The following is a 115,343-nucleotide window of genomic DNA, read 5'->3' on the forward strand; positions in this document are numbered from 1 at the left end:
GATACCAAGAGGACGGGTAGAGCTTCAATAAAGGTGCTTTGGGAAGGGTGGTTTAAACTACAAACCATCCTTGAAGGCTACGAACTCGCAATGTCTCTTGATCACTAGACTTGTGATCAAGAGACAGCCTGAATCGGTGGGCTTTTTCGGTAGTTGCAAAAGAAACTAGTTCATTTTTTTAACTTCTTGCTGAAGTTGCTCTAGCTGCTTCATCTTGCCTTGTAGGCCAAGAGATTGGTAGCTAATCGACGCTGGGTTCATCATCTGACCTTGCTGCATTGGGTAATCTGGCAGCGTCTTGAAGAACTCACCAAGAACGTCTTGGATTGGTACGAACAACCACATGTTGTCTGCCATCCAGCGTAGGTACATACCGGATTCGTGCGGTGCTTTCTCGAATGGGTCAGCACGTAAATGGATGATCTTCGGCCAGTTTGGAGAGAAACGAACTGCATCGGTAATGTTACCTTCTAGGGTTGCGAAGTGCAGTTTCCAGTCGTTCCAACGAACTGCGTTTAGCTCACCATTAGCAGTGAAGTAAAGCAGTGACTCACGAGGACCTTTCTCTTCTTTACCTTGGAAGTAAGGCATGAAGTTGTAACCATCAATGTGTACGCGCCAGTCTTTACCGTTCGCTTTGTAGCCTTTCGCTAGCTTCTCTTTCACGTCAGGAACGCCGGCTGCAGCCATTAGAGTTGGTAGCCAGTCTTGGTGCGCCATCATTTCGTTGATCTTAGTACCCGGTTCGATTACGCCAGGCCAACGAACAAGTTGAGGTACGCGCATACCGCCTTCCCAAGTGGTACCTTTTTCACCATGGAATGGTGTTGCACCGCCGTCAGGCCACGATACAGTCTCTGCACCGTTATCGGTTGAGTAGATAACGATGGTGTTGTCTGCGACACCTAGCTCATCCAGTTTATCCAGTAGAATACCCACTTGATCATCATGCTCTAACATGCCGTCGGCGTAGATACTGATGCCAGATTTTCCTTGGTATTTTTCCTGAAGGCGAGTCCAAACGTGCATACGAGTGGTGTTGTGCCAGATAAAGAATGGCTTGTCTGCTTTCACGGCTTTTTCCATGAACGCCAGTGATGTTTCTAGGAATTCTTCATCCGCGTGCTCCATACGCTTACGCGTCATTGGGCCTGTATCTTCAATCTTACCGTCAGCAAAAGACTTGATTACACCACGAGGGCCGTAGTTTTTACGGAACTCTGGATCTTTCGGGTAGTAGTAGGTTTCTGGTTCTTCTTCAGCATTGAGGTGATAAAGGTTACCGAAGAACTCGTCGAAACCGTGGTTAGTCGGCAAGTGTTGGTCTTGGTCACCTAAGTGGTTCTTACCAAACTGAGCCGTCATGTAGCCTTGACCTTTAAGCAGGTCTGCAATGGTCGGTGCCCAATCAGGGATACCGTGAGTAGAGCCTGGCATACCGATTGTAAGCAAGCCTGTACGGAACGGTTCTTGGCCTGTGATAAATGCTGCACGGCCTGCAGTACAAGATTGCTGACCGTAGTGATCAGTAAATAGTGCACCCTCGTTTGCAATACGGTCGATATTCGGGGTTTCGTAACCCATCATACCTTGGTTGTATGCACTGATGTTCCAGTAACCAACATCATCACCAAAGATCGCTAGGATGTTTGGTTTGTCTGCTGCCACTGCTGCGCTTGAGGTTGCCAGTACGCCGAGACCGACAGCCAGCTTGCTCATTTGGTTAGCCATAAAAACTCCAAATTGGTTGTAAGTTGGAAAAGAAGCCTAGGTACCGCCCATGCTTCGTTGGCTAATAAGTTAATGATGCAATTGAAGAATGTCGCTTTATAGTGTTTATAACCATAAGTTATGTAGAGAAATAACTTGTTGTTTTATCTGTTGATTGTTTCGACCTTAGAATTTGTGGGGAAAACTGAAGCGAGACTTAGGTCACGTTAATCCGCTTTCTAAATAGGGATATAAGACCTTAGTTTTAACCAAAGTATAATTATGCTATTTGATTCGCATTAGTCTGTTTTGTGAGCTATACGTTTGTGTGCAGGATGCACTTTTCTATTACATACAGAGGTTTATATGACAGCGAATTATGGCGTGAAACGCCGATTAGCGATTCTTGCCGCTGCTTTTATCGGCGTGACAAGTAGCAGTATCGCAGCAGAGAAACCGAATATTCTGGTCATTTGGGGCGATGATATCGGTCAATCTAATATCAGTGCTTACACATTTGGCTTAATGGGATACAAAACACCGAACATCGATAGCATTGCGAAAGAAGGCATGATGTTCACCGACTACTATGGCGAGCAATCTTGTACTGCAGGCCGTTCTACCTTCATTACCGGACAAACGGTATTGAGAACGGGCTTGAGTAAGGTTGGCCTTCCGGGGGCTGATTTGGGTCTTCAGGCAGAAGATGCAACGATTGCAGAAATGCTTAAACCACTGGGCTATATGACAGGTCAGTTTGGTAAAAACCACCTTGGCGATAAAGACGAACACCTTCCAACCAATCACGGCTTCGACGAATTTTTTGGCAACCTTTACCATTTGAACGCCGAGGAAGAACCTGAGAATGTGGACTACCCGAAAGATCCAGAATTCCGTAAGAAATTCGGTCCTCGTGGGGTTATTAAGTCCTTTGCTGACGGCAAAATCGAAGATACCGGTCCTCTAACGCGCAAGCGTATGGAAACGGTGGATGGAGAAACGTTAGATGCGGCGCTTGATTTTATGGATCGAGCAGTGAAGGCTGACAAGCCTTTCTTTGTCTGGTGGAACGCAACACGCATGCACTTCCGCACACACGTGAAAGAAGAAAACTTGGGCAAAACTGGCATCAGTTTTTATGCCGACGGTATGGTAGAACACGATAACCAAGTAGGCGAGCTGCTGAAAAAAGTGGATGACTTGGGCATCAAAGACAACACCATCGTATTTTACTCAACCGATAACGGCCCGCACATGAACTCTTGGCCAGATGCGGGTACAACCCCATTCCGTGGTGAGAAGAACACCAACTGGGAAGGTGCGTTCCGTGTTCCTGCAATGGTACGTTGGCCGGGTAAGATTGAAGCGGGCAGCGTTTCTAACGAAATTATGCACCACATGGACTGGATGCCAACCTTGGTGGCGGCGGCTGGTGATGACCAAATCAAAGAGAAGCTGCTGAAAGGCTACACGGCGGGTGATAAGACATTTAAGAATCATCTCGATGGTTACAACTTCTTGCCTTACCTAACTGGTAAAGAAGAGAAAGGCCCACGTGAAGAGATCTTCTACTTCACTGATGATGGTGATTTGAGTTCACTTCGCTTCCGCAACTGGAAGATCGTATTCCTAGAGCAGCGCGCAAAAGGCACACTACGTATCTGGGCTGAACCGTTTACGCCATTACGTGTGCCTAAGATCTTCAACCTACGCATGGACCCATACGAAGTGGCGGACATTACGTCTAACACTTATTACGACTGGCTGATTGACCACGCATACATGCTGGTTCCAGCACAGGCTTATGTAGGTAAATTCTTGGCAACGTTCGAAGAATTTCCACCGCGACAAAAAGCAGCAAGCTTCTCACTTGATCAAGTGATGGAGAAGTTGCAGGAAAGTCACAACAAATAAATTGATTGCAACCAAATGTGGGGCTCTTCGGAGCCTCTTTTTTTGCACTGTGTTTAATTTTTTCTTAAAACGCATGTAATTGCTTGTCTAAAAAGGAAAAACACTTCTATCTTTGATTAGAGAATAAAAAGAATCACACACAAGGACAGTTATGACTCAGTGGGCAAGTTGGAAGCAGGCTTTGATCGGCCTAGCAGCGCTCGTCAGTTTTTCTCTGTTTGCACAGGAAACAGTATCTAAACGGCCAGCTTCTGCACAAGAAACCGTGTCGGTCGCACCACAATCAATCAATTCTTCAACGCAAACTTACGTAGGCAGCGAAGCGTGTATTGATTGCCACAAGAAAGAAACCGAAGCGTGGCAAGGTTCTCATCACGATATGGCGATGCGTCATGCCGATGCGGAATCTGTTCTCGGTGATTTCGATGACCACACATTCACTTTTGAAGGTAAGCCAAATCGCTTCTATCGAAAAGGGAGTGAATATTGGGTCAATATCCAAGGGCCTGATGGTGAGTGGCATGATTACAAAATCAGCTACACCTTTGCGTGGGAGCCGCTTCAACAATACATGGTGGAATTTGAAGACGGGCGTGTGCAGTTAATTCCTTTCGCTTGGGATTCGAGAGCCAAGCAAGAAGGCGGACAGCGCTGGTTCCATCTTTATCCCGACACCACCCCCAAAGATGAGTTTTACTGGACGAACACGGGTCAGAATTGGAACTTCATGTGTGCTGATTGCCATTCAACCAATCTAGAAAAAAACTACGATGCAACTGCCAATACGTATTCAACAACATGGTCAGAAATCAATGTCGGTTGCGAAGCATGTCATGGCCCAGCCAGTGAACACGTAGAACTTGCCAAACAAGCGGAAAAATCAGGGAATACCATCACCTCAGCGAACCATTATGGCTTTGATCGAGATTTAGGTATGGCAGTAAAAGAGTGGGTCTACGAAGAAGGGCACAGCACGCTCCAACCAAAAGAAATCGCGATGACTCATCAAGTACAAACCTGTGCGCAGTGCCATAGCCGTCGTACACAGTTAAATGAAAGCGCAGACCACGTTAAAGGCTCCTTCCTAGATAAATACCGCCTCAGCTTAATTACACCGGAGCTCTATTATCACGATGGTCAAATCTACGATGAAGATTACGTTTATGGCTCATTTTTACAGTCAACCATGGCAGAGAAAGGCGTAACCTGTACCAACTGTCACGATCCTCATACCGCAGAGTTAAAAATCCCTGAGGAAGCGGTTTGTGCTCAGTGCCATATTGCGTCTGACTACATGCCGGAGAATCACACCTTCCATGAGGCAAATACCGAGGCGTCCAAATGCACCACTTGCCACATGCCTGAAACGACTTACATGCAAGTCGACCCGCGTCGTGACCACAGTTGGCATGTGCCACGTCCGGATCTAAGCCAACACATCAATACGCCAAACGTCTGTACATCATGTCATGAAGACGCAACCAATCAGTGGGCAGATCAGAAAATAGGTGAGTGGTTCCCGAATTCGAAATACCGCAATCAACAACACTTTGCCGTGGCATTCTACGCCGATTCTATTGGTCATCGTGGTGCGCCTGATGCGTTAGCGTATTCTGCTCAAGACTCATCGTTGAGTGACATTATTCGTGCCTCCGCGCTGGAGCGTATGGGGGGCAATACCGGTCAAAATACCTTGGTATCTCTAGCTCGCGCGGTGAAGCATGAAAGTGACATGATTCGCCTCGGGGCTGTTGCTGGGTCTTCTAGTTATGAGTTCAGTGACCGCTGGCAAATCCTCGAACCATTATTGAACGACCCAGTCTTATCTGTACGTGCAGAAGCCGCAGGCGCACTGGTTCGCCATTATCCGGAAATGAATCCTCTGCAACGTGACAAGATTAAACAGCCATTGGAAGACTACATGGCAATCCAACGCTTTAATGCTGACCGAGGCTTTGGGCGAACGAACCTAGCGAATGTCTATCGAGACCTTGGCGAAACAGACAAAGCCATTGCGTCTTACCAAAAGGCGATTGAAATAGAACCTTATTTCGAGAACAGCTATGCAAACTTAGCCGATTTGTATCGTGCACAGGGCAACGACAAAAAAGCATTAGAAACCTTGATGGCAGGGATTGAAGCTCAGCCGAAATCGAGTGCTTTGCCATACAGTGCGGGTTTAGCTTGGTTGCGAGTGGGTGACAGTGTGAAAGCCAACCAATACTTAAAACAAGCGGCGGAAACCGCAGAGCGAAACCCACAGTATTGGTATGTTTATGGGCTCGCTCTGGAGAAATCAGACGTGCTTGCGGCCAGTAAAGCGTTGAACACCGCTTACAAAGTGGGAGGCAACCCACAGCACTTGTTTGCGGAATGTGAGGTGCTGGCTAGAAACTACAAAGATGGCTCTGTTGCATTTGCTTTTGAGCAGTGTTTGAAGCAACTAGGAGAGTTTGCGCCAGCTGATGTGATTCAGCGTTTAAGAGCCTCTATAAATCAATAGGAGCGGCATGGGCAAACTCAAGTTGTTGCTTGACCTGTTCCCTTAAGCGCTGATGAGCGGGATTGTGCTCATCACGCTTATGATAAACGAATTTATAGGGGATACGGTCGATTTCAATCGGGCATTCAAGGATCTGTAACTTGAGTGCCTTACTCCATTTCATCGCAAACGATCGAGAAACAACGCCTAGACAATCTCGTTGTGCAACATACATTGCCATCCCCGCCAAAGATGACGTTACGATCTCTACATTTCGCTCCTGAATCGGCTCTTTTGCCAGTTGCTCGAAGCCAGAAGTGTTGTTCCACTTGCCTGAAAATATACAGTGAGTTTCACGATAAAAATCATCTCGGCTCAGTGTCCCTTGGATTCTTGGATGACTTTGACGACAGATGATCATTGCGGGTTCATCGTAGGCGTTTTCTATCACGAAAGAGGAGTCTTTGGTGATAATGGTATCAATCACTAAATCCATTTTTTGCTGTCGAATTTGTTCAAACAACAAGTACTTTTCCGGTGGAGACTCGTGGAAAACAACGTTTTCAATCGGATTTAAACTGTGGAGTAAGGTTTCTGAGCAGCAGACTTGAAAAGTGGTTCTTTCTGAAATGGCGTTGTCTACGATGCTCACTGCCTGACGAAACTGCGGCATGAGTTGATACGCGGTTGAAGTGGGTGCGATCCCTCGTCCTTGTTTGACGAAAAGCTGTTTTCCTACCACTTGTTCGAGCCGTTTAATCGAAGCGCTCACCGCAGGTTGCGTAAGGCCTAAATAGTCGGCCGCTTTGGTGTAGGACTGATACTCAGCGACCACCAAAAAAGTTTGAATCAAGTTTAAGTCCATCTTGTTACCCATAAACTAAATTTATATATCAACGTATCTGAACTCTATTTATCCGTCAAATAACAAGTTTTATCTTAATCAAATCTTGGTATCTGATTTCTACCAAGATTCGCAGCAACGGATTTATGGAGCCCTTTTATGGCAAACCACGATAAAAAACGCGTCAAGAAGCTGGTATTAAACGCTTGTACGCTTGCGATCGGAGCGGCATCAGCGACCGCTTACTCGGCAGAACAGCCTAACATTCTCGTTATCTTTGGTGACGATGTCGGTTACTGGAACTTGAGTGCATACAACGGTGGCATGCTGGCTTACAGCACACCAAATATTGATAGCATTGCAAGAGACGGTGCTAAGTTTACCAACTTCTACGCTCAGCAAAGCTCAACCGCAGGTCGCTCTGCGTTCATCACGGGACAAATGCCAAAACGTACGGGCTTGTCTAAGGTAGGTTTGCCAGGAGCGAAAGAAGGGATTTCTGAGAAAGATCCAACTATTGCGACATTGCTACGTGACCTTGGTTACGCAACGGGCCAATTTGGTAAAAACCACCTTGGCGACCGCGATGAACACTTGCCGACCAACCACGGTTTCGACGAGTTCTTTGGTAATCTTTACCACTTAAATGCGGAAGAAGAGCCGGAGAACGTAGACTACCCACAAGATCCTGAATTCAAGAAGAAGTTCGGACCTCGTGGTGTGATCCATTCTTATGCGGATGGCAAGATTGAAGACACGGGTCCATTGACGCGCAAACGCATGGAAACGGTTGATGACGAGTTCCTAGATGAAGCTGAGAAGTTTATCGAGAAACAAGTCAAAGCCGACAAGCCATTCTTTACGTGGTTTAACACCACGCGTATGCACAACTTCACGCACGTTCCAGACGAGTACAAAGGTAAAACAGGCGCAGGTTTCTACGCCGATGGTGTGAAGCAGCACGATGATCAAATTGGTCACTTGCTCAATAAGATTAAAGAGCTTGGCGTCGATGACAACACCATCATTGTTTACACCACAGATAATGGCCCAATGATCAACTTGTGGCCTGACGCGGGTATGACGCCATTCCGTAGTGAGAAAAACACTGGCTGGGAAGGTGGCTTCCGCGTTCCTGCGGTAATTAAGTGGCCAGGTCATATCCAAGCGGGCACGACGTTTAACGGCATCATGTCTTTGGAAGATTTCTTACCAACATTGGTGGCAGCTGCGGGCAACAGCAACGTCAAAGAAGAGCTGTTGAAAGGCAAGAAAGTGGGCGATATGAACTACAACGTTCACTTAGACGGTTACAACCAACTGCCATACCTAACGGGTAAAACAGACAAGTCTGCTCGTAACGAGTTTGTTTACTGGAGTGATGACGGCGATTTACTGGCTCTGCGCTACGGTAAATACAAATACCACTTTATGATCCAAGAAAACGAAACCGGTTTGGATATCTGGAAGAAACCATTTACCAAACTCCGTGTACCACAAATCTATGATTTGAGTATCGACCCATTTGAGCGTGGCGATACTGGTATGGGTTACGACCGTTGGATGTACGAACGTTCATTCTTGATGATGCCTGCAGTTGAAAAAGTAAAAGAGGTCATGGAAACCTTCAACGAATACCCGCCTCGTATGGCTCCGGGCTCATTTGTTCCGAAATAACGTTTTGTCCATAGGTCTATAGACCCTAGTTATTGTCCTTAAATACAGCGCCCAACTTGGGCGCTGACTTTCTTCTGCTTTCGAGATCGTTCTTTATGAAAAAACAAACTCACATTCATACTACTCAAATGGCATTAACTCCCCTAAAAACGGCGTTTGTATCTAATAGTGATAAAGTCGAACGACGTTTTCACGTGATGGCGAAACCGGGCGGGGCAAAATGCAATATCGATTGTCAGTACTGTTTTTATCTGCACAAAGATGAATTACTCAATCAAGGCACTCAACCAAAAATGGACGATGCAACACTTGAGGCATTCATAAAGAGCTATATCGAAAGCCAAGATGGTGAGGAGGTTGTGTTTTCTTGGCAGGGTGGTGAACCAACACTGTTGGGGTTGGATTACTTCAAGAAGGTTGTCGAACTGCAAAACAAATACGCTAAACAAGGTGTTCGCATCGAAAACGACCTTCAAACCAATGGCCTATTGTTAAACGAGGCTTGGTGTCAGTTTCTGCATGACCACGGGTTTCTAGTTGGTTTATCGATAGATGGTCCTGAATTTATCCACGATAAATACCGCAAAACCCGAAGTGGAAAACCGACCTTTCAACGCGTCATGCAAGCCGTTGATCTGATGAAGCGTTATAATGTGTCATTCAATGCGTTGGTGACAGTAAACCGCTTTAACGCCAAATATCCGCTCGAAGTGTATCGCTTCCTCACTCAAGAACTCAGCGTCACTTATATCCAATTCACACCTTGTGTTGAACCTCGGTCTTTCACTCTAACCGCTCCCCATTTCTGGAAAGAAAACATGTCTCCAAAACTTGGCAGCGAATTAGCAAAGCCGGGACATTTGATGTCAGTGGTTACGGGCTGGTCGGTCGATGCAGAAGAGTGGGGCGAGTTTTTGATTGCTGTATTTGAAGAATGGGTGAACAACGATCTTGGCAGAGTCTTGGTCAACCTTTTCGAAACCGCTGTCGCGCAAGTAATGGGGATGCCTTCGCAGTTGTGTGTTAGCGCAGAGTTCTGCGGCAAAGGCCTAGCGATTGAACACAATGGGGATGTGTTTAGCTGTGATCACTACGTTTATCCGGAATACCAACTGGCTAACATTCATGACCGATCTCTGAATGAAATTGCAATCTCAACTCGTCAATATAGCTTTGGCATGGCGAAAAAGTCTTCTTTGCCGCAATACTGCCTTGATTGCCCATATTTGCAGTATTGCTGGGGAGAATGCCCAAAAAATCGGCTACTTAACGCGCCGAATGGTGAGGCTGGTCTAAACTACTTGTGTCCGGGAATAAAAATGTTCTTTGACCATTCGCTGCCAATTCTGGTTGGCATATCAAGGTTAATAAAGTCTTACAACTCAGGTGAATATAGCGAATATAACCTTTAGTTATTACTTTCAGTCTTATACTCAACTTTTAACGCTCAGGCTCCCGTAAACTCAATAGGTAGACTATGAACCACGCACAACAAGCCATTAATGAATTAATCGAACAAACTGAAAAAAGCGTCATTGGACAAAGCCATGTGGTTCAGGCTTTGGTGATAGGGTTACTGACCAATGGTCACGTACTTTTAGAGGGTTTACCGGGAACGGCAAAAACGCGCTCGGTGAAGTCACTTGCCAACCTTCTTAACACCAGCTTTGGTCGTATTCAGTTTACCCCCGACTTATTACCTTCTGACGTAACAGGTACCGAAGTGTATCAAGAGCTGGATGGTAAGCCTCAGTTGCACTTCCAACCGGGACCAATCTTCAACAGCATTGTGTTGGCGGATGAGGTAAACCGTGCGCCAGCAAAAGTACAAGCCGCACTGCTAGAAGCAATGGCAGAAGGTACGATTACGGTGGGTGATAAGACGCACGTCTTGCCTGAGTTGTTCATGGTGCTTGCAACGCAAAACCCTGTGGAGCAAGAGGGGACGTATCCATTGCCAGAAGCGCAGATGGACCGTTTTATCATGAAAGTGACTGTTGATTACCCAGAAGATGAAGCCGAGCGCGATATCATTCGTCTGGTACGCAGTGAAGAGCTGGGTTCAGAAACCAGTAATGAGCTAGTGACGCCAAAACACATCGAGCCTGAATTAGTGATTGAAGCGCGTCGCCAACTTCCTTCTATAGCCGTGTCTGAATTAGTCGAAAGCTACATCGTAGCGTTGGTAATGGCGACACGTAAACCAGAGCGTTACGCCGATTCCCAACTACAAAAATGGATCGAAATCGGTGCGAGTCCTCGTGCATCTATCTCGTTAGACAAATGTGCGCGAGCTTATGCTTGGTTGCAAGGCCGTGACCACGTCACGCCTGATGACGTGCGTGCAATGGTGCCATCGGTGCTGGGACATCGCTTCTCACTTTCTTACGATGCACTTGCCGATGGTGTCGATCACCAGCGAGTGGTGCAAGAGTTGCTTGATTGTGTAGAAATCGGATAAGCAGGAGGGACTATGGCAAAGCCAACGCTTGCTCCTCAATCCCAAGGGCTCGATCCTCGCTTGTATTGCGATTACTCACGCTTAGTACGTTTACAAGCGCAAGCCGAATCCTTCAGCCTGCTGCCTCACTTGAAAGCGGGCAGTGTGCTTTCTGGTCGTCATAACTCATTATTCCGCGGACGTGGTTTGAACTTTGAAGAACTGCGTCACTACCAGCTAGGGGACGACATCCGAAACCTAGATTGGAAAGTCACTATGCGCACGGGCAAGCCTCATGTGCGCAGTTACACCGAAGAAAAAGACCGCAATGTGATTGTTTGTGTTGATCAGCGCAGTGCGATGTTTTTTGCCTCTACCGAGGTCATGAAATCTGTAGTCGCTGCTGAGGTCGCGGCTATGTGTGGTTGGCGAGTATTGAAAGACGGTGACCGAGTCGGATTTGTTATCGCCTCTGACTCTGCTCTATACCACAGCAAAGCCCAGCGTTCGCAAAACGATTTGCTCGCTCAACTGAAGCGACTCTCTCAGGCCAACCAGCGCTTAAATGTGGACTCGTTAGATTCAGACAAAGTGACGTTCAGTAAATGGATTGAGCTCATTAAACGGATGAAGCTAAAACAATCCACGCTGATTTTCATCAGTGATTGGCGCGATTGCGAAGAGCACCACCTTGATCACCTTAAGCAGCTTCAACAGCATAATGACGTGTTAGCGGTGATGGTAAGCGATCCTCTAGAGCAGTCGCTTCCGCAAAATTTGGCGAAAGTGAAATGGGTTATTGGTGATGGTCGTTACCAGCTCAACTTAGACAGCAAAGCCAAAGTCGATGCCGCCAGTGCCAGTTTGGTTGAGAAAGCGCAGTTAAAACGTCAATCACTGGCGCAACTCATGGCAATCAAAAAGCTGCCTCATATCGAAATCGACACAACAGGTGACCACATTACTCAATTCCAAAAACTCGTTGGAGGCCGATAAATGACAGACTTACACACGCCTCCAAGCACGTATATTCTGCGTGAGCTGCATGACGTCGCGGTGCCAGAAAGCGTAAGCTGGGTGCCACAAACCATTGGTTGGAAGATCCTTGCAATTGTGGGTGCGATTGTACTCATGTATGTCGGCTACCGACTGGCACACCACTGGTGGGATAACCGTTACCGTAAAGAAGCTATTGAAGCGATTTCTCGTTTAACACCAGATGACGCCAGCATGCCGAAAACGCTGTTCTCGATTCTGAAAATCGTCTTAATCCATCTTGATAGCTCTCATGCTCGCTTGTTTGATACCGCGTTCCTGCGCAAGTTAGATGAGCTTAACCCCAAGCACAAATTGTTTGATGATGAAGTATCTAAGCGATGGCTGCAAAGTATCGTTGACCCAAGTGTTGAACTGGAAAAAACAGAGCGTTTACAACTTTTTGAACGTGCAACTGAGTGGGTGAAAGAGCACGATGAGAACGCTCACAACATTGAAAAGCGCACGCTTGCCTACAAAGCGCGTGCATTAAAAGGAGGTCGCCATGGGTGATCTTCTTGCTTCATGGCTTGGCATGAGCAGTTTTGAGTTTGAGCATCCGCTTTGGTTCATCATCTTGCCGCTGCCTTTGGTAGTGTATTTCCTCGTCCCAGCTTACCGCACCAAACAAATGGCCATCAAAGTGCCGTTCTTTAGTCAGCTTGTTGATGCGATTGGTGAAACGCCGTCAGAAGGCGCAAGCCAACTCACTCCTAGCTGGTGGCAGCGCGCAACGCTCATCATCTCTTGGCTTTTGGTCGTGACCGCAATGGCAAAGCCGACAGTACTTGGCGAGCCACAGGTGCGTGAAAGCTTAGGCCGCGATGTTATGGTCGTCGTCGATTTGTCTGGCTCAATGGCAGAGCAAGACTTCACATCCACAACCGGTGAAAAGATCTCTCGTCTCGATGCAGCCAAAGAAGTATTGAGTGACTTTGCCAAAACGCGCAAAGGCGACCGCTTAGGGTTAATCTTGTTTGGCGATGCGGCATTTGTTCAAACCCCTTTCACGCCCGATCAAAAAGTGTGGTTAGAGCTGCTTAACCAAACGGATGTGGCGATGGCAGGGCAAAGCACTCACTTAGGTGATGCAATTGGTTTGGCGATTAAGGTGTTTGAGCAAAGTGAAAAGTCGCGTACCGACGTAGAAGAGAGCAAAGAGAAAGTCGCCATTGTTCTAACGGATGGTAATGATACCGGAAGCTTCGTTGAACCGATTGATGCGGCGAAAGTCGCGAAAGCCAAAGATGTACGCATCCACGTGATTGCAATGGGTGATCCACAAACCGTGGGTGAAACTGCACTAGATATGAATACGATCAAACGTATTGCGAAAGAGTCCGGTGGTGAGGCGTTTGAAGCGCTCAACCGTGACGAACTTGCTAAAGCCTATGATGATATTGGTAAGTTAGAGCCCCAGCTTTATGAAAGTACCACTTACCGTCCTAAGCAAAGTTTGCATCATTACTTAATGGCTTTGGTGGTTGCGATGTATTTAACCGCGTTCTCGTTGGCTACATTTAAGCGTCGTCGACTATCCGTTAACAGTGAAGGTTCTGCACAAGCAGACAACATAGAAGGAGAGCGCCATGTTTGATTCTCCTTTCTCTAGCATGGGACTAGAGCAGTTTGTCACACAGTTCCATTTCATTCGTCCAATGTGGCTATTGGCGTTCATCCCAATGTTTCTTTTGCTTTGGTTAAGATGGCGAGAAGAATCCAAACCAAGCTGGAAAGACATTCTTCCTGAGCATTTACGTAAAGCACTAACGATTGGCGACTATGGTTGGCGAAAACAACTGCCACTCAAGCTGCTTATGGTGATAGTAGCGATTGCCATCATCATCTGTGCCGGACCTTCTTGGGAGCGCCAAGCTTCTCCATTTGGCGAGGATAAAGCCTCCATGCTGGTGGTATTAGACAACAACGATTCAATGTTGCAAAAAGACCTTCCTCCAAGCCGTTTGGAACGCTCAAAGCAAAAGATCCGTGACCTATTGGCAGCAAGAAAAGGTGGCAGCACTGGGTTGGTTGTGTATGCGGGCTCTGCTCATGTCGCGATGCCTGTGACGCAGGACAGCAAAGTATTCGAACCGTTTCTAGCGGCGATAACGCCAGAAATCATGCCAGTTGAAGGTAAACTTGCTGAAACGGCGTTGCCTTTGATTGACCAACAATTACAAGGCCAACCGGGTTCTACGGTCCTGTTGGTTACGGATGGCGTCAATCCGGCAACCATTACCGCTTACAAAAACTACTTTGCAGACAAGCCTTATCAATTGCTTATCTTGGCTGCGGGCAACTCGGACATTGTTTCTAACAACCCGGTCGATTTGGACTCGTTAAATAATCTTGCCAGTGCGACGGGTGGACGCCTTGTGGAAGTGACGGTCGACAACAGCGACATAGAGAAGCTGAATCGTTTTGTTGAGCGAAACATGCAACTCAATGGCGAATCATCCATGCCTTGGAAAGATATGGGCTATCAACTGCTGTTCCCAATTGCTCTCATTATGATGCTTTGGTTCCGCAAAGGCTGGCTAGTGCAATGGTGTGTGGTGGCTATGGTATCAACGTCTTTGTTTATGACGCCAAAAGCAATGGCGGAAACCGTCTCGCTCAAAGCGGATAAGCCTGAAGTGGTGCAAGAGGTAACCGTCTGGGATAAAGCGTCTCAATGGTGGTGGGATTTATGGCTCACGCCAAATCAACAAGGACAGCGTTTGTTCAACAAAAACGAATACCTTGAGGCAGCAAAGCACTTTACGGATCCGTTGCGTAAAGGGACAGCTTATTATTACGCAGGCGAATACAAACTGGCTCATACCGCTTTCTTGGAGATGCAAAACGACCCATCAGATGCGGTAAAAGACTATGGCTTATACAACGCTGCGAGTGCGTTGGCGCGTCAACGTGAGTATTTGGCCGCACGTAATTTGTTGCAAACACTGGCAGACAAAGACACCTTGAGTGAGCAATTACGACCAGACGTCGAGCACAACCTAAAAGTCATTGGTGGCATTGTCGAAGAGATTAACCGTACCAGTGAAAGCCAAGCGGGGACAACAGACGGACCCGAAGAGTCGTTTGAACTGGGTGACAACCCGCAAACGGCAGATGGGGCAGACGAAAAAACCGCGGCTGAATTAATGCTGAAAGAGAAACTCAATGCGAACGAAATCCTTGGCAGCCAAGAACTGGCGGATAAGTGGTTAAAACGCGTAGAGGCCGATCCTAAGTACTTCTTGCGCGCTAAATTCCAAATTCAACTGCGTGAACCCTTGAAAACGGAACCGAAGTCAGAACCGCAACAAGAAGAGGAGCAAGCACAATGATGAATGAATTCAAACTTGGCGCTGACTCCGTGGTTGGGCGTCTAACCACTATCTTGATGGTGTTTACTTTGCATTTTACTGGTTTGGCGAACGCGCAAGACATTCAAGACTTGCAGCGCAGCAATGATGTTGAATTGTTAGCATGGGTTGGTAAGCAGGGAGCAGGGGCCGATACGAAGGAAGCACCTAAGTTCAGTGTGAATGAGCAGGTGATCTTGTACATCGAAGTAGCAACGCCTCGCTGGTTCACCGGTGGTACACGCATTGGCAGCGTAGAAATCCCTAACGTGATTGCGAAGCAGCGTAACCAATTAGCAACTAACTATACCGAGCGTAAAGGGGGGCAAACGTGGTCTCGTCAGCGTTGGGAAATAACCTTGTATCCGCAAGCCTCGGGACAATTTGTGATTCCACCGGTCGCCGTTGGTGTGCAAGTCTCTGCGCCTGATGGTTCGAAAGTGGCTGGTACGCTTTATACGCAGCCAATTAAGTTCGAAGCGTCTATGCCTTCTGGTTTGCTCAGTGATGAGTCTGCATGGTTTACCGCGACTAAGGTGAGTGTGGATCAGAAATGGACAACGTCTAACGATGAATTGAAAGTCGGTGATGCAATCACTCGCACTATTACGATTAATGCACAAGACAGTTTGTCAGTGTTGCTTCCAGACTTGTTATCCAATGATTCTACTGCCAGTTATCAAGCATACCCTCAACCAAACCGCTTAGACGATAAGCAAACGCGTGGCGATTACCAATCGAGTCGAATAGAAGAAAGCGTGTATGTGATCCAACAGGGCGGTGAGTTCACTTTGCCTGAACACAAGTTCCAATGGTGGAATAGTAAGAGTAAAGAGCTGGAAACGGTGGTGATTGAGGGTAAGACCTTCAAAGCCAAGCATACATTCAAATCGTTTGTTAGAGCTTATTCGGGCTGGTTGATTGGCAGCGCAGTGACGCTATTTGTTCTCGTTATCGCCGCCTTGAGCATTCACCGTTATTATCGTTCTTGTCCTACGCCGCCATGGTTAGTGTTCAGACGAATGGTGAAAGCGAATCGATGGGGCGCTGCTCGAGCAAGCTTGTATAAGCAGCTGAGAAGCAACACGGGTGGTCTTGAAATGAGTAAAGCCAATGACTCTGACGTTTGGCAGAAGCGTTCACAGCGCCTACATGAGGGGCAAGAGGACGCAAGCTTGATGAATGCGCTTTGGAAAGGGATACAAGCACTGAAGCCAAAACGCCAGAAGTGGGCAATACCCAAAGCCTTGCCGCAACTCGATAAGCAGGCAAGTAATAAGAAATAAAACGAAAAAGGACGCTGAATCAGCGTCCTTTTTTTGTTCTTTTTAATCGCAATAAGTACATGAAATATCTATTTTAACGTGCTACAAATGACGCAAAGAAATAATATATTTCACATATATTTAATTCTTATCTTTTAAGTTTCTATTTAAAAGCTATTTCATTGCAATATTAAACAGGTTTATTAGTAGGCTATATATTAATGTCGGTATATTTTAAAATTATATAACCTATAAATCACTTTAACTCCTTTCGTGATGGAGTGTCACTTCCATGTGACAAGCTTTTCGTCTTAACCCTGATAAAGACGGCTTAATCAATGTATATTTCATTTTTGGAATGTTCAAATAAAATAACACTTCAAAAATGGAATGATAATTTGCAAGTTTTTCGATTCAGATTATTAAAATTATCGGTGTATATTTCTTGGGAAACGGAAATACGGAGTGGTTCCGTTTTGATTTATTAATATGTGAACAATAATTATCAGGTTAAATTAATTCTGTGAGTAGGTTTTATCAGAATATAATTTGTCGTCACTTGGCTGATGTATTTTGTGAAGTTTAATTATCAGAAGTTTAATTCGAAATTATTTTAAAGGGTGATTTATGGAAGCTAATATTCACGACGATCCAATATTGGTAGCTGGTAAAAGGATTCTTATTGCTCAAGCAACTTTGGGTCTGGTATTCATCGCGTATGAATACATGCGAAGTGGATCTCTAAGTGCTGAGTCAGCGATTACTGGGGTGCTCATCGCGATTCTACCATCTCTGTTCGGCATGGTATTCGCGTCCATTAAATCTAGGGTGAAACCAGAAGAGAGTTTGCGTGACCTCATGCATCTGAGTCGAAATATCAAAGTCATCTACACCATTGTAATGTTTGTTTTGACGTTTCGATTTATGGCTCTTCGCAACATCGTGGTCCTGATAGGCTTTTGTGTGACGATGTTTGGTCACTTCTTAACGCCGCTGTTCAGAGACCGCTTCGAAAGGAAGGCATAAATGGATACTGTCCAGTCCGCTCATGAGTATATTGAGCACCACCTGACCTTTCTCACCACCGGAAACGGATGGTTTGGAATTAACCTTGATTCCATGATCATGGTTTGGTTGACGGGACTTGTTTTCATCCTTTCATTCCGCTTTGCGGTGACGAAAGGAACGAAAGGAGTTCCGGGGCGATTCCAGTGTTTGATCGAGATGGTATTTGAGTTCGTCGATAATATCGTAAAAGAAATATTTCTAGCTAAAGACAAGATTATAGGCCCTTTAGCTCTGACAATATTTGTTTGGGTATTATTAATGAATGCCGTTGATTTGTTGCCGGTTGATTTGATTCCAGCGCTGACTCGTTCAGTAGGTGTCGAGCACTTCCGTGACTTACCTTCAGCCGACGTCAATATTACGATGTCGATGGCATTAGGCGTATTTATTTTGGTTTTAGGTTATACGTTTAAAAACAAAGGTGTGAAAGGGTTTATTAAAGAGTTAACTACTCAACCATTTTCTCATCCTCTGTTATACCCAGTGAACTTAGTTCTTGAATTGGTAACATTAATTTCTAAACCAATATCTTTAGGTCTTCGATTATTTGGCAATATGTACGCAGGTGAAATGATATTCATACTAATTGCGTTAATGCCATGGTGGATGCAATGGGCACTTAGTGTTCCTTGGGCACTATTCCACATACTAATTGTTGTGCTTCAAGCATTTATTTTTATGGTTCTGACCGTGGTTTACCTCGGAATGGCTGTTGAAGAGCACTAAATCAAAAAATTTATTTCTTAATTAAAAAATTCAATTCTAGGAGTTGTTATGGATATCGTTAGCGCAGTTCTTTACGTGGCGGGTGCATTGCTGATTGGTCTTGGTGCAGCGGGTGCCGCATCGGGTATCGGTAACCTTGCAGGTAAATACCTTGAAGGGGTCGCTCGTCAACCTGATTTAACCCCAATGCTTCGTACTCAGTTCTTCATCATGATGGGTCTTGTGGACGCGGTGCCAATGATTGGTGTGGGTATCGGTTTGTACATCATCTTCGCTGTAGCGTAATTCGAATTAATCAATTTCATAACGTTATAGAAGAGAGGGTGCTATGAACTTAAATGCCTCAATGTTTGGTCAGGCGATCTCCTTCGTGATTTTCGTTTGGCTTTGCATGAAATATGTCTGGCCACCACTTGTAAAACTGATTGATGAGCGTCGTGCTGAAATTGCTCAAGGTCTTGAACAAACTGAAAAAGCAGCAAAAGAGTTGGAACTGGCAAAAGCGAATGGTGAAGCGCTACTGACAGAAGCTCGCTCTAAAGCTCAGGCCATCATCAACCAAGGTAAGCAACGTCAAGATCAAATGGTTGCAGACGCCGTTGAACTGGCAAAGCAAGAGAAAGCGCGCATTGTCGCAGAAGGCAAAGCAGAAGTGGAAAGCGAGCGCAGCAAAGTTCGCCAAGAGTTGAAAGATGAAATGGCGGATCTGGTGATTGAAAGTGCCAGTAAGCTGATAAATCGCAATCTGGATAGCTCGGCTAACCGCGACTTGGTGAACCGCTTCATCAACGAAATGTAGGAGGGCACATGTCCGATTTGACAATAGTGGCTCAACCCTACGCGAAAGCGGCGTTTGATTACGCTCGTGACGCAGAGTGCTTGGATGACTGGCAACAGATGTTTGCCATTACTCAAGTCATCATGGAACAACCAAACACACTTCTGATTCTGGATGATCTCAGTGAAGAAGGCTCGGAACAGCCATTACTGGATTTGATTCTTCACGCTGGTGGCGAATGGTTAAATCAAAGTTTCGAGAACTTTCTTCGCATTATGGAAGAGAGCAAGCGTTTAAAAGCGCTGGGAGAAGTGGCGATTCAGTTCTTTGAAATGAAAGCCGAATACGAGCGAACCATGACAGTAACAGTGCGTGCTTCAGAACCTCTGGATGAGGAACAAATGGCAAGGCTTAAACAAGCATTAACCGAAAAATACGGTAAAGCCATTACGTTAGAAACACAACTGGATCCATCCCTTGTAGGTGGTGTGGTAATCACAGCAGGACAGACCGTGTATGACGGCAGTGTTCTTACCAATCTCAGTCGATTGGCGACCAACCTACATGTGTAACGGGGTATAGAAATGCAATTAAATTCAAATGAAATTAGTGAATTAATCAGAGAGCGAATTGATAACTTCAACCTCGAAAGTGAAGCGAGAAATGAAGGCACTATCGTCTCTGTGAGTGACGGCATCATCACAATTCACGGTCTTGCAGATGTTATGCAAGGCGAGATGCTAGAACTGCCAGATAACCGCTTTGCGTTGGCACTGAACTTAGAGCGTCATTCCGTCGGCGCCGTTGTGATGGGCCCATATGCGGACTTATCAGAAGGGATGAAGGTAAAAGGCACAGGTCGTATTCTTGAAGTGCCAGTCGGTAACGGTTTGCTAGGTCGTGTAGTGAACACGCTAGGTCAACCAATCGATGGTAAAGGCGCAGTGTCATTCGATCGTATGGACCCAGTTGAGGTGATTGCCCCTGGTGTTATCGACCGTAAGTCTGTCGACCAACCAATCCAAACCGGTTACAAAGCAGTAGACTCCATGGTGCCAATCGGCCGTGGTCAACGTGAGTTGATCATCGGTGACCGTCAGACAGGTAAAACCGCGATGGCGATTGATGCCATCATCAATCAAAAAGAACTGGGCGTTAAATGTATTTACGTCGCAATTGGTCAAAAAGCATCGACCATTGCCAACGTGGTTCGCAAGCTAGAAGAGCACGGCGCACTAGAAAACACCATCGTTGTGGTTGCGTCAGCATCAGAAGCAGCAGCGTTGCAATACCTAGCGCCATACGCAGGTTGTACCATGGGCGAATACTTCCGTGACCGTGGTGAAGATGCGCTGATTGTTTATGATGACCTATCAAAACAAGCGGTGGCTTACCGTCAAATCTCACTACTTCTAAAACGTCCACCAGGTCGTGAAGCCTTCCCGGGTGATGTTTTCTACCTCCACTCACGCCTACTAGAACGTGCAGCACGTGTTAACGAAGAATACGTAGAGCGATTCACTAACGGTGAAGTAAAAGGCAAAACAGGTTCTCTAACCGCACTGCCAATCATCGAAACCCAAGCGGGTGACGTATCGGCGTTCGTACCAACCAACGTAATCTCGATTACCGATGGTCAAATCTTCCTACAAACTCAGCTATTCAACTCAGGCTTACGTCCAGCGGTTGACCCAGGTATTTCGGTATCTCGTGTAGGTGGTGCAGCGCAAACCAAAGTGATCAAGAAACTGTCTGGTGGTATTCGTACTGCGTTGGCGCAATACCGTGAATTGGCCGCATTTGCTCAGTTCTCTTCTGACCTAGATGAAGCTACACGTCGTCAGCTTGATCACGGTGAGAAAGTAACGGAACTCATGAAGCAGAAACAGTACGCACCAATGACGGTTGCTGAGCAAGCACTGGCGATCTTTGCAGCAGAGAAAGGTTACCTCACTGATGTGGCATTAAACCAAATCTCTCGTTTTGAAGAAGAGTTGATGGCATTTGGTCGTACAAACGCGCAGCCGCTACTGGACAAGATCAACCAATCCGGTGATTACAACGACGAGATCGAGAGTGAGCTACACAGCTTGCTGAAAGAGTTCACTGCGCTGCAATCGTAGGACCACTAACAGGAGTCCGTTATGGCAAATACCAAAGAGATTCGCACCAAAATTGCTAGCGTGAGTAGCACGCAAAAGATTACGAGTGCGATGCAAATGGTCGCCGCCAGCAAGATGCGCAAAGTGCAGGAGAACATGCAGGCGTCCCGTCCTTACGCGGAAAACATGCGTAAGGTTATCGGTCACGTCTCGTCCGGTACGCTGGAGTACAGCCATCCTTTCCTTCAAGAACGCGAAGTGAAGCGAGTGGCTTACATCATCATCTCATCCGATCGGGGGTTGTGTGGTGGCCTGAACAGTAACTTGTTCAAAAAAGTATTGGCAGAAATGCAAGGCTGGCAAGAGAAGGGCGTTGAAGTAGATACGACGCTCATTGGTTCGAAAGCAATCAGCTTTTTCCAGTCCCTCGGGAAAGTAATGGCGCAAACTTCTGGCCTTGGTGATGCACCAAAACTAGAAGACATGTTGGGCGCGGTTAACGCCATGATGGAGCACTACTCCGAAGGCAAAATCGACCGCTTGTTCCTCGTTTACAACCAGTTTGTAAACACCATGGTGCAAAAGCCAACGGTACTGCAAATGCTGCCGTTCCCGAAAGAAGACATTTCACGTGATAAAGAAGCTCGTTGGGATTACCTCTACGAGCAGTCTCCTCAAGACATTCTCGACCACTTGATTCAACGTTATGTCGAATCGCTGGTTTATCAGGGTGTGGTTGAGAGCATCGCTTGTGAGCAAGCCGCGCGGATGATGGCAATGTCAGCCGCGACTGATAACGCAGCGCAACTTATTGAAGACCTACAACTGGTTTACAACAAAGCGCGCCAAGCGGCGATTACTCAAGAGTTGAGTGAAATTGTATCCGGCGCGCAAGCGGTTTAGAGAGAGAATTTGAGGTTTAGATTATGAGTATTGGCAAAATCGTCAAAGTCATCGGTGCGGTGGTAGATGTCGAGTTCGAACAAGGTGAAGGCCCGAAAGTCTACGATGCACTGAAAGTAAACGATGGCAGCGATGGCTCACTGATGCTGGAAGTTCAGCAACAGTTGGGCGGCGGTGTGGTTCGCTGTATCGCAATGGGGTCTTCTGACGGCCTTAAACGTGGGCTGGAAGTCGAATCAACAGGCCATCCGATCACGGTTCCTGTTGGTGAAGAAACCCTAGGTCGTATCATGAACGTGTTGGGTCATCCAATCGATGAGTGTGGTCCTATTGGCGAGCAAGTGTCTTACGAGATTCACCGTGAAGCACCGAGCTATGAAGAACAATCAAGTAGCACTGAGTTGCTCGAAACGGGTGTTAAAGTTATCGATTTGATTTGCCCGTTCGCGAAAGGCGGTAAAATCGGTCTGTTTGGTGGTGCAGGTGTTGGTAAGACTGTAAACATGATGGAGCTTATCAATAACATTGCAAAAGCTCACTCAGGTTTGTCGGTTTTTACCGGGGTTGGTGAGCGAACTCGTGAGGGTAATGACTTCTACTATGAAATGAAGGAAGCGGGTGTTCTGGACAAAGTAGCCATGGTTTATGGTCAGATGAACGAGCCACCGGGTAACCGTCTACGCGTTGCGCTAACAGGTTTGACCATCGCAGAACGTTTCCGTGATGAAGGTCGTGACGTACTGTTATTCGTGGATAACATTTACCGTTACACATTGGCAGGTACTGAGGTATCGGCGTTGCTTGGTCGTATGCCATCTGCGGTAGGTTATCAACCGACACTGGCAGAAGAGATGGGTGTGCTTCAAGAGCGTATCACGTCGACTAAAAATGGTTCTATCACGTCTATCCAAGCGGTTTATGTGCCTGCGGATGACTTGACTGACCCGTCTCCTGCAACCACATTTGCGCACTTGGATGCGACAGTGGTACTTAACCGAAACATCGCGGCAATGGGCTTATACCCAGCTATTGACCCGTTAGATTCGACGTCTCGTCAATTGGACCCATTAGTAGTAGGTCAAGAGCATTACGACATCGCTCGTGGTGTGCAGCAGACATTACAACGCTACAAAGAATTGAAAGACATCATCGCCATTTTAGGCATGGATGAATTGTCTGAAGACGACAAACAAGTGGTATCACGTGCTCGTAAGATTGAACGTTTCCTTACTCAGCCATACCACGTAGCAGAGGTATTTACTGGCGACCCAGGTGTTTACGTTTCTCTTGCCGATACAATTCGCGGCTTTAAGGGGTTGTTAGCGGGTGAATACGACGATATACCTGAGCAAGCGTTTATGTATTGCGGCAGCATTGATGAAGTGCTTGAAAAAGCGAACAAACTGTAAAGCGCGGGAGGCACTATGGCCATTGCGGTTACCCAAAGTACGTTTCAACTGAATGTGGTGAGTGCAGAAGGTACTCTCTACTCTGGTCCGGCCCATGCACTTGCTGTCGCTGGTGCGGATGGTGAACTCGGTATTCGTCCGGGCCATTCTCCATTGATCAGTAAAATCAAGCCAGGCGTTGCTCGCATTGTGGGGGATTTATCGAAACCAGAAGAGATCTTATACGTTTCTGGTGGGTTAGTTGAAGTTCAACCGGATGTCGTTACGCTGCTTGCTGACACCGCGTTACACGGTAAGGATATTGATAAAGCTAGGGCGGAAGAAGCCCGCAGAGCGGCGGAAGAAAATATTCGTGCGCACATGGACGACATTAGCTTTGCACAGGCACACATGGAGTTGAACAAGGCATTGGCACAACTTCGTGCAGTTGAACTGACGATGAGAATTCGTTAGCCAACACTTCGGAATGCGGTCTGAAGAGTGAGTACCCAAGTCAACTCGTCGTTCAGGAGGTTGACTTCATTGGGTCTAATTAAAGCGGGGCAACTTCGGTTCGCCCCGTTTTTTATGGAAAAAGGGAGGAGAGTGAATTGTTTGATGGGACAAAACGTATCAATATTGCAAACACTTTTATATAGCGAGGAAAGCATGCTGGCGTTAGAATCCATCACCCAAATTTTGAATATTGAGAATCAACATCAAATGAGCCAACAATTTATGCTTCGCGCGTTGGAAGTGTCTCGCAACGCGTTGCCTGCTTGTCAACCAAACCCACCTGTCGGCTGTGTACTCGTGAAAGACGGTCAGATTGTGTCAGAGGGGTACACTCAAGCGATTGGTGGTAACCATGCTGAAGTTGAAGCGTTAAAGGCTTATCAAGGTGACTTGAGCGAAGTAACGGCATATGTGACATTAGAGCCTTGTTCTTTTGTTGGGCGAACGCCAGCTTGTGCTGCGACACTCGTTAATTGTGGTATCCAGAAAGTTGTGGTTGCCATGTTAGACCCTGACCCTCGCAATGCAGGTCGCGGTATCGATATGCTCAAAGCTGGTGGTGTCGACGTCGAGGTCGGTTTGTGTGGCGAAGCGGCCAGCGAGTTTCTCACGCCGTATCTAGGAAAATCTTGAGCGGTTTTCAGAATTGTCTTCGTCAGTGGAGGGTCAAAACTGTCGAAAACATGCATAAACGCTCAAATCCAGTGCTTTGGCTCGTTTCAGATCAGACTGTTAGCTAAAATAAAACTAACTCCCCGTTTTATGTTGGCGAAATGAAAAGTACTGATTTAAATCTCATCCCCATTTTTGTGGCAATCTATGAAGAGCAGAACCTATCTAAGGCTGCTGCCCGATTAGATATAAGCCAACCCGCTGTGAGCAAGGCCCTTGCACGCTTGCGTGATATCTATGATGAGCCGTTGTTCCACCGCAGTAATTCTGGCGTTGAGCCGACCAGCTTCGCGATGGATATTTATCCAGCCATGGTAGCGGCGCTAAAAAACTTCACTTCTACACTCTCCGCCTCAAGTAGTTTCGATCCTAAAGTTTCTAATCGTATTTTCTCGATCGCTTGTGTTTCGGTAGCCAGTTATGAGTTGATGCCACAATTAATGCGCCAGATTCGAGAGCATGCCCCAAAAATTACGCTCGAAGTTCACCCACTTTTTACTGAAGATTATGAGAGTGACCTGCGCCTACAGCGCTATGACTTGATCATTGATCTTCCGCCGCGTGGGCGCACCGTACTGAAAATGGAACCGATTTTTTCCGAGCGTTTGATGGTGGTATGCAATGCTGAGCACCCTAGAATTCAAGATACATGTACGGTGAAGCAATTTTTGGCAGAAGAGCACGTTGTGGTGTCTCGTTGGCATGCTAGAAACAGTTTGTTGACGGGAGAAGACATTGAAGACTTGGCGAGTCGCAATATTGTTTATCGCGCCGCAGGGGCAATGGAAATGTTGCCAGTGATCGATGGGAGTGAGTACATCGGAATGTTACCGTTTTCGACCATCAACCATTTTTCTAAAACCTATAATATCAAAGCGGTTCCGCTGCCATTTAGTGACAGTGAGCATGATCTTTGTGCAATTTGGCATTCGAGTCGTAGCAATGAAAGCGCCCACCAATGGTTAAGAACGCAAATCAAACAAGCGGGTAAAGCGATTCGATAACGAGGAGTAAGTATGAAGGCAATACGTGCCATTTTAAATGGTAAAAAAGCGGGTACTCCAGAGTTGCGTAACGAGATCTTCCGCATGCGGGAGCAGGGCGTAGATGTTCAAGTTCGCGTGACATGGGAATCTCAAGATATGGCGCGTTTGGTCCGAGAAGCGGTCAATGAAGGCGTTAAGCGTATTGTTGTGGCTGGTGGCGATGGCACTGTTAATGAAGCGGTAACGGCATTAAACCAAATCGAAGTAGATCGCCGACCTGAGCTGGCGATTATTCCGATGGGAACCGCGAATGACTTTGCGACGGCGACGCAAATTCCCACGACGATTCGCGAATCATTAGCGCTGGCGATAAACGGTGATGCTGTGGCAGTCGATAGCGTAAAAGCCAATGATCGTTATTTTATGAATGTTGCGGCTGCAGGGTTTGGTGCAGAAATTACCGCAGAGACGCCCGTAGAGCTGAAGAACTTTCTTGGGGGCGGTGCATACACATTGACGGGATTGGTAAAAGCGCTCGGTTTTAAACCCTACGATGGGACGGTCACGATAAAACAAGGCAGCTATAATGGGGAAATCCTAGTTGGTGCATTCTGTAACAGTCGTTTGGCTGGCGGAGGGCAAGAGCTCGCCCCAAATGCATTCATTGACGACGGTGTTATGGACATCACTCTCGTTCACCCATTTCTGCCTCATGAATTGCCGCAAGTCATTCAGGAAATTCAAAATCCAACCGAACTAGGGCAATTCGTTAAACACACTCAGGCAAGTTGGTTAGAAATCGATTTTCCTAAGTTGTTGCCGCTCAACTTAGATGGTGAGCCTTACCGCTCGAGTAAAATTCGTTTTGATGTTCAAGCTAGAAGCATCAACTTGGTACTTCCACCGAATTGCCCTTGCTTATGTGTCGATTCATAATAAATTTAAACTTATACACAAAAGCCACCTAAGTGAGGTGGCTTTGTCGTTTTTAGCGCGGAGAGCTTAGATTTTTTGGATAGTATCAACGTCGATTTGCATTGTTGTCCACTCTGAATCAACTTCACCACGAATCGCGACCTTATCTTGTGGTGATACGTCTTGGCCCATCCAATCTTCGTTGTCGATTTCAACTTGGATTTCGCCCGTCTCATCCTTAAACAAGTAAGTCTCGTCACCTAAGGCTTGGACAATGTTCCCCGTTAACAGAACAAAACTATCGTCAGCGGCATTCTGCGCTTCTTTGACGGTATTAATGGCTGATGTCGTTGGGCCAGTAAAAGCGGCCAACGCAGAGCCTGATAAAAGAGCGAGTGTGGTAGCTAAGATCAGTTTCTTCATGCTAGAGGCTTCCTATATTAAAAGTAGTAGGTTGAACCTACGTTAATCGATGCTGTGTTTGCGTAGCTATCAAGTTGGTACTTCGCGTTTGCGCCGATGGTCAATTGAGGGAAGATTTTGTATTCCGCACCAACAGAGAAGACGGCACCCAACTCGTTATTCTTTTCTGTGCTGTGGAAAAGGGTTTTGCTCATTTCCACATCGTCATTTGAAACCAGTTCGTGCTCTTCGTACTTACCGGCTTTCGATTCGTATTGTGTGTAGCTCAGACCCGCTTTTACTTTGGTGGTCCATTTATCGTTTAATGCATAACTAAACACAGGTGCAAGCGTGATTTGTTTTGCCTTGATGGATGAATCCCATTCCATTTCGCGGTGGTAGTCTTTCCCATCAATATTCTGGATGCCTAGGTTCTTTGAGCGGCTATCTTCTAGTTCAAATTGGTTGTAACCCAGTTCTACTGCCCAAGAGTCGTTAATAGAGTAGCCAACAAAGCCACCAAAAATACCGTCTTCCAATTCAGGGTTTAGATTCACACCGTCAGCGTCAAAAGATGTCTCAAAATCGTGGTCAGTCGTGCCGAATCCATATTCCAAACCTACATAGGGCGCTGCTGCAACAGAGAAAGAGCTTGCCGCTAGGATTGTCAGGAGTGTTCTTGTCATTTTTGTTTTACCTCTTCGTTTTGATGAGAGGCATTGTGTGTGAAGAGTCGTGAAGTGATCGTGAAGAAAAGCCTAACGTTTGAAAATAAATAAAAAACTCCCCATGAAGGGGAGTCTCTCATCTACAAAGGCGTATTTAGTAAACCGTACACCACTCATTTTTCATGTCGATCAGGTGCCAGTTATCACGTTGGTTGGCCTCATCCATCGCTTTGTCTAAGTGCCCCACACTCGATTTACGGTCGTACTTCCACTCGCGATCTTCATCAGTGTGATGAACGATCATTGCCATAGAGTTTGGTTGGCTTGTTGCCCATTGCATCATTGCGTGGTCACCATCTGAGTTACCAATAGCGAGTACTGGTTTCTTACCAATGATTTGTTGAATATTTTCAACTTTGCCCGCTTTGTCATCAATGGTCAGGATCTCATCTAGCTTAGTGACGGTTGGCTTACCGTCGTTGTAGTCGTACTTGTATTTCAGTGCACTACCAATGATTTGTTGTTCTGGAATGCCGTAAACCTCTGGTGCCCAAACACGCATAAAGTCCACGCCACCGCCGGAGACAATGTAAGTTTTAAAGCCGTGTTCTTGCAGGTAGGTCACCATTTCACGCATCGGCTTATAAGTCAGCTCTGTGTAAGCTTTGCCGAAACGCGGATCTTTTGCGGCTTTCAACCACTCAGAAACTTTCTGTTGGTATTCTTCTACTGTCATGCCACTGTGGGTGACTTTTACGATCTCAAGTAGCGCTTTTTCACCACCCTTAAAGACGCTTTCGATGTCATCATTCAATACGGATTTGAACGGCTCTTTTGTCTTCCATTCTGGGTGGTCTTTTGCCATGAGTTTCACTTCGTCTAGCGCATAAGCCAGTTGGAAGTAGAATGGTTTTTCCGACCATAAGGTACCGTCATTGTCGAATACCGCGATACGGTCTTGTTCAGGAATGAACGTCGACTTGGTTGTATCCATCGATTGGTCAACATAGTTCACAATAGCCGTTTTGCTGTCGCCATCTTTCCATGATGGTAATAAGTTTGGATCGCAGTCTAGTGCCATCGCAGAAAAAGATAAGCCAGATAAGACAGCTAGGGCGCAGATGTGTTTCTTGTTCATATTATTATTTACCTAAGTTTGTATGTATTGTTCGAGTACATTCGAGGTGAAATATCTACCCAAGTTACTTTCGCTGAACTTTGCATCTCGAGGTTACTTGGGTATAGAGAAGAACAACGCGGGTTTAGCCTCTTTCCCTAACCATAGACGTAATTACTTGTTAAGAACTCGCAAAGGGGCAGTAACGTCGCTTCTCATGCGTAATCGTGCTTAATCAGCATCTTTAGCAAGGCGAAGTCCCATGTCCGACATAATTATAGACTGGCTAGCGAAATCACGACGGAAATTCTCTGATTCATCAGAATCATAAGCAAAGCTGCCGCCTCGCACGGACTTGTGTGCTAGGCCGGCTTTTTCATCTTTAGCGTTGTTTGGATTCTCGGTTGTGCCATAGCGGTAGAAAGTATCGTCATACGCGTCGATCACGAACTCACCAACGTTACCTGTCATGTCATACAGACCAAGTTCATTAGGTTGTTTTTGACCAACGGGATGAGCTTGGTTTTTGGAGTTGTCGGCATACCACGCCACATCAGCAATGTTGTTTGAACCTGCGTAAGTGAAACCTTGGCTCTTGTTACCCCCTTTTGCGGCAAACTCCCATTCCGCTTCTGTCGGTAAGCGGTAGTTTTCACCGGTCAGCTCGTTCAACTTCTCGATGAAGTAATTCGCCTGCTGCCAGCTCAAGTTGTTAACCGGGATGTCTGCACCTTGGAAGTAACTCATTGAAGAACCCATGACAGATTCAAACAATTCTTGAGTGACCTCGAATTTGGAAATGTAGAAGCCGTCTACCTTTACTTCGCGTGCTGGGGTTTCTGCCTTCTTGGCGGAGTCGCTGTCCGATCCCATGACAAATGAACCGCCTTCAACCAACACCATGTCTTGATCAATGTTGAGCGCGATAGGGTGCGGTGATTGAGTCGCACAACCACTCATTAATACGCTGAATGATAGAATGGAAAGTGCGGTTAACGATTTGCTTTTAAATGATTTCATCAATAGTTTCTCGCCAAAAAAGTCACGATAAATATTAGCAATAAACGCTATGAAAAAAGGTTATAAACGGTATAACAAGCCTCTTGTATTAATGGGATTTATGATTAGGTCATCAAGGTGAGAATGGCGTTGTTATGGTCTTATCATCTTAACTTTCATTCCGCTAAAGGTGACTCATGCATATTACTCAAGGTCCTCAGTTCAATGGTAAAGCGTCTAAGCGTTTACATGTGATGGCAAAGCCAATTGGTGCGGCATGTAACATAGACTGTACGTACTGTTACTATCTCAGCAAGCAGGACTTACTTGAGTATAAAAAAGGCTGCACGCCAGTAATGGATGAAGCAACACTTGAAACTTACATTCGCCAATACATTGAAGGGCAAAACACACCAGAAATCATCTTCTCTTGGCAGGGTGGTGAACCAACGATGTTGGGTTTGGATTACTTCAAGAAAATTGTTGAGTTTCAAGCGAAGTACAAGCCTGAAGGTGTGATAATTTCCAACGATTTGCAAACCAACGGTACGTTGCTGAACGATGACTGGTGTGCATTTCTAAAAGCGAATAATTTTTTGGTCGGCTTGAGTATCGACGGACCAGAGATGTTACACAATGCTTACCGTACCAACCGAGCAGGGCGAGGCACGTTCAAGCAAGTGATGAATGCTGTGGAGCTCTTGCACGCTCATGAAGTAAAGTTCGCGACACTGACTTGTGTGAATAACCTAACGAGCCGTAACCCACTTGAAGTGTACCGATTCCTACGTGATGAAGTTCGCTCTCCTCAAATGCAGTTTATCCCGATTGTTGAGCAAAAAACGTTCCGTACTACCGCACCTCAAACATGGGAGCCGCAAGAGCAGTTGAGACAAGGCGACAAGCGTCTTATTCCTGGTCACAAAGACTCGGTCGTTGAATCTTGGTGTGTCGCGGACGAGGCTTGGGGTAACTTCCTTATCGCTATTTTCGATGAGTGGGTACAAAACGACATTGGTAAAGTCTTCGTTCAATACTTTGAAGCGAGTGTCGAGGCGTGGATGGGTCGCAGAAACCCGCTTTGTACACTCGGTGAAATCTGCGGTAAAGGCTTGGCAATTGAACCAAACGGCGATGTTTTTGCTTGTGACCATTACGTTTACCCAGAATACAAGATTGGCAACATCCACCACGAAAAATTAGACACGTTGGCGTATGGTCCTGAGCAGCAAAAGTTTGGCTTTGCCAAGACTCGCTCGCTAACCAAGCAGTGCCAACAGTGTGATTACCAATTCGCTTGCTACGGCGAGTGTCCGAAAAACCGTTTCATTCGCACCAAAGACGGTGAACCTGGGTTGAACTACCTGTGTGCAGGTTGGAAAAAGTTCTTCTCTCATGCTGATAAGGCAATGGCATACATTCTTCGTGCAACGGGTAACCCTGTGGCACATGGCAAATACAGTGATGCCGTTTTACGCCAACAAGCGGCGAAGCGTCCTGTATTCGAAACCAAATTTTAAGGGGATTGATATGACATTCTCAAAAACGTTATTAGCCATCGCTCTAGGCGTCACCGTAAGCCAATCTGTTGCAGCGCAGGATGAAACCTTGTTAGCACCGGACCAAGTTTCTTCTGCGAGCGTAACAAGTGCTGAGGAAACCCATTCAGCACAGATGTCGCCACAGCAAGTGGTTGCGAAGTGGTCTTATCAAGCTCAAGACGTGAAACAGCCAGTAGAAAAGCGTATTGAAGCGTTGCATGAGCTCGCGAAATACCCAAGTCAAAACGCGCTGGTGGCAGTTGCACGCAGCTTACAAGACCAAGACGCTGCGATTCGTGAAGCGGCTATCGTTGGCGCTGAACCTTACACGATTGAGCATCGTTGGCGTATGATTGAGCCACTGTTGAGTGATCCAGAGGCGATGGTTCGTATTACTGCTGCGACCAATTTAGTGCGTGATTTTTCTAACGTGAGCAGCGAGCAGCAGCAAACGCTTGAAGCGCCGGTTGCTGAACTGATCAGCTACTTAGAGCACAAGAAAGACGACGGCTCCAAACTGTTATTAGCGGATGTGTATCGTTGGCATCATGAATGGGATAAAGCAGATAAAATCTATCAAGCTTTGGTAACCAATCAGCCTGAAAATCCACAAATTTGGTTAAGCTTGGCCGACAACTACCGAGCGCAGCAACGCGATGCCGATGCGGTCAAGACGTTGGATTCTGCGATCAAACTTCATCCTGATAATGCGTCTTTGCATTACTCGAAAGCGCTGACGCTGGTGCGTTTGGATGAGAAGAAGAATGCAGCGACAGAAATCGAAAAAGCGGCCAACATGGCGAAAGATAACAGCTACTACTGGTATCTCAATGGCGTACTGCAAGAAGACTACAACCTAGACAAATCGGTGAAGTCTTTTGAGCAAGCGTATTTGATCTCTGGTGCGCCGGAACAGCTTTATGCGGTTTGTGACATTTATGTTCGTTACGACAACCCGAAAACAGATGAGTGCTTGGGCGAACTAGAGAAAGTCGCACCAAGCTACGTGATTGATCAATTGAAAGAGAAGAAAGGGCAGAAGAACGCCAAAGTAAGTAGCTAAGACCATTCTGGCTCTTTTCTTAACCTTGTGCTGTTATACCCAAGTAACCTCGAGATGCTAGGTTCAGCGAGAATGACTTGGTTTGTAGACGCGGCGGCGATTTAAAGATCTAGTCACTCTAAATCAAGAATCGACAACAAAGTATACAAGCCAAGACAGCTCGCCCTTCGGGAGCGTGTCATTGCCCCGATCTCTGCGTCAAACAACTTGGAAAGAGCTGGCTATTACGCGGCGTCGTTTTCCTTGACCTCGAATCAATGACAACGCTCTGAATCCTGCATCTTGAAGTCACTTGGGTATACATAACAGACTGAGAACGGCACATTGAGGCGATTGAACTCCTTGATCCAACGCCATTGGTTATCTTGGAGTTTATCGCCCGGACCTTTCACTTCTATCCATTCAAACTTCCCATCTTTAAATGCAATCAAATCCGGCATACCGTTTCGATAGAGTTTTAGGTCGCTTAACTGCACGTTAAACAGTTCGACCAACAGGACATTAGGGATGTGTTCAAGAGCAAGGGATAACAACTCTTCGTTCACATATGCCCAACTGACGAAGGGATTACTGATACCAATTTTATCTCGGTATGTATCAAACAAAGCCTGTGTATTCCCTTGTTGAACTTGCTCAAGCGCATTGTCGATAAGCTGCTTTCTTTTATCGGCAAAATCGGCGTGATACAAATCCAATGGTCGATGTTGATAAGCGTTAATGAATGCGCCTTCTATCGGTGCAAAAATCGCATCCCATAAGGTTAAGCCCAACAGGCTGTTAAGTAGAGTATTCTCGGAATAGAAAACGGTCCAACCTAAACTTTCGAAATGCGCTTTGGTTGCGAGCTCCACCCGTTGCTGAGATAGATCCAATTCGATGTGGTATTCGCTGCATTTTGGGTTGGTGGCTCTCGGGACTTTCAAGCCTTGTTTACGTTTAACGCGTTGTTCGAGCTTCTGTGCCACCTCAAACTCAGAGATATCAATAGGGTCAGCGAGCATATCCGTGACAATGTCACTAAATAAATCGTTTTGTTCTAGCTTGTCGTAGATGCGAGCACGACGTTCTCGGCTTGGCGCGAGTGTGGTCGTCTCAAACAGTGCGATTGCAATTTCAAGTTCGTTTATGCGCTCGTAATCGCGGGCAATGTCGTTAATCATGTGTTCACGTTTACGGTCGACGTAGCGATGTTCAACCCGTTCTGGCATCGCTTCGATAAGAACATCGAGATTCGCTTTTTGTTTTCTGTCGCATTGCCAATAAAGGTTGGAGAGCTGGCTGAGCTCAATAAGACGGTCGATTTGCTCTCTGCTCTCGAAAAATCGACGCGCTTTACTTAACTGGTATTGTTCGAATTGGTGTAAGCCTAAATCATCGAGCACGAACTGGCTGAGGTCTTGATGGGTATTAGCAAAAAACAGCGTCAGCAAAACATCAATCATGTGTGCGGAGTTCAGCTTAATCACCGTGAAATCCAGAGCCTCAAATAGCTCGAAACGCTCTTCACTTAGGCATGCCACTAACGCCTCTTTCTTGAGGGATTTAGGATGCTCAGGATAGAGTGTGGCGATCTCTGGCTTGGTCAGTAGATTCGCTGCTAATTCTTGCGTTGTTAGGTCAGGGGAGAGCGAGACAAAATCATGAGCTGCCAATTCATCCAAAGTAGACTGGATATTCTCGATTTCTTGATAGTTGAGTTTGTCGCTGCGAAACCAGCACCCTTTACGGCTGTATAGACGAACAAGAAGACACTGTGCGGGTTTGTTTAAGCTTTCAAACGCGGATAGCCATTGGTGCTCATCTGAGCAAAGTAAGTCGCTGTACCACTCGGTAGCGTGCTGTGTGAGCTTAAAGAAGTTATCGAGATAGTAATCTGGCGCGAGTTCGACGGTGTTTTCCATAACCAACTAACAATAAAAAAGGCTTAACCCATAGGTTAAGCCTTTTTCGAATCAATTTCTGCAGATCTACTAGATAAATAGAACTGGACTGGCAATTAAGCGTTTTTCAGTTGTGCTACTTTCGCTTCAGTCAGTGGCTTAGTGATGAACGCCAGTACGATACATACCGCCATCATTGCCGCTGAGATCGTGTAAGCAAGCGTGTAACCGTCACCGTTAGTCATTGAGAAACCAACAACAGCAGCACCGATTGCACCACCGATACCCCATGCTGTGTATAGCACGCCGTAGTTAGTGCCGTAGTTCTTCAGACCGTAGAATTCAGCCGTTAGAGTAGGGAATACTGCTAGAAGCGTACCGTAACCTACTGCCGCGATTGCTGTACCGATGATCAGCGTGAACTCAGTCTTGAACGTTGCGAACAGAACCATGTTGATGCCCTGTAGAACGAACGCTAGAAGAAGAGTGCGTACGCCGCCGATCTTGTCTGCAAGCATACCTGCTGCTACACGACCGCCTGAGTTAAATACCGCAAGGATAGACGCTAGGTAAACTGCGTTTGGTAGGTTCGCTTGAACACTTGCGATAGTCGTGATGTTACCGATGATCATTAGACCAACAGAAGCTGCGAACGCGTACATGATCCATAGAGAGTAGAACTGTGGCGTTTTAAGCATTGCTTTCCACGTTAGGTCGTCAGACTTCTTAACAACCTTCGGTGCTTGACCTTCTTTTACTTTAGGCTCTGCTGGCGTGTAATCCGCTGGTGGGTTGTTGATTGTTGCTGCTAGAGGAACAGCGATAGCAAGGATACCAACACCAAGAACTAGGAAGCTTGTTTGAATGCCCATGCTGTCGATCAGCGCAGAAGTCACAGGAGCTAGGTAGATAGCTGCTAGACCGAAACCTGCTGCGATGATGCCGTTAACCATACCTTTCTTAGATGCGTGGAACCACTTCATTGCTGAAGGAGAAAGACACGCGTAACCAAAACCGATACCTGCACCAGTGATCACACCGAAAGTGATGTTCAGCATTAGAGGCGAGTTAACAAAACCAGACGCAATCATGCCTAGACCTGTAAGAACAGTACCTAGGATAAGGATCAAACGTGGGCCCATACGGTCTTGAAGAATACCTGCAACAAGAAGACAGATAGAGAAAGTAATAGTTGCAGTCGCGTAAGGTGCAGATGCTTCTGCTGCGCTCCAGCCTGACTCTGTCACTAGTGCTTTGTTGAATACACTCCAAGCATACAGGATGCCAAGACAAAGGTTGATACAGAATCCTGCTAACAGGATGCGCATAGCTTTATCAATCTTGCTCATTTTTGTTCTCAGTAATACCCCTAGGCAAATAGCAAAGAGGGGTCGGTTTAAAGATAAGGTTTGCTCAAAATAAGTTTGCGTTTTTCAACACATAACGTAATGAGCGCGGATTATAACCAATAAATGTGTGATTGGAATCTCTTTTTACCCCTGTCACTAAAAATAATTTGAAGCATTAAAAATGTTTGTAATGGGATGGTTTTATATATGAAGAAAATGTTGATCTAACGTAAAGAATCGCTGGTTTGGTAGTGAGATCCTAAGTGAAACAAGGTGGATAGCGTGAAGCTGAGTGTTTGGTTCACAGTTTAAGCAAAAAGTTTCAAAATATTTTAGTGTTAATGTTCTGTAACAAAAGTGGGCAAAATAGAGACTGTTTTCTGTAAGTGCAGGAACTAAAGGGTTTATAAATTAGAGAATGTTAACTGCTTGTAATAACTTAATTCGGAAGGATGGAGTGAACATAAATTGAACAAAAATTGTGCTTGTAATTGCTAAATAGATAAGCAAAATAGGGCGCAAAATGAGTTTTCATTAATGAAAGGATGCTTTTCTCTACTTGTAGTGAGGTGACTTATGAAATTGTTCTTATTACTTATGGCTTCTGTTTCTGCAGGTGTTGCATCAGCAGATCACATCCATTCATTCATGCTAGGTTTGTCTATTGCAACACTTGCCGTTGGCAGTTGCTACTTCTTCGCATTCCGTAGCTCCCGCTTCCCACAGCTTGCTTTGTTCTTATTGATCTGTGGCATGTTGTCTAAGCTGACGATTACCGTAGTTGGTGTAATGTGGGGGATGTCAGCTGAGTTGATTACTTCTCCAATCGTGTTTGCTTTGTCTTACTTGTTCTTCTCGTTAGCGGTAACCTACTTGTGGTTCAGCTACCGTCAAAGCATTACTAAGATTCCAGAGCGCTTTAGAGTCGCGACAGCGTAAAACCGTTTACGAATATAAAACGCCAGCATTCATTGCTGGCGTTTTACTTTGTGCAGTTAAAGCGTCACAGTCAGTGGCGGTTCTGGCACTTCTAAGAAGCATGCTATCACTCGATACAATTCGCCTTCTGCGACGGTAATCTTGCCGTCAGACTCAATAGCCAAACGACACGCCTCAACAAACTGGCGTCGTTGAAGTGGCTTAAGTTGCAGCAACAACTCCAGTGCTGCGCGACTTAAGCGCCAGTCGTTATTTGGTTCTACTAGCGTGGTTTCTGCAAACCCTAGCGATTTGAGCGAAGCGTTGAATGCTCGCTGCGCGCCTTCGTGCTCTGAATGGGTGACCCATGCCAATTCACGTAGTAACCAGTGAACGCTTTCTTTGAGCTGCTTAAAGGTTTTGTTCTGGCGAGTAGAACCAAATGGCGCAATAAGCTGCTTTTCTAACAAGTTAATGACGCACCATTCACCTAGTGAGTAATGATTATCGGTTTGAGACAATTCACGCAACACTTGGCAAAGTCTACTTTTCTGACCTTCACTTATCGATTTAAGCGCAGGGAGAGCGAGCTCTAGTAGAGGAAGCCTCAAATGTAGGGGCAAATCGTAATCCAGCCACGGTAACAGCTTTGCGTGCGAGACCATTGGAATATGACCTTTAATCATCTCACGTTGCACATCACTACCATTAAAGATCAGAAGCAATGCAATAAAGCGCGAACTGTAGGGTTCACGCGCAATGTCTACCAAGCCTTGGGGCAATTGGCTGATAAGCAGTTTACCCGTTTCACTTAGCTCTGAAGAAGTTTTTGTTTCAACTTGAGTTTCAAGGTGCGTAGAACCAAAGTCGGCATCGGACGAAAACCCACTGACTTGTTCATTTCCAAACGCTGAAGCGTGGTTCTGACTTCTGTGTAAAAAGCTGCCGTCCCAGTTAGGTTCGATGCGACGGATTCGCTCTTCCAGAGGTGGGTGAGTAGCGAAGAAGCCGGTGAAGCCAGACAAACTGCTTTGCCCAAACATCATGTGGCTCATTTGGCTGCTCGCTTGTGCATTTAAGCTAGATCCAGATGCGTGACCGCCAATCTTCTTTAGAGCACCTGAAATGCCTTGGTCATTACGAGTAAACTGAACCGCACTCGCATCGGCTAAGAACTCCCTTTGTCTTGAGATTGCCGCTTTGATCATTGAACCAAACAAAGTGCCAACCCAGCCTAGAATCAAGCATACAATCGCTATCAACATAATGACGGCAAAGCCTTTATCTGAATCGGAAGAGCTTCTTGAGACGCGACTGGTGTGGTATGTGTTGTCTAACACTAGATGGCCGAAATGGGCAATGCAAGTGATGCCAAACAGAACCCCGATTAAACGTGTGTTCAGGCGCATGTCGCCGTTTAAGATGTGGCTGAACTCATGCGCAATCACGCCTTGTAATTCATCACGTGTGAAGGTGTCTAGTGCGCCTTGTGTGACACCGATTACAGCATCATCAATACTCATGCCAGCGGCAAACGCGTTGATGCCTCGTTCTTCCTGCATCACATAAACAGGAGGAACGGGAATCCCTGACGCGATCGCCATTTCTTCTACCACGTTAAGAAGTCGCCTGTGTTTGGCGTCTGTTGTGTTGGAGGAAATCAGCTTGCCACCGATGCTTTCTGCAACGCCTCGGCCACCGTTTGAAGATAAGTCAGATAGGCGAATCATCGAACTTATTGCTACGATCAACACGACACCCGCAAAGCACAATAAGACGTAGCTAATGGCTGTGTTTTGATCAAATGGCTCACCCGTCACCCCATAGTAAATACCAATCGATAGGACACTGACCAAACCTGTAATGACAAATACCGCTAAGGAAAACAGAAACACCAAAAGCCCGGTACGTTGACGTGCGGTATCTTGATGGTCAAAGAAATCCATTAGAACTCAACCTTTGGCGCTTCTTGGATTGCTTCGCTGTCTGCAAACTCCAGCAGCTTACCGTCTTGGAAGCCAAACATATTGGCAAACAGAACGGGTGGGAAAGTTTGCTTGTAGGTGTTGTAGCTGGTCACTGCATCGTTAAACGCTTGGCGAGCAAAAGCGACTTTATTCTCTGTGCTTGTCAGCTCTTCTTGCAGTTGGCTCATGGATTCGTTGGCTTTCAGTTCTGGGTACGCTTCTACAACCACATTTAACTTGCCTAGTGCATTTTGTAACATGCCTTCTGCTTGTGCTAATTGGCTAATGGCTGCGTCGCTGTCTGGTGCGTTACTGGCTGCTTTCAAACCGGATATGGCTTGGTTTCGAGCTTGAATCACTCGCTCAAACGTTTCTTTCTCATGCTCCATGTAGCCCTTTGCTGTACTAACAAGGTTTGGGATCAGGTCGTAGCGACGTTTTAACTGAACCTCAATTTGAGCAAAGCTGTTTTTAAAGCGGTTACGTAGCGTCACTAGCTTGTTGTAAATGCTGACCGCAAACACCGCGATAAGCAAAATGATGACGATAAAAACAATAAGTGAAGTCATAGTAAGTTCCATTTTTTGAATGTATTGGAACGTTATATAAGTAGCTGAGATATTAAGCAAATTAGTCTGGCTTATAATGTGCTGTGTTTTGTAAATAAGAGACACATTGCGTATTCAATACGGAGTATCAGGGGGAGGAAAAGTGTTGACGAGGTGTGTTGAATCGATGCAAAAAGGCTCGACATAGAAGCCGAGCCTTTGTAAATCGCTGTTATACAGTCGGTGCTTATGCCGTCATTGGTACAAGAACCATCGTACCGATGATAACCGTAAGCAGACCAGCTAGAACTGGTACTGATGTACGTTTCACCACCTCGAATGGGCTGATGTTTGCCATACCAGAAGTCGCAACGATTACACCAGATACTGGCGAGATAGTACGACCTAAGTTAGATGCTTGTAGCATTGGAATGATTAGGAACGCAGGGTTAAGACCCATCTTCGCAGCCAGTGAAGGAGCAAGCTCTACGAACGCGTAGAATGGAGCGTTACCAGAACCCGTCGCAATCGCAGCGGCAACAGTTAAACCCGTTAGGATAAGCATGAGCGCAATGCCGCCCGCACCCGCGTTGTCTGCAAGGTGTAGTAGGTTATCGATAGCGCCAATAGACATTAGACCTTGTGCGAATACGCCCGCCGCAACCAACAGCATGACTACACCTTTGAACGCGTCTGCCATACCGGCATAGCATGAATCGAGATCTTCAAGTGACTTCTTACCGTCGAACTTGTTCACCACATAGTGAATCACTGCACCTAAGAAGATAGAACCTACCACGATAGTGTAGATGTCTAGAGTCAGTCCAGGAATCGTACGACCGTTGAATAGGAATACACCGATGATTGGAAGGAAAGGAAGAACTGCGTAGAACGCTGGCGCATCAGCTTTGATTTCTGATACGTCAATTTTTTCCATTGGTGTGTTGTCTTTCTTATCTAGGTATTTATTCCAGTAGAAAGCTGCTGCAGCCATTACGATGATTGCACAAATAGACACAGGCAGTACGGTTTGAACCGCGAACACGTCAAGCGCTAGGCCTGATTTTTCCGCAGCGATGACCACGTCCCCAGATGTTGGTGAAAGAATGATTGCCGCAGGTGAAGCACATACTGCAACCGCTGCAGGGCGAGAGATACCCATAGCCGTCATCATCGGGAACAGGGTTGCCATCAACAAAACGCCTAGGCCAGTTGCTGAACTCACTGCAAGAGACATCAAACATGCCACGATGTAAGCCGCTACCAAAAGGACGTAAGGAGACTTGATAACAGAAAGCGGTTTAGAGAACTGTTTTACTACAACATTGTTTGCGCCGATGTGTGTCATGTAAGACGCAAAACCACAAAGTAGCATGATTTGCATACCTAGGCCACCACCACGGTATTGAAGCATGTATTTTACGTACTCTAGTGAGTCCGTCACCATATTACCCGTTGAGGTTATTTTTGATGGCAGAACGTCATGGCCAAGCAGACCTGTCATAAGAAGCAAACTGATACCTGCGGTTAATAACACGCCAGCGGCTTTGTAGCCTTTGACAATGAAATAACCCACAGCAATGGTCACTGCCAAGCCAATTAAGAGCTCTAACATAGGGTTGTCTCCAGATATTATGAAAAAAAGAAAGAAACTGTTTCAGTTTATGACAAGGAAATTTACAGAATTCTTTCTTGTGGCACGAGACTAAATTAGAGCTAGCATGATCTAAAACAAATAATAGATTAATAAATAATTGCGCTGGATTATATTGTTTAAATTACGTTTTGTAGGTGTTATGCACTGGTTTTATTGATTTTAAAGAAAGGAAAATATGAACGATTTGTCGAATAAAAATCGTACGAAATGATTAAAAAGTAGGAAAAGCGATAGTTCGAGCTAGATCACATTAAAGGGGCTTGATTGAACAAAAATGCTCCGAATGAACGGAGCTTTTGTTTTGACGTCTTTATATTGAAGCGCGAGTTACACGTTATGCGTAGCGTCGCACTAGGAGGTTCCAACTGCGTTGTTGACGTTCAAATTCTTCCTTAATTTGTTCGTATTTCAGCTTTGATACGGAACGTTCGTACTTTTTCACTACCGTTGCTGTTTTCTCACCAAGCACTTCTTTTCGCGCTTCATAATATTCTTGCATGTGGTGTACAAGTGCATCGAATTCCTGTTGAAGTTGGTCTCGAATCGATTGGCTATTCGGTTTCGTTTCTAACTTTTCTTTTGCCTTTTTCAGCAACTGAGTTGCGCGCGCTTTTTCGATACGGAAAGTCGATGTCGTACGAAGTTTGGTTGTTAACCCCAGCCAAGAGCATGATTTTATCAACCATTTCGTTGGGTCGTAATGCCACCAGTACACACCATTTCGGTAATCGTTCTCAAAGATATGGTGGAAATTATGGTATCCCTCACCAAAGGTAAAGAAAGCCAAAATACCGTTATCACGAGCCGTGTTTTTGTCTGTGAAGGTTTGCTTGCCCCAAACGTGCGCCAATGAGTTAATAAAGAAGGTAGTGTGATGGCTTAGGAAGAGGCGAGCTGCTCCAACGATTAAAAACATTCCCAATACATCGCCATATATCAAACCCAATGCGAGAGGAAAGCCAATATTGGTCAGGATTGCGAGTGGAACATAATATTTATGCTGCCACACGACGACCTTATCGCGTTTCAAATCACGACAGTTGGTGTACTCGTTTTCTTTCGATTTATTATAGTCGCGTAGCATCCAACCAATATGCGAATACCAAAATCCGCGTTTCGCTGAATACGGGTCTTTGTCATTGTCATCTACATGTTTGTGGTGAACACGATGATCAGAAGACCAATGCATTGCACTGTTTTGAAGAGAGAAAGCACCACCGATGGCAAAGATGAATCGTAAAACTGGGTGAGCTTCATAGGTTTTGTGGCTCCACAGACGGTGATAACCCGCGGTAATGGAGAGATTGGTAAAACTAAAGGCGATGATACCCCAGATCAGATGTTCCCAACCTAATCCGTTGTGGTATGCATACCAAGGCAATACAACAAAAGTCAGAATGAAACTGGCAGAAAATATCAATAGATTCAACCAGATAATGGGCGGTTTATTATGCGTCACGATGTGTCCCTAACTTTGAGCTAACAACTGTTCGCTAGAATATCAGCGTACACGTGTAAGTCAAACTAAAGTTAGACGACTTTGTATCGAGTTGTGACTGCTCTATCGCTGCACAATGTTTATGATTTATCGCGCTTATTGGTGGGATATTTTGCTTTTAAACGAATAATGAGTAGTATTAATCAATGAGCTATGGCGTTAGATTTGTAAAATCTGCCAATAATAAGACCGGAATGAGGTGGAAAATGCCAAAGCTCGATAGAGAAGCAAAGAAATGTAAGAAAATAGGAATACGTAATGGAATTACGATTAGCGGAATATAAGGATTATGAACGCATCGCGCAGTTACACGTGGACAGTTGGAAGCGACATTACCGTGGCATTCTGAGTGACGGCTATTTGGATAGCGAAGCGAGTGACGACAAATTACTGATTTGGCAAACGCGTCTGACAAACCCTCCATTTAACCAACACATCGTATTAGCAGAAGAGGGTGGTCTTCTTCTTGGTTTTGTTTGTGTGTTCGGTAATCATGACTTTGAACGTGGCAGCTTCATTGAAGCGCTACATGTTGATGGTGGTTATCAAGGGCGTGGGATCGGCAAACAGCTTTTACTTGCGGTTGCGGAGTGGCACCAACAATATTTCAAAGACAGTGGTTTATATCTTGAGGTAGTTTCACAAAATGAACCAGCGGTAGAATTTTATCAGCATATCGGCGGGCAAGAGTGTCAAGAGCGCAGTTGGAAAGCGCCTAGTGGAAATGAGGTCATGGAAAAAGTATTCCGTTGGTCCAGTGCTCAATCCTTAGTGAGCGGGATTGAAGAAAACGTAATTTATTCTTAGACATTACTCACGTATCAAACATGAACGAGCAGCGAATTCGCTGCTCTTTTTTATGGCTCACAGGAAAGCAGAAAATTAGAATATTAATCCAAGCTGTTTCAAGGCAGTTTCGCATTGTTGAGCATTTTCAAACTGAATTGCAGCCATACCAACCGCTTTTGCCCCCTCTACGTTATAAGGCATATCATCAAGAAACACCGTTTCTGAAGCAACAAGTTGGTGAGCCTCAAGAAGGTTCTGATAGATTTCTGGTTGAGGTTTCAATAACCCCAATTCGGCAGAAACCGTCGTGCCATCGAACAGCGGCCAGAATTGATACGTTGATTTGAGATACTCAACAATTTCTACCACGTTGTCGGTTAACGCATAGACGCCATAACCCGCAGCTTTTAAACGTTTCAGTAAATCGACACTGCCGTAAATCAGCAATTGTGTTTGTTTTACATAATAAAAGAGTCGTTCACAATCTGTTGCTGAAAGTTGCTTCTCTTGTTGATAACGCTGTTTGGCTTGCGACTCACTAATCAGGCCTTTATTTAAATCCGTCCAAATTGAGCTTGTGAACAGATCTTTGACGAGCCATTCCACATCGGCATCATTGCCAAAAGTGAGTCTAACAATTTCGATTGGCGACCATCTAACGAGTACATTTCCAACATCGAATACGACATTTTTGATTGCTATTGGTTGCATAGGCTTCCTTGTTTGATAAGTTGAGCCGGTGAGAGCGTGTTCTCTCTAGAAATTGATGTTGCACGGCTTTCCTGCATGAGACATTGCGCGAGTTCGCGTTTTTGTTTATTTAATATTCGAATTTGCTTAATTATTAATTTTGTGAATATAACGAGCTGAATTTAAAGTAGAGCGTCGCGAAATATTTGATTGAAGTCTCACTGCTTATGCTCCTTAAGTAATATATAATTGAAGGGCAAATAGAATGAAAACAAAGCAAACCATAAAATTAGTCAACAACGTTAAGGCTTAGTTAATAAAGTATTCAATATGGACGCGATTCGCAAAGTTTATCAGTACGCAGAACCAAACCTAACGCTAGTAGGATGGATGGGCTTTGTTGGATTCCCAATCTATTACGTGGTGTGGGAGTTTATGTTCCCGCAACCCTATGAAAATCTACCGCTACGTTTACTGTGTTCCGTTTTGTTCTTCGGCATCATTGCTCGTAATCGTATGCCTTTTCAATGGCGCCGATATTTACCTGCTTACTACCAAGTTGCGGTCACACTTTGTTTACCTTGCTTCTTTTTCTACATGTTGTTGATGAATAATTGGTCCAACGTGTGGGTCATGTCCTTTATGTCGGCGATATTTCTGCATATTTTGTTGGTACATATTACGCGAGTAATGTTTGCTCAAACATTTACCGGGATTGGACTAGCGACGTTTTTTGCTTGGGTTGCTCAAGGTTTCCATTTAGAACTCACGATGGATTGGACTCACGTGCCAATCTTTTTGTTTATTTACCTGTTTGGCAACTTGTTTTACTTCCGTAATCAGGTCGAGCACGAAGCAAAGGTTTCTTTGGCTAAGTCTTTTGGGGCTGGTATCGCCCATGAAATGCGCAACCCTCTTAGCGGCTTACTAACGTCGATTGATGTTATTCAATCCGTGCTGCCCAACCCTAAACAGGGGAGGAAAGAACAATATGTTTTAAGTGATGAAGATGTGACACTGTTACGGGAAGTGAGCGATGACGCAATGAACATCATTCACTCTGGAAACGAGACGATTGATTTGTTGCTTACCTCGATTGATGAAAATCGTGTCTCTCGCTCAACATTCAAGAAACACTCGGCACAAAGTGTCGTGGAGAGTGCTATCGAGAGCTTCAGCTATAAACGTTCGACAGACCGTTTTGCTATCTCTTTGGATGTAAGAAGTGAATTTGATTTCTTAGGTAGTGATACGTTGTTGAAGTATGTGATGTACAACCTATTCAAGAATGCCTTTCATCATCGCAGTTCCGAAGATTTTCATATTCACGTCACCATGTACAGTGATGAGGTCGTGAACCAAATTGTTGTTACGGATAACGGTTCAGGTATTCCGAGCGAGGTGATTCGCAGCATCTTTAGAGATTTTTACACGACCGGTAAATCAGGTAATTATGGATTAGGATTGCCATTTTGTAAGAAGGTCATGCGTTCATTCGGCGGCGACATCAAGTGCCAATCAGAAGTTGGTGAATGGTCTCAGTTCACCATGACGTTTCCACTGATTACCTCAAACTCGGTTAAAGAAATTAAAAATGAGCTGACCAAGCTGAAGACCGTTTTAATGGTTACGGAACAAAATATATTGGTTGCAAAAGTTACTGATATTGCGCGCTTTATGGGGTTTGAATTGACCGTTTTGGATATTGCGTCAGCCCTCAAGAAGAAAGAATATGAGTTCGAGTTTGACCTTATTTTTGTTGATATGGAAAGCTTGGATTCTAGAGGAAGTCACCTCGATAAAATTGAGTCTTTGCTATCGTTCACAGAAGCTCGTATCGTCTATTTGTTTGAGCACCATCCAATAGAACGAGTTCGTAATGTGAGTTTTGACGCGATTTGGGTCGAAACTCAAGCGTGGCTCTTGAACACCAAAGCCACTATTGACCGTTTGCTCTATGATGCGAGCTATGTTGTCACAGCACTGCCAGTGCGCCCTTTAGACGCGACAAATAAGCGCACAATAATGGTAGTTGATGACAATGAATCTTTACGAAAATTCACCGCAATGTTGTTAGAAAAGCAAGGTTTTGATGTTATTCAAAAAGAAGATGGACAACAGGCTTTAGATGCGTTGGATACCGATAGCATCGACCTTATCTTGATGGACATTGAGATGCCAGTAATGGATGGCGTAGAGGCGTCACGACGTATTCGTGGGGCAAATAAAGCGTATTCGGCTGTACCTATTATTGCACATACTGGTGATAGTTCTCCGGTAACATTAGATAAGATTGGTTCTTCTGGGATGTCTGATTTTATTGTTAAGCCAGCAGATAAGAACCGACTCTTCGATAAGATTGCAAACTGGATCTAACTGAAATCAATAACGAGTAGAGCTCAGCAACACGCTGAGCTCTTTTATTTTAGCGGCAATATACAACTTCCATTCAAAAGGGCCGTTGTCTTTTCTTATTATACGAACTCTAATTCTGGATGGTTAAACGCCTCCTGGCATACCGTAAGCACGTGGTCAATGTCTCGTGGTGTCATATCGGCGTTGATCGAGAAACGTATGATGTTTTTGTTCTTTCCTGTTGCAGGGCGACAGAATACTGCGCCAAAAACATCACGGTCTTCGAGAAAGTCACGCACACGTTCAGTATTTCGTTCGCTACCGCACTCTAAGGCAACAATTTGAGATTCGCTCCGAATATTAAACCCAATCTGTTTTAATCCAGTTCTGAGCTCTTTGGCGCGCTGAAAAAGGTCTTTACGTTTATGATCGGACCCTTTAATGACGTCCAACGTTTTCTCCAAGCGAATCACTTCTTGAGGCAATACCGTCGAGCTAAAAATCGCTGGATAAGCAACAAAAGGAAGTGTTTTCGCGAGTTTTTCTGGGCCGAGAATCGCTCCTGCTCGATAAGCAAAGGTTTTTGCCAGACTGACAGTAATGAAATCGACTTTATCAGTGAGTTCCAGCGCTTTTACCAAGCCAGAGCCGTTAGGCCCGTGTGTTCCTAATGAGTGGGATTCATCCACCACTAAAGCACAATCAAACTCACGCGCCATTTCGTAGATGTCGTGGAGTGGGGCGATCGTACCAATCGTGCTATAGACCGAATCTACCACGATGACGCCTGAGCCATGACGCTGGATCTGCTTACGCAAGTGGCTCATGTTGTTGTGCATGAATGGTTGCGCTTGCGCTCCTGCTGCCCGAATACCTTCCCACAATGACATATGCGCAAAGAAGTCGATATAGACCGGTGTTTCAGGCGGACAAATGGTCTGCAGCAAACCAATGTTAGCAGCCCATCCCGATTGGGAAAGTAAACAACTGCCCATACCAACATAGTCGGCTAACAATGCTTCGAAAGCAGGCTTGGAGGAATCGTCTTGTAAGAAGATTGCTGACATCACCACGTTATCGTCGTGTTCAACGATCGCATCCCGATGTGTTTTCTGGATTTGTTCGTTATGAGACAACGCTAGGTAGTCATTACTTTGCATGATTACCGCGTTGCTTTTTGGACGTTTACCAAGAACCAAGTGCTTTTGGTTCTCGTTTTGTTCAATCAAATCTTGAAGGTAAAAATCCAGGCGTTCCTCAACAAAAGAAGGAAGTGGTTTCGTTTTCGATTTATCACTCATAATAAGTTCTCTTCGTAATACAGAAAAACGCCAGCGCTGACAGCTATATAGTTTGACGAATATGAATGAACTGTCATTAGTCAAGTTGCATAACTTTGCGTGTCCTTGCAAACTCGGCATTTAAGGGTTGGGTGAGGTTTGTAACTCCTTACCATTCGGGGGTCTAACTAAGATCGTGCTTGAAAAATAACCGTTAATTTACGTAATAAAAATTAATGATTTTGTTTGATATTTCCTACAAAACTTAACGACGAAAGCAAATTACAAAGAGAGAAAGGGGGGGGCTTTTAGAGGTCTTAGTTCCACAAAATGTGAGAACGAATGTCTGACTTTTACGAAAAGAAGAATATATTTTTGATGCAAAAAAGGCGCGATAAATACGCGCCTTCAAAACGATGAGTATTGAACAAGTGTTGGTTAGCGTTTGTTACGAAGGTAACGCTTGCGACGCTCTTCTTTACGCTTGGCTTTTTCTTCTTCTTTACGCGCGGTTTCGATTTCTACTTCGATTAGCTCTTGAGTGATCATTTCTGGAAGCTCTAGAGTGATTTGACCTAAAGTGCCTTGACGCAGCTCGTGAAGAAGGATTTCAGATACTTTGTGAAGGTCTACACGTCCACCCGCACGTAAAGCACCGCGACGACGCCCAATCTCTTCCATTATTTCGATATCAGATTCAGGAAGCTCTTCAATTTGGTAGCGCTCTTTTAGTCGTTCAGGGTAATGAGCGGCTAAGTATTCAACGGTATAGAAGGCGACTTCATCATATTCCATTGCCGTGTCTTTTACTGCGCCAGTTGCTGCCAGACGGAAACCACTGTGTGGGTTTTCTACTTTTGGCCACAGGATCCCCGGGGTGTCAGAAAGAACGATACCATTTTGAAGGTTAATACGTTGCTGACGACGTGTAACCGCCGGTTGGTTGCCTGTTACTGCGATAGTTCGACCCGCCAAAGCATTGATAATGGTCGACTTCCCAACGTTGGGGATACCCATGATCATGGTGCGGATGTTTTTGCCGATTTCTTCGCGATGTGGAGCAAGCTTACGTACTAACTCCATAATTTTTTGGACTTCGGGCTGTTGAGAGGTAGTAATGGCAATCGCTTTTACGTTGTGTTCTTTCTCGAAATGGTCAATCCAAACTTGGGTTAACTCTGGATCCGCGAGATCACGTTTGTTCAGCACTTTTACTACTGGCTTATCTCCCTTGAGCTCCGCGATCATAGGGTTTTCACTACTAAAAGGGATACGAGCATCAAGCACTTCAATAATGACATCTATTTGAGGGATTGCTTCTGCAATCTCTTTTTGGGCTTTATGCATGTGGCCCGGAAACCACTGGATAGAGTTGTTAACCATCTGAAAAATCGCCTTACTGTTTCATGGTTATGCTGGTGGGTTATTCGTCTTATTTACATCACGTATGAAGATGTTAAGGGAGTGGGGCTAATTATCACCACTCGTTACCACTACAGCGAGCATGTGATGATCTTAACACTTTATTGGGGGAGCGGAAATGTTAGAGCAAGAGTGACAGGAAGATATTTAACGACTTAAGCACTGCTGGCGCTCCGATTTGGTCACTTTCGAATCGAAGCTCACAGACAGTGACGAGATTTTAGGTATTCACTAGCCAAGTTCTGTGTTGCGATGAACTGAAAAAAGAAACCAAAACGATATTAAGAGGCGTATTTATGTAACTCTTTAATGAGCTCTACACGCTCTTTTCTTGCCGCCAACATCATTTGCATGTTTACGGGGGGAGCAGGGTTGGTTCTGATTCGACGAGCATAATCAACAGGAACACCATCAACGATCAGCTCTAAATGCAGGTGTGGACCGGTTGTTCTTCCCGTATTACCTGTTCGGCCAATGGTTTGTCCTTTAGTGACATTGTCACCCACACGAACGTCGCTACTAGATAGATGTAGATAACGAGACATTGAGCCGTTGGTGTGACGAATATTAATGTAGTTGCCCGCAAAGCGGTTATACCGTGATTTAACAACAACACCGTCCGCAATACTCTGTATCGGTGTACCAATTGGGACTGCGTAATCGGTGCCCAAGTGTGGGGCAATCAATCCAGTGACTGGGTGTTTTCGTTTTAAATTGAAACCAGAGCTAACTTTGTGCTTTTTTGCTAGTGGAAATGAGTAATATGGCTTGCGAATTAGCTTATTGCCATATTCATCGTATGCGTTGTTTTTGCCATCACTAATAACGAAAAAATCTCTTTTACTACCGGAATAGTAAAAAGAACTAATGTATTTTTCGTTATGCCTATTAGTTCGGGTTTTTATTGAAAATTTATCGCCTTTTCGAACGGAGCCAATAATGTCAAATTCGTTTTCAATTAATTTCAGTAGTGATTTTATTTCTTTTTTAGATAATCCAGCGTTTATCAGAGATGTTACAAACGAGTAATCAATGCGGCCTGTTTTAATGGTCGTGCGACGAAAGTTAGTTTTGTATATTTGGCGAATGTTGCCGTGAATTACTACTTTAGGAACAATAGCTTGAATCTCATTCCTGGGGGAGAGTAATTGATGGGTAACTGACACACCCGTAACGATCGCTAGCGCAATGATAATAAGGGGTAGAGCAAAGTTTTGCGCATGTTGTCTTAATATTAAACTTGTCATTAAAATAAAACTGTGCTTAGAGCCGAAAAATTGAGGGGAGTATAATATTTAAAATAAAATCTTACACGCCGTTATAGCTAATTCCTGTGTTTTTACTAATTAAATAACGATAGATGTGAAGTAGCGCTGCTAAAGAGGTTTAAAACTACCTATTTTCTTAGCGTTTATGTTTGATTCAATGGTTATTTTGTCACGTTGAGAAAATTCCAGACAATAATATAATCTCGGCAAAATAGACTCTGCCAAATTACTATGTACACTAAAAATACACTAAAACCAACGTTAGGTCTCATGGCTGCTTCACTTTTATTGAGTGCATGTGGTGGTGGGGATGGTGGTGATAACACCCCGCCAGCTAGGAATACAGGAAGCATCTCAGGTAACGTTTTTGACGCTCCAGTCAACGGCGCCAAGATCGAGGTGTTTGAATACAAGGATGGAAAAGTCGGCAGATTGCTTGCGGGTACGACTTCTGATGCCTTTGGTGATTACAAGCTTGAATTCGAATCCTCTTCGATGCCTTTGTATGTCGTCGCGCAGCAAGGTAGCTACACCGATCCTCTCACAAAAGAAATTGTGTCATCGAGCGCGGGCAAGACTTTGCGCTTAGAAGGGGTAGTGAATTTTAGTGAAGGTAGCGATCAGAAATTAATGCTCACACCACTGACTAATATTGTTTCTGGTTTAGCTAAGTATAAGATTTCTGGTGGGGAATCTGGCTCAGATGCGGTGTCTGAAGCCTTAGATAGTATCAATGGGATGTACGGGTTCAATGTCAATGAAACCACTCCGATTGATATAACGAAAGGAGGCCAAAGTAGCTTTGCTACACCTGGTCACCAGTACGGAGCTTTGTTAACAGCATACTCTTCATATTCTTATGACCTGATTCAAAGATACGGCCAGTCTGAGGACAACGTCTATACTTCAATGCATTTTGCTGACATTCAATTTCGTGATGTCATCGCTGATGGTCTTCTAGACGGCTTAGAAATAAGTGACTCGACAGGTGCAGTGACGCCGCTTACGTTTGGTCAGCAGAGAATTACCAGCGACGTTTACACTCAAGATCTTTCTCAACACGTTTTGATTGTAGTGAACGACCCAGAGCTTAATATCTCAGGGACGGATGCTGATGATTACGTTGCTTTTAGTCAAAAAATTAATGACTTGGGAAGTCATGGTACGACCGATGGTGTTATTCCACCACGCGATGAAACCGAAATCGATACAACACCACCAACCATAACTCGCACCGATAGTGATGTATTAGCAAGAACAGATAACGTAGATATCAGACTCAATGACGATATCGGTGTTCAATCTGTTTCTGCTTATGTGGAATATCAATTACATGGTGCTTGGTCAGGCGAATTCAAATGTAACGATCAACAGACTTCTGGCAGTAAGTTTTGTTCGGTTGATGCAAGCGGATTTGAAGTCGGTGTTCGAGAAACAAACATCAAAGTAAGTGTCGATACAAAAGCCATTGATGCAGTTGAGGTCAACCCAGATACCGGCCTTTCTAATGTAACTGCAGCGCGTTTGGTGTTTTACACGGCGGACGTTTTAGGCAATGAACTTGTTCCTGGTAGCAATTCAGGTCATTACGTTAATTTTGAGTGGGATAATGATGCACCTGTCATTTCTGTTACTTCGGCAAGCGCTATTAACAACGTAGTTAAAGAGTACGTATTAAAAGGCATAGTAAAAGAAGCGTCTCAAGACATTAAGTCGGTCAGCGTTTCATTTAAAAGCGGGCTACCGAAAGATGTGTCTTGTTCTCCTGTGACGGCAGAGTCGGGCAGTGCTTGTGAGTTTAACGAACCGTATTCGACAGACGATTTCTTATCTACGACTACGTTCGATATCAAGGCGACCGATACCAAAGACAACGTCGGTGAATACCAGCATGCAGTAAGCCGTGACGATCAAGCGCCTGCTCAGATCATTACATACCCTGAAGGGACATCGATGAACTACGTTAATGTGACCGTCGATGGAGAAAGGTCTACGTACGAAGGGGTTTACACGCAAGATACTTATACTTCAGACAACGTGCAGTCGAGTAGAGACTACTTGAAGATCGATTATGTCTATGCTGCTTCCGGCTTGAAATCAATTGATGGCGTTGATTTCGCCGATTTTCACGTCAACGTATTGAAAGAGAATAAGATCCCTTACGTGCGAGTTCGAGTTTCTGATGTGAACTCCGATACGGTTTTAGGCTCAAGTGCTGACAAACTTAAACTAGTCGTGAAGTACTACGTAAGCCAAAACAACGACAACAACTACGCATTTCAAAACACAACACAAACCGTGGCCTCGACGGACACTATCACCGCGAGTATCCCTCACGAAACTATTTTAGATAGCGAAGGCAGAGTCGATGAGGTTATTTACTACGTTCCTTTCGTAAAAGAGGTACTTGGTGATGGTTTTAAAAACGTTTCAGAAAACGCTAGCCAAAAACTGGTGATTCAAACCATCGACGAGTCCGACAATGAAAGTGCGACCCAGGAAGTTTATTTCCGAAGCAGTTTTGACCTACCTACGATGACGGTTGTGACCCCTTTCATTGGTGCACGTGTGCAATTAGAAGGTTTGAACCCAAATGGTGAATTTACCTCTCTAGCAAGTTGTACCACCATTCAGCAGCCAGAAAGTGATCAAACTACCGCGCTTGATGTTGCTTCCTGTGAAGCCACGACGGACGTTGTCAATTATGAATTTATGCGAGTACGTTTAATTGGTGTAGAAGGGACAGACCCTCACTACTACCAATGGAAAGATGATGCAGGTGCCAAAGCGAGCGTTAATCTAAACAATGCCAATATCGGCGCATATTTTGAACTTGATGGTTCGAATACGTATTACGTGACCGAGCTTGCCACTTACCAGACAGGTTTGTTCGATTATCGTTGGAATCAGGTAGAAGCCGGTGACAAAACATCAGAACGCGCCTCGCAAATTCTTACGGATGTGAAATACGCGCTAGCTGGCGGTAACGAATCGTTCTTTGGATTCGATCCAACCATTACGGCGTACGCTACAAATGAGATGCTTGAGGAGACAATTCCTAGCGATCTCTCTAACGACTACCTGCACCGTTTCCTTGTTGAAGCAATTGATGACTTATCTCAGGACACACCTCGTAATAACTCTTCTGATTTCGCCTCCGCTATTTATGACGATCTTAGCTACGATGGTAAAGCAAACGGGATTGGAGCTGGTGGGAACCAAATCCAACTAGATGGTTATGTATTTAAACCTGATACCTACCGTAAAGATCTTGCTCAGTCCTACTACGATATCATGACTGAAAAATACGGTATCCCAGATAATATTGCTCAGCTTTATGCCGATGATATTTCTACGGCTAATCCTAAACTTGGCGAAGATAATATCTTTGATAGTGGTGGCGGCAGTATTGATATTTATCCGCCGAAACAAACGTTAACAATAGAGACTGGCCGCACAACAATGGTTGGCGACAAGCTATATGTCGCGGGTGAAGTGGTATCTAGAGTAGTGTTAGAAGATCCATCTGGGGTTGTAGAGGAAGGCGACCAAGCCCCGAAATTCCAAAGCATGTGGTATGCCATGGGTGACCCTAATACTGAAATTTCATTGGAACTTAAACCACAAGAATCTGGCGATAGTAATAAATTTAGAAAAGAGTACTTCTTTACCCTAAATACAGAGTCAGCAGATCTCACCGATATCATCGAGTTTGCGTTGGAGACAACGGCATTCGATACCAAAGGTAATGGATATACTGAGGCCGACCCTCTTATAGAGCGTTTGTATGTGGATAATGACTATCCGGAGGCGAGTTACATCCCTCCTATAGGTCCAGATAATAACCCTATAGGGGAAGATGTTTATCTGAGTATTAGAAATAACATCCACGATCTAACTTTTGAGTTGGATGATGTGGTTGATGACAAACTCGAGAAACGTAGCTTACTTTTCTATAAGACATCTGGGGAAAGATACCCAGTTTCATATGAGCAGTTTTATACCAACCAAAGCGATCGGTTCGTCGTACGCTTATGCAGTCAGGAAGATTGCTCGACTCAAGGAACAACAATTAACCCAGGAGATGGTGACTGGTTAGCGGTAGTTAGTGCCGAAGATAACTTGGGGAACGCGGTATCAGATGCCGACAATGGGGCCCCAAGGTTTCGTATTTATATCGACTCTGAGTCACCGGTTGTTAATGATGCGGAAATTACAGAGCGATTGGGTGGCAACGATGTTTGGACTCCGGTGATCGATTGGGGTGATCTTAGTCAAGGTAGCAATGTAAAAGTCGAACTAAGGAAAGGCTCAGGTCAGTCCCAAACTTTAGAAGCTTGTGATCCTGAAACAAGCGTTTGTGATCAACCATACCTCATTGGCGAGCAGCCGGATGTTAAAGTTCAATTGGTTGCAGAAGCCTTTAATTACGATTCCAAAAATGAATTTTATGTAACGGCAACGGATAAAGCCTATCCAGCAAACGAGAGTAGGAAGGGGACGTTCAGCTTTCAAGTTGATAATAAGGGACCAGTAATTCTACTTTCTACCCCTTGGATTGAAGACGCTTTGAATAAAGAAAACACCGTAGTAGGACGTAAGTTCAATGTGCTTTTTGAATCTGTGACAGATGATTCTGGTATTGAGGAAGTGTCTTTGTTCCAGGTAGATAACCCTACAGTGTTAAAAACGTTTAAGCCTGAGAACCCAAGTCAAAAGTTCGAAATGCCACTTTTGGAAGATGAGACTAAGAATATTGACCTGAATGAAGGAAATCGCATCCGTCTCTATGTTAAAGCAAAAGATGTTCATGGTTTTGAAAGTCAATCGAATACAAATAGCGTAGTTTTTGATAATCAAGGCCCAGAATTTAGCTTGATGGGGCACGATGTTAATAGTTATTACAATAGTGATTATGTCTTTGAACTGAGAGCTACAGATTTAGGCCCGAATGGCAACGTTTCTACTGAGGGGGTAGATCGAGAAAACTTAGAGTACTGGATATTTGAAGATGTTGAACCAACTCCGGGTACTCCGGGAACAAAAATAGTTAATGCTGACGCTCTTAAAATCCCTTTAGGTGGGCAAAGTGATGGTGAGCATACAATTAGAGTTAAAGGTTCAGATACTCGTGGCAACTCATCGACAAGTGACTTTTTGGTTAACGTGAGCAGTAAGCTTCCCCAATTGGACCTTACGATCGCTTACGCAGATAGTGGTGAATCAATTGACCGAGTTGTATATAACGAAGGTGACATTAAGCTAACTTTAAAAGTAACCGATGTGAGTGGTGTTAAAGAAATTAAATCTACTTATAAATACTCGGGTGAAAGTAAAGCTACAGACTTTCAGTTTTATAAAGTCGACGGTTCAGAGGACACTTGGGAAGCGACGTTAACCCAGCTGCAACTAGGAACTGATGGGAACTATGAGCTGAGTATTAGTGTTGAAAATAATGTCCAACATAACGGTACTCCACTAGTTAGCAACATTAACCGTACGTTAAGCGTCCAGCGTAATGGTGTAGCTATTGATATTGATGAGCCTATAGATTTTCAGAACTATGTGTCTGACGGGGTGTTAGACGTCAAATTCGTAACTAAAAGTGAAGTAAAAGCAAAAAGCATAGAGTGTTGGGTTCGTCGGGAACACAATGGTGACGATGCCCCCCCTAGTGGAGAAAAGCCTACTTCTGGCGTGAAGAATATTTCTTTGGGGCAAGAGCCTAGTTGTAGCGTTGACTCGGAAAATGTTTCGTATTCACCTGCTGTTTTGATCGTCCAAACTACGGGCACGAATGGGGCCGTAGCAGTGCGGAAGTTTGACTTTAAAATGATGGATGCAGAGTCTCCAAAGACAGTTTCACCTGAAACGGATCAATACGTATTTCAGGGCTATGAGGTGACCTATGACTTAGATGATCCAACTAAGTACCTTGCATTTGACCTTATATTTAAAGATGAGTTGTCAGGAGTAAATATTACCGACAACGCGGATTTCCCTAAGTTAATTAGAATGGCTGGAGGTATTCCGTTTAGTGCTGAGAGTTGTGTTTTGAATGCCAATGGTGAAGCTGTTTGCCGTTACAAAGAAAAGTATGCCGATATTATTCAAAAGACGGCGGTTACGCATGCCTACAAAATTTCCAACATTACTGATAATGCAGGCAACTTAGCAGCAGAGCATGAGTTTGAATTCATATTACCAACTGAAAAGCCGGTAGTTGAAATTACAAGCCCTGAAGGTAGTGATGTATTAAATGGTAAAATCCTCAATGTAGACTTTAGAGTTAAGCTTGCCGAATACTCGGACATAGAAAATGTCAGTGTTACCTTTGGTGGTGAGTCTTACGACTTAAAAAATAACGCTGATAACTTCAGAAACTTCACCACTTGTAGTGATGATGACACGTATCGCTGTTCAAGCTTTCATAGTGATGAGTTGGATGCGGGATTAGAAAATAAAGCGTTAACAATCGAGGTTCTGGTCACTGACGTTTGGGAAAACCGTGGGTTAGATTTAGTTGAAGATATTCGATTTGATAATACTGCTCCTGTCATTGGAGATTTGATCACGGTTACTGAGCAACCAGGTGACAAAGTTAGGTTCACTTTTGTCGAGATGAAAGATGACGTCAGTGGTTTAGCTAAGGTTAAGTACACGGTGCGAGCGCTTGACTTTGAAGAAGAAAAAACGAACAAGGAAAACGATAAGGAATACATAACTTATTTCGAGCTATCCAAAGGTGAGCTTTCAGGTCTTGATAAAATTACGGTTGAGGTAATCGCGAAAGATGCGGTGGATAACCAGAGTAGTGAAGACAAGACTATCGATCTGACTGTGCCGACTATTACTCTCTCATTTAATGACATGACTAGCTTGCTGGGAGGCAAGCTAGCATTCACTAAAGAAAGTCAATCGTTCACGATTACGTCTACAGAGGGGGAGCATGTCAAGGCTACTCATTATTCCATTGATATGATTCCAACTACCGGAGACCCGCTTAACTTCAACGGCAATATTGTGTCGTCAAGCGCGACTGGTACCATGGATTTTGCAATTGATGACCAAGCTGAATACATGTACAAACTGACAGTCACTGACTCAATGGGACGTGCTGTTACAGACTTTAAGCTTTTTAATAAGACCTATGATGCCAAAGGTATCGAATCCGTTGTTGATCATGAGTTACCGGTCATCACTGGTATCACTGCGGATCAAGTTTCTATGACGCCGACGGATGATAAATATAAGTTGGATGTAACTGCTGATGTGACTGATAAAAACTTAAGTTCGGTAACATCAACGGCTGACAACGGCTCAGGTCTAGCAGTAGGGCCACAGTCAATCACGGAACCTACTAACGATGGCGACCCTTATGTGTTCCACTACTTGTTATCGCCAGGAGATTACACGATAAAAGTAATCGCGTCTGATGCAGTCAGCAATCAAACGGAAAAAACGACAACATACAAAGTAGAAGCAGCAACAGTCCCTGAGCTAACAATATCGACGACTGCAAGCACACCTTTGGCTGGTGGCGTCGAAGTCCCGCTTACGTTTACTTTTACTGAAGAAGTCACAGAATTCGATATTTCAGACGTAAAGTTAGATGAGAATAATGGCGGTGAGTTAAAACCTTTATCTTGGAGTACCACTGACAACATAACTTGGACAGTCACATACATAACACCAGAAAGAGAAAATAAAGACATAACCATACGGGTCGATGATGGAAGCTATAAGAGCATCAACAATATCCCCGGAAAAGGGGATAGTTTGATTCTGGGGGTAGAAGGTGTGTTACCTACGCTTACTAAAGTAACGTTTGATCCTCTGCATCAAGAAATCGGAAAGGCAGTAGACGTTAAGCTAGAGTTTGACAAAGAGTTGCAAGAGGCCACGGCAACATTGGGAACGAACAATGTTACTTCGCTAACGTCTGATCCTGCTGATAAGAAAGTTTGGACCGGTACCGTTAATGTCCCAGACGTACCAGAACTCGGTGTTGGCCTAGTGGTGAGTCAATATAAAGACCTAGTAGGTAATGTGGGTGAGGACAATACGTCGTATGAATTGCCAATCACGCCAACCTTAACCGTTGAAAATATCGGTGATGTTAACGAAACGGGTGCTGCAAGCGTTGCCGTCAGTGGCGATAGCACACGCTTTGAAACTTCTGACGAACTGACCATCAAAGCGGTCGATACGGACAATAAAGAAGTCACGCAAACCACGACAGCGGCTGCATTGGGTAAATGGAACACGACGCTAGACGTTTCGGGTCTTAAAGACGGCACCATTACGGTGACGGTGAACGGTACTAACGATTTGGGCGCACCAGCAAAAGAAGTGGGGACGACATTTACGTTGACGCAAACCAAGCCGACGGTGGACGACGGTCAAACGTCGATTAACCCAACGTACGCAGCGGCGGGTGAGAGCGGGACCGTTACCGCCACGTTCGACAAAGGCGTCACCACGCCGACGGGTTCAACGCTGGGGACCGCGTCGATCAACTGGACAGCAAAATCGGGTACTCAGACCCAATGGGTGGGTACTGCAGAAGTAGCGTCAGTTGCGGATTCGGTGAAGAGTGTGGCGTTAACGCTGCAAGGCTTTGAAGATGCAACGGGCAATGCCGGTGAGGCATTCACTTCTAGCAAAGCGCTAGCGATGCCCCCAACCTTAACCGTTGAAAATATCGGTGATGTTAACGAAGCGGGCGCTGCAAGCGTTGCCGTCAGTGGCGATAGCACACGCTTCGAAAGTACGGATAGGTTGACTATCAAGGCAACGGACAGCGAAGGGACCGAGGCGAGCGCAAACGTAAACCCAAATTCTGGCGGTGCTTGGAGTTCAACCCTCGATGTCTCGGGTCTTAAAGACGGCACCATTACAGTAACCGTAAATGGTACTAACGACTTGGGTGCACCAGCAAAAGAAGCGGGGACGACATTTACGTTGACGCAAACCAAGCCGACGGTGGACGACGGTCAAACGTCGATTAACCCAACGTACGCAGCGGCGGGTGAGAGCGTAACCGTTACCGCCACGTTCGACAAAGGCGTCACCACGCCGACGGGTTCAACGCTGGGGACCGCGTCGATCAACTGGACAGCAAAATCGGGTACTCAGACCCAATGGGTGGGTACTGCAGAAGTAGCGTCAGTTGCGGATTCGGTGAAGAGTGTGGCGTTAACGTTGCAAGGCTTTAGTGATGCAACGGGCAATGCCGGTGAGGCATTCACTTCTAGCAAAGTGCTAGCGATGACCCCAACTTTAACCGTTGAAAATATCGGTGATGTTAACGAAACGGGCGCTGCAAACGTTGCCGTCAGTGGCGATAGCACACGCTTCGAAAGCACGGATAGGTTGACTATCAAGGCAACGGACAGCGAAGGGACCGAGGCGAGCGCAAACGTAAACCCAAATTCTGGCGGTACTTGGAGTTCAACCCTCGATGTCTCGGGTCTTAAAGACGGCACCATTACGGTGACGGTGAACGGGACTAACGACTTGGGCGCACCAGCAAAAGAAGTGGGAACGACATTTACGTTGACGCAAACCAAGCCAACGGTGGACGACGGTCAAACGTCGATTAACCCAGAGCATGCAGCGGCTGGTGAGAGCGTGACCGTTACCGCCACGTTCGACAAAGGCGTCACCACACCGACGGGGTCAACGCTGGGTACTGCGGCGATCAGCTGGACAGCACAATCGGGTACTCAAACCCAATGGGTGGGTACAGCAGAAGTCGCGTCGGTTGCGGATTCGGTGAAGAGTGTGGCGTTAACGCTGCAAGGCTTTGAGGATGCAGCGGGCAATACCGGTGAGGCATTCACTTCTAGCAAAGCGCTAGCGATGACCCCAACCTTAACCGTTGAAAATATCAGTGATGTTAACGAAACGGGCGCTGCAAGCGTTGCCGCCAGTGGTAATAGCACACGCTTCGAAACCACAGACACATTGACCATCAAAGCGGTCGATACGGACAATAAAGAAGTCACGCAAACCACGACAGCGGCTGCATTGGGTAAATGGAACACGACGCTCGATGTCTCGGGTCTTAAAGACGGCACCATTACGGTGACGGTGAACGGGACTAACGACTTGGGCGCACCAGCAAAAGAAGTGGGAACGACATTTACGTTGACGCAAACCAAGCCGACGGTGGACGACGGTCAAACGTCGATTAACCCAACGTACGCAGCGGCTGGTGAGAGCGTGGCCGTTACCGCCACGTTCGACAAAGGCGTCACCACACCGACGGGGTCAACGCTGGGTACAGCGGCGATCAACTGGACCGCGCAATCGGGTACTCAAGCCCAATGGGTGGGTACAGCAGAAGTCGCGTCGGTTGCGGATTCGGTGAAGAGTGTGGCGTTAACGTTGCAAGGCTTTAGTGATGCAACGGGCAATGCCGGTGAGGCATTCACTTCTAGCAAAGTGCTAGCGATGACTCCTACTATCGCTTTTGAAACAGTAAACGATGTCACAGGCCTAACAACAGTAACCGTCAATGGTAGCAGTACTCGTTTCGAGACGGGGGACACAATAGCACTCAAAGCGGTTGATACCGATAGCTTGGAGGTTCTAGGCAGTGCAACAGTGCTAGACGATGGTACATGGACCGTTGATCTTGATTTGTCTACTTTGAAAGAAGGAGAAATAACCGTTTATGCAAATGGTACCAATTCACTCTCTGCGACCGCTGATGAGGTGAATACGACATTCAATTACTCTAGTACTACAGCGCTTGTTGTTCCAGATTATTGGGAAAGTTATTCCGCGGAGTTTCCCTCCCAGAAAGCAGCCTAAAAGAAAGCGAGCATTAAGCTCGCTTTCTTTTTACTTGGTATTAAGTGATCTAAGTCAAACGATTGGCTTTTTCTAATAATTGCGACAAATGACTTAGCGGGCTTTATACAAGGTGAAACATCTAGAATGCCTATGCCAATTTTGTTTTTGGGAGCGGTTAGTGTGATTGTGATGGTTATTTGAAAGATGCTGTGGTGAATATGCCACGTTGAGAATATGTCTTAATATTATATAGTTACACGCAATGCTATACCCCAAGTATAGAGTTCTGCATTAGGTAGTGTGAACTACCTGACGTTTTGTGACTGTGATGAAGCGACACCAGCCTAGCATTGCTTCAAAGTAGTTGCGCTTTTTTGTGAGTGTGACACGCGCTCACCTTTTTATTCATACTTCCTCAGTAGCAATTCATTATCTGTTGTTGCTGAGGAAGGTCATTCCTTCAGAGCCTCTCTCAGAGGTGTCATTTGCCCAATAGAAACTGTTAACTTCTGCCCAAAAATAAAATAATTCCTTTTATTCTAATCCTTCTTTTTGATTTTAATATCTAGTTATTTTGTCTTTATTTGTAGTTTAAATGACTTATTTGCCAGCGAATGTGTCTTTTGGGTGGCTTTTCGCTTATTTGTTGATTTTTCTATGTGATTGAATGTTATAAATTAAATTAGTAGCATTAGCACACCAAATCGTACTTGTAAGCCTTATCAGCTTAAATGTCACCGCAACCATATTTACGATGTTGGTTGTGGAGAATTCAAATGCATTTAGTTTGCAAATTTATACCTAGCTCGAAGCTATCTTCCAGCGAGCTATCTTATGTTCTTACACCAGACGAGTGTATAGGGCAGCTTTCGCGTTTGCGAAATTCAGATGACATCCTTAGGAACCTCCCTAAAGAGTTTGCACAAAAGATTTCTCTTTCTTCTAAAAAAACGACCAGCGGATTGCTAGCAGCGATTAGATCCGAACTTGGGAAAGGCAGTTGGGTCTCATTATCTTCCTTTGCTCGTAGGTCGCCATTAACGGACTCTCAGTTACAAAGCTTCCCTAGACTTAAATCGCTTGTTGACTCTGTATCAGCTTCGAATGAAAGCAAAGTTTTTAAAGCGGGTTACAAGCAGGTTACTGACGATGTTGCTTTAGTTCGTAGTTACACGCATGTACCTTCTGAGCCGAGCCCAGATCAAAAAATCGTTGTTGAGTTTGCAGGGCAGTGGTCTAGCAATGCAGCATGTTTGATGTTGGGAAAAACCGACGCTCAAAAAGAAAAAGTGACTGTGGGCAAGGCCGATACAGAAAACAAACACCGCAGCCTCGCGACGTTTAAAGATCTCGAAGCGGAGGGCAAAACGCTCTATATCAAAATCCCTTGTTCTGACCAGCCTCAGCCAATCTTGCTTAAACTCGCCGAAGACCTACAACCCGTTGATAAAGAAACTCAGATGGATGAGTGGGATAACGTGTTGGTGCCTGTGAGACCTTTGGCTTACTTAGATGGCAGCAACGACAAAGCAAAAGCTTCTGACCTCCGCGGTGGTTTCCTTTATGTGTTTTGGAAAGGGAAGCTTTGGCGTGAGATGGCCATAAACGAGAAAGGTTACTACCAAGATGTTGACGTCGAGTATTACCGTACGCTAGAGCAAGAAGAAAAGAAAAAAGACACACCTCAGGTAATACAAAGAAGCGCAAGCGGTTTTGCCATGGCGCATTTCTGGGCACCTTACAAAATATCGGGTGAAGTCCAACAGGGAGAAAATGGACTCAAGATCATTTTCTCACCAAAGCAAAAGCGCTTTGCACAAATTGAAGCACTAGAATCGGATGCTGCTTTGCTTGAGAAATCCAGCACACCATTAGATGAATTAAGCAGTTACAGTGATGCACAATCATTCAGTGCACAAGAATTCACCTCCGATGTAGACAGCGCAGCCATCCATAAAGTCACCGAAGACGACATGCCATGGTTTAGCGACCAACAAGCCATCGTTCGCAGCTATGACCAGAGCAACACGGTCATTGCTTATGTGGATGGAAAAAACAGTGGTTTTCTTGTCCGCTTGGAAGTTGGCTTAGCAGATGGCCCATTGGCAGAACAACTAGACCCTTACTCGTTGGCTTCGTATGACGGCTTAGTTGCCATTATGGAAGATTCTGAAAGTGACTGGCGAGTTACCGAGCCCTTTGAGTTAACCAGTAAAGACGGTTATATCAGTGCCTTAGTGACAGGTATGCCTCCCAAAGGAAAGTTTACACTTGTGCTTTCGCACCTTGGCGGGGAGGACAGCGCGGTGATGATGTTTGAAGAGCTGACGTACCAAGAGATTATCGCAGAACCACCAGAATTACCGATGATTTCTAAGCACGAAGAACAGCGAGTGCCTGATGAAGTTAATGAAGAAAGAGAGCGTCAAAAGAAAACATTAGACATGATGCTAGAGCTTATCAACGCCAATTAAAGAGATAATACGGGGAATTTGACTTAGACCTCGGTTTATCAAATCATGAAGAGAACAAGCGAAATATGAAAAAAATCATAATAGGCAGTACCATTGTTGCTGCCTTATTGGCTGGGGCTGGTGTTTTGCATTGGCAAAGCAAGCCTCAAATGGATAAGAATTATAAAACTAATCTTAGCTACATAATTGAAAACCTGTCTTTTGGTAAGCACACGGGAGAGATTGCTAAAATTAGGGGGTGGCGGATAGTAATAGATCCTCTAGAAGGGGCACCTGTAGAAGAGTGGAATGCAACGCACACTCAACCCCAAGTGATGTTTCACCATGGACCGGATTCTACTATCTACACCATGAACCTAGATGGCACGGATGTCCGGTTGTTACTTCATCGTGATGAATTAGGTGAACTACCATCAGATGGAAGAACTCAACGATCTCCTGATGGGCGCTATTTATCTTTTTTGTATTACTACGCTGGTAATAGTTGTTTAGTTTATGACTTAAAGGAGAGGGAAACCATTGCGAAGATGGGTGCATGCTCTTCGGCGACTTTTACTGCTGATAGTAAAGCTTTCTACTTCACCAACTTGCGCGATGGCAATCCCAAAAGACTTGAGTTGGAGAGTCGGACAACGAGCGATGTGTTTACAGGCCCAATCATTATTGATGGAGAAAGCTATGAGCCACGACGTGACGGGAATGGTTTTTTTATAGATGAAGCTCATGATCGATTTATTTATAAAATAAAAAAAATGGATGAATCAGGGAATCGAGGTCCAAAACAACAGTTAGTGTTCCGGTTTTCAGATATGTCTTTACTTGGTAAAAAAGACTATTTGGCCCCTGAATGCTTAACCTATTTTACCAAGGGAGCACAGCAGAAGTATCTAACCTGTAATCAATATAAACCCTATGACTTATATTTGCTTGAAGACCCACATAAAAAAATTGAACAAGCACCAGAAGGGTATGTTTTGCAGCGAGGTAAGTGGTATGCAGACGCATATGGCAATAGAGTTGTTCGCCTGAAACAGCCCGGAGAAGTAGGGATGTTTGATGGCTTGAACTATAACTACGCATTAAAAACGGGGGGCGGTGAGTTCGACTATGACCGACTCTACAGGCTGTATTTGTATATTCCTTCGGAAATGTATAAAAACTTTGAAAGTATGGATCTGCATCCTTTTATGCCCGCTATCCCTACCAAAGCGCAATTTGATGAACTCTTACCAGCCGTTACAGAAAAGTTACGTTGGGATTGCGCAAGGAGTCGAGGAGAGTTTCAGAATTGTGCTCAGTATTACGATATGAAAGCGCTGTTCAAAGACATGGATCAAGTTAGGGAATATATGGGGGTTAAGAAATGGTAAAACGTTACGATATTCCGGGCCTTTATCTAATGGGGAGATTGCATGACAGGGGTGGCAAACCCGTTGGCCGCCTTTTCCCATTAGCCCATGAAACATTGGTCATTCCTAGCTTGGAAGTTAAACAGGAGTTTGTTGCAGACCACAGTACTACTAACAAACAGATATCTACCAGCAGTAAAAATCCGATCGCGGTTAGTGATGAGTTGGGTAAGCTTAATATTTTAGCGGCTCGCGAATTCAACGCTGATCAGATAGGCGCTGAGTTACTGAGGGCTCCTTTGGCAAAAGGTTGCGTGGAAGCCGCGATTAACAAGGGCGCCGTGCAAGACGTGCTGTTTTTCCCAAGTTATTTGGTGCCATTAAGCCAGATGGCGAATGCAGCCCAAGAAAGTAAAGACCAAGAGCCATGGTTAACTAAACTCTACAACTTGTTGTCTTATAAAGATCTTAAGGAGATAAAAGATGACAAAGGGCAACCTGCTTGTGTTACTGATTTAAGCGTCAAGCGTGTAAGTGTCGAGCAAGATTGCATGACCCCTCCCTCGGGACAAGTTGACCAAAGCAGTGACTTCTTTAACAACTACGCAGAGTGGTTCAATAAGAGCCACTCTAAACAAATACATATAGTGGAAGTTCCGCAGTTTTATACAATTCAGGTTGTTTTTTCTTCAGAGGATTATATTGGCGCTGAAGTGACATTAGCCGATTTACCAAAAGGTATTAATATCCAAGGCTCTGAAAAAGAGGGTAGTGGTGTTTTACCTACATCGATGGTTAAAGAAGTTCGTTATGATTATTCTACAGACGGTAAAGCTATCCAAAAAGAGTCCATGTATGTCGCGACGTTTTGGCTAAACTCGGAAAGTGTTTTAGTTTTAAATGACCGACTAACCTTTGTTCGTATTGATATTGATTTTTCAAAGAAAATTAATGGGGGCGACGCCGAGCAAATCAGAAGGACTCTAAGAGCTAGCGGGATACCGGAGTCATATAGCCTAAAAGAAAATGCTCTTGATTTAAATATTCATACAACAGCTGGTCGCACTGCAGTGGTGAATGGTGATCCTATCTCCGTTGAAGAAGCTTTAATTAATCACGCCCCGCAATTTTTCCCTCACTTGAATGCCGATTTAGAAGCATTCCCTTACGACAGTCCGGAAAAACTGATTGAACGAAAGGAGACCAAAACCAGTTTACCAAACTCAACGTGGGCGACGTTTCAAACGGTAAAAGGCAGTTTGGAGTCAACTTCCGGTGTGTTAAAAGATGGCATCAGTTGGGGAACGTTAAGTAAATTTGCGGCGTCTGCATCTTCTAGTTTAAGCGGAGATGATGAAGGTCTTGATTATATCGCAGATACACTCAAAAAAAGTCTGGGTGTAACACAAGCATCTACAGTTTTCATCAAAGCTGTGGCGGACCTAAATGATCACTATCCGAACGAAGTGACCCAATCTGCTCACTTTATGAATGGCCGCATTAATGCGCAAATAGTGTGGTTTAGTCAGAAGTTTCATGCGCAGATGGATAGAATCTCTCCGTTATGGAGCGCTTCCATTTTGCCATACCTTACTGGCGCAGGGCGGATCGGAACGAACGTGTTAGACATGTTAGATAAACCGCTAACTATTGCGGAGCTGGGTTACGATGCCGTCAATAGCTATGCCAATTGGAGCGGAAGTCAAGCAGCTCAAGGCTCAGCACACGGAGACTTACTATCTAAAATACAGGAATACATGGCAACAACCGCTTCTGTACAGGCAGATAAAGCACAAGCTTTTCAGGGAACGGAAGAGAAGTATCAAAATGCTGTCAATCAACTAAGAAATGAAATGCCAGATTTGTTTGTAGAAGAAGGCAGTGTTTCACTAGACCAGCGTGTAGAAGACGTGTTACTTCGGTTGAACATGACATTTTTTGAGTTCGATTCTTACCAAGTCACTGAAAAAGGTAGTGTGCACAAAAGAATCGCTGAGCAGTTACAGGCGTTAATCAGTAACCCTTTCGAAATTGTCATAACAGGCCATACCTGTAATATGGGGTCAGAAGCCTACAACTTGGCTCTTTCGGAAAAGCGTGCTGTTTCTGTCAAAGAGGCAATCCTTGATGCGATGTCTCCGGACGCTCGAAGCGTTTGGTCCCCTTTGTTCAAAATTGTTGCAAAAGGGTATGCAGTTTCGTTACCTGGTAATACCAACCGTACGATTGAAGAGCGAGTAAAAAACCGTCGGGTTGAAATCTATCTCGCGTTTAGCCGTTCTGTGGAATATCCGCCGTGTCGCGCAGGCCTTATGAATGTTGAAAAGGCGGCAAAGATAAAAATTGCCAAGGACATGAACGAAGATCAGGCGATGCTGGAGTTTATCCAATCCGGTTTGAATGCATTAATTGGTGGGGCGGCCATGGCCTTCCCACCAGCAAAAGTTATTGCCGCAGGGGTGGAAGGTGTAAAGCTTGCTACTGCCATTATGGACCTCTTAAAGCCAAACACTGAATATCAAAAATGCGTTAAGCAGGTTGATTCCATCCGTCATCAAGATCTTATGGCGTTTAACCAATTTTTAGCACAGCCAGATATCCCCAATGCGACACGAGTGTACTTAAAATCGTATATGAAGCGAATGATTGCGTTGAATGGTTTGATTCGCTTGATTAAGAGCTTTCACGCTGTCAATGCGAATCCTGCTTTTAGCGGTGGCGGGATATTAAGTGACGCTGATGTGCTGAGTGGTCCTAAAATCAATCAGTTCAGTGACCTCGATGTGCTGGGCTATATTGATGAGTTCATCCTCAATGATGATTGGAGTGTTGATATCTCACTGCTGGGTGCTGAACACTTAGATGAAGTTTGGATGGAGAAAAATGGCTACAGTCAATCATACAACCAAATTGGTAGCGCTTCGGTTGCCAAAATATACGCTCAAGGTGTTAATGTTTATCGACATTATTCATCCGATGATTTGACCGACTTGGTGACTGAGAAAGCTCAGCGATATAACCATTACTTCCCAATTCATTACAGAGCAAGTCAAGACGACAGCCATTTCGAAGCATTACTAGGGGATAAACCACCAACAGGATTAGATGACAGTATCTTCGAGAGAGTTGAAGTCTTTGTTCGTCGTCCTTATAAAAGTAATGATTCAGTTCCACAATATGATGATTGGGTGCCGTTTGAGCAATATTATCGAGAGAACGGTGCAATGCTGACACCCTATGACAATGTTAAGGTCGTAGCGCTGGTAAAAGATGGGGTTGGGAGCGAAGATAACAGCAACGTTATTGGTCAGCTGCCGATTTGTCTTGATGTCATCTCACATAGTTCAAATGAAGGAAACTGGAAGTGGAGTGATTGTGTTGCCTCTACTCACATAGAATATGTATCAGAGTTAACACCTGTGAACTTTTCTGAACAAGAGAGAAAAGTGATTTTTGGCGATGACAATAATGCGAAGAAGCTTGGCGTCATTATTCAGCCAAGTTATTTCTTTGGTACTACACGTGTATTTGGTATTCGACCAGTTGCTAACTACGATGATGTTGCATTGAAGAGTCTCTTTGATACAGCTACTAGCTCGACCGTCTCGGGTGGTTTCAAATTCCTGAGCTACTTTTTTGAGCTAAAAGTGCCAGGTCAAAGTAAGACAGAAAAGCGTGTCAATGTGCTGTGCTCGTTTGGTTCGACAGATAGCAAAGAGAGAACCATCGACCAATTTAACGTAACGTTGTCACCATCTCGTCAATATGAGTTAACAAAAGACTTTATCAACTTTAGCGGCGCTATTTTTGGCGATGGTCTCTTCTATGAGAAGACATTTTTAACGCCACCTGAGGGTAAGAAAGTACGATATCCACAGGTTTTTGATGGGGCAAAAGTGAGCCTTTACTTAGGGCAAAGTGGCTTAAAATACGCCTCTGCTAAGAAAGATGGGGATGACCCTCTCCTAAAAGCTGATAAGCGCATGAGTGGTAAAGTTACTGCGTTTGACTGGAATAAAGAAACGACGGCAACTCTTCTGATTCGCTCAAAACCGTGTGATCCTTATAATTTAGAGGAGCAAGGTTTTGACAAAAACCTAATCCCAATTCACGTTCAATTTTCTTATGATCCAAACTTATGGCCTGGCTCAAACCTATGTCCAGTGACAGATTTTAAAGCAGTCGCACGACTCGGAACAGTGAAAAAGGTGGGCGACTCTTTTATCTTTGAAAGATCTGAAATCGAAAAAATGCCTAAGTCACTATCTGATCTTCAAGAAGATCTGGTTAAGATGAATTCAGAAAGTTTAGAACATATAGCACTGTCGACATGGAGTGGTGCAAGGGAGGAAGAAACCACTTTGTTTGCCAGTGTGGAAGAGCTTTCTTATATCAATCTATTTGGTCACAAAGTAAATGGCTTAAGGCCGATGATTGCACCAAGCAGTTCAAGGAAAGGCATCAACTTTGGTATACAAGTCAATGCTCCGTTTGGAGCAGGACTAGATTTAGAGAAAGGTGATGGAATGCACATGGTCGATAGTGGTGTGACTAGAATTCCAAGTAACTGGATCAAACTCAAGTACAAAGAAGACGAAGTTGAGGCTGCTAAACAGCTTAATAAGCTCAAAACAGACCTTGAGTATGCTGATCATTCTAAGGAAATTAAATTTAAACCACATATCAACCTTCAGAAGTGGATGAGTTACAACGACCATTTTGATAGCTTGCTCGAAGCGAGGATCGATATGATTGATAGCTGGGTAGAGAATTAGTACTCGGATACAAAAAAACCGCCTTCGGGCGGTTTTTCTTTTCTTATCAATGGAAATTGAAGTAAGGTTTTCTCGCTTCTCGCTTCTCGCTTCTCGCTTCTCGCTTCTCGCTTAACCAGCTGCAGAAATATCGTATTTCTTCATCTTATGGTTGAGGGTACTCATTGGAAGTGCCAATTGCTCGGCGGCTTTCTTAGTGTGCCAATTACAGGCATTTAAGCAATCGATGATCACTGTGCGCTCGTATTGGCTGACAACGTCCTTAAGGCCTATTGAAGCGTCCTCTAAATCCGCTTGTGCTGGCTCGTAAGCGGGTTGTTCTGGGGTAGGTGGTGCTGCTTTTACTTCAACACTTGGCGTATCTTCTGGGATTTGTTCACCAAACTCAATGTGAGTGATGGTTTCAAAATCGGACAGCAGTACTGAGCGCTCGATGATGTTTTTCAGCTCACGTACGTTACCCGGATAAGAGTACGCAAGAAGCTGTTTACGCACGTTGGCACTTAACCCCGGCGCTTGCGGTAAGCCCAAGGTCTTGGTCGTGTGCTGCACGAAATGTTCTGCGAGAGGAATAATATCTGATTCACGTTCTCTCAAGGGAGGCAGCGTAATCGGGAATACATTCAAGCGATAGAACAAGTCAGCACGGAACCCGCCATCTTTGATCTGCTGCATAAGATTACAGTGGGTTGCGGCGATTACGCGCACGTCGACTTCAATCTCTTTACTGGCACCGACAGGGCGAACCTTACGTTCTTGCAGCACACGCAGCAATTTTGCCTGCAGTAGCATTGGCATATCACCAATCTCATCTAGGAAAAGCGTGCCGCCGTTGGCTGCTTCAAACAGGCCCACTTTATCTTTGTCTGCGCCCGTGAATGAGCCTTTCTTATGCCCAAAAAGTTCCGATTCCAATAATTGCTCTGGAATAGCTGCACAGTTTTGAACGATCAAAGGCTGGTCTGCTCGGTTGGAGTTCTCGTGAATGTATTTCGCGATCACTTCTTTACCTGCACCAGTTTCACCACGCAACAGAACGTCGACAGGAAGAGATAGCACCTTATCAAGACGATTCAAGACATTGAGCATTTCTTCGCTCTCTGCAATCGGACCTTGGTAGGTTTTCTTGGTTCGCTTTTTAAGCTGAGTGTTCTCGCGCACTAGAGCTTGATTGTCGGCACTCAGGCTTTTGATCACTTGCCCATATTGCTCTAACCATACCGCTTGGCGAATATTGCTCGCGGCCATGCGACAGAACTCAGTGAGTGCGGCTTCGTTGTCGATAACGCTTAAATCGAGCAATACTAATAGGCCGATGGTTTTACTTTCGTTGTCGATAAGTGGCCAAGCCAATAAGTTTTCACTCTTTAGTCCAAGTATTTGCTCACTTTGATAAATGCTGTCGCAGTCGTAACCGTTGTACTTATACAACTCGTTGATCAACACCACTTCACCATTGCGAATCGCAAAGTTAAATGGGTCGTTCTCACTGGCGGAATCGATCTGCAATGCTTCCCAGGGGTGAGAAACAATCGTTTTATCGTTATGGTGAGCGGTACTTGGAATCAACGCTTGACCAGTCTGGTCCAAAACATAAATGATGCCGTGTTTTGCGAGGGTCATTTGTCTCGCAGCGGTCAACACAGCATCCAAGGTTTGGGTAAGCTGGCTGCGATCAGCCAAAGACTGGCTGATCGCAAGTAGGGCGTTGCTAAGTTCGCTATGGTTAGCTGAACGCATAGGTTAGTGTTCCTTGCTCATCGACAGACACTTCGATTTGCGTATGTGAATCATCCTTGTCATGCACCAATAGCTGTGTCGATAGCTGAGGCAGTAACTGACGGTTGATAACTGCGTCGATGTTACGCGCGCCCGTTTCAGCAAGGCGACAGTTACCTAGTACGAACTCGACCAAGCTTTCTTCGTAGCTCAGAGATAACTTGTGATGGCTCTGTAGACGCTGAGAGACTTTGTTCAGCTTATGGTGAATAATTTCTGTCATTGCTTCATCAGACAGCGGAACAAACGGAAGCACAGACATACGCGCCAACAGCGCCGGTTTGAAGTGTTGGTTCAAAGTCGGGCGGATAGCTTCTGCGATGATGTTTGCATCGATGTCTTTGGATTGATGAACCAAAGATTCAATCTCGTGCGTCGCAAGGTTACTGGTCATGATGATCAGCGTGTTCTTGAAATCGATGGTTCGGCCTTCGCCGTCGTTCAGCGTACCTTTGTCGAACACTTGGTAGAACAGGTTCAACACTTCTGGATCGGCTTTTTCTACTTCATCAAGCAGGACAACAGAATATGGACGCTGACGTACCGCTTCTGTCAGCATGCCGCCTTCACCGTAACCTACGTAACCCGGAGGTGAACCGATTAGGCGAGATACGGTATGCTTCTCTTGGAACTCAGACATGTTGATGGTCGTCATAAAGCGCTCGCCACCAAACATTTGATCAGCGATCGCACGAGCAGTTTCGGTTTTACCTACACCACTTGGGCCAACCAGCAGGAATACGCCTGTCGGTGCATCTGGGTTGCCTAATCCTGCTTTTGCGGTTTGAATGCCTTCAGACAGTGCATCGATAGCGTATTCTTGCCCTTTGATGCTCTGTGTTAGGCTTTCTTTCAGTTTTAGCGTGGTTTCTGCTTCGTCTTGAAGCATCTTACCCATTGGAATACCAGTCCAGTCCGAGATCACGTGGCTAACTTCATCTGGACCCACTTCAAAGTGAACCAGTGGGTTGCCATTGCGGATTGCATCTAACTGCTCTTGGCAGGCTGAAATTGCAATGCGAACTGCTTCTTCATCCATTTCTGCATATGGAGAAGCGTCTTGCTCTTGTTCTGATTCTTCGTCTGCAACAAGCTCTTCTTCATTTGTTTCACCAAAGACCAGTTCATGCAAGCGAGAGCGTAGAGCAATCATCTCTTGGATCTGCTCTTTTTCTTTGTGCCACTGTGCTTCTTGTTCTGCTAGCTCTTCTTTCGTTGTTTCCATTGCCAGTTTTAGGTCTGGAATGTTAGCAAGGCTGTGCTTGTCGCCAGTTTGCTGCAGAGCATCACGCTCAAGTGCTTCTAGCTCGCGCTGTTGAGCTGCAAGTTCTTGCTGAAGAGTCTCAACAGAAGCAGGAATAGCATTCAGGCTGATGTTCACTCGTGCACACGCGGTATCTAGCACATCAATCGCTTTGTCTGGCAGTTGACGGCCAGAGATATAACGCGCAGAAAGTGATGCCGCAGCAGTGATAGCATCGTCACGTACGTAAACGTTGTGTGATTTCTCATAAGCAGGGCGCAGACCACGAATGATCAATGCTGCTTGTTCAGGAGACGGCTCGTCGAGTTTTACCAATTGGAAACGACGCGCGAGGGCAGGATCTTTCTCGAAGTACTTCTTGTATTCCGACCAGGTTGTTGCTGCGATGGTTTTCACTTCACCACGTGCTAGGGCAGGTTTTAACAAGTTTGCAGCGTCGCTGCCGCCCGCTTGGTTACCACCACCAACAAGGGTGTGCGCTTCATCGATGAAAAGAATGATAGGGGTTGGCGAGTTTTTCACTTCATCCAATACCGCGTTTAGGCGTTTTTCGAATTCACCTTTTACGCTTGCGCCAGCTTGTAGAAGCCCCATGTCTAGGCCGTAAAGCTCAACACCTTTGAGGTTGTCTGGTACGTCACCTTGTACAATCTTAAGGGCCAAGCCTTCTACTACTGCGGTTTTACCAACGCCGGGCTCACCAACAGCAATAGGGTTGTTTTTACGTCGACGAGCAAGAATGTCTACGATTTGGCGGATTTCTTGGTCACGGCAGAAGACAGGATCGATTTCGCCTTTGCGTGCTTTACCCGTAAAGTCGGTCGTGAACTTGCTCAGTGCTGAACCATCTTCACGAGCTTGCGTTTTCTCGGAAGTCGCGACTTGCGCCTCAATAGAGTGGCTTGTTAGCTCTGCAAAATTACGCTTAAGGCTGTCAGGGTTTACGGCTTCAAGGATAGAGGCGTAACCGTGTTGGCCGTAACGTAGAGGATTGCTAACAAGAGTAAGGAGTAGGGCGCCAGAGCGGATTTGTGTTTCGGATAGATCTAAAGAAGAAACCAGCCAACTTTCTTGTAACCATTCGATTAATAAAGCAGAAAAAACAGGTTTGCTGCCATTTCCCTTGGCGTTGGTGTCGAGGGTGGATCGAATCGATTGTCTTAGCAAGTTCTCAGAACAATCAAAATGACTTAATAAGACGTCAAAATCACTATTTGGCCTTTCTAATAGACTCAGTAAATAATGCTCGATTTGAACTTCGGTTGCTTTTTCAGAAACTGCAAGTGCAGCTGCGTCTTCTAATGCCACTTTTGCAATAGGGTGGAGACGCTGAATTAATGAAGAAAGGTTTATATTTATCATAGCCATTTTATTCTTTAGAGGAAAAGAGGTAGCGGCTATTATACTAAAAGTGATAACACTCTTTTTTTATCAAGATATTTTGCCTAGCGTTTGTTGGTGATTTTAATGACAAAATTAGTGGGAATATTTACGGTTGATTATCTTGGTTTGTCATACTGAATTAATTCTTAGTTAATATGACTAAATAGATAGTTTTATTAACTTTATTCTGTTCTTGATATATGGTTATTTTCACTTTTTATTTTTGAAACAATTTATTATTATCGATTTCCAACTTTTTGGTTTTTTATCCAATAAATTGTACTTAATAAATTGATAAATAAAGCCCATTTTTAGCTAAGTGTTTGTATTGTAAGGTTTATAAAAGTTGGCATGGAGTTTGATTATACTAAGTAGTCGCGGTGATAAGCGATTTGGTGATTTAAACAAAACAGATTTTAGAAAAGGAAATAACGATGCCAACTCCAGCATATATGTCTATTAAAGGTGAAACTCAAGGTCACATCACTAAAGATACTTACTCTGCAGATTCTGTAGGTAACACATGGCAAGAAGCTCATGTTGATGAGTTCCTAGTACAAGAACTTGATCACGTACTAACAGTGCCACGTGACCCACAAAGCGGTCAGCCAACTGGTCAACGTGTACACCGCCCAGTTGTTGTAACTAAAGTTCAAGACCGTTCTTCTCCGCTACTATTCAACGCACTAGTTTCTGGCGAAAAACTTCCTGAGTGTGTGATTCGTTTCTACCGTACTTCAGTTCAAGGTAAGCAAGAGCACTACTACTCAATCAAACTGATTGATGCGCTACTTGTAGATATCCAAACTCGTATGAACCACTGTCAAGACGCTGCAACAGCAGACCGCGTGACAGAAGAAGTTCTTAAGCTGACTTACCGTGCAATCGAAGTAACTCACGAAAACTGTGGTACAGCTGGTAACGACGACTGGCGTGCTCCACGCGAAGCATAATTGCTTTTTGCGTAAAGATTCAGGGCCAACAATTGTTGGCCCTAATTCGATTATTTGTATCAGGTAAAAGATATGGTGAATGACGTAGAATTTAAATTTGAAGTGCCAGGGTGTGGGCACGACTTTCGAGTAGAAAGCTTTCAAGTGAATGAAGAGCTTTCGAAGCCTTTTCACATCAGTCTCTCATTACTTTCACTTGATCCAGATATTTCTTTTGATGCCTTGATTCGTAAAGCTGGCACGTTAACTCTTTATGGACAGGGTGTAGGTGCTGCACGCGTATTCAACGGTGTAGTAAACGAAGTTCGTTACCTAGGTACGGGTCGTCGCTTCTCTCGTTATCAATTGGTTCTGGTTCCTCAAGCTTGGTTCTTATCTCAGCGTCAAGACTGTCGCATCTTCCAGCAGAAATCTGCGAAAGACATCATCACGGAAGTGCTTGATGATGGCGCAGTTACCGACTATCGATTTGAAGTCTCGGGTACTTATCCTCCGAAAGAATACGTACTGCAATATCGTGAATCTGACCTTCAGTTCGTTCAGCGAATGATGGCAGAACACGGTATGTGGTATTACTTTGATCACACTGATGCGAACCACACCATGGTGATTGTGGATAGCAACGATGCTATTGCGCCTTTGGTGAGCTCTCCTATCAACGCTTCTTATATTGGACCGATTGTTTATCACGCTGATGGCGGCGGTGTTGCTGATCGCGAGCACATCTCTGATCTTGAGCTTGTTAACCGCGTGCGAACGGGTCAGGTTACGTACACGGACTACAACTACGAGCAGCCAAAGATTCCACAAGAGATGACGCATGCAGGTGATCTCGACCAAGATCTCAAGCAGTTTGATTATCCGGGTCGTTATGTTGATCCTGCAATGGGGCAGGTGAGAACAACTGAATGGATGTCTGAGCACATTGTTGATAATCAACAAGTTGAAGCAAGCAGTGATGTGATGCGTTTGGCATCCGGCTACAGCTTCAACATCAGTGATCACCCTCGTTCGGCGATCAACCGTGATTACATCATGTTATCAGTGATGCACACCGGACAAGACCCACAAGTGCATGAGGACGAAACAAGTGGTATGCCAACCACATACTACAACCAGTTCTCTTGCATCCCTCGCGACGTGGTATTCAAAGCTCCTAAACTGGCGGCTCCGCTTGTAGACGGCCCTCAAACGGCAGTAGTGGTTGGTCCAGCAGGCGAGGAGATCTACACCGATAAACTAGGACGAATAAAAGTTCAGTTCCACTGGGATCGTTACGGCGATAATGATGAGCACGCAAGCTGCTGGATTCGCGTAAGCCAATCTATGGCTGCTCCAACGTGGGGTGCAGTTTACTTGCCCCGTATTGGCCATGAAGTTGTCGTTACCTTCCTTGAGGGAGACCCAGACCGACCGCTTGTAACAGGCGCAGTCTACAATGGCCTACATTTCCCTCCGTACTCATTGCCAGAAAACAAAACGCGTACCACGTTCCGTACTCAAACGCACAAAGGCACTGGTTACAACGAGCTGAGCTTTGAAGACGAAGCGAACCAAGAAGAAGTCTACATTCACGCTCAAAAAGACATGTCGACGAAGGTACTCAACAACCGTTACCGAGACATCGGTCAGGATGAGTTCTTAAAGGTCGCGCGTCACCAAACTAATGAAGTGCATGGTGACCATAAAGAAACTATTGATGGCCACAAGACAACACAAGTAAACAGCACGTTTACTGAGACGGTAGAACAAGACGTCACTGTGACTTACAACGCCAATGAAACTCAGTATGTGAAAAACAATTCTGATTTGGAAATTGGTGATAACCGTACAACCAAGATCGGCAAGAATGACGACTTGGATGTGGGTGAAAACAGCAACCTGACTGTCGGCGCTTCTAAGAGCTCTGATGTTGGTGCTGACGATAATCAAACGGTAGGTGGTAACTTAACCGTATCGGTGAAAGGTAACACGTCTTACAAAGCCGATGGTGCGACGCAAATCATCAGTGGTGACAAGATTGTATTGAAAACCGGTGGTTCTTCATTAGTGATGAACAGTGACGGTTCAATCAAGCTTTCTGGTTCTTCAATCACCATTGAAGGCAGCGATAAAGTCGTCGTGAAAGGTGGTAACGTAGCGATTAACTAATGATGGAAAAACAACCTCTTATTGCAGAAACCATCACGAAACAGCAAGCCGAATCACCGGCTTGCTTTTCGCGTTTTGGAACCATAGTCGCCATTAACGAGTCAACGGGCAGTGTCCGTGTTGATTTTGATGGTAATCCATTCAATCAACCGCTCACTGCAAGGTTAGGGCGCGGCTTTCGTCGCAGTGAATTACAAATGGCAATAGATAATAAACTGAGTTGCCGTATCGAATTTATGAACGACGACTTAAGCTTGCCTCTCGTGACGGACATTTTTTTCTCTATTCTGAATGACTCTGACGAATTCGTGTTGAGAGCGAAAAAGATGGTGATAGAAACCGAGCAAGAACTGATCGTCAAAAGTGGTGAGACAGAAACGCGCTACAGTGGGCGTGATGGCCGAATTACGACGAAAGCGAAATACGTCACCTCACAAGCAGAAAAAGCTCAAAAGATTCAAGGCGGAACGATCGCAATTAACTAGTTACCTCGAGTTAGCTAATTACTTCGTATTAGCTACTTACTTTGAGTTAACTAATTGTCTCGAGTTAACTAACTGTTTTGTGTTAACTAATTGCAATCGCGTTATCGCAGGCTAATAACGGATAAGTAGATGCGACAAAGAATCGGTGTTGAACACCTAAATGCACCCATAACTAACCAGCTCGTCGAAAGCGCTTTAGCAAAAGCAGAGAAGGCGACCAACGAGCTTTCCCAATTACCGGCATCTTGGCTGGGTTTCTGTAATGAAAAGTTATCGATAGCATCCGAGAGTCTCGGTTTTTTACTCAAACAACGTGTCCAAATCCACAAACGTGGTTACCCAAGCCGAGAGATTGAGTATCTCAAATTGATAGAACGTCAGATTGAAGAGCTCAAACAGGTTTATCTCTCGTTCTATCGACTTACCCCAGGGCTGTTCCATCAACTAAAAAACCAAGAACCAGAAATTTATGTTTGGCTCGCGCTACAGAATGAACTTGGTTCAGAGATTGATAATCTATTAGTTGGCTTATCGGTACTTGAAGAGTTAGATAGCAACACAGCGATGGTGTTTGTGACTCAATCGCCCGTTGAACACCTCGACAGTGTGATGTCAGAACTGATTGAAGGTAACTCGAAAACAAGCGCGTTTTATTTTGAATGCTTACGTGTAAGGCAAGCATTAAGCGTTGCTCTGATCAAGCGCTGGCATAAAGCGGAAATCATTCGTTCCAATGTCGCATTACCCCTGTTGGCATTACAAGATGTAGAAGAGGGCATTGAGTGGATTAATGAGCATGCGAATGGTGAGCAGTATCTGTTCGAACGCTTGATCACCAAACGTGATAGAAGCACTTGGTTCCGCCAGTGTTTTGGTATTGAACCGAGTGGATTGCCTTCGGCACAAGTGCTGACTTTCGCCAAACTTTTGGAGCTCAAAGAGTTTGAATCCTTTGATATATCTTCATCGCTGGCGCCTGTTGATTTTGCACTAACGGGTGATTGGAAATTGGTGCCTGAGATCATCGAGCAGTTAGAACGACTAGAAGAAGATGAAGGCGAGGTTTGGATTCAAGCCCTGTATGTCGTCTACGGAAAGCTCCTTCCTCTTACTCCTCAAGAAATAGGTGTTGATTATGAGTGGGAAGAGATTGTCGATTTACTCAATGAGTGGCTTGAAGACGACAAGTACGTTCAAAACTTACCAAGTCGTTTGGGGTATTCACTGAGTTTCGAATCTACTTTGGCAGCAATGCAAGATGCCAATATAGACGTGATGTTTCGTGATTGGCTATGGCGACAACTCTGTATTCAATCTAGGGCTTATGTGCCTTGGGATATGGCGATGCCAATTCACCAACAAGATTGGAACTTCAACAACTTAAAAGCAGCACCTTCTGCGAGCGAACGATTCAACTTAAGGAATAGCAATGCAGTTATGGGACATTGAAGCGCACCCCGAGTTATCGCTTAAAGGGCGCTTTCAGCGTGATGAAAACGGCGATGAAGTGTGGGTTGTTGTCGCGAAGCGTACTTGGCAGTTTGATGGTGCAGTATGGCATGAGTTAGGCGAAAGCGAGATTCTTGATGATCCTCAATATTTAGGAGAAGAAGGCTTCTCGGCAATGAAAATGGACCATGAATTCGCCTATACCAAAACTAATACTGACGTGCTGGTCTACGGAAAGGCGCGCAGCTATGCGAAGAAACCGGTGACTTACCAAGAGTGCCGCGTGTTGATTGATGGCCATATCGACAAGACACTTGCTATTCACGGTGAACGTGTATGGGTAGAGCATGGTGGCAGTATTACGCTCAGCAAACCGATTCCTTTCATCGAAAAAGACATCGACTATACCTGTGCCATTGGCGGTGACTTACGGAACCGTATTGGCGGCGGTGTTGCCGATTCCAGTAAAGAATTAGTTGAGCAAAAGGTGCCTTCGGTGTTTTATCCAAAAGAAGATTGGAGTGCGACAGGGAAAAAACTGCGTGTGGCCGGTTTTGGGCCGATACCTCCGTTCTTTGAATCTCGTCAAAAGTTGGCGGGTACGTTTGATGACGATTGGATTGAAAACCGCAAACCAATGTTACCGGTCGACTTCGATAGACGCTTTTTCCAAAGCGCACCTGTTGACCAACAATGTAAAGGTTTCCTTCACGGTGGTGAACGTTTGATGATGAGTGGCTTTTGTCATGACGATACGATTTCATTTCGTATCCCCAAAGAAAAATACCGTGCGATTGCTACGTTCAAACAAGATACTTATCAAGCCGATATGTCGATGTATACCCTATTTGTCGATGCTGAAAAGAAAACGATTTCAATCAGTTATACCTCCGCATTTCCTTGTCAGGGGAAAGAACACCTGTTGGTATCAACGTCCATCACGAAACTGGCAGAGGTAAGTGAGCATGCATAATTCGACAGGCCGCTATGTCTTAGGAATGGAAGTGATGACGCCGATGGGCATGAACCTCGATATCTCAAGTAGTGTCGTTCATGCTGATTTAGCCAGATTTGAACAAATCGTTGGAGAAGACGGGATTGAGCGCTTTACCTACGCGAAAATCGAATACACCAAAGACACTGAGTTGTTAGAAAAAACGTGTGAGATAACGAGTTATCTACTCGATTCTTTATTGATGCAGTTACCGCGTTCTTTGAAACCGATTCCATTATTGATCGCCGTGCCAAGCTCTGTCTCTCTAGTAAAGGTGCAGGAATGGCTTGGTGAAAGTGACTATTCTGACTTTCTTTCTGTGGTCCAAGCAGTGCATGCAAGCGGGCCTAGCTTTGTGCTACAAGCCATGAAATCACTCGATAAATACGACGCCATGATGTGTGTGAGTGTCGATTCGTTAGTGAGTTCCCTTGACTCGTTAATAAGTGAAGCAATGGTTATGAGTACCAATAATCCATGGGGCGTTATTCCAAGTGAAGGTGGTGCGGGGTTGATTCTGTGTCGAAGAAATACAGTAGAAACATTAAAACTCAACCCCCAAGCGCAATTAGGCTATATCGATACGGAATTAAATTCGTCAGATAGAAGAGGGATGTTTCGGTTGGTTCAACGTTCAAGTAAAAAACTGGCATCCTTTGGTGAGGTTTTTTCGGATATGTCAAACTTACGTGCTCACACTGAAGATTATGGTTTCGCTTTGGGTGCAAAGGCGGAACGCTTTACTTATCCAGAACAACCTCAACTTATCAATGAGTTATGGGGAACGATGGGAAGCTCATCTTCGCTTGCTTTGGTCGCTTATGCTGTTAAAAACCACCACTTTAACCAACCTACATCATTGCTGATGTTTGACTTTAATGGTGATAAAGGGCTACTCCAATTATTAGCCTGTTAATTGGATCACACACTTATAAATAGTGAAATAGGCAAAGTTTTTATGATCGGTATTTAAGATGTCAAAACAAGGGAACTAATGTAGTGAAAGCGTAAGTCAAAGCGACTTATAAATTAGTAATTATCACTAAAGTAATAGACTTACTGTTCGTTTTAAATACCAGCCTTGAAACAAGGATGTTTCAGCAAATATTATTTCGCTCTAATAATATTTGTTCGATGAAAGAGTGCAGAGTGTCTGATAAGCAGGGAGCAGCCAAAGGATATATTGATCAATTGGTTGTTAAAGCCATTGAGAAAAAGAAACAGAACGAGCAAAGATTGGCGCAAAAAAATAAGCCAAAGCTTGAGTACGTTCTTTTTTCGCAATTTGATGTACTAGACACGCTGCCTTCAAAAAATGGTAGAACTACGGTTTACCATCTCGCCAAGAAAGGCCAGCCAGAAAAACAAATCTGCTGCAAAGTCGTCAATGAAGAGGCGCCAGAAGTTGCCAGCAAAATGTTGGTTAATGAAGCCAGTCGACTAGAGATTTCCCAGCATCCAAGTGTTGCTGATTTTATTAAAGTCGGCAACGAGTTCGAACGTCCGTATTTGATGTATGAGTGGATTCAAGGCGAATCTCTCGCAGAAAAAATGGAACGTCACTCGACTAAGGGCTTTCGTCACGATCACATTGCTTGGCTCGTGTATCAACTGGCTGGTGCGCTTGAGTTTATGCACACCAGAGGCATCTGCCATCTCGATATCAAACCATCCAATGTGCTAGTTAGTGAGGGCGATTACGTCAAGCTGATTGATTTTGGTGCGGCTCGTTATATTGGGGAGACTGAGACACATGCCGAAGCCAGTCTGAGTTACGCCTCGCCGCTTTATCTAGAGACAGGCACAACCGAGCCACAAGACGACGTATATTCTCTAGCTTTACTAACCGGACATCTATTTATAGGTGCTATTTTTGGTGATGCTTGGCATAAACAGTTAAAAGATCGCAAGCGACCTGCACTCATTCCCAACCACATTTGGAAGCTGCTGAAGCAAGTCATCAATAATCCGAGAGGGCATGGCTATACAGCCATCTCATTTGCCCAACAGCTCGCACGTATTGATACGCAGTCGATTGATTCACAATCAAACGCGCCAATTTTCAGCAGCTTACGCAATGCAGATTTATTGCTGACGCATTGCAAACCGCAAGATAAGTCTGGCTATGGACGTTTCAAAATTTTAGAGGCGAGTTTGGTGCTCAGCGTGATTGCGATTACTGGCAGCTACCTGTACCAACAAAACCAGCCAGAATGGAAAACCATTGTTAAGTCTGAGCCATCGATTTCACAGACTGAAACACCTTTGGTTAGTACGATCAAGCCAGCACAGACGGCCTCTTTCTTAGCGCAGCCACCCTGGGATATTGAATTCGCTCTTAATGATATGGAAAAGAACGTGGTGACTACTGCGCCATATCGTGAAGCTTTCCAAGTGCAACAGATGAAACTGTCTAAGTTGTACAAGAAGAACCAAAGCCAGTTGACCGCTTATCAAGACTTAGCGGATGACTTACCAAAAACCTTAGTCGATATTCGCAAAGAGTTGGTTACATTGCGTGAGAAGCTTGTCGATGATGGTGCGCTGTTTCCTTATGCTGATAAAACCCTGACCAAAGTGATGGCAGGTTTGAACGTTGCTGCGGTTGATTCAATGAAATTGTCTGCCGTTGCGGGCAGCAAAGATGAGCAAATCGCTAATTTGATTTTATCGGGTGAAGCGAAGCAAGCAGATGATGAAATGAAAGCGGCTTGGTTGCTCAATCAGTCAGAAGCTTATTTCTACAGCCAGGTACTGCCGAAACGAGTCTTAGAAAGCATTAATGAATCCATTGAGCAACATGCGAAGGACCATTACTACACTAAAGCGATTGACGAAGCGAAAGCCGCAAAAGCTTACTTTGGTAATACGCCAGAACTCAGTAAAAAAGTGAAAGATCTGATTGTCGCAAGAAGTGAATTCATCTTGTTTAGCACAGTGACAGAACAGTCCATTTTTGATCAGCAAAAACTGCATGACTCACTGGCGGATTTAGAGCGTAACGCACCCAAAAAATTCAGTGAGATTACCGAGCTACTTAACGGTATGGCATCAGATTCCATCGACAAAAGTCATCAACTGTCTAAACCAGCACGTGGTGCGATCGCTGTGGAAAGAGCCATTAAAGATTATCTTTTATCTGAAGGGCGAGGTTAGTGATGTCAGTGATTGATATTGAACGCTTGCTTACGCCAATTTCAGACGCAAATCCAGTCGGTGAAGACGCGCGTTACGAGTTTTGCTACGAAATGATGGAAGCCGAAGTGAAGAAGTTTGGCTCTTTGTTTGGGGAAACAGTGGAATGGGGTGTCGTCAAAACGCATGCTACCGAGGTTCTTGAACATCACAGCAAAGACCTTAAGGCGATTTGTTATCTCATTCGTGCACTTACAGAAGAGTCAGACTTGCAAGGTTTTGAACAGGGCTTGCAGCTGCTTAATGGGGCGTTAACGAAGTTTGGTGCGAATCTTTACCCAACCAGAAAGCGAGGCAGAGATGGCGCCGTTGAGTGGTTAAACCATCAGTTTAAGCTGGTAAGTGGTAAGTTAGCGGAAAGTACACAACCTTGGGAGCTTGTCTCTCGTTGTATCAGTACGATTGAAGACGTACAGCGCCAGTTTGATGATGTTTTCCAAGATTCAGAGGCGGATTTCTTTGAGATTCGTACCCAGCTGAATATCTTATCGCAACAAGCTGGAGCGGACTCTCACGAGGCGCGTACGACATCTTCAGCGGAACAAAGTGCGCCCGCTCAATCTGTGCAAGCGGAAAACGCAGAAGAAGCCCCTAGGCCAATAGCGGAGCAACCATCAAGCAGTCAAAGCGTATCGGTTGCAGCTAAACCGAAAGTGGCCAAAAAAGCCGCGGCGCCGGAGGTTGATGTTGATACGGATTTCTCCTCACCAACTGCTTCTAAACGCACCTTGAAGAAGGTTGCGGAGGTCATGCTTTATTCCAACGCGAGCGATCCACTTGCCTATCGAATTTATCGTCATCTGACTTGGGATGACATTGATGACTTACCCGATCATCAAAACAACGAAACACCGCTCAGTTTAGCGGTCTCTTCCGATCAACAAGCGGAATATCGTGACAAGGCCAACCAAGAAAGTGATATCGATACGATTAAGCGTTTAGAGCGCACACTAACCGATGCGCCTTTTTGGCTGACGGGCCACTTCTATGTCTATTCAATGCTCACCAATCTGGGCTTTGACGATGCCGCAACGGCGGTGAAGCAAGAGGTGAGACGTTTCGTTGAATCACTGGAAGGCATTGAACACCTTTCATTTAAGAATTCTATACCATTTGCGGACGAAGCAACTTTGGCTTGGTTATCGACTCAAGTTGCAGGTTCATCGGGCTCGCCAGCGGTCATTCAGACCGTGGTGATTACCGAGGACGATTCGTCGCTAATGGAGGATATCACCCTAGAAAACCTAGGGGAGCGTGCTGCAGAACTTGCTCGCAAACTCGAACTGGATAGCTCGGGACGTGGGCAATTTTTGCTGTATTTACAATTGATAACAGCTTACCAGTCTGTTGGATTATACCCGTTGTGCTTGCCGTATCTTGAGAAGGGTTGGGACGTACATCAGGAATTTAATCTTGAGAGCTGGGAACCACACTTATCTTTGCAACTAAAAGACCTAATTCGAAAAACACTCCATCCGTTATTCCGAACCAAGGATCTTTTACCTGCCAAGTATGAACAGTGGAAAGCAATTTATGACTGATTACAGAGTTAGATAAGGAACTAATTATGTCACGTGACGGCTCGGTGGCTCCTAAAGAGCGAATTAATATCCGTTATGTTCCAGCAACTGGTGATACGCAAGACGACGTTGAACTGCCGCTGAGCATGATGGTGGTTGGTGACTTTACTGCACGTGCAGATGAGACGCCAATCGAAGAACGTACGCCAATCAATATCGACAAAGACAACTTTAACGAAGTGTTAGAAGGCATGTCTCCAAACGTTAGAGTAAACGTTGAAAACCGCCTTTCTGATGAAGAAGGTGCGCAAATCGGTGTTGATCTAACGTTTGAAAACATGAAGGACTTCTCTCCTGAAGCGATCGCGAAAAGCGTACCAGAGCTAAATAGTCTGCTCGAGCTTCGCGAAGCCTTGGTTGCATTGAAAGGTCCTCTAGGTAACGTTCCTGCGTTCCGTAAGAAGATCGCATCGGTTCTTCAAGATGAAGAAGCGAGAAAGAAACTGTTGGATGAACTAAGCATTGGCAACGACCAAGAAGCGAAAGAAGAGTAAGGGATATCATGTCTGCAGAAGCACAAGCGCCAGAACAAGAAGCAGCCTTAGTTGAATCAGGGTCACTTCTGGATAGCATTCTTAACGAAACTCGTTTAAAGCCAAGTGATGAAGGTTTTGATGTTGCAAAACGCGGCGTAGAAGCATTCATCAGTGAGCTACTAAGCAGTTCGACCACAGAGAAAGTCGATCAATCTTTGGTTGACCTGATGATCTCTGAAATCGACCAAAAATTGTCAAAGCAAGTTGATGCCATTCTTCACAACGAAGAAGTGCAAGCCATCGAATCAACGTGGCGTGGTCTTAAGTACCTAGTTGACCATACTGACTTCCGTGAGAACATTCAGATTGAACTGATCTCTGCGAAGAAAGATGAAGTACTAGACGATTTCGAAGACGCACCAGAAGTGGTGAAGTCTGGTCTATACAAACAGATCTACACTCGTGAATACGGTCAATTTGGTGGTAAACCTGTTGGCGCGGTAATCTGTGACTACGACCTGTCTGCATCATCTCCAGACATCAAATTGATGGAATACATGGCGAATGTGGGAGCAATGTCTCACGCACCGTTCATCACGTCTGCATCTTCTAAGTTCTTCGGCCTAGACAGCTACGAAGAGCTACCAAACCTAAAAGACCTTAAGTCTGTATTTGAAGGCCCACAATACACGAAATGGCGTGGCCTGCGCGAGCACGAAGACGCACGTTACCTAGGTCTGTGTACGTCTCGCTTCATGCTTCGTACGCCTTACTCGGTAGAAGATAACCCAATCAAAGCATTTGATTACGACGAGCAAGTAACAGACAGCCACGACAACTACCTATGGGGTAACTCAGCGTACGCTATGGCGTCTAAGATCAGCGAATCTTTCGCTAAATACCGCTGGTGTCCAAACATCATTGGTCCTCAAAGTGGTGGTGCGGTTCAAGATCTACCGGTTTACAACTTTGAAGCGATGGGTCAAATCGAAACTAAGATCCCAACTGAGATTCTTGTTTCTGACCGTCGTGAATATGAACTGGCAGAAGAGGGCTTTATTGCGCTAACGATGCGTAAAGGTTCTGACAACGCGGCATTCTTCTCGGCGAACTCTATTCAAAAACCAAAAGTGTTTGCGAATACGCCAGAAGGTAAGCAAGCAGAGATGAACTACAAGTTGGGCACACAGTTGCCTTACATGTTCATCATCAACCGTCTAGCACACTACATCAAAGTGCTACAGCGTGAGCAAATCGGTTCTTGGAAAGAGCGTTCTGACCTAGAAATCGAATTGAACAAGTGGATTCGTCAGTACGTATCTGATCAGGAAAACCCGCCAGCAGAAGTACGTGGTCGTCGTCCACTACGTGCTGCGAAGGTTGAGGTATCAGACGTAGAAGGCGATCCAGGTTGGTACAAAGTATCAATGTCTGTACGTCCTCACTTTAAGTACATGGGCGCAAGCTTTGACTTGTCACTAGTTGGCAAGCTAGACCAATAACCCATTGCTGATAATATCAAGCAGCCAGTGAAGACTGGCTGCTTTTTTCGTAGGACCGGATATGGAAAAAGGTTATCGTCTTTTAGAGCGCATCGAGCTTGGTGAGCCTAAAAACTGCTACGAGAAAGTCGTTTCTCATCGTCATTTAATCGAATCCATTCACTCGCATTTGGCGGATTTGCTCAACACGCATTCGGGCAATGCGATGATAGATAGTGAATACGGCTTACCTGACTTTAACGACGTACTCTCCAACAATACGAACCTCGTTCGCCACATTCAAAACAACATCACTTCAACCATAGAACGCTTTGAACCGCGATTGCTGAATGTCGAGGTTCATTACCGAGAAGACCACCACAATCCTTTACAGCTTGGGTTTGGTATTCGAGGTGAGGTTTCCCATAACGGCGGTAAAGTCCCAATGTCTATTGACGTCTACATGGGAACTGACGGCCAATTTAACGTTTAGTAGGTGCCACTTGAGTAACAGTAAATACTTCCAAGATGAACTCACGTATTTGCGCGAATCGGGTAGTGAGTTTGCCAAATATCACCCCAAGTTAACGCACTTCCTCTCAGAAGGCACTTTCGATCCAGACGTTGAGCGGCTACTGGAAGGTTTTGCTTTTTTAACGGGGCGAATTCGCGAAAAGATTGATGATGAGTTGCCAGAGCTGACGCAATCTCTTATGACGTTGCTGTGGCCGCACTATATGCGTTCTATTCCTTCTCTGTGCATCAGTGAACTCAAACCTCACACTGGTAGTGTCACTGAGAAAACCGTGGTAAAACGTGGCGCAGAAATGGCGAGCGAGCAGGTAGAGGGAACGCAGTGTTTATTCCGTACATGTTATGACGTCAACCTTTACCCGATTACGCTGACCAATATTGAACAAACCAACAGCCGCACAAGCTCTTCGATTGATGTAACGTTATCAACAGAGCATGGTTTGGAACTTTCGCGCATTGGTTTAGATACGTTACGTCTTCACCTTCATGGTGAAATTCATATTACGCGCACCGTTTTTCTTTGGTTATTCCGCTATTTAGATTACGTTGAGCTGGATGTTGGTGGTGGCTACAAACATCGCCTTGGCCCTGAATATGTCGTGCCAGTTGGGCATGAAGAAGATGAAGCGCTGTTGCCTTACAGCAAAAACTCGTTTGCCGGTTATCGCTTACTGCAAGAATTCTTCTCTCTTCCAGACAAGTTCATGTTTTTTGACATCAAAGGTCTAGAGTGGCTAAAAGGCATTCCACAGCGCAGTACAGTCAAGGTGAAGTTCCATTTTAAGCGTGCTTTACCTTCTGAAGTGGTTTTGAAAGATAAGCACTTAAGATTGCATTGTACGCCAGCCGTTAACTTGTTCGAGAAAGATGGTGATCCGATTCGTTTAGAGCATCGCCGAAATGAATACAAAGTTCGTCCTCAAAGCAACAGCCAAGAACACTACGAGGTGTATGCTATTGAACAGGTAGAAAGCTGGAGCAAGGATGAACGTCGTCGTAAACCATTAATTGAATTCGAATCGTTTGAGCACCAAATCAACCAACGAGACAAGCGTGAGTTCTACAAATCTAAAGTAGGCGAACGAGTGAGCGGTCGTGGCCTTGAGCGTTATATCTCATTCCATACGCACAATGGCGACATTGCCGATTTGGGAACCGAAACGGTCCTGATGAAGCTGCAATGCAGCAATGCAGACTTAGCTGAGCGCCTGTCTGTTGGGGATATAACCTATGCCACCCATAAATCGCCGACGTATGCGACGTTTAAAAACATCACTAAACCAACACAGTCAGTCAGCCCGCAAGTGAACGGTGAGCTTCAATGGCAACTTATCGCTAATATGTCACTGAACTATTTGTCGTTGGCAAATATCGATGTACTTAAAGTGCTTTTGTCTACGTATGATTTCCACTCTCGTGTTGACCGACAAGCACACCGAGCGTCGATTCACCGACTCGACGGCATTATCTCTTCTGAAATGAAACCGATTGATCGTGTGTTCCGCGGCGTATCAGTAAGAGGCAATCAGTTTAAGCTCGTAACGAATTCGAAGTTCTTTGTGAACGAGGGGGATATGTTCTTAATGGCGAACGTATTGAACGAATTCATACGACTGTATTCCAGTGTGAACTCGTTTACAGAGCTGGAAGTTTTTGATGAAGCCAGCGGTGAAGTCTATAACTGGACGAGCCTAATTGGACAGCAGACGATTCTATGATTAATAAACTCTCTGATAAGTCGAATGAGTTTAGCTTCTACCAAGCGGTTTTGTTGTTGGAGAAGCATTACCAACTGCAACCAGAAACTGACTTTGTCGCCGTGGGTGAAAACAAGTATTTTCATCAAGAGCGTATTGAGTTTAGTGTTTCACCAAATTTGTCATTTCCCAAGAGCGATATGGACTTTATCGCTCACATGGAAAGAAATGGACAGCAATACTCGCGCGTAGAGACGAATTTTCTCGGCTTACATGGTTCAAGTTCACCACTGCCTGCGTCTTATACTGAAAAACTTGCAGGCCGCGACCCAGAAGACAACCCAGTTAAAGACTTTTTCGACTTCTTCCACAACCGCTACACTAGCTTGCTGTACCGCGTCTGGAAGAAATACCGGTATCACGTCCAGTACCAGAGCGGTGCAAGTGATGCGTTCTCAGGACGTATTCTACATTTAGCTGGTTTGTCTGGTGTCATGCAAGATTGCGATGTTGCGGAGTTGGATAGAGCGAAAATTCTCTCTTACGTCAACCAACTCTCAACACGTACGCGCTCGCCTAAGCTTATCTCCGGTATTGTTGCCCACTACTTTTCTTTGCCTAATGTCCGTATCGAGGAGTGGGTTCATCGTCGAGTAGAGATTGCAGAATGCCAACGTAATAAACTAAACCGAGCAAACTGTGTGCTAGGTCATAGTTTGCACTTAGGGCAAAGCATTTCGGATTTGAACGGTAAGTTTAACCTTTGTATCGATAACATTGATTTTGAGACGTTTAGAAAGTTCTCTTATGATGGCGAGTTGCACAATACACTGGTGGGACTGATGCGGTTTATTTTGCGAGATCCAATGTCTTGGGACCTCAAGCTAACGGTTAACTTAGACTCAATACCAGAAAACAATCTCGGTCAAGGTGAAGGGAACAGCCTGGGACAAAGCTTTTGGCTTGGTAACCCTAGTGATAAAGACGCCAAGATTCGCGTGATTGGAAGCATATAAGAAAGCCGCTCAATTGAGCGGCTTTTTCGTTTGAGAGCTATTTTACTTATTAAGCAAATAACTCAGCCTAGCGACTGATTGGCTGGTGCAGAACCACCGTTGTATCAAGTTTTTGAATCCCACTGAATGATTCAATCTCGTTACACAAGTGGTGGATTGATTGAAGGTCTGGCGCTTCGATAAGAGCAATAATGTCGAAGCTACCACCAACAACACTGGTTAAACGAACTTCAGGAATCTCTTTTAAGGCACTTGTTACTTCATTTTTTTTGCCTTTTTCGCAAGAGATGAGCAGGTAACTTGCCGCCTTTCGACCTTCGTTCTCTACTCGGATCTGAGCGGTATAGCCCTTGATGATCCCCGTCTTTTCTAACCTGTTAATTCTTTCTGCAACAGCAGTACGTGACAAACCGATGTTTCTAGATAGGTTCGCAATTGATTCGCGTCCGTTTGATAACAGACTGGAAAGGATTTTGCGATCCAACTTATCTAAGCCTTGTAAAGTCATGTTAGAAATCATGTGTTCTGCCTATTCTGGTTTTTATATTGTTATTAAATCGACTCTGGAAGTGTAAAGTTATACAGCTCAGCCAGAGTGAATGGGTTTTTCTGTGTCAATGGGGTGATACGTAGGCTCAAATCCCTTCCTGACACTTTTATGTCACTGACGAAGCTACCGTTATGAGTGTTTGTCAGGGTCGAATCACCTAGCAATCTGTATATCGCCCACTGACCACTCTTATTTAGAACGTGCTGCTTACCCTCGTCGGTTACATCTTGTATCGTGATACTAATATTGAAGTCACCATTCTGCGGTGGCCACTCCATCTCACGAATTCGGCTCGGACCGTGATAGTAGTTAATGTCAGTGTCAGCGATTTTCAAGCTGGCTCTGATCGCACTAGAATCAAGGTCTAATACTTTGGCGCTAAACGGAATATAAACTCGGTTTGTGCTCTTATTAATCAATGTATCTCGGATCACATTGTAATTACGCAATTGCACCAGTAGGGCAGGTGACAGAGGCATGGTTTCACCATCTACCTGCTTTGGTGTCCATAAGTTTGTGTCGTAAAACGGCGCAAAGTTTTTCTGAATAAAGGTGTCTAACAAACCACCTGATGCAAACAGCAATTCGAAATCTTCGATTGAAATTTCTTCTGTTGCGGTAAGATCAAATGGATATTTACCAAGCCCTAGCTCCTTAAACTTGGTGTAAATCTCGCTATACCATTGGGTTTGAATGCCTTTTGAAGATTCTGCAATCATCACTGACCAACTTTGTTGGACAACATCCAACAACCAACTGCGTACAGGCTCTGGTGATTTTTGAGCAATCTGCTTAAGTTTGATAAGCGGATCGGCTTCCGTGCTGTTCATGCGGTGTTGAGCCGCTGCTAGTGCGGCCATTTGTGGGTCTGGCGCGTCAGCAATGTCTTTCATGTAAGTACGAACGCGGCTCAATGCGGCAATGGTCTCATCCCATGGAGTAGGGGAGTTCGGTGTTTCACTGACTTGCAATTGGTTGAGCAGGTGGAACGCTTGTTCTACACGCTTCATAAGCAAGTAATCTGGTTTCACTGCTTCTTCAACCGCTTCCGAAGCAGAATCAGCAACTTCTAACAACTTAGGGTTAACTTGTGAAATCAGTGCGTTTTTCTCTCCAACTGGTGAGAACTGTGTGTTGGCATACACTTGTTTCAACACGGTTGTCATCGGTGATGAAGGGCCTGAAATAAGGTCAATCGCGTTTGTCAGATCCCCAACGTTGTTGTAATGCTGAACCTTGAGTTCACTCAGTGCATTTCGCCAGTAGTTGATGTAATCGTCTGTGTATTTCTTACGTACTTGCGTCTTGAAATCATCTTGCTCTGTCTTCGTTGGGATAACATGGTTTGAAAGGCCAAGTACCCAGTTGTCAGTGATGACTTGCTGCGACATTAGATCTACACGAGGACGGTAGAAGGTGCTAAAACCAGTAGACGTGTAGATTTTGTCGATGATAAGACGGTTGTCGGCTAATGGCTCGTTGAACACATTGTTAAACTCAAAGCCTACCGCTCGTTGAAGATCAAGCGTACCGAGGTCGATGGCATCCGCTTGATTCAAAATGCCAGCGTAAACCAAGTCTACGTTTGAGTTTGCAAGTAAAGAGCGTCGAGTTGCGCGAACGATGTCCATGCTGATGTCGACAGGAGCAAACTGAGTACGGAAGTAGGCATCTAGATAGCGCATCGCCTGGTTTACTACATCAGGTTGACTGCTTAGCTCATTCATCATGGCCAATGTTTGATGACGCAAGAATTGAATGTCGCGTTTAGACGGGTCATTTAGCATCAAGTAGCCTTTTAGCAAAGGCAGTGAGCGGCTAAAGTCATCTTGGTTATGAGTTAGTTGTAGGCGGTAACCTTTTTCTACAACGGGCATCAGTTGTTGAGCCACTTCTTTTAGTAGTGCCTCGTAAGCAATCTTGGTGCTTTTATCTAAACGGCTGATGTTCAGTGGTAGAACTTCGTTATCTAGCTCTTTTGAGCCTTCTAACCAAGCACTGTAAGACGGCTGAATCGCACGAGTCGCATTGACTAACAGTTGATTAAAACTTGCTTCTTGCTCTGCTTGCGCGGTGTCATCGATACCAAGCAACTGGTTAATCACTCGTAAGTTACTGTCGAGTGTTTTAACGAAGAAATAGCCACCGCCAGCAAGAATGACAACAGACACAAACATCGCAAGATGACTTTGTCGTTGAATCAAACGTAGGTAGGTTTTGTTCTCACCCGCAAAATCGCTCTCAGGAAGGATCTGAGAATCAATCAGGAACCTTGAGAAGTAAGGAGTTTCTGTTAGCTGAGTATGCTCAGAGGCAATGATCGGTAAGTTGAAGTAGTTGCTGCAACTCTTCGCCAGCAGATTGTATTTACGACCGCCTTGTAAGCTTGAGTAGAAAAAGATTTCACGGATGTCTAACGAGTAAACACCACTGTTCGATTCACAGAGGCGCTCTAAGATGTAACTAACCTCAGACTGAGCCAGTTCAAACTGTTTAGGAAAAGAAAGGATTGCCTGTTTTTCGTCGATTTCAGTTGAGTTTGCCGAAGAATCCAGAGCGTTACTTTCCAGCACTTTAACAAGGTTACGGTAACCGTCTTTGTAGTACTCAGTGATCACACCTTTTGCTTCTTTCAACGGTATAGAAAGGAACTCAACACGCGTTTTTAGTGAACTGAAATGAACGTACTCTTTAAAGCCATCCAGTTTATCCAGTTTAGACATCATCAAATACACTGGCAGTGCAGAGGATGTTTTCTCACTGATTGATGTCATACGTTGGAGTAATGCTGTCATGGTGTAATCTTTTTGCTCTGGCTCTGAAACAATCAGGAACTCAAAGTCGATAAAGAACAGACAACCAGCAAAAGGTTTTCTAGGACGATGACGAATCACTTCGTTAGTGAACGTATTCCACAGTGAAGCATCGCTACTCGACACTTCTTGGAAAACTAAACGTTGATCAGGTTTGATGTACACCGCACCGTCAGACTCATACCATTCGAAGAAGTCATTTTTGGCCGTGCGTGTCCTGTCCATTGGTTTAATTGCACTGGAATTAAACAAAAATTGACGTCGTCCAGACCCTTTATTACCAATCATTAGATAGATTGGTTTTTTACCCGCGTTAGAAAGGAGAGGGCGAATCACCATGGAAAGCGCTTCTTCCTCTGTTTCTAGGCGTTGAGCCTTAGCGTTATTCTTTTTCTTAAACCACAAAGTGAATTGAAAAATAAGGTAGAAAGTGGCAATAACACCAAGACCAACCCAGAGATAAAGTTTGTCTGCGTCTTCAAGCCAGAATAAATACACCCCAGCCAGTATTGCGGCAAATAACAGTGCCACAAAGGTCGAAACCACGATCGGGTTTCTGAGTATTTTTTGTTTGAACATAAGCCTATAACTTCTTTTACTTGTATTGTTATTTGTTGTCGGTTTCCGCAGTTTGTAACTGGTTTATCTTATATAGGTAGGTGTTCAGTAAAAGGAGTGAGCGATCAATTTCCTTTTGCTGGGTGTTCTTTTCTGCGTATTCAATTCGACCAAGAAGCGGAAAAAGTGAATTACTGTACTCATACGCTTTCTTTGAATCTTTATCTGAGTTCTGCTTTGCGACATTGGCAAATACGGTCCTAGCATAGGCAAACCGTTTGTATATGACATCGAATTCAGCCTCGAAACGAGAACGTTGCTCTAAAAAATTCTCTCGAAGTTGCTGTGCAGATGACGAATCTGGATAAAGTATCGTTAACTCACTGGTGAGCTTATCTATCGTATTTACCTTACTAACTTTGACTGGATCAATCGTCCAATCTGTCATTAGAACGTCGAGACGATCGACCGTCGGCGACCTTAAAGAAGTAAGATATTCCTTGTTTTTAACGCTTAGTGAATCAACCAAGGTGGTGAGTTCGCTCAAAGAGGCATGTTCAATCTGGCCTTTAAGTGTTTGGTACTGGTGCTGCTTGTAAATGAAGTGCGACGCAAAAGCCGTCACCATTAAACCGATTATCGAGTAAACCATCACCTTGCTTGACTTAGAGCTCTCAACGTCTTTCTCTTCGCCCTTTTGGGATTGAGTTTTGGTTACTGATGGTTTTGCTGGTGGTGCGATTTCAACCTTTATGCCTGTACTGTCGGGTTTCGCCTGTTTTGCTTCTATCGTTTTGGTTTCTTTTGCTTTTTTTTCTTTAAGCTCTTCAATCCATTGATTCAAAATACGACGAATACGACCAAACGAAGGCGCTTTAATGCCATAGTGAAGGCGAAGCTCTTCTTCAATCCTTAAACAAAGCTGATGAGCAGCCTCAATTAGAGGTAACTCTTCTTGCCTTACTTTATGTTTGTTGATGCGTCTTTCGGTGTTTTCAACCATCCATTCGATAGCGCCCATGCGAGCGTTAGCTTTCGAATGCTCTGGATAAGCGGTATACCAATACACTACACACAAATCGAGTAGAGAGTTTAACCCTTCAACAAGCCCTTTTAGACCCTCATTGTGCGTTGCTGCGACAGTAAAGTAGCAACTACAGCGAAAGTCTTTTCCTTGTGTACTTAAAATCTTCTTTGAGAGCGTTTGAACCGTCTTCCATGAAACACGTCCAGTGACCTTATTTAGGTTATTTATTTGACGCTTTATTTCGTCAAAATCATCTAAGCCATTAGGGTTTGAGCCGCTGGGATTACTTTCATCGATCGGCCTTCTAGTGAAGTCGCTGAAAAACATAATGTCTAATTCCAACTGAATGTATAAGAAATTTAGCCTTCTACAATTAAAAGTATAAAAGTAGTGCTATGATCTATTTTTTGCTGGGATTTTATAGGCAAAAGTGAGAAATAGAATAATAAATAATATTTAAAAACGGATAAATTAACTATGTGTGATCTTCGTTCACATATTCTGTTGGTTGTGCTGAGTTGTAACGTATTAGCAACAGTGATGTGCGTCGCAATAGTAACCTTTATTGGGGAATATTTTAAGCATGACCCATATTTTTTTCTGATTGGATTGAGTAAGAATCGGAATCAATATGACATTATCTAATTTAAAATTACCTTTATTAGAGGTGACTTTAATAGGGTTTACTTATAATTTGGTGAGAGAATGTTTTGTGCTGGTTATCATTTTATTAACAATTCTAGCCTCGCTTTTCGGTGTTTAATATTTGGTCTGTATTTTTAATTTTAAATGTTTATAAGTAAATTTAGCCGTCTAGCACTTTGCAATTATTGGTAGTCATTGTGTTCTAATTAATAGGCTTTTTACCTTATTTGATGGCGCTATTTTTTACCTTATTGAAAAAGAAAAGAGAGTTGATATCTTTCGCCTCTAAGTATTATTACAAGGCTTACCTAGAGGGACGAAATGCTAAAACCAAGTCAAGTGGGGCTGATTTCAGCCATGTGTCTGTTTTCTACTTTTGCAATAGCGAAAGGGGAACGATATGGTGGATCAGTAAACATGCTTATGATGGAAAGCCACGACTACGACGAAGGTTCTAGCGGCGATCAAGAGGCTTTACGTTATGGCTTGGTGCATACGCGCCCAATCGACGAAAATAACAACCGTTGGCGTTGGTGGCTAGGCCTAAATTATCTCGCAGAAGACATTGATGCTCCGGCAAATGGCGTCTACGAAGAAGTCACTAATTACGAGCTTCGCGTTGTGCCTCAATATGCACTGAGCTCTTGGAGTATTTTTACCCCTTACATTGGTGCCGGCCTGTCTTTGGGGTATTCCCAGTATTCAAATCGTTGGAAAGTCGATCAGGATGGTTTCCGTTATGAAGCCATCGAAGACATTGACCAATTTGAACTTGGCGCTGTCGTTACGTTAGGTACCGCAATCAAACTTGGTAGCAACCCTGACGCCCACGTTCAAATCATTCCGCAAGCTTCCTACATTCTTCCTGTTGTAAATGATGGATTGGGTGGCGTTGAACTCTCTGTTTCACTGCTATTTTAAGGTTTAGCAATGCGCTTACATCAGCTAGTCCTATTCATTTCGAAATGCCCAGAGGAATACACGGGTGCGAAGCATATTGAAATGCCGGAAGGTGGCGGCTCAGTAGGGCGAGCATCCAGTTGTACTTTGCCTTTGGCGGATCACAATCGCTTTATTTCAGGAACGCACTGTCTGATTAGTGTTTACGGTGATACGTATTACATCAGCGATGTCAGTACAAATGGAACCATGGTCAATGGCAACAAGATACTGAAAAACCAACCAGTATCGATTGTCGACGGTGACATTGTTTCTCTGGGTCAATACGAAATTGGCGTGTCGCTAGAGCACGTTACTGCTTCACAAGACATTGCTGCCGATATTGCTCCTGAGCGTGTTTCTAACGACCCGCTTGTTAACTTAGGGGAGGCGGTAGTCGAAGAGGAAGAAAAAGTAGGCGCATTAGAAGACTTGTTCATGGAAACAAAACAAGATGATGTTGATAGCCACGACCCTATTGCACACCTCAAGTTTTCCATGCAACGCGATGATGACCACTTAATCAGAAACGAAGAAAAAGATCAGGAACCACAACCTAGTTCTATCGAAAACACGCGTCAAATCGTAGACGACAGTTTCAGTATTCATTCCGAATTGGATTTGCCTAACCTGATCCCTGAAGATTGGTTGGGTGCAGACACCAAAAGTAACGAATCAACGCCTGTTCAAACCAAGAGTGATTCACAGCCCCAAGCAAACACGCAGCGAGTTCCAGACGATTTTTACCGTAAAGAGACTTCGTCTAATGCTGAAGAGTCATTGATGAGTGACCGTTCGCTAAGTCATCAGGTGAACGGTGATGCTTCCTATCAACAGAGTGCGCCTAAAAGCGAACCGGTTGGACAAAAATGGGAAGAGGTGACGCAAGCGTTTATCCCTTCTTCACAAATCACGGATAAAACTCAGCAGCCAGCGTCAGAAACAAAAGTCGGCTTTGTATCGAATACGTCTTTCGATGAGGCTGGAAGTGAAACTCATAATGATATTAGCCAAGCATTCTACGAAGGGTTAGGTATCACCAACCCCGACTTGATAAGTAATGAAGCCTTGTTGTTTAAGCAAATGGGTACGTGCTTACGCTTGTGTATCGATAACTTGCAAAAAGACCTTCACGAAGTGGAATCTTTGAAAGAAGAGGAAGGGCTTAGCCAAGCAGAGTCGAATCTTGCCGAGCTCATGTTGACGTTAAATAGCCAGAATTTACTCGCGCCAAACGAACTAGTCGAACAGATGCTTGATGAACTTAATGATCATCAAATTATTTTTAATAAAGCGCTCAATGAGTTGTTGATTGAACAATCAGAAACGAATGACCCTGTCACGTTTGCAAATGATGTAGCAAGCAAATCGATGTTTGCAACTAAATCTAAGCTCTGGGGCGAGTATTTGGAGTTTTACGCGAAGAACCGTCGTCAGTTCAACGAAACATCGTTGAAAGGTCTTATTAAAAAGAACTACAACAAAGCGATTAAGGGAAGCCATGCGTAGTATCGCTGTATTACTCGGATTTGCATTGCTATCCGGATGTTCCATGTGGGATCAGTTAAAAGAATCAACAGGCATCACGCCAGAAACTTCTTCTATTGAGTTAGTGATAGAGGCGTCGTCGGTTTTAAACGTACGTGAGGGAGGCCAATCATCGCCAGTTATCCTTCGCGTTCATGAGCTAAGTTCACCAGTACTTTTCCGTAGCCTAGACTTTTTTGCATTGTTTGAGAACGATAAAGCGTCATTAGGTGACGAATACATCAAGCGTTACGAATATCAAATCCAGCCAGGCGACAAAATCCATGAGATGTTAACGCTTGATCCAGCTACACGCGCTGTCGGCTTCTCGGTCGCTTTCCGTGATATTGATGGATCGTCATGGCGAAAAGTGGAAGTCATTGAAGAGAAGAGCGAGTACTACCTGAAGCTCAAGTTAGAAGGCAGTGAGTTGATTTCTGATAATACTCGCGGCATTGAACAAGTTTACTTTTAAGGAATAAAAGCATGTCTTTATACAATCCAGTTGTTTGGCAAGATGGAATGTTCATGAAGCCGCAGCACTTTCAACAGCTTGATCGTTCACAAAGTAAACTTTCTAGTATGTTGAGTTCAAACGCCTCGCCCCTGCATTGGGGCATTAAGCGTTTAGAAATTAACTCGCAGTTACTTGCGCTGGGTAAGATTGGCATCACTCGGGCAGAAGGTATTTTGCAAGACAGAACGCCTTTTGATTTGCCACTGTTGGCAGAATTGCCAGAAGTGAAAGACGTTGACCCTTCGATTGCCGACAAAGTGGTTTATCTCTGTTGCCCATTACCGTCAGAACGTTCTGAACTGTTCGGAACGAAGAAAGACGGCGCGCGTTACACGATGGAATCTCAAGAAGCGGTTGACGCTTGTTATGATTCAGAAGACATGGCAAACATCGTAGTTGGTAAGCTTAACTTCTGTTTGATGTATGACCATGAAGACAAGAGCGCATACACATCGATTCCGGTCCTAAAAATTTCAGAAGTAAAGCCAGATGGCAGTGTTATCTTAGATGAGAGCTTTATTCCGACTTGTATTGATATTCATGCTTCAACCGTACTGAACAAGTTCGCGACTGAATTTGCTTCTATGTTGAAACACCGCGCAGAGTCTATCGTTCAGCGTTTAGGTGTTGTCGACCAGCAAGGCGTATCCTCAGTTTCTGATTTTATGCTGCTCCAAGCGCTTAACCGATACGAGCCGTTATTTTGGCACTTTGCGAGTGCAGAAGGGGTCCACCCAGAATCTCTGTATCGAATTCTCCTTCAAGCGGAAGGTGAGCTTTCAACGCTTTGTTCAGCAACGCGTCGACCAATTGAGTTTACTAAATACAATCATGGTGACTTAACCAGTTGTCTATCACGTGCACTTGATAGTGCGAAGATGACGTTAAGTGTGATGTCTGAGCAACGAGCAATGCCACTGACACTAAAAGATCAGAATTACGGCATTCGAACAGCAGCAATCCCAGACAGCAAGATCATCGATACTACGACCTTTATTCTTGCCGTTAAAGCCGATGTTACGCTGGATATCTTACATACCCAGTTTGTTAGCCAAACGAAGATCGGTTCTATCGATAATATTCGTGATCTGATTAACCTGCAATTACCAGGTATCGAGATCAAACCAATGCCAGTTGTACCTCGTGCGCTGCCTTACCATGCGGGTTACACCTATTTCGAACTCGATAAGACGGGCGAAGAGTGGTCAGCACTGAAAAACACAGCGGCGATTGCGATTCATGTCGCGGGTGATTTCGCTAACTTGTCATTGCAACTTTGGGCAGTACGTCTATGAGTTATGCAGAAACCGATGTAACCGTCGTTCTATTTCAACCAGAGCCTGGCAAACCGATGGAGGTGATGCCAGCGCCTGATTTGTCGCGCAATATCGCCGTTCAAGACCTCAACATCGAGAGTATGGGTATCAACCCGTTAGTCGACCAATTCTCTTGGTTGATCGCGAGTCTGTCTTGTATGTCGTCGATTCCATGGCTAGATGACCCAATGCCGTTTCGTGAACAGGTGGCTCGTGAGATCAGAAAGGGCGAACGTAAGCTCAACGAAATGGAATTGGATCGCGCATCCATTTTGGTTATCCGCTACTGCTTGTGCGCAGCAATAGATGAGTCTGTCTGTCGTCAGGAGTGGGGAGCAAACAGTCATTGGAGCCAGAACAGTTTGTTGTCAGAGTTTCATAATGAGACCTCTGGTGGTGACAAGTTCTTCGTGATTTTGGAGCGCTTAAAAGCAGACCCTCGCAAGTACCGACACGTCATCGAGTTCCTCTATTTACTGCTTCAACTTGGCTTCCAAGGTAAGTACGGACGCGAAGAGCGAGGCAACGAAAAACTCGCGGAAATCGGCAGCACTATCTATCGACTCGTGCGTGATGAACGTTTAGCCGAGCAAGAGAAAGTATCTTTAGTCAACCTTAAAGCCAAATACCTTAAGAAGCCCTTAAAAAGGGTGATTTCACCCAAACTGATTTTAGGGGTGAGCGCGATCACCTTTGCGGTCATGTATGTCGCGACCTACATGGTGATCGACCTTAAGTTTCAAAAGTTGTTGGAAATGTATCAATAACCAGAAGATCTCAAATTGAGATCTTCTGCCAGTTTTAAACTTTATCGTGAATATCACTGGCGATTTAGTGGAATTCACTAGTTATTTAGAGAGATTGCAATATGCGATCTCTTTTATTATTCAATCAACAAAATTCAAATGGATTGGTTATGGGCGTAACAGTTGGTGCAAATGGACTTTCGGTAGTTCATAAAGGCTCAGGTGGTGAAGCGAATGCAACGCTCCCAGATGTTTGTTTAACGAAGGTCGGCAAGCCGATCGTTCCTATCCCTTATGGCAACAATGCTAAATCAGCAGACCTTGCTGGTGGCACTACGACTATCTCTATGGATGGCGGCAACAGTGTCGCAATCAAAGGCAGTACATTCTCAAAAAGTACCGGTGATGCGGGCGGCGATAAAAAAGGCGTCGCATCCGGCACGATAGAAGCCGAAGCAAAATTCATTTCAGCCTCACCAACGGTTAAGTTTGAAGGCAAGGGCGTATGTCGCCTGTCCGATCAAATGACCATGAACAAAGCCAACACCATGTGTATTAGTGGCGCACAAAACCCATCGGTTTCTGTTACGGAAGAGCAGGAAGGGACGTATACGCTGGATATAGAGTGCCGCTATCCTGATGGAGAACCTCTTGCTAATGCGAAGTTTAAGGTTTTTGACGGGAATAATGCTGAAATAGGAAGTGGAATACTTGATTCTAATGGGCGCAGTAGTGTGTCCTCTTTACCCCCAGGTGAGTGCTATGTCGTCTACGAGGAAGATTCAAGAAAATATGAAGCTAAAACATCTCGTGGCTTAAATGGACATAAATATGAGTGGAGCGATGACGCGCTTTTTGCCCATTGTGCAAAAGAAAAACTCCCGTTTTGGGAGCCTAGAAGTGTCGACAGCGTCCGTAGTACTTGGGGTGTTTTTGATGAAAACTTAGGTTCAGATAAAGACTTTATCTCACTGTTAGCAACGGAAGCAAGAGCGCATTTTGAGTATGAGTTAACAGAGAAAGAAGCGAATGATATCTCGCAAAATATCGCGCTACTATTTGGAACAAACGATGATTATTCTGCAGTAGCAAACGAATTGATAGCTCAAGTCGCACCAATCATTGATAAAAACGGTGTAACGCTTAACTTATTACATTCCATACATGAAGATGAATCGCACAACAATATACTGGCTCTGTTGAGGCAGCAAGGTTACGGTGATTCAGAAAAGTATTTAAAAGAATTAAACTGGAGTAACTGGACAAAGTTAATCTCTGGGCAGCTTGATACCATACTGAGCAAAGTTGTTCAACGATTTGATACTCTGTCAAAATACGCTTCGATGAAGGGGTATCAAGTTGCTTACGAAACGTTGCAGGTTCAAGCAAAAAGTGCCAACGGAGTAAAAGCAAAACTACCAGATATCACCACTTCAGGTATGGAGAAGCTGCAAGAGAAAAGTTCAAAACTGATTTCTAACGGTGCAAAGCCAAAAGTCGTGAATAACTTTTCTAATGGACAAACGACTCAGTCCGAAAAAGTATCAGATGTTGTACACGCAGAAAGAACACTACCAGTACCGTTTGCATTGGAGTTGTGTTACGACGACAAAGAAAAAACACCAGTATCGAATGTACCTTATAAACTCACTTACAGTAGTGGTGAGGTCTTTGAAGGCCTACTTAATGGTAAAGGGGTCGCAAGTGTTTATGGGGTTCCTCAGCACGAAGTACCGAAAATTGAGTTCGGTGACCCAGATAAAGCAGCCAAAGCTGAAGCGGATCGTCCGGCACAGTTAGACGTGCTAAAAGAGGAAGTTCAAAAGTATGCCGATTATCTTGTAAAAGAAACCATTGCTTACAATGCTACCCAACCAAGCCCTCAGAAAGAGTTACTTGAAGAGCTAAAGGCACAAACTGAAGAAGAATTAAACGAACTTCGAGCAAGAAAAGCCGAGTTAGACAATGCGTCGACGACAGAATACTTTTGGGAACTTGCTAAATCATCTATCGAAGGTGTGGGAGATGGTGTAACAAACTATGTGCCTGACTTTGGCGAGATTGGCGATTACCTAGATGCGCTAGATATTGACCTCAGCGTATTAATTTATGCTATTACGACTGGTGATATCGATGAGCTAGAAGAGGCGCTAAAAAAGGTTGATAGGGGAGCGTTGTACTTACAAGAAGCGACTGAGGCAATGGAGCGGCTACTTCTAATCATTTCTGATCAGGAAATTAGAGAATATCTGCTAACTATTCCTCAGCTCTATCTGGAAGCATTACCTGCAGATGAAGCGGTGAAATATAGCCTATCCCTAGCGACTCAAAAGGGTATTGATGGAGCGATAGTAGTTGGTGGTACTGCGGCCGGTACTGCCGCTGGCGGTGTCGGTGGCCCCGCAATGGCTGTCTTATTGACAGGTGCAACGACAGCGAGATCGTCAGGGAAAGTCATAGAGCGTTTAGTGCAAGTTCTGAATGATGTGGTTGCAGGCAAAAAGCATTCGAAAAATAACCATAAAGAGAAGCCTGAAGACGATGAGACTAAACTGGAGCGTGGGAAATGTTCACTGTGTGGAAAGCCTATTCGTCCTATAGACAAAAAGCGTGGTAAGAAGAAAAGCAAGAAGACGGCCAATGAGGGCGACGAGTACTGTAGTGCAGAGAAAGGCTATCAGGGAGAGCTCTATGAAAAAGGCCACCCAAACTATGGGTATACAAAAAGAGGTGGAAATTTTAAAAATGCCACAACTGAAGAACGAAAGCATAATCCGTGGAAATTCTTAGGGTATGGCAGTCAATATAACCACCCTTGGTACAGGTTGGTCTATGACAAACAGAATGGTTCCTACACTCGACCACGTCATATTAAAGGGACTGAGGCATATGGAAAGAGCGCACCAAGCGGTATTCTTGCTGCGCATCACATTATTACAGTTAATGAAATGAAGAATAACCACTTCCTTTTTGGGTTCTTACCTCAAGTTGGTTATGATCTTAATGAAAAGCACAATATTACTGTACTGCCTATGCTTCCAGAACTTGGCTGTGATTTAGGTGTCCAGATTCACAATAGTAACCACCCTGACCCATATACACAATCTGTGAAAGCCCATCTCAAGAAGCTTGAAGCCAAAATTAAAGCAGGCAAAGCGTGTAATGGTGACCAGAATACGCTGCATAAATTAGTTGAAGAAATATCTCAAGATATTATCGAGTTGATGAATATTAATATAGGCGGCAAACGGCCTGAAGAAGGGGTTATTTCTAGACCGGAAAAATGGGGAGATGACTATCTTTCTGGTAACAAAGGATGCCGTAACCAACTTAAAGAATCAGAAAAACTGATTACGCATGGGTCATGTATTCATAGGTTAAGCGGAACAAGTCATGATTTACGTGATATAAGCGGTAATGTAGCGCCTTTGCCAAGAGTTAATAAAACGAAGATAGGTAAATAGATGAACTATTATCGAATGATGTGGAAGTTTATAGAAGATGAGGCGTCATTTTCTACAGAAGAGGTTTGGTATCGTGTTCATGATATCTACAGCCCTAATATCAAGGCTTACACTACTCCTATAAAGGTAAGTGTTGATGAAGTTTACGAGCAGCGTCAAATGTCTGATATGTTGAAAGCGATTGACTTTTTGCCTCATAAAAAAGTGGTTCAACAACTGTTATCGCAACAAATTAGCGGCATTCAGTTACTTCCGGCAGAGGTGGACGTAGATGATACTATTTACAATGATTACTGGTTTATGAATGTCTTTGCTCGTTATCCTGTTTTGAACATCAATGAGTCCGGAGCTAAAAGATTCGATGATGACTATGATGCTTACACTAGCTTAGTTCAAACAGTTTTGGATAAAGACAAACTGAGTAAAGTTAATGTTATGCATGACATCTTTCGTTGTTCTGAGTGTCCTGACCATATCATTGCTAATGAAAGAGTAAAGAAATTGTTTGAATCCAATGGCTTTACCGGCGTTGCTTTTAATGAAGTGAAGGTGGTGTAAATGAACTGGAAAAAACAAACATACTTAGGGTCCGAGCTTTTCTCACATAATGTAAAAGTAGATAGCTTACTTAAAACTCCAGACCTTCTTTTCGACTTTACAATATACCCAGGGCTATATGTAAGTGATGATTTGGACCTAGATGAAGTATTTGAGTCACATCACGCAATGGTGAGTGTCTCATCAAAAGAAAATTATGGGTATGAATTCATTCAAGCTGTTCCGAAAGGGCAGTCATCAGATAGCACTTCTCACATAGCATATGATGAAAGTGGGTTGTATTTATCTGAAGCTCTAGTTAATGCATTAATTAGCTGTAAACCAATAACGGTGATGCATAGACAGTTAAGCTTGTGAGCTATTTTCCAGGTAAGTCAAATACGATAAGCGCCGAAAGGCGCTTTTGTCATTGGCATAAGATTTAATCGATAAATTATGTAGATGCACATTCTCAAAAAGTACCGGTGATGCGGGCGGCGATAAAAAAGGCGTCGCATCCGGCACCATAGAAGCCGAAGCAAAATTCATCTCAGCCTCACCAACCGTTAAGTTTGAAGGCGAGGGCGTATGTTGCCTGTCCGATCAAATGACATGAACAAAGCCAACACTTTCTAAAGATGCTTAGAATAGGAAAATACATGAAATACGATAACCAGTATTATTTACTGTGTGAGTCTGGCCATGCCGGTTTTCATATGCTTGGGCAGGCTGAAGATTCTGATGAAGGGCTTGAGCACCTGATGGCTACACGTTCGTTAAAACGGGAAGTAAAAGGTCTTGGCAAGGTGGAAGTGTGTGAGGGGAACAAAAAGAGTTTCTCTCCTTGCGATTATCATGAAATTGCAGAGCAAATGGTATCGGAAAAATTTAGACAAGTATTGTTACCATTTGAGCTTCCGAGGGTCGATTTTTATCCAACAGAAGTGACTAACGGCGACAAAGTCTGGTCGAATTATTTCATGATGCATATTTGGAATAACTATAGAGCTATACATCAAGGGCGTTCAGTCATTGATGGGACATATGTGAAAAATGACTTTTTCTTAGAAGCCCTGTCGCTAGATGAAACGGTTTTAGACAAAATCCCGTTTGAAGAGCGTTTGGTATTTACCTTAGATGAAGATCCTAAGTTTTTGTTCCATGAAACAGTGGTTGATGCTCTAAAAGCGGCAAATCTTACCGGGGTTGGTTTCATAAGGGTTGACCAGTGGGGACCCGCAGCAATGTTTAGTGATGATGACTTCGGTGATTTATAAGTTTTTTCCCAACTAAACAATCGCTTATATGATCTTAGGCGTGGAACAAAAAGCAAGGCTTGTTAGCCTTGCTTATGTAACAAAGATAAATATTCGGAGTTATTAAAAAACGTATTTTTAAGTGAAGTTGCCACTTCTAAAAGTGTTGATTTATTCCCCTTAACTTTCATTTCTATATTAATAAATAGACTGTTACTCAAAAAGGAAAGTGTATTGACGGATGTTTTGAACTTCATTGATCAAATTGGTAATCAAACGTACGAGAACTTCATTAAAGAGAATTTGAGTAATGAAAATTATAAGATTGATGAAGATTCTCTCAACTATAGGAAAATAAGCGTCAGTGATGACGAGTTGATCTTTGAATTCGACCGTAAATCAAACTTACTGTTTTCCGTCGAGGTTAATGGCCTCAATGGGAAGGTCTTTCGACTTCCTGAACCTTTTAGTAGTGTCTTGAGCCGCTCTCAAGTACAGTCTCTCTTTGGAGATCCTATTTACTCTGTACCGTCCAAGAAAATTCTCAGCATACAAACAGGTTGGGTAGAACAATATAGTTGGTCTGATGAAAAAAACTTGTCTGTTTTAGTCTATTATACATACGAAAATGAAGTGATTAATGGATTAATCTTTATGCCAACCTCTGGGGTTAGTTGGGGAGAAGAAGGGTGAGGGATGAATAAGTTTATAGATTTATGGTCTCTAGCTATTAGGTTTTAAGGTGTTAATGACCCCATTATTTTTCATAGAACGAATTGGTACATATACATATCAAGATTTTGTAGATGGAGGGGATTTAAAGGGTGATGTTGAGCTTGACCAAGATGATATTGAGGAGTTTTCAGCGTCAATGGATAAATATGGCCTGACTCTCATCTTTGCCAAAAAAAGATCACTTCTTGTATGTGTTGAAATATTAAATATAGATACTATTTACAACATGCTTCCAACTCCGCTGGAGGTTAGTATGGTTAGAAGTGATGTCTTAGAATTACTCGGTCCCCCTATTGCCTCCAAACCGCCTAGAAAGATAATAAGCCTTTTTACCGGCGGTGTTGATCAATTTAATTATAAGGAGCAAAGCTCCCTAGCTATGTTAGTTTACTATCATTATGAAGGGTTAGGTATAAAAGCCATCAAATTTAAAGATAGTCAGGCAATCTCTTGGGGAAACTCTTAGGATTTAAGTTTTAGACTTTGTTACTAGTAGGAAGTTACTTTAACCTAATTTAGGGCTTCTTAAGATTTATATCAAAGAGGTTTGGGTAAAAGATGCACAGTTAAGCGCCTTTCGGCGCTTTTTACTCTCTACAACCAACACCCACTATCTAGCACATCAATTAATCGTCTCGACAAAAATAACTCAGCGTAATTGGCGTTGGTTTAAAATGAACCACACTAGGGCAAATGGTACACTGTACTCATATAGATACACTGTAAATTAGCGTTTGAACCTCTTCCCCATAACATTGATATTTAGCGTTCAAACGTTGAGAAAACCCATATGCGTTTGTCGTTAAACCTCGTGATTGCATCCACTTTTGTAGCTGTTGCTCCAGTTGATGCTAACTATGATCTTGATTCCCTGCTAGAGATGCCACTGTGCTCGTTAGCAGACACAAAAGTTGTTTCGGCAACTCGTACCTCTCAATCCCTTGCGGACACGCCAGCTTCGGTTTATGTGATTACAGCCAAAGAGATCCAACGCTCTGGTGCTCGTTCTGTGGCTGATGCATTATCTTTGGCACCTGGTCTTCATGTCGCCAAGTTCTCCAATTACGATTGGGGGGTCAGTGTGCGTGGCAATAATGAAACACTTAACAACAAGATGTTGGTCATGGTAGATGGCCGCAGTGTGTTCAATCCAATGTCATCCGGTGTTAATTGGGATTTAATTCCCGTTAGCATGGACAACATTGCCCAAATAGAAATCGTTCTGGGCCCGGTTGGGACAGTGTGGGGTGGTAATGCCGTGACAGGAGTCATCAACGTCATCACTAAAGAAGCAGAAGGCTCGGCAAAAGGGAAGGTGTCAGCAAGCTTTGGTAATTATGGCTACAGTGAATATCAATTGCATCATGCAGGATCAATTGGTGAGTACACCAACTACAGTGTTTATGGTGAGTTTGTTGATCACATGCCTTGGACAAGTGATGAAGCTCGCGTGGCTCCGCTGCAACATTTTAACGTATACACTGAACGCTTTGGTGGCCGATTAGATTATCAAAAGCATGAACACACGTTGAGTGTACAAGCTGGTGGTATTCGCTCTCGCGAAGACTACAACTGGGGTAATTATCAGCCTCACTTTGTCATGCCCGGAGCAGAACCGGTCAACTTTTATGAAACCGAAATGACCATGCAAGAGTACTTCGTTGGGGGGCATCATATTTTTGATCGTCCTAGCGGAGACCGATGGGAAAATGAAGTTTGGTTAACCTACAGCTCTAACGACATTTCACACGATAATGCGCGATTTTTCCGAACAGATCTAGACTCCCATTATACTGTTTCAAATCTATGGGGAACTGAGTTTACTGTTGGTGCCAATATTCGGCTTATTGATGAACAGTTTGGTACTTTCGACAAACACGATGAAATGACGATGCCTTATTTGCGCTTATCGGACAGTCCAGATTTTCTCAACCAATCGTATGGTGTGTATGCCAACTGGAGTATTCCGTTGGACGAGAGAACCAAACTGACATTAGGTAATCGCTGGCAATACAACAACCTTACTCATCATGTCGATCCACAACCACAGGTGCGTTTGAGTTATGAGCTCGCGAATAACCAACGATTGTGGGCGGGTTGGGGTAAAGCAATAGTGACGCCGTCACGATTGGAACTGAACACGTATATGCGTGAAAACCATTATATGGAAAACGTACAGTTCAGCGACGGTAATTACTATGACTACTATTACAGTTACCTATTAAAAGGGAATGAAGACCTAGATGTAGAATCAGTCTCGACCTACGAGCTTGGATACCGTTTGTGGGATGAGAACAAACTGCAATTCAATATTGGTGGCTTTTATACTCGTCATGAAAATATTCGTGTTTATAAAACGGATTCTGCGACACAAGCGATTGTTACTGGTGGCTCATCACCGGGCACGGTTGGTACTGTTGTAGAGCAATACACATCCAGCTTAGTTGATCCGATCTGGAGTGAAAGTTTTGGTGGAGAGGTTTCTGTGAAGTGGCAACCTCGTCAAGACATTCAAATAAACGCCAATTACAGTTACAAGCGTATTGTTGGCCATTGTGAGGGCGCCATTTGCTCTAACAACAAAGCCGTGAAACGTATGATTGAAAATGAGCCAAACCACTTTGTGAATGCACAAGTAATGTGGGACATCACGCCACAATGGTGGCTCAGTGTGACTGGTCAGTATGTTTCTGAATCTAAGTTACACGATGATTACGAGTCGGCTTTGAATCCGGTTAACGTAGCGAATAAAGACTATAACTGGCCGGAAGTGGTTTCCTTTGATGCATCGGTAAGTTGGCAATACAACGATTGTTTGCCACAAATTACAGCGTCGGTAGAAAATCTAGGTGCAGACCAAAGCAAAGAGTTTCCCAACAACTACAACCCTTTCGCTAATGGAACGCAATACTGGCTAACGCTCGATTGGAACTACGCTCAATGGTAAAACGGTTTGAGCGAAGCTCAGCAGTGAAATGGGTAATAACGATTTGGGCACTGCTCAGCGCGACGTTTGCCTTTGCTCAATACGATGATGCGGATCTGAAAGCCGTTTATTTATATCGTTTTGCTTTGCTCGCCGATTGGATGGCGACGGGGGAATCCATCGCCCCAGTTGAGTATTGTGTGTCTGAAAGTGACTCTGTTGGCGAGCACCTTAAAAACATCGTTGCTCGCAAGCCGCAGTTGTCTCGTTACTATGATTTATCAAATCCGGTGACGCCGAACCCCTGCCATATCTTGTACATACCGCAAGCAAAGAAGTCCCAAATCTTATTGTTGCGCGATCAATACCCTCATTCGTTGTTGATCAGTAATGGCGAAGAGTTCGTGAAAATAGGGGGGATGGTCGCCTTTGTTAAGGTAAACAATCGTATTCGTCCTATGGTATCTCGTAGTCACGTCGCGCCAACACAGGTACAACTGCGTGCCCAATTATTGAGTATCTCCTTATTGGTTGAAGATGAGGTCGCGCCATGATCCGCTCTCGTCTCGCTCGTTTGCCTTTAAGGCATAAGATGATGTTGCCTACATGGCTAATGATTACCCTTATTGTCATTGGTCTTGGTACGCTCGCGATTCAATACGTGGTAGTTGCACAAGAAAAGGCGTTAGAGCGCCGTATTGATATTCTTGGCCAAGGGGTGGCGAACACGCTACAAGCGGCATTGATGTTTGATGATGCATACACGGCAAAAGAGCAACTGACCAACCTGAGTTTCGACCCTGACATTATTTCCGCGGTCGTGATCAATCAGCATGACAAAACAATTGCGTCGATAGATGATCTGCCAGCAGGTTGCCATTGGCAAGAGCGTCAGGTGATTTGTTCACATCTCAACGTTGTGATGCGTCATAACGATGTCTTATTAGGCGATGAGAAGTTGGGTGCACTCGAAATATGGGTTTCTTTAGAGAACCTATTAATAAACGAACGGAAAATGTGGTTATCGCTTAGCGTTATCGTTTTCTTACTTTCGTTGTGTGCGTGGGCGTTGGCAAAGTTACTACACTCATTAATTTCATTGCCATTGCTGTCGTTGCATCGTTCTGTTGAGCATATGAGTCGTGTCGGGGTCCTCCGTAAAACATTGCCAGTTTATCATCAAGATGAAGTTGGTAAGCTAACAGAATGCTTTAATGAAATGACCATGAGTCTGGCTGAACGTGAATCACAAGTGGCGCAAGTGTTAAAGCGTGTTGAAGATAAAAACCGTTATATCCATAGTGCACTCGACGCAATGCAACGTTGCGTACTTGTAGTGTCGTCAAATCACCAGGTGACGTACTTCAACCCCATAGCAGCAAAAGAGCTAAAAGGGATGGAATCAAATTCGGACGCGAGAAGCCTCTTGATGAGTCACTTCGAGCCTATGTTGAAAGTAGAGCGTATCCTGTTTGCAATCGATACGCATACTACAGTGAAAGGGTTAGAAGTTCGTAGTGTTGACAAGACTAAGCGCTATTTGATCTCTTGTAACCCGATGGACACAGAAAAGAGCAGCTTGATTCAGCTTCAAGACATTACGGAGCAAACGCTATCGGAGCAAAGACGTAAGCTACTCGATTTAATGTTTGATCAAAACCAAGACGCCATATTGGTATTGAATCGAGCTTTAAGCGTTCAAACTCAAAACCAATCTGCGACACAGTGGTTTGGTGAGGTTAATGCATTAAAAGGTCTAGAATTGTTTTCACCTTTTGAAGTGACGAAAGCGATTAAATTAAGGTTATTGAAAACGGGTCACTACAAAACGCACGTTGATGTAAAAAACCAACAAGGGCGTGTGATGCCGTGTGAGCTGAAGGTTCGCGCTTTGAAGAGTGAAAATGGACGTGCAGAAGCGTTTGTGGTCTCATTTACGGACTTGACGATTGACATCGAGTTAAAACGTTTAAATTATCAAGCAAACCATGACCCATTAACCGGCTTAGCCAACCGCTCAAAAGCGTTACGTCGACTCCAGGAAAAGCATGATGTGGGTGCCTCACAGCATATTTTATTCTTAGACCTAGATGGATTTAAAGCAGTTAATGACCAATACGGTCATGCGGTTGGCGATCAATTATTGAAAGCCGTTGCTCAACGTTTGGTCAACTGTGTGGCGAGAAGGGATCTTGTGTCTCGTCTTGCTGGCGATGAATTTTTGATTGGGGTTCGTGAGGCTTCGAGTTGTGAGCCGATCGCGAATCGCATCATAGAAAGCCTAGCGAAGCCCTTTTACTTTGGCGATATCACTTGCTATATCTCTGCAAGTATCGGTATGAGTTATTGGGCGCGAGAAGATAACTCGACGTTGGATGACCAAATTAACGCTGCGGATATGGCTATGTATCTTGCGAAAAAGGGCGGTAAGAATCAGTACCAAGCCTGTTTAGAGCCTGCTTGTATTTTGGATTAACTTAATAGCCACACACTATGCGATCAAGCGTCAAGTACGAGCAAATAGAGGTGTGGCTTTTAAATGTACGTCATTGTCCATTTTATCTTTTCAGAATAGAGCGCATGTTGTTCTGTTTGATTTTTGAGCGAAAGGCGTTCTGTTGATGATGAGATGGTGAACGCAATTTCGTTGTAGTCCAAGGTGGATAATGTTGTAAGAATGTCCTTACTAATTATTAAAAATTATCATCTTATCAATAAGATAAAATTAATTCGCTAAGTTTCGAAATTTGACATTTAAGCTGTGCAAATTAGTCTGAGCTCCCAAGTCGTGGAAGCCAGTTATGCTTAGCATTTTTAGAAAAAACATCGTATTCATTTTCGCATTCATTGCTATTGCGTCTTCAAACGTTTCGTTTGCCGCGGATGAGCCAAAAGAAACGGTTGTTGTTGGCGTTATTGCTCAGCATTCAGAAAATCCCCAAATAGGGGATGAAATCGGTGCTTTCTACGGGATCAACCTTGAGTATCTGACTAACATCGCCAAGGTCCTCGAACTGAAATTGGAGCTTCGTTCCTATAGCACGATTCCTGCCCTGTTAACTGATATCGAAAATGGTACGGTTGATGGCGCGGTAGGTTTTAGCAAAACACCAGAAAGAAATAACCACTTCTTATTTTCAGAACCTTTTTTCTCCAGCACGATTGCGGTCTGGTACCGCGATAGCAACTATAATCAACGTGATCCTCGAGAGCTTCAGTGGGTTTGTGTCGAGGGAAGTGTCTATTGTGGCGACATTAGAGAGGCGGGTGCAACCAAAGTACGTGAAGTAAAAACGCGCCTAAAAGCATTTGAAGCAGTACGCAGTGGTCGTGCAAATGCACTTATCTCAACGTATGTCGCCATTAATCAATATTTAGACCAAAACGATATTGTAAAAGGGGCAGTAGACATTCCGAGTTGGCTCAACGAGGAAGAAGTCAGTTTTATCACTTCAAAATCAAATCAAGATTTGGTTGACCGAATTAATAAGATCTTGAGCTGGGAACGTCGCGGAAAGAATATTCGCTCGGTCGCGTCGAAGAACCCATATCATGTTAACGACAAACTATTAGTCGAGTACCGTCGTGATCTCGATAGTAATAAAGCCATCACTTACAGCAGCAGCGAAGAAGCGTTCCCGTTTCTTTATCGCAATCCACACACGGCTCGCCTAGACGGTTTCCTGCCTGATTTCATCGACCTAATTCGTTCAAGAACAGGCCTAAAATTTGAGTACATAGAGCCCACGAACAGCTTAGATAGTGGATTGACTGCGTTTTCCTCTGACCTTGTTCCTGTCGCCTATGTTGATCATGTTCGGTCGTCTGATTGGCTAATTACGAAGCCTTTTATGCACAATAACTTTGTCGCGATTGAAGCGCTAGATGTGGAGAATCATCCTCCTCACGATGCGACGTCAGGCATTTTGATGAGTTTAAAAAAACAGGGACTGGTTAACTTAGACTCATGGAAGGAAGAGCGCTTTACTCGTTATGACGACTTGAAGCTACTTCTTAGTGATCTAAAGAACGGCGAAATTGATGTGGCTTACGTACCTGACGACATTGTTCACAGCATGATTGCGCAAGATAACATTGATGGACTGTTGATCAGCGAAAAGGATGTCCTGACGTTGTCGATTGCCTTTGCCGTTGCCAACCACAATACCAAGTTGAAGAAAATCTTGGATAGCATCATCGATACGATTGATGCCAAAGAGATCGACAAGTTGAACCGGACTTACCGCAATTTCAACCTTGTCTATGGCTATGATGAAGAAGAGATTACCACCATTGTACTGTTTGTCGCGGTCATTTTTGCGGTGCTTCTCGCCGTCGTCTACTTCGTATTGGCGCACCTCAAGCTGAAAGTGAACCTTGCTGAGCTCAATGCCACTAATGAAGAGAAAGAAAAACAGTGGTTGATGGGGATCATTCAAGAGATAAACAGCATTGTATTCATCCATGGTGAAGACAACCAGATTCAAATGAGTAACTGCTCTTTGTTCCTCAATCGGCGATGCAATGGTTGCACCATTCTCGAACGAAAAACTGCAAAACCGTTGGTCGATAATGCCCTTGAACTGCGTGAAGTAATCGAAGGTAAACGCATTACCGATACTAGCGCGTCCACCGGTTGCAAAGGTGGTATTCAGCACGTGTACCGCGAGCGAAAAACCATCCTTTCACCAAGCAGCAAGAAAAAATTTGTCCTAACGGTTCTTCAAGATATTACCGAACAAAAAGAACGTGAGTTTGCCTTGATTGATGCTCAGGAGAAAGCTCAAACGGCAGTGCGTGCACGTGAAAACTTCTTAGCGACCATGAGCCACGAACTAAGAACGCCACTGTCTGCGGCGCATGGGTTACTCGACTTATTAGAGCGTCAAACTCGAAGTGACACCAACAAAGAACTCATCACGCAAGCCATGCGTTCTCTTAATCACCTCAACGTGCTGGTGGACGAGGTCCTGGATTATTCAAAGCTTGAAGCAGGACAATTAAAAGTGACACCAGTAAAAACCAACGTCATTACAACCTTATGCGATGTTGTGCGTAGTTTTGAACCCAAAGCGCAGAGTAAGGGGTTGGATTACCGAGTGACTGTTAAACCCTTTACCAACCCTTGGTTAAAAGTAGACGCGGTTCGACTCGTACAAATTACGACGAACATCTTATCAAATGCGGTCAAGTTTACTTCTGATGGTGAGATACGGATTAGCATTGCGCTCAATCAAGAACAACTGATTCTAAAAATCGCCGACACCGGCATCGGTATGACGGAAGCGCAGTTGGATGGGATTCTTCAACCATTTGTTCAAGCGGACGATACGATCACTCGTAAATTTGGGGGTACAGGCCTAGGGCTAAGCATTGTTGATGGCCTTGTGGAATGCATGGGCGGAGACCTTCAGATTAACTCTGAATCGGGACTGGGGACGACCATCGTGGTTAAACTGCCTGTTAAGCTCTGCAAACCCAAAGCGCAACCTTCTATTGTATATAGCTACTCGCCGACATTGCCTGCCAATATTCGCGATTGGTGTGAAGTATGGGGAATGGAAGCAACCGATATTTCCCCAAGCCTTGCTGGAACATTTTCTGAGGAAGGGAAGTACCAAGGGCTTAATTTGAACTGCGGTTGTGACGCCATATGTTCACTAACCGCAGTAGAAGCAAAATATCCAGATACGTTGTTAAGTCTGTTGAGCCAAGGTTGTACACCGACAGTTGAGCCGATTAAGCAAGTAGATAAGGTCTCTTG

The 115,343-nt window shown here is 44.5% G+C and carries 81 protein-coding genes (1 of these 81 running past the window's edge); 60 read left to right on the forward strand and 21 right to left on the reverse strand.

Annotated features, from left to right (window positions below; translation table 11 throughout):
• Nucleotides 1-165 precede the first annotated feature (165 nt).
• Nucleotides 166-1,731, reverse strand: a complete 1,566-nt coding sequence (locus ATB76_RS19710; RefSeq protein WP_038867939.1) for an arylsulfatase — start codon at nt 1,729-1,731, stop codon at nt 166-168.
• A gap of 345 nt (nt 1,732-2,076) precedes the next feature.
• Between ATB76_RS19710 and ATB76_RS19715 the strand changes: the two genes are divergently transcribed.
• On the forward strand, nt 2,077-3,624 hold the full coding sequence (locus ATB76_RS19715) for an arylsulfatase (protein WP_061035984.1): 1,548 nt from the start codon (nt 2,077-2,079) through the stop codon (nt 3,622-3,624).
• A gap of 151 nt (nt 3,625-3,775) precedes the next feature.
• Nucleotides 3,776-6,127, forward strand: coding sequence for a multiheme c-type cytochrome (locus ATB76_RS19720; protein ID WP_061035985.1), 2,352 nt, complete (start codon nt 3,776-3,778; stop codon nt 6,125-6,127).
• Here ATB76_RS19720 and ATB76_RS19725 read toward each other — a convergent pair.
• A complete protein-coding gene (locus ATB76_RS19725; protein ID WP_061035986.1) occupies nt 6,114-6,983 on the reverse strand; it encodes a LysR family transcriptional regulator in 870 nt (289 codons plus the stop codon). The two genes, ATB76_RS19720 and ATB76_RS19725, sit on opposite strands and share 14 nt — an antisense overlap.
• Before the next feature lie 126 nt (nt 6,984-7,109).
• Here ATB76_RS19725 and ATB76_RS19730 point away from each other — a divergent pair, with 126 nt between their 5' ends.
• The 20 genes from ATB76_RS19730 to yegS all read left to right on the forward strand — a co-directional run bounded on the left by ATB76_RS19730 (nt 7,110) and on the right by yegS (nt 26,795).
• The gene (locus tag ATB76_RS19730) at nt 7,110-8,627 is read left to right on the forward strand and encodes an arylsulfatase (protein ID WP_061035987.1); all 1,518 of its coding nucleotides are present in this window, start codon (nt 7,110-7,112) and stop codon (nt 8,625-8,627) included.
• 95 nt (nt 8,628-8,722) lie between these two features.
• The gene (locus ATB76_RS19735; protein WP_061035988.1) at nt 8,723-10,039 is read left to right on the forward strand and encodes an anaerobic sulfatase maturase; all 1,317 of its coding nucleotides are present in this window, start codon (nt 8,723-8,725) and stop codon (nt 10,037-10,039) included.
• A gap of 65 nt (nt 10,040-10,104) precedes the next feature.
• The gene (locus ATB76_RS19740; protein WP_038867926.1) at nt 10,105-11,088 is read left to right on the forward strand and encodes a MoxR family ATPase; all 984 of its coding nucleotides are present in this window, start codon (nt 10,105-10,107) and stop codon (nt 11,086-11,088) included.
• Between the two features lie 12 nt (nt 11,089-11,100).
• On the forward strand, nt 11,101-12,063 hold the full coding sequence (locus tag ATB76_RS19745) for a DUF58 domain-containing protein (RefSeq protein ID WP_042606039.1): 963 nt from the start codon (nt 11,101-11,103) through the stop codon (nt 12,061-12,063).
• Nucleotides 12,064-12,615, forward strand: coding sequence for a DUF4381 domain-containing protein (locus tag ATB76_RS19750; RefSeq protein WP_061035989.1), 552 nt, complete (start codon nt 12,064-12,066; stop codon nt 12,613-12,615).
• Complete coding sequence (locus ATB76_RS19755) at nt 12,608-13,699, forward strand: VWA domain-containing protein (RefSeq protein WP_061035990.1); 1,092 nt, start codon at nt 12,608-12,610, stop codon at nt 13,697-13,699. The genes ATB76_RS19750 and ATB76_RS19755 overlap by 8 nt, the downstream gene beginning before the upstream one ends.
• A complete protein-coding gene (locus ATB76_RS19760; protein ID WP_061035991.1) occupies nt 13,692-15,437 on the forward strand; it encodes a VWA domain-containing protein in 1,746 nt (581 codons plus the stop codon). Before ATB76_RS19755 ends, ATB76_RS19760 begins: the two co-directional genes overlap by 8 nt.
• Entirely contained in the window at nt 15,434-16,741 is a 1,308-nt protein-coding gene (locus ATB76_RS19765; protein WP_061035992.1) for a BatD family protein, read from the forward strand. The genes ATB76_RS19760 and ATB76_RS19765 overlap by 4 nt, the downstream gene beginning before the upstream one ends.
• A gap of 606 nt (nt 16,742-17,347) precedes the next feature.
• Nucleotides 17,348-17,746: an ATP synthase subunit I gene (locus ATB76_RS19770; protein ID WP_005431832.1), complete on the forward strand. Its 399-nt coding sequence runs from the start codon at nt 17,348-17,350 to the stop codon at nt 17,744-17,746.
• A complete protein-coding gene (gene atpB / locus ATB76_RS19775) occupies nt 17,747-18,514 on the forward strand; it encodes a F0F1 ATP synthase subunit A (RefSeq protein WP_038867911.1) in 768 nt (255 codons plus the stop codon). It abuts the gene before it with no gap.
• Between the two features lie 48 nt (nt 18,515-18,562).
• Nucleotides 18,563-18,799 (forward strand): F0F1 ATP synthase subunit C, encoded by a 237-nt coding sequence (atpE, locus tag ATB76_RS19780; RefSeq protein WP_004730405.1) that lies wholly within the window; start codon nt 18,563-18,565, stop codon nt 18,797-18,799.
• Between the two features lie 43 nt (nt 18,800-18,842).
• Nucleotides 18,843-19,313 carry a F0F1 ATP synthase subunit B gene (locus ATB76_RS19785; RefSeq protein ID WP_038867908.1) on the forward strand — a complete coding sequence of 157 codons (471 nt, stop codon included), beginning with the start codon at nt 18,843-18,845 and terminating at the stop codon, nt 19,311-19,313.
• Nucleotides 19,314-19,321: 8 nt separating this feature from the next.
• The gene (locus tag ATB76_RS19790) at nt 19,322-19,864 is read left to right on the forward strand and encodes a F0F1 ATP synthase subunit delta (protein ID WP_039976908.1); all 543 of its coding nucleotides are present in this window, start codon (nt 19,322-19,324) and stop codon (nt 19,862-19,864) included.
• A 12-nt stretch (nt 19,865-19,876) separates the two neighbouring features.
• Nucleotides 19,877-21,415: a F0F1 ATP synthase subunit alpha gene (gene atpA, locus ATB76_RS19795; RefSeq protein ID WP_061035993.1), complete on the forward strand. Its 1,539-nt coding sequence runs from the start codon at nt 19,877-19,879 to the stop codon at nt 21,413-21,415.
• Nucleotides 21,416-21,436: 21 nt separating this feature from the next.
• Nucleotides 21,437-22,297 (forward strand): F0F1 ATP synthase subunit gamma, encoded by an 861-nt coding sequence (gene atpG / locus ATB76_RS19800; RefSeq protein WP_039976906.1) that lies wholly within the window; start codon nt 21,437-21,439, stop codon nt 22,295-22,297.
• 23 nt (nt 22,298-22,320) lie between these two features.
• On the forward strand, nt 22,321-23,706 hold the full coding sequence (gene atpD / locus ATB76_RS19805) for a F0F1 ATP synthase subunit beta (RefSeq protein WP_042602448.1): 1,386 nt from the start codon (nt 22,321-22,323) through the stop codon (nt 23,704-23,706).
• Nucleotides 23,707-23,721: 15 nt separating this feature from the next.
• Complete coding sequence (locus tag ATB76_RS19810) at nt 23,722-24,159, forward strand: F0F1 ATP synthase subunit epsilon (protein WP_038878839.1); 438 nt, start codon at nt 23,722-23,724, stop codon at nt 24,157-24,159.
• A 249-nt stretch (nt 24,160-24,408) separates the two neighbouring features.
• Nucleotides 24,409-24,834, forward strand: coding sequence for a bifunctional diaminohydroxyphosphoribosylaminopyrimidine deaminase/5-amino-6-(5-phosphoribosylamino)uracil reductase RibD (locus tag ATB76_RS19815; RefSeq protein ID WP_038868111.1), 426 nt, complete (start codon nt 24,409-24,411; stop codon nt 24,832-24,834).
• A gap of 140 nt (nt 24,835-24,974) precedes the next feature.
• Entirely contained in the window at nt 24,975-25,877 is a 903-nt protein-coding gene (locus tag ATB76_RS19820; protein WP_038867898.1) for a LysR family transcriptional regulator, read from the forward strand.
• Nucleotides 25,878-25,889: 12 nt separating this feature from the next.
• Nucleotides 25,890-26,795, forward strand: a complete 906-nt coding sequence (yegS, locus tag ATB76_RS19825) for a lipid kinase YegS (RefSeq protein ID WP_042606045.1) — start codon at nt 25,890-25,892, stop codon at nt 26,793-26,795.
• 66 nt (nt 26,796-26,861) lie between these two features.
• Here the strand turns inward: yegS and ATB76_RS19830 are convergent, their stop codons facing one another.
• From ATB76_RS19830 to ATB76_RS19845, 4 genes are all read right to left on the reverse strand, one after another.
• A complete protein-coding gene (locus tag ATB76_RS19830) occupies nt 26,862-27,197 on the reverse strand; it encodes a NirD/YgiW/YdeI family stress tolerance protein (RefSeq protein WP_039976903.1) in 336 nt (111 codons plus the stop codon).
• A gap of 17 nt (nt 27,198-27,214) precedes the next feature.
• Nucleotides 27,215-27,862 carry an AcfA family outer membrane beta-barrel protein gene (locus ATB76_RS19835; RefSeq protein ID WP_038867892.1) on the reverse strand — a complete coding sequence of 216 codons (648 nt, stop codon included), beginning with the start codon at nt 27,860-27,862 and terminating at the stop codon, nt 27,215-27,217.
• Nucleotides 27,863-27,998: 136 nt separating this feature from the next.
• The gene (locus ATB76_RS19840) at nt 27,999-28,982 is read right to left on the reverse strand and encodes an HAD family hydrolase (RefSeq protein WP_038878833.1); all 984 of its coding nucleotides are present in this window, start codon (nt 28,980-28,982) and stop codon (nt 27,999-28,001) included.
• Between the two features lie 210 nt (nt 28,983-29,192).
• Complete coding sequence (locus tag ATB76_RS19845; protein ID WP_039976900.1) at nt 29,193-29,981, reverse strand: SUMF1/EgtB/PvdO family nonheme iron enzyme; 789 nt, start codon at nt 29,979-29,981, stop codon at nt 29,193-29,195.
• 176 nt (nt 29,982-30,157) lie between these two features.
• Between ATB76_RS19845 and ATB76_RS19850 the strand changes: the two genes are divergently transcribed.
• Both ATB76_RS19850 and ATB76_RS19855 read left to right on the forward strand, forming a co-directional pair.
• Nucleotides 30,158-31,480: an anaerobic sulfatase maturase gene (locus ATB76_RS19850; protein WP_061035994.1), complete on the forward strand. Its 1,323-nt coding sequence runs from the start codon at nt 30,158-30,160 to the stop codon at nt 31,478-31,480.
• A gap of 10 nt (nt 31,481-31,490) precedes the next feature.
• Complete coding sequence (locus ATB76_RS19855) at nt 31,491-32,564, forward strand: tetratricopeptide repeat protein (protein ID WP_038878828.1); 1,074 nt, start codon at nt 31,491-31,493, stop codon at nt 32,562-32,564.
• 254 nt (nt 32,565-32,818) lie between these two features.
• On the opposite strand, the gene ATB76_RS19860 is transcribed toward ATB76_RS19855, so the two are convergent.
• Both ATB76_RS19860 and ATB76_RS19865 read right to left on the reverse strand, forming a co-directional pair.
• Entirely contained in the window at nt 32,819-34,465 is a 1,647-nt protein-coding gene (locus ATB76_RS19860) for a VRR-NUC domain-containing protein (RefSeq protein WP_061035995.1), read from the reverse strand.
• Between the two features lie 95 nt (nt 34,466-34,560).
• Nucleotides 34,561-35,793, reverse strand: a complete 1,233-nt coding sequence (locus ATB76_RS19865) for an OFA family MFS transporter (protein WP_010452181.1) — start codon at nt 35,791-35,793, stop codon at nt 34,561-34,563.
• Nucleotides 35,794-36,369: 576 nt separating this feature from the next.
• Between ATB76_RS19865 and ATB76_RS19870 the strand changes: the two genes are divergently transcribed.
• Entirely contained in the window at nt 36,370-36,732 is a 363-nt protein-coding gene (locus tag ATB76_RS19870; protein ID WP_038867876.1) for a hypothetical protein, read from the forward strand.
• Nucleotides 36,733-36,788: 56 nt separating this feature from the next.
• Here ATB76_RS19870 and ATB76_RS19875 read toward each other — a convergent pair whose 3' ends face one another.
• From ATB76_RS19875 to ATB76_RS19890, 4 genes are all read right to left on the reverse strand, one after another.
• On the reverse strand, nt 36,789-38,657 hold the full coding sequence (locus ATB76_RS19875; RefSeq protein ID WP_061035996.1) for a M48 family metallopeptidase: 1,869 nt from the start codon (nt 38,655-38,657) through the stop codon (nt 36,789-36,791).
• On the reverse strand, nt 38,657-39,247 hold the full coding sequence (locus tag ATB76_RS19880) for a LemA family protein (RefSeq protein ID WP_061035997.1): 591 nt from the start codon (nt 39,245-39,247) through the stop codon (nt 38,657-38,659). The genes ATB76_RS19875 and ATB76_RS19880 overlap by 1 nt, the downstream gene beginning before the upstream one ends.
• A 226-nt stretch (nt 39,248-39,473) precedes the next feature.
• On the reverse strand, nt 39,474-40,841 hold the full coding sequence (gene dcuC / locus ATB76_RS19885; RefSeq protein ID WP_061035998.1) for an anaerobic C4-dicarboxylate transporter DcuC: 1,368 nt from the start codon (nt 40,839-40,841) through the stop codon (nt 39,474-39,476).
• Between the two features lie 376 nt (nt 40,842-41,217).
• Nucleotides 41,218-42,342: a fatty acid desaturase gene (locus ATB76_RS19890; protein WP_061035999.1), complete on the reverse strand. Its 1,125-nt coding sequence runs from the start codon at nt 42,340-42,342 to the stop codon at nt 41,218-41,220.
• Nucleotides 42,343-42,639: 297 nt separating this feature from the next.
• Here ATB76_RS19890 and ATB76_RS19895 point away from each other — a divergent pair, with 297 nt between their 5' ends.
• On the forward strand, nt 42,640-43,188 hold the full coding sequence (locus tag ATB76_RS19895; protein ID WP_038867865.1) for a GNAT family N-acetyltransferase: 549 nt from the start codon (nt 42,640-42,642) through the stop codon (nt 43,186-43,188).
• Between the two features lie 75 nt (nt 43,189-43,263).
• Here ATB76_RS19895 and ATB76_RS19900 read toward each other — a convergent pair whose 3' ends face one another.
• Entirely contained in the window at nt 43,264-43,881 is a 618-nt protein-coding gene (locus tag ATB76_RS19900) for an HAD family phosphatase (protein ID WP_039977003.1), read from the reverse strand.
• A gap of 309 nt (nt 43,882-44,190) precedes the next feature.
• On the opposite strand from ATB76_RS19900, the gene ATB76_RS19905 reads away from it, so the two are divergent.
• Nucleotides 44,191-46,236, forward strand: a complete 2,046-nt coding sequence (locus tag ATB76_RS19905; RefSeq protein ID WP_045419543.1) for a hybrid sensor histidine kinase/response regulator — start codon at nt 44,191-44,193, stop codon at nt 46,234-46,236.
• Between the two features lie 98 nt (nt 46,237-46,334).
• Here ATB76_RS19905 and cqsA read toward each other — a convergent pair whose 3' ends face one another.
• The 3 genes from cqsA to ATB76_RS19920 all read right to left on the reverse strand — a co-directional run bounded on the left by cqsA (nt 46,335) and on the right by ATB76_RS19920 (nt 50,164).
• Nucleotides 46,335-47,636, reverse strand: coding sequence for an alpha-hydroxyketone-type quorum-sensing autoinducer synthase (gene cqsA, locus ATB76_RS19910; RefSeq protein WP_081094943.1), 1,302 nt, complete (start codon nt 47,634-47,636; stop codon nt 46,335-46,337).
• A 297-nt stretch (nt 47,637-47,933) separates the two neighbouring features.
• A complete protein-coding gene (gene ylqF / locus ATB76_RS19915; RefSeq protein WP_038867858.1) occupies nt 47,934-48,878 on the reverse strand; it encodes a ribosome biogenesis GTPase YlqF in 945 nt (314 codons plus the stop codon).
• A 320-nt stretch (nt 48,879-49,198) separates the two neighbouring features.
• Nucleotides 49,199-50,164: a peptidoglycan DD-metalloendopeptidase family protein gene (locus tag ATB76_RS19920; protein ID WP_061036001.1), complete on the reverse strand. Its 966-nt coding sequence runs from the start codon at nt 50,162-50,164 to the stop codon at nt 49,199-49,201.
• A gap of 291 nt (nt 50,165-50,455) precedes the next feature.
• Here ATB76_RS19920 and ATB76_RS19925 point away from each other — a divergent pair, with 291 nt between their 5' ends.
• From ATB76_RS19925 to ATB76_RS19940, 4 genes are all read left to right on the forward strand, one after another.
• Nucleotides 50,456-61,006, forward strand: coding sequence for a tandem large repeat (locus ATB76_RS19925; protein WP_061036053.1), 10,551 nt, complete (start codon nt 50,456-50,458; stop codon nt 61,004-61,006).
• 758 nt (nt 61,007-61,764) lie between these two features.
• Nucleotides 61,765-63,462 carry a hypothetical protein gene (locus tag ATB76_RS19930; RefSeq protein WP_061036002.1) on the forward strand — a complete coding sequence of 566 codons (1,698 nt, stop codon included), beginning with the start codon at nt 61,765-61,767 and terminating at the stop codon, nt 63,460-63,462.
• 65 nt (nt 63,463-63,527) lie between these two features.
• Nucleotides 63,528-64,832 (forward strand): hypothetical protein, encoded by a 1,305-nt coding sequence (locus ATB76_RS19935; protein ID WP_061036003.1) that lies wholly within the window; start codon nt 63,528-63,530, stop codon nt 64,830-64,832.
• Complete coding sequence (locus ATB76_RS19940) at nt 64,826-69,586, forward strand: OmpA family protein (RefSeq protein WP_240538047.1); 4,761 nt, start codon at nt 64,826-64,828, stop codon at nt 69,584-69,586. The genes ATB76_RS19935 and ATB76_RS19940 overlap by 7 nt, the downstream gene beginning before the upstream one ends.
• Before the next feature lie 111 nt (nt 69,587-69,697).
• Here the strand turns inward: ATB76_RS19940 and ATB76_RS19945 are convergent, their stop codons facing one another.
• Nucleotides 69,698-71,326, reverse strand: a complete 1,629-nt coding sequence (locus ATB76_RS19945) for a sigma-54-dependent Fis family transcriptional regulator (RefSeq protein ID WP_061036004.1) — start codon at nt 71,324-71,326, stop codon at nt 69,698-69,700.
• Nucleotides 71,313-73,991, reverse strand: coding sequence for a type VI secretion system ATPase TssH (gene tssH, locus ATB76_RS19950; RefSeq protein WP_061036055.1), 2,679 nt, complete (start codon nt 73,989-73,991; stop codon nt 71,313-71,315). The genes ATB76_RS19945 and tssH overlap by 14 nt, the downstream gene beginning before the upstream one ends.
• A 455-nt stretch (nt 73,992-74,446) precedes the next feature.
• Between tssH and ATB76_RS19955 the strand changes: the two genes are divergently transcribed.
• From ATB76_RS19955 to tssG, 13 genes are all read left to right on the forward strand, one after another.
• Nucleotides 74,447-74,965 (forward strand): Hcp family type VI secretion system effector, encoded by a 519-nt coding sequence (locus ATB76_RS19955; RefSeq protein WP_038867845.1) that lies wholly within the window; start codon nt 74,447-74,449, stop codon nt 74,963-74,965.
• A 72-nt stretch (nt 74,966-75,037) separates the two neighbouring features.
• Nucleotides 75,038-77,116, forward strand: coding sequence for a type VI secretion system tip protein VgrG (tssI, locus tag ATB76_RS19960; protein ID WP_039978275.1), 2,079 nt, complete (start codon nt 75,038-75,040; stop codon nt 77,114-77,116).
• The gene (locus tag ATB76_RS19965) at nt 77,116-77,601 is read left to right on the forward strand and encodes a hypothetical protein (protein WP_038867841.1); all 486 of its coding nucleotides are present in this window, start codon (nt 77,116-77,118) and stop codon (nt 77,599-77,601) included. The genes tssI and ATB76_RS19965 overlap by 1 nt, the downstream gene beginning before the upstream one ends.
• 129 nt (nt 77,602-77,730) lie before the next feature.
• Nucleotides 77,731-79,050: a hypothetical protein gene (locus ATB76_RS19970; RefSeq protein ID WP_061036005.1), complete on the forward strand. Its 1,320-nt coding sequence runs from the start codon at nt 77,731-77,733 to the stop codon at nt 79,048-79,050.
• Entirely contained in the window at nt 79,031-80,023 is a 993-nt protein-coding gene (locus tag ATB76_RS19975) for a DUF2169 domain-containing protein (protein WP_061036006.1), read from the forward strand. Before ATB76_RS19970 ends, ATB76_RS19975 begins: the two co-directional genes overlap by 20 nt.
• On the forward strand, nt 80,016-80,960 hold the full coding sequence (locus ATB76_RS19980; RefSeq protein WP_061036007.1) for a hypothetical protein: 945 nt from the start codon (nt 80,016-80,018) through the stop codon (nt 80,958-80,960). Before ATB76_RS19975 ends, ATB76_RS19980 begins: the two co-directional genes overlap by 8 nt.
• Before the next feature lie 233 nt (nt 80,961-81,193).
• On the forward strand, nt 81,194-83,200 hold the full coding sequence (locus tag ATB76_RS19985) for a protein kinase (protein WP_061036008.1): 2,007 nt from the start codon (nt 81,194-81,196) through the stop codon (nt 83,198-83,200).
• 2 nt (nt 83,201-83,202) lie between these two features.
• Nucleotides 83,203-84,780 carry a type VI secretion system protein TssA gene (gene tssA, locus ATB76_RS19990; protein ID WP_061036009.1) on the forward strand — a complete coding sequence of 526 codons (1,578 nt, stop codon included), beginning with the start codon at nt 83,203-83,205 and terminating at the stop codon, nt 84,778-84,780.
• Nucleotides 84,781-84,806: 26 nt separating this feature from the next.
• On the forward strand, nt 84,807-85,313 hold the full coding sequence (tssB, locus tag ATB76_RS19995) for a type VI secretion system contractile sheath small subunit (protein WP_038867828.1): 507 nt from the start codon (nt 84,807-84,809) through the stop codon (nt 85,311-85,313).
• Nucleotides 85,314-85,321: 8 nt separating this feature from the next.
• On the forward strand, nt 85,322-86,797 hold the full coding sequence (tssC, locus tag ATB76_RS20000; RefSeq protein ID WP_038878565.1) for a type VI secretion system contractile sheath large subunit: 1,476 nt from the start codon (nt 85,322-85,324) through the stop codon (nt 86,795-86,797).
• A 61-nt stretch (nt 86,798-86,858) separates the two neighbouring features.
• Nucleotides 86,859-87,269, forward strand: coding sequence for a type VI secretion system baseplate subunit TssE (tssE, locus tag ATB76_RS20005; RefSeq protein WP_038867824.1), 411 nt, complete (start codon nt 86,859-86,861; stop codon nt 87,267-87,269).
• A 10-nt stretch (nt 87,270-87,279) separates the two neighbouring features.
• Nucleotides 87,280-89,028, forward strand: a complete 1,749-nt coding sequence (gene tssF / locus ATB76_RS20010) for a type VI secretion system baseplate subunit TssF (protein ID WP_042601595.1) — start codon at nt 87,280-87,282, stop codon at nt 89,026-89,028.
• On the forward strand, nt 89,025-90,023 hold the full coding sequence (tssG, locus tag ATB76_RS20015; protein ID WP_061036010.1) for a type VI secretion system baseplate subunit TssG: 999 nt from the start codon (nt 89,025-89,027) through the stop codon (nt 90,021-90,023). The genes tssF and tssG overlap by 4 nt, the downstream gene beginning before the upstream one ends.
• 67 nt (nt 90,024-90,090) lie before the next feature.
• Here the strand turns inward: tssG and ATB76_RS20020 are convergent, their stop codons facing one another.
• Genes ATB76_RS20020 through ATB76_RS20030 form a run of 3 tightly spaced genes read right to left on the reverse strand, consistent with a single transcriptional unit; the run spans nt 90,091 to nt 95,298 of the window.
• Nucleotides 90,091-90,543 carry an Lrp/AsnC family transcriptional regulator gene (locus ATB76_RS20020; protein WP_009705245.1) on the reverse strand — a complete coding sequence of 151 codons (453 nt, stop codon included), beginning with the start codon at nt 90,541-90,543 and terminating at the stop codon, nt 90,091-90,093.
• Nucleotides 90,544-90,575: 32 nt separating this feature from the next.
• A complete protein-coding gene (gene tssM, locus ATB76_RS20025) occupies nt 90,576-93,965 on the reverse strand; it encodes a type VI secretion system membrane subunit TssM (protein WP_061036011.1) in 3,390 nt (1,129 codons plus the stop codon).
• Between the two features lie 28 nt (nt 93,966-93,993).
• Nucleotides 93,994-95,298: a type VI secretion system ImpA family N-terminal domain-containing protein gene (locus ATB76_RS20030; RefSeq protein ID WP_042601591.1), complete on the reverse strand. Its 1,305-nt coding sequence runs from the start codon at nt 95,296-95,298 to the stop codon at nt 93,994-93,996.
• A 639-nt stretch (nt 95,299-95,937) separates the two neighbouring features.
• On the opposite strand from ATB76_RS20030, the gene ATB76_RS20035 reads away from it, so the two are divergent.
• From ATB76_RS20035 to ATB76_RS20105, 16 genes are all read left to right on the forward strand, one after another.
• The gene (locus tag ATB76_RS20035) at nt 95,938-96,537 is read left to right on the forward strand and encodes a hypothetical protein (RefSeq protein WP_042601590.1); all 600 of its coding nucleotides are present in this window, start codon (nt 95,938-95,940) and stop codon (nt 96,535-96,537) included.
• A gap of 9 nt (nt 96,538-96,546) precedes the next feature.
• Nucleotides 96,547-98,064 carry an FHA domain-containing protein gene (locus ATB76_RS20040; RefSeq protein WP_061036012.1) on the forward strand — a complete coding sequence of 506 codons (1,518 nt, stop codon included), beginning with the start codon at nt 96,547-96,549 and terminating at the stop codon, nt 98,062-98,064.
• Nucleotides 98,057-98,557, forward strand: coding sequence for a type VI secretion system lipoprotein TssJ (tssJ, locus tag ATB76_RS20045; RefSeq protein ID WP_081094945.1), 501 nt, complete (start codon nt 98,057-98,059; stop codon nt 98,555-98,557). Before ATB76_RS20040 ends, tssJ begins: the two co-directional genes overlap by 8 nt.
• An 11-nt stretch (nt 98,558-98,568) precedes the next feature.
• Complete coding sequence (tssK, locus tag ATB76_RS20050) at nt 98,569-99,894, forward strand: type VI secretion system baseplate subunit TssK (RefSeq protein ID WP_061036013.1); 1,326 nt, start codon at nt 98,569-98,571, stop codon at nt 99,892-99,894.
• The gene (gene icmH, locus ATB76_RS20055; RefSeq protein ID WP_038867806.1) at nt 99,891-100,682 is read left to right on the forward strand and encodes a type IVB secretion system protein IcmH/DotU; all 792 of its coding nucleotides are present in this window, start codon (nt 99,891-99,893) and stop codon (nt 100,680-100,682) included. The genes tssK and icmH overlap by 4 nt, the downstream gene beginning before the upstream one ends.
• Before the next feature lie 149 nt (nt 100,683-100,831).
• The gene (locus tag ATB76_RS20060; protein WP_061036014.1) at nt 100,832-104,125 is read left to right on the forward strand and encodes a PAAR-like domain-containing protein; all 3,294 of its coding nucleotides are present in this window, start codon (nt 100,832-100,834) and stop codon (nt 104,123-104,125) included.
• The gene (locus ATB76_RS20065) at nt 104,126-104,683 is read left to right on the forward strand and encodes a DUF1629 domain-containing protein (RefSeq protein WP_061036015.1); all 558 of its coding nucleotides are present in this window, start codon (nt 104,126-104,128) and stop codon (nt 104,681-104,683) included.
• Nucleotides 104,684-105,040, forward strand: a complete 357-nt coding sequence (locus ATB76_RS20070) for a hypothetical protein (protein ID WP_061036016.1) — start codon at nt 104,684-104,686, stop codon at nt 105,038-105,040.
• 67 nt (nt 105,041-105,107) lie between these two features.
• The gene (locus tag ATB76_RS27465) at nt 105,108-105,278 is read left to right on the forward strand and encodes a PAAR-like domain-containing protein (protein WP_240538050.1); all 171 of its coding nucleotides are present in this window, start codon (nt 105,108-105,110) and stop codon (nt 105,276-105,278) included.
• Nucleotides 105,279-105,321: 43 nt separating this feature from the next.
• Nucleotides 105,322-105,939 carry a hypothetical protein gene (locus ATB76_RS20075; protein ID WP_061036017.1) on the forward strand — a complete coding sequence of 206 codons (618 nt, stop codon included), beginning with the start codon at nt 105,322-105,324 and terminating at the stop codon, nt 105,937-105,939.
• 213 nt (nt 105,940-106,152) lie between these two features.
• Complete coding sequence (locus tag ATB76_RS20080; protein WP_061036018.1) at nt 106,153-106,611, forward strand: DUF6392 family protein; 459 nt, start codon at nt 106,153-106,155, stop codon at nt 106,609-106,611.
• A gap of 55 nt (nt 106,612-106,666) precedes the next feature.
• Nucleotides 106,667-107,119: a DUF6392 family protein gene (locus ATB76_RS20085; protein ID WP_061036019.1), complete on the forward strand. Its 453-nt coding sequence runs from the start codon at nt 106,667-106,669 to the stop codon at nt 107,117-107,119.
• A 324-nt stretch (nt 107,120-107,443) separates the two neighbouring features.
• Entirely contained in the window at nt 107,444-109,600 is a 2,157-nt protein-coding gene (locus ATB76_RS20090; RefSeq protein ID WP_061036020.1) for a TonB-dependent receptor, read from the forward strand.
• Nucleotides 109,594-110,133: a YfiR family protein gene (locus ATB76_RS20095; RefSeq protein ID WP_061036021.1), complete on the forward strand. Its 540-nt coding sequence runs from the start codon at nt 109,594-109,596 to the stop codon at nt 110,131-110,133. Before ATB76_RS20090 ends, ATB76_RS20095 begins: the two co-directional genes overlap by 7 nt.
• Nucleotides 110,130-112,055 carry a diguanylate cyclase gene (locus ATB76_RS20100; RefSeq protein WP_061036022.1) on the forward strand — a complete coding sequence of 642 codons (1,926 nt, stop codon included), beginning with the start codon at nt 110,130-110,132 and terminating at the stop codon, nt 112,053-112,055. Before ATB76_RS20095 ends, ATB76_RS20100 begins: the two co-directional genes overlap by 4 nt.
• Before the next feature lie 325 nt (nt 112,056-112,380).
• Nucleotides 112,381-115,343 carry the 5' portion of a transporter substrate-binding domain-containing protein gene (locus tag ATB76_RS20105; protein WP_061036023.1) on the forward strand. The gene runs 688 nt beyond the window's last position, so only the first 2,963 of its 3,651 coding nucleotides appear in the window; the start codon lies at nt 112,381-112,383; its stop codon lies off the right edge, out of view.

The organism is Vibrio sp. MOR3 (genome assembly GCF_001557775.1).
Taxonomy (GTDB): domain Bacteria; phylum Pseudomonadota; class Gammaproteobacteria; order Enterobacterales; family Vibrionaceae; genus Vibrio; species Vibrio jasicida.

Bases quoted from the DNA above. Each gene is read 5' to 3' on its own strand.
- ATB76_RS19945 (WP_061036004.1), bottom strand. From the start codon at position 71,326: ATGCGTTCAGCTAACCATAGCGAACTTAGCAACGCCCTACTTGCGATC.
- icmH (WP_038867806.1), top strand. From the start codon at position 99,891: ATGAGTTATGCAGAAACCGATGTAACCGTCGTTCTATTTCAACCAGAG.
- ATB76_RS20085 (WP_061036019.1), top strand. From the start codon at position 106,667: ATGACCCCATTATTTTTCATAGAACGAATTGGTACATATACATATCAA.
- ATB76_RS20075 (WP_061036017.1), top strand. From the start codon at position 105,322: ATGAAATACGATAACCAGTATTATTTACTGTGTGAGTCTGGCCATGCC.
- ATB76_RS19785 (WP_038867908.1), top strand. From the start codon at position 18,843: ATGAACTTAAATGCCTCAATGTTTGGTCAGGCGATCTCCTTCGTGATT.
- ATB76_RS19900 (WP_039977003.1), bottom strand. From the start codon at position 43,881: ATGCAACCAATAGCAATCAAAAATGTCGTATTCGATGTTGGAAATGTA.
- cqsA (WP_081094943.1), bottom strand. From the start codon at position 47,636: ATGCCGAGTTTGCAAGGACACGCAAAGTTATGCAACTTGACTAATGAC.
- ATB76_RS19720 (WP_061035985.1), top strand. From the start codon at position 3,776: ATGACTCAGTGGGCAAGTTGGAAGCAGGCTTTGATCGGCCTAGCAGCG.
- dcuC (WP_061035998.1), bottom strand. From the start codon at position 40,841: ATGTTAGAGCTCTTAATTGGCTTGGCAGTGACCATTGCTGTGGGTTAT.
- ATB76_RS19760 (WP_061035991.1), top strand. From the start codon at position 13,692: ATGTTTGATTCTCCTTTCTCTAGCATGGGACTAGAGCAGTTTGTCACA.
- ATB76_RS19815 (WP_038868111.1), top strand. From the start codon at position 24,409: ATGAGCCAACAATTTATGCTTCGCGCGTTGGAAGTGTCTCGCAACGCG.
- ATB76_RS19735 (WP_061035988.1), top strand. From the start codon at position 8,723: ATGAAAAAACAAACTCACATTCATACTACTCAAATGGCATTAACTCCC.
- ATB76_RS20090 (WP_061036020.1), top strand. From the start codon at position 107,444: ATGCGTTTGTCGTTAAACCTCGTGATTGCATCCACTTTTGTAGCTGTT.
- atpB (WP_038867911.1), top strand. From the start codon at position 17,747: ATGGATACTGTCCAGTCCGCTCATGAGTATATTGAGCACCACCTGACC.
- ATB76_RS19755 (WP_061035990.1), top strand. From the start codon at position 12,608: ATGGGTGATCTTCTTGCTTCATGGCTTGGCATGAGCAGTTTTGAGTTT.
- tssK (WP_061036013.1), top strand. From the start codon at position 98,569: ATGTCTTTATACAATCCAGTTGTTTGGCAAGATGGAATGTTCATGAAG.
- ATB76_RS19855 (WP_038878828.1), top strand. From the start codon at position 31,491: ATGACATTCTCAAAAACGTTATTAGCCATCGCTCTAGGCGTCACCGTA.
- ATB76_RS19870 (WP_038867876.1), top strand. From the start codon at position 36,370: ATGAAATTGTTCTTATTACTTATGGCTTCTGTTTCTGCAGGTGTTGCA.
- ATB76_RS19930 (WP_061036002.1), top strand. From the start codon at position 61,765: ATGCATTTAGTTTGCAAATTTATACCTAGCTCGAAGCTATCTTCCAGC.
- ATB76_RS19790 (WP_039976908.1), top strand. From the start codon at position 19,322: ATGTCCGATTTGACAATAGTGGCTCAACCCTACGCGAAAGCGGCGTTT.
- ATB76_RS19750 (WP_061035989.1), top strand. From the start codon at position 12,064: ATGACAGACTTACACACGCCTCCAAGCACGTATATTCTGCGTGAGCTG.
- ATB76_RS19770 (WP_005431832.1), top strand. From the start codon at position 17,348: ATGGAAGCTAATATTCACGACGATCCAATATTGGTAGCTGGTAAAAGG.
- ATB76_RS20070 (WP_061036016.1), top strand. From the start codon at position 104,684: ATGAACTGGAAAAAACAAACATACTTAGGGTCCGAGCTTTTCTCACAT.
- ATB76_RS20035 (WP_042601590.1), top strand. From the start codon at position 95,938: ATGCTAAAACCAAGTCAAGTGGGGCTGATTTCAGCCATGTGTCTGTTT.
- ylqF (WP_038867858.1), bottom strand. From the start codon at position 48,878: ATGGTTAACAACTCTATCCAGTGGTTTCCGGGCCACATGCATAAAGCC.
- ATB76_RS20060 (WP_061036014.1), top strand. From the start codon at position 100,832: ATGGGCGTAACAGTTGGTGCAAATGGACTTTCGGTAGTTCATAAAGGC.
- ATB76_RS19810 (WP_038878839.1), top strand. From the start codon at position 23,722: ATGGCCATTGCGGTTACCCAAAGTACGTTTCAACTGAATGTGGTGAGT.
- ATB76_RS20020 (WP_009705245.1), bottom strand. From the start codon at position 90,543: ATGATTTCTAACATGACTTTACAAGGCTTAGATAAGTTGGATCGCAAA.
- ATB76_RS19980 (WP_061036007.1), top strand. From the start codon at position 80,016: ATGCATAATTCGACAGGCCGCTATGTCTTAGGAATGGAAGTGATGACG.
- ATB76_RS20040 (WP_061036012.1), top strand. From the start codon at position 96,547: ATGCGCTTACATCAGCTAGTCCTATTCATTTCGAAATGCCCAGAGGAA.
- ATB76_RS19765 (WP_061035992.1), top strand. From the start codon at position 15,434: ATGATGAATGAATTCAAACTTGGCGCTGACTCCGTGGTTGGGCGTCTA.
- yegS (WP_042606045.1), top strand. From the start codon at position 25,890: ATGAAGGCAATACGTGCCATTTTAAATGGTAAAAAAGCGGGTACTCCA.
- tssB (WP_038867828.1), top strand. From the start codon at position 84,807: ATGTCACGTGACGGCTCGGTGGCTCCTAAAGAGCGAATTAATATCCGT.
- ATB76_RS19840 (WP_038878833.1), bottom strand. From the start codon at position 28,982: ATGAACAAGAAACACATCTGCGCCCTAGCTGTCTTATCTGGCTTATCT.
- ATB76_RS19745 (WP_042606039.1), top strand. From the start codon at position 11,101: ATGGCAAAGCCAACGCTTGCTCCTCAATCCCAAGGGCTCGATCCTCGC.
- ATB76_RS19875 (WP_061035996.1), bottom strand. From the start codon at position 38,657: ATGGATTTCTTTGACCATCAAGATACCGCACGTCAACGTACCGGGCTT.
- ATB76_RS20100 (WP_061036022.1), top strand. From the start codon at position 110,130: ATGATCCGCTCTCGTCTCGCTCGTTTGCCTTTAAGGCATAAGATGATG.
- ATB76_RS19710 (WP_038867939.1), bottom strand. From the start codon at position 1,731: ATGGCTAACCAAATGAGCAAGCTGGCTGTCGGTCTCGGCGTACTGGCA.
- tssG (WP_061036010.1), top strand. From the start codon at position 89,025: ATGATTAATAAACTCTCTGATAAGTCGAATGAGTTTAGCTTCTACCAA.
- ATB76_RS19865 (WP_010452181.1), bottom strand. From the start codon at position 35,793: ATGAGCAAGATTGATAAAGCTATGCGCATCCTGTTAGCAGGATTCTGT.
- ATB76_RS19845 (WP_039976900.1), bottom strand. From the start codon at position 29,981: ATGAAATCATTTAAAAGCAAATCGTTAACCGCACTTTCCATTCTATCA.
- ATB76_RS19920 (WP_061036001.1), bottom strand. From the start codon at position 50,164: ATGACAAGTTTAATATTAAGACAACATGCGCAAAACTTTGCTCTACCC.
- ATB76_RS19725 (WP_061035986.1), bottom strand. From the start codon at position 6,983: ATGGGTAACAAGATGGACTTAAACTTGATTCAAACTTTTTTGGTGGTC.
- ATB76_RS19850 (WP_061035994.1), top strand. From the start codon at position 30,158: ATGCATATTACTCAAGGTCCTCAGTTCAATGGTAAAGCGTCTAAGCGT.
- tssC (WP_038878565.1), top strand. From the start codon at position 85,322: ATGTCTGCAGAAGCACAAGCGCCAGAACAAGAAGCAGCCTTAGTTGAA.
- ATB76_RS19965 (WP_038867841.1), top strand. From the start codon at position 77,116: ATGATGGAAAAACAACCTCTTATTGCAGAAACCATCACGAAACAGCAA.
- ATB76_RS19895 (WP_038867865.1), top strand. From the start codon at position 42,640: ATGGAATTACGATTAGCGGAATATAAGGATTATGAACGCATCGCGCAG.
- ATB76_RS19975 (WP_061036006.1), top strand. From the start codon at position 79,031: ATGCAGTTATGGGACATTGAAGCGCACCCCGAGTTATCGCTTAAAGGG.
- ATB76_RS20030 (WP_042601591.1), bottom strand. From the start codon at position 95,298: ATGTTTTTCAGCGACTTCACTAGAAGGCCGATCGATGAAAGTAATCCC.
- atpG (WP_039976906.1), top strand. From the start codon at position 21,437: ATGGCAAATACCAAAGAGATTCGCACCAAAATTGCTAGCGTGAGTAGC.
- ATB76_RS20065 (WP_061036015.1), top strand. From the start codon at position 104,126: ATGAACTATTATCGAATGATGTGGAAGTTTATAGAAGATGAGGCGTCA.
- ATB76_RS19970 (WP_061036005.1), top strand. From the start codon at position 77,731: ATGCGACAAAGAATCGGTGTTGAACACCTAAATGCACCCATAACTAAC.
- tssA (WP_061036009.1), top strand. From the start codon at position 83,203: ATGTCAGTGATTGATATTGAACGCTTGCTTACGCCAATTTCAGACGCA.
- tssM (WP_061036011.1), bottom strand. From the start codon at position 93,965: ATGTTCAAACAAAAAATACTCAGAAACCCGATCGTGGTTTCGACCTTT.
- tssE (WP_038867824.1), top strand. From the start codon at position 86,859: ATGGAAAAAGGTTATCGTCTTTTAGAGCGCATCGAGCTTGGTGAGCCT.
- atpE (WP_004730405.1), top strand. From the start codon at position 18,563: ATGGATATCGTTAGCGCAGTTCTTTACGTGGCGGGTGCATTGCTGATT.
- ATB76_RS19740 (WP_038867926.1), top strand. From the start codon at position 10,105: ATGAACCACGCACAACAAGCCATTAATGAATTAATCGAACAAACTGAA.
- ATB76_RS19860 (WP_061035995.1), bottom strand. From the start codon at position 34,465: ATGGAAAACACCGTCGAACTCGCGCCAGATTACTATCTCGATAACTTC.
- ATB76_RS19880 (WP_061035997.1), bottom strand. From the start codon at position 39,247: ATGACTTCACTTATTGTTTTTATCGTCATCATTTTGCTTATCGCGGTG.
- ATB76_RS19820 (WP_038867898.1), top strand. From the start codon at position 24,975: ATGAAAAGTACTGATTTAAATCTCATCCCCATTTTTGTGGCAATCTAT.
- ATB76_RS19830 (WP_039976903.1), bottom strand. From the start codon at position 27,197: ATGAAGAAACTGATCTTAGCTACCACACTCGCTCTTTTATCAGGCTCT.
- tssH (WP_061036055.1), bottom strand. From the start codon at position 73,991: ATGATAAATATAAACCTTTCTTCATTAATTCAGCGTCTCCACCCTATT.
- atpD (WP_042602448.1), top strand. From the start codon at position 22,321: ATGAGTATTGGCAAAATCGTCAAAGTCATCGGTGCGGTGGTAGATGTC.
- tssI (WP_039978275.1), top strand. From the start codon at position 75,038: ATGGTGAATGACGTAGAATTTAAATTTGAAGTGCCAGGGTGTGGGCAC.
- ATB76_RS20095 (WP_061036021.1), top strand. From the start codon at position 109,594: ATGGTAAAACGGTTTGAGCGAAGCTCAGCAGTGAAATGGGTAATAACG.
- ATB76_RS19905 (WP_045419543.1), top strand. From the start codon at position 44,191: ATGGACGCGATTCGCAAAGTTTATCAGTACGCAGAACCAAACCTAACG.
- ATB76_RS19955 (WP_038867845.1), top strand. From the start codon at position 74,447: ATGCCAACTCCAGCATATATGTCTATTAAAGGTGAAACTCAAGGTCAC.
- ATB76_RS19730 (WP_061035987.1), top strand. From the start codon at position 7,110: ATGGCAAACCACGATAAAAAACGCGTCAAGAAGCTGGTATTAAACGCT.
- ATB76_RS19935 (WP_061036003.1), top strand. From the start codon at position 63,528: ATGAAAAAAATCATAATAGGCAGTACCATTGTTGCTGCCTTATTGGCT.
- atpA (WP_061035993.1), top strand. From the start codon at position 19,877: ATGCAATTAAATTCAAATGAAATTAGTGAATTAATCAGAGAGCGAATT.
- ATB76_RS19715 (WP_061035984.1), top strand. From the start codon at position 2,077: ATGACAGCGAATTATGGCGTGAAACGCCGATTAGCGATTCTTGCCGCT.
- ATB76_RS19940 (WP_240538047.1), top strand. From the start codon at position 64,826: ATGGTAAAACGTTACGATATTCCGGGCCTTTATCTAATGGGGAGATTG.
- ATB76_RS19835 (WP_038867892.1), bottom strand. From the start codon at position 27,862: ATGACAAGAACACTCCTGACAATCCTAGCGGCAAGCTCTTTCTCTGTT.
- ATB76_RS19925 (WP_061036053.1), top strand. From the start codon at position 50,456: ATGGCTGCTTCACTTTTATTGAGTGCATGTGGTGGTGGGGATGGTGGT.
- tssJ (WP_081094945.1), top strand. From the start codon at position 98,057: ATGCGTAGTATCGCTGTATTACTCGGATTTGCATTGCTATCCGGATGT.